This window comes from Xanthomonas sp. WHRI 7945 (assembly GCF_035026585.1).
In genome coordinates, this window is sequence record NZ_JAYIQP010000011.1 from 1 (window position 1) to 113,119 (window position 113,119).

General features: G+C 69.9%; 96 protein-coding genes and 2 pseudogenes (1 of these 98 cut by a window edge). 42 read left to right on the plus strand and 56 right to left on the minus strand.

Annotated features, from left to right (window positions below):
• Positions 1-95: 95 nt before the first annotated feature.
• The gene (locus VDQ83_RS10570; RefSeq protein ID WP_455434888.1) at positions 96-698 is read right to left on the minus strand and encodes a TetR/AcrR family transcriptional regulator C-terminal domain-containing protein; all 603 of its coding nucleotides are present in this window, start codon (positions 696-698) and stop codon (positions 96-98) included.
• Between the two features lie 138 nt (positions 699-836).
• Between VDQ83_RS10570 and VDQ83_RS10575 the strand changes: the two genes are divergently transcribed.
• From VDQ83_RS10575 to VDQ83_RS10590, 4 genes are read left to right on the plus strand one after another with little or no spacing between them, the layout of a single operon-like run.
• On the plus strand, positions 837-2,033 hold the full coding sequence (locus VDQ83_RS10575; RefSeq protein ID WP_455434889.1) for an efflux RND transporter periplasmic adaptor subunit: 1,197 nt from the start codon (positions 837-839) through the stop codon (positions 2,031-2,033).
• A gap of 14 nt (positions 2,034-2,047) precedes the next feature.
• Positions 2,048-5,197, plus strand: coding sequence for an efflux RND transporter permease subunit (locus tag VDQ83_RS10580; RefSeq protein ID WP_455434890.1), 3,150 nt, complete (start codon positions 2,048-2,050; stop codon positions 5,195-5,197).
• A 1-nt stretch (position 5,198) separates the two neighbouring features.
• Positions 5,199-6,686 carry an AdeC/AdeK/OprM family multidrug efflux complex outer membrane factor gene (adeC, locus tag VDQ83_RS10585; protein ID WP_455434891.1) on the plus strand — a complete coding sequence of 496 codons (1,488 nt, stop codon included), beginning with the start codon at positions 5,199-5,201 and terminating at the stop codon, positions 6,684-6,686.
• Between the two features lie 2 nt (positions 6,687-6,688).
• On the plus strand, positions 6,689-7,420 hold the full coding sequence (locus VDQ83_RS10590; protein WP_455434892.1) for a TetR/AcrR family transcriptional regulator: 732 nt from the start codon (positions 6,689-6,691) through the stop codon (positions 7,418-7,420).
• Here VDQ83_RS10590 and VDQ83_RS10595 read toward each other — a convergent pair.
• Positions 7,368-7,691: pseudogene (locus VDQ83_RS10595) on the minus strand (MFS transporter); the annotation flags it as partial. The gene VDQ83_RS10590 and the pseudogene VDQ83_RS10595 overlap by 53 nt on opposite strands.
• On the opposite strand from VDQ83_RS10595, the pseudogene VDQ83_RS10600 reads away from it, so the two are divergent.
• Positions 7,691-7,900 (plus strand): annotated as a pseudogene (locus VDQ83_RS10600) ((R)-mandelonitrile lyase); the annotation flags it as partial. The pseudogenes VDQ83_RS10595 and VDQ83_RS10600 sit on opposite strands and share 1 nt — an antisense overlap.
• Before the next feature lie 191 nt (positions 7,901-8,091).
• Here the strand turns inward: VDQ83_RS10600 and VDQ83_RS10605 are convergent.
• The 4 genes from VDQ83_RS10605 to VDQ83_RS10620 all read right to left on the minus strand — a co-directional run bounded on the left by VDQ83_RS10605 (position 8,092) and on the right by VDQ83_RS10620 (position 12,451).
• Positions 8,092-8,487 carry a response regulator gene (locus VDQ83_RS10605; RefSeq protein WP_455434893.1) on the minus strand — a complete coding sequence of 132 codons (396 nt, stop codon included), beginning with the start codon at positions 8,485-8,487 and terminating at the stop codon, positions 8,092-8,094.
• An 8-nt stretch (positions 8,488-8,495) separates the two neighbouring features.
• Entirely contained in the window at positions 8,496-10,289 is a 1,794-nt protein-coding gene (locus tag VDQ83_RS10610; RefSeq protein WP_455434894.1) for a PAS domain S-box protein, read from the minus strand.
• Between the two features lie 489 nt (positions 10,290-10,778).
• Positions 10,779-12,011, minus strand: coding sequence for an MFS transporter (locus tag VDQ83_RS10615; protein WP_455434895.1), 1,233 nt, complete (start codon positions 12,009-12,011; stop codon positions 10,779-10,781).
• Positions 12,008-12,451, minus strand: a complete 444-nt coding sequence (locus VDQ83_RS10620; RefSeq protein ID WP_455434896.1) for a MarR family winged helix-turn-helix transcriptional regulator — start codon at positions 12,449-12,451, stop codon at positions 12,008-12,010. Before VDQ83_RS10620 ends, VDQ83_RS10615 begins: the two co-directional genes overlap by 4 nt.
• A 236-nt stretch (positions 12,452-12,687) precedes the next feature.
• On the opposite strand from VDQ83_RS10620, the gene VDQ83_RS10625 reads away from it, so the two are divergent.
• On the plus strand, positions 12,688-13,839 hold the full coding sequence (locus tag VDQ83_RS10625) for a winged helix-turn-helix domain-containing protein (RefSeq protein ID WP_455434897.1): 1,152 nt from the start codon (positions 12,688-12,690) through the stop codon (positions 13,837-13,839).
• Positions 13,840-13,974: 135 nt separating this feature from the next.
• On the plus strand, positions 13,975-14,382 hold the full coding sequence (locus VDQ83_RS10630) for an SMI1/KNR4 family protein (protein WP_455434898.1): 408 nt from the start codon (positions 13,975-13,977) through the stop codon (positions 14,380-14,382).
• An 11-nt stretch (positions 14,383-14,393) separates the two neighbouring features.
• Here the strand turns inward: VDQ83_RS10630 and VDQ83_RS10635 are convergent, their stop codons facing one another.
• Positions 14,394-17,411: a PAS domain-containing protein gene (locus tag VDQ83_RS10635; protein ID WP_455434899.1), complete on the minus strand. Its 3,018-nt coding sequence runs from the start codon at positions 17,409-17,411 to the stop codon at positions 14,394-14,396.
• Positions 17,412-17,744: 333 nt separating this feature from the next.
• On the opposite strand from VDQ83_RS10635, the gene VDQ83_RS10640 reads away from it, so the two are divergent.
• Both VDQ83_RS10640 and VDQ83_RS10645 read left to right on the plus strand, forming a co-directional pair.
• A complete protein-coding gene (locus VDQ83_RS10640; protein ID WP_455434900.1) occupies positions 17,745-18,800 on the plus strand; it encodes an XdhC family protein in 1,056 nt (351 codons plus the stop codon).
• The gene (locus tag VDQ83_RS10645) at positions 18,797-19,402 is read left to right on the plus strand and encodes a nucleotidyltransferase family protein (protein WP_263395116.1); all 606 of its coding nucleotides are present in this window, start codon (positions 18,797-18,799) and stop codon (positions 19,400-19,402) included. The genes VDQ83_RS10640 and VDQ83_RS10645 overlap by 4 nt, the downstream gene beginning before the upstream one ends.
• A gap of 186 nt (positions 19,403-19,588) precedes the next feature.
• On the opposite strand, the gene VDQ83_RS10650 is transcribed toward VDQ83_RS10645, so the two are convergent.
• The 5 genes from VDQ83_RS10650 to VDQ83_RS10670 form a co-directional block, all read right to left on the minus strand.
• On the minus strand, positions 19,589-21,784 hold the full coding sequence (locus VDQ83_RS10650) for a xanthine dehydrogenase family protein molybdopterin-binding subunit (RefSeq protein WP_455434901.1): 2,196 nt from the start codon (positions 21,782-21,784) through the stop codon (positions 19,589-19,591).
• 22 nt (positions 21,785-21,806) lie between these two features.
• Complete coding sequence (locus tag VDQ83_RS10655; RefSeq protein ID WP_455434902.1) at positions 21,807-22,808, minus strand: FAD binding domain-containing protein; 1,002 nt, start codon at positions 22,806-22,808, stop codon at positions 21,807-21,809.
• Positions 22,795-23,625, minus strand: coding sequence for a 2Fe-2S iron-sulfur cluster-binding protein (locus tag VDQ83_RS10660; RefSeq protein ID WP_455434903.1), 831 nt, complete (start codon positions 23,623-23,625; stop codon positions 22,795-22,797). Before VDQ83_RS10660 ends, VDQ83_RS10655 begins: the two co-directional genes overlap by 14 nt.
• A 320-nt stretch (positions 23,626-23,945) precedes the next feature.
• The gene (locus VDQ83_RS10665; RefSeq protein WP_455434904.1) at positions 23,946-26,336 is read right to left on the minus strand and encodes a TonB-dependent receptor; all 2,391 of its coding nucleotides are present in this window, start codon (positions 26,334-26,336) and stop codon (positions 23,946-23,948) included.
• Between the two features lie 491 nt (positions 26,337-26,827).
• Positions 26,828-28,894, minus strand: a complete 2,067-nt coding sequence (locus tag VDQ83_RS10670; RefSeq protein WP_455434905.1) for a TonB-dependent receptor — start codon at positions 28,892-28,894, stop codon at positions 26,828-26,830.
• A gap of 163 nt (positions 28,895-29,057) precedes the next feature.
• Between VDQ83_RS10670 and VDQ83_RS10675 the strand changes: the two genes are divergently transcribed.
• Both VDQ83_RS10675 and VDQ83_RS10680 read left to right on the plus strand, forming a co-directional pair.
• Positions 29,058-29,471, plus strand: coding sequence for a MerC domain-containing protein (locus VDQ83_RS10675; protein WP_263395109.1), 414 nt, complete (start codon positions 29,058-29,060; stop codon positions 29,469-29,471).
• 109 nt (positions 29,472-29,580) lie between these two features.
• Positions 29,581-29,766, plus strand: coding sequence for a 30S ribosomal protein THX (locus tag VDQ83_RS10680; RefSeq protein ID WP_263395108.1), 186 nt, complete (start codon positions 29,581-29,583; stop codon positions 29,764-29,766).
• A gap of 102 nt (positions 29,767-29,868) precedes the next feature.
• On the opposite strand, the gene VDQ83_RS10685 is transcribed toward VDQ83_RS10680, so the two are convergent.
• The 4 genes from VDQ83_RS10685 to VDQ83_RS10700 all read right to left on the minus strand — a co-directional run bounded on the left by VDQ83_RS10685 (position 29,869) and on the right by VDQ83_RS10700 (position 35,477).
• On the minus strand, positions 29,869-31,278 hold the full coding sequence (locus VDQ83_RS10685; protein ID WP_455434906.1) for a chloride channel protein: 1,410 nt from the start codon (positions 31,276-31,278) through the stop codon (positions 29,869-29,871).
• 453 nt (positions 31,279-31,731) lie between these two features.
• Positions 31,732-33,006, minus strand: a complete 1,275-nt coding sequence (locus tag VDQ83_RS10690) for an alkaline phosphatase family protein (protein WP_455434907.1) — start codon at positions 33,004-33,006, stop codon at positions 31,732-31,734.
• 478 nt (positions 33,007-33,484) lie between these two features.
• Positions 33,485-34,009, minus strand: a complete 525-nt coding sequence (locus tag VDQ83_RS10695; RefSeq protein ID WP_309917641.1) for a methylated-DNA--[protein]-cysteine S-methyltransferase — start codon at positions 34,007-34,009, stop codon at positions 33,485-33,487.
• Positions 34,002-35,477: an AlkA N-terminal domain-containing protein gene (locus VDQ83_RS10700; RefSeq protein WP_455434908.1), complete on the minus strand. Its 1,476-nt coding sequence runs from the start codon at positions 35,475-35,477 to the stop codon at positions 34,002-34,004. Before VDQ83_RS10700 ends, VDQ83_RS10695 begins: the two co-directional genes overlap by 8 nt.
• Before the next feature lie 199 nt (positions 35,478-35,676).
• Between VDQ83_RS10700 and VDQ83_RS10705 the strand changes: the two genes are divergently transcribed.
• The 5 genes from VDQ83_RS10705 to ubiM all read left to right on the plus strand — a co-directional run bounded on the left by VDQ83_RS10705 (position 35,677) and on the right by ubiM (position 39,589).
• Positions 35,677-36,780 (plus strand): hypothetical protein, encoded by a 1,104-nt coding sequence (locus VDQ83_RS10705; protein WP_455434909.1) that lies wholly within the window; start codon positions 35,677-35,679, stop codon positions 36,778-36,780.
• A gap of 97 nt (positions 36,781-36,877) precedes the next feature.
• Positions 36,878-37,138, plus strand: coding sequence for a hypothetical protein (locus VDQ83_RS10710; RefSeq protein WP_263395103.1), 261 nt, complete (start codon positions 36,878-36,880; stop codon positions 37,136-37,138).
• An 80-nt stretch (positions 37,139-37,218) separates the two neighbouring features.
• Positions 37,219-37,803 carry a DUF4019 domain-containing protein gene (locus VDQ83_RS10715; protein WP_455434910.1) on the plus strand — a complete coding sequence of 195 codons (585 nt, stop codon included), beginning with the start codon at positions 37,219-37,221 and terminating at the stop codon, positions 37,801-37,803.
• A gap of 48 nt (positions 37,804-37,851) precedes the next feature.
• The gene (locus VDQ83_RS10720) at positions 37,852-38,241 is read left to right on the plus strand and encodes an MAPEG family protein (protein ID WP_455434911.1); all 390 of its coding nucleotides are present in this window, start codon (positions 37,852-37,854) and stop codon (positions 38,239-38,241) included.
• Positions 38,242-38,401: 160 nt separating this feature from the next.
• Positions 38,402-39,589, plus strand: coding sequence for a 5-demethoxyubiquinol-8 5-hydroxylase UbiM (gene ubiM / locus VDQ83_RS10725; RefSeq protein WP_455434912.1), 1,188 nt, complete (start codon positions 38,402-38,404; stop codon positions 39,587-39,589).
• 384 nt (positions 39,590-39,973) lie between these two features.
• Here the strand turns inward: ubiM and VDQ83_RS10730 are convergent, their stop codons facing one another.
• The 4 genes from VDQ83_RS10730 to VDQ83_RS10745 form a co-directional block, all read right to left on the minus strand.
• Positions 39,974-40,306, minus strand: coding sequence for a hypothetical protein (locus VDQ83_RS10730; RefSeq protein WP_455434913.1), 333 nt, complete (start codon positions 40,304-40,306; stop codon positions 39,974-39,976).
• A 58-nt stretch (positions 40,307-40,364) separates the two neighbouring features.
• Positions 40,365-40,586, minus strand: a complete 222-nt coding sequence (locus VDQ83_RS10735; RefSeq protein WP_263395098.1) for an RNA-binding S4 domain-containing protein — start codon at positions 40,584-40,586, stop codon at positions 40,365-40,367.
• A gap of 123 nt (positions 40,587-40,709) precedes the next feature.
• A complete protein-coding gene (locus VDQ83_RS10740) occupies positions 40,710-41,369 on the minus strand; it encodes a serine/threonine protein kinase (RefSeq protein ID WP_455434914.1) in 660 nt (219 codons plus the stop codon).
• Positions 41,370-41,391: 22 nt separating this feature from the next.
• A complete protein-coding gene (locus tag VDQ83_RS10745) occupies positions 41,392-41,898 on the minus strand; it encodes an RNA polymerase sigma factor (protein WP_263395096.1) in 507 nt (168 codons plus the stop codon).
• A 159-nt stretch (positions 41,899-42,057) separates the two neighbouring features.
• Between VDQ83_RS10745 and VDQ83_RS10750 the strand changes: the two genes are divergently transcribed.
• From VDQ83_RS10750 to VDQ83_RS10760, 3 genes are all read left to right on the plus strand, one after another.
• Positions 42,058-44,070 carry a DEAD/DEAH box helicase gene (locus VDQ83_RS10750; protein ID WP_455434915.1) on the plus strand — a complete coding sequence of 671 codons (2,013 nt, stop codon included), beginning with the start codon at positions 42,058-42,060 and terminating at the stop codon, positions 44,068-44,070.
• A 134-nt stretch (positions 44,071-44,204) separates the two neighbouring features.
• A complete protein-coding gene (locus VDQ83_RS10755) occupies positions 44,205-44,924 on the plus strand; it encodes a pseudouridine synthase (RefSeq protein WP_455434916.1) in 720 nt (239 codons plus the stop codon).
• Between the two features lie 81 nt (positions 44,925-45,005).
• Complete coding sequence (locus VDQ83_RS10760; RefSeq protein WP_263395093.1) at positions 45,006-46,073, plus strand: GGDEF domain-containing protein; 1,068 nt, start codon at positions 45,006-45,008, stop codon at positions 46,071-46,073.
• A gap of 19 nt (positions 46,074-46,092) precedes the next feature.
• On the opposite strand, the gene VDQ83_RS10765 is transcribed toward VDQ83_RS10760, so the two are convergent.
• From VDQ83_RS10765 to VDQ83_RS10775, 3 genes are all read right to left on the minus strand, one after another.
• A complete protein-coding gene (locus VDQ83_RS10765; protein WP_455434917.1) occupies positions 46,093-47,040 on the minus strand; it encodes a DMT family transporter in 948 nt (315 codons plus the stop codon).
• 193 nt (positions 47,041-47,233) lie between these two features.
• Positions 47,234-48,064, minus strand: coding sequence for a DUF72 domain-containing protein (locus tag VDQ83_RS10770; RefSeq protein WP_455434918.1), 831 nt, complete (start codon positions 48,062-48,064; stop codon positions 47,234-47,236).
• Positions 48,065-48,319: 255 nt separating this feature from the next.
• Entirely contained in the window at positions 48,320-48,721 is a 402-nt protein-coding gene (locus VDQ83_RS10775; RefSeq protein ID WP_263395090.1) for a YciI family protein, read from the minus strand.
• A gap of 184 nt (positions 48,722-48,905) precedes the next feature.
• Here VDQ83_RS10775 and VDQ83_RS10780 point away from each other — a divergent pair, with 184 nt between their 5' ends.
• The 6 genes from VDQ83_RS10780 (at position 48,906) to VDQ83_RS10805 (ending at position 53,886) form a co-directional block, all read left to right on the plus strand.
• Positions 48,906-49,367 carry a YciI family protein gene (locus tag VDQ83_RS10780; protein WP_455434919.1) on the plus strand — a complete coding sequence of 154 codons (462 nt, stop codon included), beginning with the start codon at positions 48,906-48,908 and terminating at the stop codon, positions 49,365-49,367.
• Positions 49,364-49,786, plus strand: coding sequence for a VOC family protein (locus VDQ83_RS10785; RefSeq protein WP_455434920.1), 423 nt, complete (start codon positions 49,364-49,366; stop codon positions 49,784-49,786). Before VDQ83_RS10780 ends, VDQ83_RS10785 begins: the two co-directional genes overlap by 4 nt.
• A gap of 37 nt (positions 49,787-49,823) precedes the next feature.
• Complete coding sequence (locus VDQ83_RS10790) at positions 49,824-50,231, plus strand: VOC family protein (RefSeq protein WP_455434921.1); 408 nt, start codon at positions 49,824-49,826, stop codon at positions 50,229-50,231.
• A 58-nt stretch (positions 50,232-50,289) separates the two neighbouring features.
• On the plus strand, positions 50,290-51,543 hold the full coding sequence (locus VDQ83_RS10795; RefSeq protein ID WP_455434922.1) for an RNA polymerase sigma factor: 1,254 nt from the start codon (positions 50,290-50,292) through the stop codon (positions 51,541-51,543).
• A 253-nt stretch (positions 51,544-51,796) separates the two neighbouring features.
• Entirely contained in the window at positions 51,797-53,389 is a 1,593-nt protein-coding gene (locus tag VDQ83_RS10800; protein WP_455434985.1) for a serine hydrolase, read from the plus strand.
• Between the two features lie 14 nt (positions 53,390-53,403).
• The gene (locus VDQ83_RS10805; RefSeq protein ID WP_455434923.1) at positions 53,404-53,886 is read left to right on the plus strand and encodes a hypothetical protein; all 483 of its coding nucleotides are present in this window, start codon (positions 53,404-53,406) and stop codon (positions 53,884-53,886) included.
• A gap of 569 nt (positions 53,887-54,455) precedes the next feature.
• On the opposite strand, the gene VDQ83_RS10810 is transcribed toward VDQ83_RS10805, so the two are convergent.
• Both VDQ83_RS10810 and VDQ83_RS10815 read right to left on the minus strand, forming a co-directional pair.
• Positions 54,456-55,484 (minus strand): LacI family DNA-binding transcriptional regulator, encoded by a 1,029-nt coding sequence (locus tag VDQ83_RS10810; protein WP_455434924.1) that lies wholly within the window; start codon positions 55,482-55,484, stop codon positions 54,456-54,458.
• Entirely contained in the window at positions 55,481-56,860 is a 1,380-nt protein-coding gene (locus VDQ83_RS10815) for a glycoside hydrolase family 30 protein (protein WP_455434925.1), read from the minus strand. Before VDQ83_RS10815 ends, VDQ83_RS10810 begins: the two co-directional genes overlap by 4 nt.
• Positions 56,861-57,113: 253 nt before the next feature.
• Here VDQ83_RS10815 and VDQ83_RS10820 point away from each other — a divergent pair, with 253 nt between their 5' ends.
• The 3 genes from VDQ83_RS10820 (at position 57,114) to VDQ83_RS10830 (ending at position 64,497) form a co-directional block, all read left to right on the plus strand.
• Positions 57,114-59,879 carry a TonB-dependent receptor gene (locus tag VDQ83_RS10820; RefSeq protein ID WP_455434926.1) on the plus strand — a complete coding sequence of 922 codons (2,766 nt, stop codon included), beginning with the start codon at positions 57,114-57,116 and terminating at the stop codon, positions 59,877-59,879.
• Positions 59,880-59,943: 64 nt separating this feature from the next.
• Positions 59,944-62,475, plus strand: coding sequence for a glycoside hydrolase family 3 N-terminal domain-containing protein (locus VDQ83_RS10825; RefSeq protein WP_455434927.1), 2,532 nt, complete (start codon positions 59,944-59,946; stop codon positions 62,473-62,475).
• Between the two features lie 192 nt (positions 62,476-62,667).
• Positions 62,668-64,497: an ABC transporter ATP-binding protein gene (locus VDQ83_RS10830; protein ID WP_455434928.1), complete on the plus strand. Its 1,830-nt coding sequence runs from the start codon at positions 62,668-62,670 to the stop codon at positions 64,495-64,497.
• 277 nt (positions 64,498-64,774) lie between these two features.
• Here the strand turns inward: VDQ83_RS10830 and VDQ83_RS10835 are convergent, their stop codons facing one another.
• Entirely contained in the window at positions 64,775-66,592 is a 1,818-nt protein-coding gene (locus tag VDQ83_RS10835) for a DUF885 domain-containing protein (protein ID WP_455434929.1), read from the minus strand.
• A 106-nt stretch (positions 66,593-66,698) separates the two neighbouring features.
• Between VDQ83_RS10835 and VDQ83_RS10840 the strand changes: the two genes are divergently transcribed.
• Together VDQ83_RS10840 and VDQ83_RS10845 are read left to right on the plus strand one after the other, a co-directional pair.
• A complete protein-coding gene (locus VDQ83_RS10840; protein WP_263395077.1) occupies positions 66,699-67,055 on the plus strand; it encodes a GFA family protein in 357 nt (118 codons plus the stop codon).
• Positions 67,056-67,066: 11 nt separating this feature from the next.
• Positions 67,067-67,843 (plus strand): DUF4349 domain-containing protein, encoded by a 777-nt coding sequence (locus VDQ83_RS10845; RefSeq protein ID WP_455434930.1) that lies wholly within the window; start codon positions 67,067-67,069, stop codon positions 67,841-67,843.
• Positions 67,844-68,001: 158 nt separating this feature from the next.
• On the opposite strand, the gene VDQ83_RS10850 is transcribed toward VDQ83_RS10845, so the two are convergent.
• The 4 genes from VDQ83_RS10850 to VDQ83_RS10865 all read right to left on the minus strand — a co-directional run bounded on the left by VDQ83_RS10850 (position 68,002) and on the right by VDQ83_RS10865 (position 71,276).
• The gene (locus VDQ83_RS10850; RefSeq protein ID WP_309917570.1) at positions 68,002-68,295 is read right to left on the minus strand and encodes a hypothetical protein; all 294 of its coding nucleotides are present in this window, start codon (positions 68,293-68,295) and stop codon (positions 68,002-68,004) included.
• Positions 68,296-68,361: 66 nt separating this feature from the next.
• Positions 68,362-69,795: a DUF2867 domain-containing protein gene (locus tag VDQ83_RS10855; protein ID WP_455434931.1), complete on the minus strand. Its 1,434-nt coding sequence runs from the start codon at positions 69,793-69,795 to the stop codon at positions 68,362-68,364.
• 34 nt (positions 69,796-69,829) lie between these two features.
• On the minus strand, positions 69,830-70,144 hold the full coding sequence (locus VDQ83_RS10860) for a metalloregulator ArsR/SmtB family transcription factor (RefSeq protein WP_455434932.1): 315 nt from the start codon (positions 70,142-70,144) through the stop codon (positions 69,830-69,832).
• A gap of 190 nt (positions 70,145-70,334) precedes the next feature.
• Positions 70,335-71,276, minus strand: a complete 942-nt coding sequence (locus tag VDQ83_RS10865) for a LysR substrate-binding domain-containing protein (RefSeq protein ID WP_263395072.1) — start codon at positions 71,274-71,276, stop codon at positions 70,335-70,337.
• A gap of 220 nt (positions 71,277-71,496) precedes the next feature.
• Between VDQ83_RS10865 and VDQ83_RS10870 the strand changes: the two genes are divergently transcribed.
• Both VDQ83_RS10870 and VDQ83_RS10875 read left to right on the plus strand, forming a co-directional pair.
• Positions 71,497-72,405: a DMT family transporter gene (locus VDQ83_RS10870; protein ID WP_455434933.1), complete on the plus strand. Its 909-nt coding sequence runs from the start codon at positions 71,497-71,499 to the stop codon at positions 72,403-72,405.
• Positions 72,406-72,568: 163 nt separating this feature from the next.
• On the plus strand, positions 72,569-73,081 hold the full coding sequence (locus VDQ83_RS10875) for a DinB family protein (protein WP_455434934.1): 513 nt from the start codon (positions 72,569-72,571) through the stop codon (positions 73,079-73,081).
• A gap of 84 nt (positions 73,082-73,165) precedes the next feature.
• On the opposite strand, the gene VDQ83_RS10880 is transcribed toward VDQ83_RS10875, so the two are convergent.
• Both VDQ83_RS10880 and VDQ83_RS10885 read right to left on the minus strand, forming a co-directional pair.
• A complete protein-coding gene (locus VDQ83_RS10880; protein ID WP_455434935.1) occupies positions 73,166-74,080 on the minus strand; it encodes a peptidylprolyl isomerase in 915 nt (304 codons plus the stop codon).
• Between the two features lie 92 nt (positions 74,081-74,172).
• Positions 74,173-75,933: an XVIPCD domain-containing protein gene (locus VDQ83_RS10885; RefSeq protein ID WP_455434936.1), complete on the minus strand. Its 1,761-nt coding sequence runs from the start codon at positions 75,931-75,933 to the stop codon at positions 74,173-74,175.
• A gap of 159 nt (positions 75,934-76,092) precedes the next feature.
• On the opposite strand from VDQ83_RS10885, the gene VDQ83_RS10890 reads away from it, so the two are divergent.
• Together VDQ83_RS10890 and VDQ83_RS10895 are read left to right on the plus strand one after the other, a co-directional pair.
• Positions 76,093-76,458 carry a PadR family transcriptional regulator gene (locus tag VDQ83_RS10890; protein ID WP_263395066.1) on the plus strand — a complete coding sequence of 122 codons (366 nt, stop codon included), beginning with the start codon at positions 76,093-76,095 and terminating at the stop codon, positions 76,456-76,458.
• On the plus strand, positions 76,455-77,381 hold the full coding sequence (locus VDQ83_RS10895) for a sensor domain-containing protein (protein ID WP_455434937.1): 927 nt from the start codon (positions 76,455-76,457) through the stop codon (positions 77,379-77,381). The genes VDQ83_RS10890 and VDQ83_RS10895 overlap by 4 nt, the downstream gene beginning before the upstream one ends.
• 49 nt (positions 77,382-77,430) lie before the next feature.
• Here VDQ83_RS10895 and VDQ83_RS10900 read toward each other — a convergent pair whose 3' ends face one another.
• The gene (locus VDQ83_RS10900; RefSeq protein WP_263395064.1) at positions 77,431-78,741 is read right to left on the minus strand and encodes a polyhydroxyalkanoate depolymerase; all 1,311 of its coding nucleotides are present in this window, start codon (positions 78,739-78,741) and stop codon (positions 77,431-77,433) included.
• Between the two features lie 63 nt (positions 78,742-78,804).
• Complete coding sequence (locus VDQ83_RS10905; protein WP_455434938.1) at positions 78,805-79,410, minus strand: methyltransferase domain-containing protein; 606 nt, start codon at positions 79,408-79,410, stop codon at positions 78,805-78,807.
• Between the two features lie 81 nt (positions 79,411-79,491).
• On the opposite strand from VDQ83_RS10905, the gene VDQ83_RS10910 reads away from it, so the two are divergent.
• The gene (locus tag VDQ83_RS10910) at positions 79,492-79,944 is read left to right on the plus strand and encodes a CopD family protein (protein ID WP_455434939.1); all 453 of its coding nucleotides are present in this window, start codon (positions 79,492-79,494) and stop codon (positions 79,942-79,944) included.
• 71 nt (positions 79,945-80,015) lie between these two features.
• Here VDQ83_RS10910 and VDQ83_RS10915 read toward each other — a convergent pair whose 3' ends face one another.
• The 21 genes from VDQ83_RS10915 to rpsB form a co-directional block, all read right to left on the minus strand.
• On the minus strand, positions 80,016-80,930 hold the full coding sequence (locus VDQ83_RS10915) for a class I SAM-dependent methyltransferase (RefSeq protein ID WP_455434940.1): 915 nt from the start codon (positions 80,928-80,930) through the stop codon (positions 80,016-80,018).
• Positions 80,931-80,944: 14 nt separating this feature from the next.
• Positions 80,945-81,346 (minus strand): hypothetical protein, encoded by a 402-nt coding sequence (locus tag VDQ83_RS10920; RefSeq protein WP_455434941.1) that lies wholly within the window; start codon positions 81,344-81,346, stop codon positions 80,945-80,947.
• A gap of 130 nt (positions 81,347-81,476) precedes the next feature.
• Entirely contained in the window at positions 81,477-82,460 is a 984-nt protein-coding gene (locus VDQ83_RS10925) for an FkbM family methyltransferase (RefSeq protein ID WP_263395060.1), read from the minus strand.
• Positions 82,461-82,575: 115 nt separating this feature from the next.
• On the minus strand, positions 82,576-83,535 hold the full coding sequence (locus VDQ83_RS10930) for an acetyl-CoA carboxylase carboxyltransferase subunit alpha (RefSeq protein ID WP_263395059.1): 960 nt from the start codon (positions 83,533-83,535) through the stop codon (positions 82,576-82,578).
• A gap of 109 nt (positions 83,536-83,644) precedes the next feature.
• Positions 83,645-84,541 (minus strand): hypothetical protein, encoded by an 897-nt coding sequence (locus tag VDQ83_RS10935; protein ID WP_455434942.1) that lies wholly within the window; start codon positions 84,539-84,541, stop codon positions 83,645-83,647.
• Positions 84,542-84,596: 55 nt separating this feature from the next.
• Positions 84,597-88,190, minus strand: a complete 3,594-nt coding sequence (gene dnaE / locus VDQ83_RS10940; protein WP_263395057.1) for a DNA polymerase III subunit alpha — start codon at positions 88,188-88,190, stop codon at positions 84,597-84,599.
• Between the two features lie 173 nt (positions 88,191-88,363).
• Positions 88,364-89,080 (minus strand): ribonuclease HII, encoded by a 717-nt coding sequence (locus VDQ83_RS10945; RefSeq protein ID WP_455434943.1) that lies wholly within the window; start codon positions 89,078-89,080, stop codon positions 88,364-88,366.
• Entirely contained in the window at positions 89,077-90,366 is a 1,290-nt protein-coding gene (gene lpxB, locus VDQ83_RS10950; RefSeq protein ID WP_455434944.1) for a lipid-A-disaccharide synthase, read from the minus strand. The genes VDQ83_RS10945 and lpxB overlap by 4 nt, the downstream gene beginning before the upstream one ends.
• Positions 90,363-91,154: an acyl-ACP--UDP-N-acetylglucosamine O-acyltransferase gene (gene lpxA / locus VDQ83_RS10955; protein WP_455434945.1), complete on the minus strand. Its 792-nt coding sequence runs from the start codon at positions 91,152-91,154 to the stop codon at positions 90,363-90,365. The genes lpxB and lpxA overlap by 4 nt, the downstream gene beginning before the upstream one ends.
• Positions 91,155-91,173: 19 nt before the next feature.
• Complete coding sequence (fabZ, locus tag VDQ83_RS10960; protein ID WP_263395054.1) at positions 91,174-91,629, minus strand: 3-hydroxyacyl-ACP dehydratase FabZ; 456 nt, start codon at positions 91,627-91,629, stop codon at positions 91,174-91,176.
• Positions 91,626-92,648, minus strand: coding sequence for a UDP-3-O-(3-hydroxymyristoyl)glucosamine N-acyltransferase (lpxD, locus tag VDQ83_RS10965; protein WP_455434946.1), 1,023 nt, complete (start codon positions 92,646-92,648; stop codon positions 91,626-91,628). Before lpxD ends, fabZ begins: the two co-directional genes overlap by 4 nt.
• Before the next feature lie 320 nt (positions 92,649-92,968).
• Positions 92,969-95,374 (minus strand): outer membrane protein assembly factor BamA, encoded by a 2,406-nt coding sequence (gene bamA / locus VDQ83_RS10970; RefSeq protein WP_455434947.1) that lies wholly within the window; start codon positions 95,372-95,374, stop codon positions 92,969-92,971.
• Positions 95,375-95,461: 87 nt separating this feature from the next.
• Positions 95,462-96,826, minus strand: a complete 1,365-nt coding sequence (gene rseP, locus VDQ83_RS10975) for an RIP metalloprotease RseP (protein WP_455434948.1) — start codon at positions 96,824-96,826, stop codon at positions 95,462-95,464.
• Positions 96,827-96,852: 26 nt separating this feature from the next.
• Complete coding sequence (dxr, locus tag VDQ83_RS10980) at positions 96,853-98,040, minus strand: 1-deoxy-D-xylulose-5-phosphate reductoisomerase (protein WP_455434949.1); 1,188 nt, start codon at positions 98,038-98,040, stop codon at positions 96,853-96,855.
• A 2-nt stretch (positions 98,041-98,042) separates the two neighbouring features.
• Complete coding sequence (locus VDQ83_RS10985) at positions 98,043-98,867, minus strand: phosphatidate cytidylyltransferase (protein WP_455434950.1); 825 nt, start codon at positions 98,865-98,867, stop codon at positions 98,043-98,045.
• The gene (gene uppS, locus VDQ83_RS10990) at positions 98,864-99,601 is read right to left on the minus strand and encodes a polyprenyl diphosphate synthase (protein ID WP_455434951.1); all 738 of its coding nucleotides are present in this window, start codon (positions 99,599-99,601) and stop codon (positions 98,864-98,866) included. Before uppS ends, VDQ83_RS10985 begins: the two co-directional genes overlap by 4 nt.
• A 38-nt stretch (positions 99,602-99,639) precedes the next feature.
• The gene (gene frr, locus VDQ83_RS10995; RefSeq protein WP_263113025.1) at positions 99,640-100,197 is read right to left on the minus strand and encodes a ribosome recycling factor; all 558 of its coding nucleotides are present in this window, start codon (positions 100,195-100,197) and stop codon (positions 99,640-99,642) included.
• 187 nt (positions 100,198-100,384) lie between these two features.
• A complete protein-coding gene (pyrH, locus tag VDQ83_RS11000; protein WP_104558608.1) occupies positions 100,385-101,107 on the minus strand; it encodes a UMP kinase in 723 nt (240 codons plus the stop codon).
• A 78-nt stretch (positions 101,108-101,185) separates the two neighbouring features.
• A complete protein-coding gene (locus VDQ83_RS11005; protein WP_455434952.1) occupies positions 101,186-102,691 on the minus strand; it encodes a sensor domain-containing diguanylate cyclase in 1,506 nt (501 codons plus the stop codon).
• Between the two features lie 116 nt (positions 102,692-102,807).
• Positions 102,808-103,686, minus strand: a complete 879-nt coding sequence (gene tsf / locus VDQ83_RS11010; RefSeq protein ID WP_263395045.1) for a translation elongation factor Ts — start codon at positions 103,684-103,686, stop codon at positions 102,808-102,810.
• Between the two features lie 148 nt (positions 103,687-103,834).
• Positions 103,835-104,635, minus strand: coding sequence for a 30S ribosomal protein S2 (gene rpsB, locus VDQ83_RS11015; RefSeq protein WP_263395044.1), 801 nt, complete (start codon positions 104,633-104,635; stop codon positions 103,835-103,837).
• 458 nt (positions 104,636-105,093) lie between these two features.
• Between rpsB and map the strand changes: the two genes are divergently transcribed.
• The 4 genes from map to VDQ83_RS11035 all read left to right on the plus strand — a co-directional run bounded on the left by map (position 105,094) and on the right by VDQ83_RS11035 (position 110,506).
• Positions 105,094-105,870 (plus strand): type I methionyl aminopeptidase, encoded by a 777-nt coding sequence (gene map, locus VDQ83_RS11020; RefSeq protein WP_309917741.1) that lies wholly within the window; start codon positions 105,094-105,096, stop codon positions 105,868-105,870.
• 29 nt (positions 105,871-105,899) lie between these two features.
• Complete coding sequence (locus tag VDQ83_RS11025; RefSeq protein ID WP_455434986.1) at positions 105,900-108,506, plus strand: [protein-PII] uridylyltransferase; 2,607 nt, start codon at positions 105,900-105,902, stop codon at positions 108,504-108,506.
• Positions 108,506-109,519, plus strand: a complete 1,014-nt coding sequence (dapD, locus tag VDQ83_RS11030) for a 2,3,4,5-tetrahydropyridine-2,6-dicarboxylate N-succinyltransferase (protein ID WP_455434953.1) — start codon at positions 108,506-108,508, stop codon at positions 109,517-109,519. The genes VDQ83_RS11025 and dapD overlap by 1 nt, the downstream gene beginning before the upstream one ends.
• 249 nt (positions 109,520-109,768) lie before the next feature.
• On the plus strand, positions 109,769-110,506 hold the full coding sequence (locus VDQ83_RS11035; RefSeq protein WP_455434954.1) for a hypothetical protein: 738 nt from the start codon (positions 109,769-109,771) through the stop codon (positions 110,504-110,506).
• Here VDQ83_RS11035 and VDQ83_RS11040 read toward each other — a convergent pair.
• Positions 110,484-110,711 (minus strand): hypothetical protein, encoded by a 228-nt coding sequence (locus VDQ83_RS11040; protein WP_455434955.1) that lies wholly within the window; start codon positions 110,709-110,711, stop codon positions 110,484-110,486. The two genes, VDQ83_RS11035 and VDQ83_RS11040, sit on opposite strands and share 23 nt — an antisense overlap.
• A 118-nt stretch (positions 110,712-110,829) precedes the next feature.
• Between VDQ83_RS11040 and VDQ83_RS11045 the strand changes: the two genes are divergently transcribed.
• From VDQ83_RS11045 to dapE, 3 genes are all read left to right on the plus strand, one after another.
• Positions 110,830-111,780: a glycoside hydrolase family 43 protein gene (locus tag VDQ83_RS11045; RefSeq protein WP_455434956.1), complete on the plus strand. Its 951-nt coding sequence runs from the start codon at positions 110,830-110,832 to the stop codon at positions 111,778-111,780.
• 42 nt (positions 111,781-111,822) lie between these two features.
• Positions 111,823-112,182 (plus strand): arsenate reductase, encoded by a 360-nt coding sequence (locus VDQ83_RS11050; protein WP_455434957.1) that lies wholly within the window; start codon positions 111,823-111,825, stop codon positions 112,180-112,182.
• A 168-nt stretch (positions 112,183-112,350) separates the two neighbouring features.
• A protein-coding gene (gene dapE / locus VDQ83_RS11055) for a succinyl-diaminopimelate desuccinylase (RefSeq protein WP_455434958.1) crosses the window boundary here: on the plus strand, positions 112,351-113,119 show its 5' portion. It continues 368 nt past the right edge of the window; the window shows 769 of its 1,137 coding nt (coding positions 1-769); it begins with the start codon at positions 112,351-112,353; the stop codon falls past the right edge of the window.

The window sequence follows — 113,119 nt, forward strand, 5'->3', positions numbered from 1 at the left end:
CTTCAGCCGCGACAGGCATTACCGATAGAGCCTGTCGCGGCTGAAGCCGCTCCTACAAATGCGCCTATTGGCGAATACGCCACCCACCATTCCAGCTAAGTCCCATAGCCGCCGAAGAACACCTGCAGCGCGCGCCGCGTCGCCTCGCGCAGGTACTCCGGCGACGGGTTCTTCAGCGCGCCGAACAGGCAGGGCATCAGCGTTTCCGCTTCCAGCAGCCCGGCCAGGTGGCGGGCGGCGGTGGTCGGGTCGGCGTGGCGCAGCCGGCCGTGCTCCATCTGTTCCTGCAGGTAGATACCCAGGCGGCTCATGCCGTGGTCGGGGCCGCTCTCGAAGAACAGCAGGCCGATGTCGGAGCGTCCCGACACGCCGATGATGGTCTGCCACACCTGCACCGACTGTTCCGAACACAGAAAGCCCAGGGCGTCCTCGCCCAGGCGCTGCAGCGCGGTCGGCAGATCGTCCTCGGTCTGCATCAGCGCGGCCAGGATCGGCTCCATGAAGCGCTCCGCGACGCTGTGCGCCACCGCCACGAACAGCTCTTCCTTGGACGGGAAATAGCCGTACAGGGTGCGTTTGGAGCTGCCGGCGCGGCTGGCGATCTGGGTCATCGAGGCGCCCTCGAAGCCGGCCTCCAGGAACACGCCGGCCGCCGCTTCGACGATCGCTTCGCGTTTGGCTTCGGTCCTGACGCGCATCGCTCTGCCGTGGAGAAGGGCGCTTAAGTATACCGGGAGGGCAGAAATGATTGACGGCGCCGGATCGCGTGATTAGTATACCGAACCGTACCGTTTAGATTATTTCGCCCGCCTGCGTTCCCACCCGGAGATTCCCTCGTGCGTCCTGTCCTGTCCTCTCGTCTCTCGCCGGCCCTGGCCGTGGCGGCCACCCTGCTGTTGAGCGCCTGCGGTTCGCCCCCGGGCGGCCCGCCGCCGGAGGAGGGCACGCCGCAGATGGGCGTCGTCACCGTCGCCACGCGCCCGGTCGCGCTGACCACCGAATTGCCGGGGCGCACGCTGCCGTACCTGATCGCCGATGTGCGGCCGCAGGTGAACGGCATCATCCAGGCGCGCAAGTTCCGCGAGGGCGGCGAGGTCAAGGCCGGCGAGACGCTGTACCAGATCGACCCGGCCAGCTATCGCGCCACCTACGACAGCTACGTGGCCGCGCTCGGCAGGGCGCAGGCCACGCTGCGCACCGCGCGGCTGAAGGCCGAGCGCTACCGCGAACTGGTGAAGGTGTCGGCGATCAGCCGGCAGGACAGCGACGATGCCGATGCCGCGCTCGGGCAGGCCGAGGCGGATGTCGCCGCGGCCAAGGCCAACGTGGAAAGCGCGCGCATCAACCTGGCCTATGCGCGGGTGGATGCGCCGATTTCCGGGCGCATCGGCAAGTCCAGCGTCACCGCCGGCGCGCTGGTCACCGCCAGCCAGGCGACGGCGCTGGCCACGATCCAGCAACTGGATCCGATCTACGTCGACGTCACCCAGCCCAGCGCCTCGCTGCTGCGGCTCAGGCAGGCGCTGGCCAGCGGCGAACTGGAAAAGGCCGACGCCACCGCGGCCAAGGTGTCGCTGCTGCTGGAGGACGGCAGCCCGTACCCGTTGCAGGGACGGCTGGAGTTCTCCGACGTCACCGTCGACCAGAACACCGGCTCGATCACCTTGCGCGCGGTGTTCCCCAACCCGAACGCGGACCTGCTGCCGGGCATGTACGTGCGTGCGGTGCTGCAGGAGGGGATGAAGGACCAGGCGATCCTGGTGCCGCAGCAGGCGGTGTCGCGCAACGGCGCGGGCAAGCCGACCGCGTACGTGGTCGGCCGCGACCACACGCTGCAGCTGCGCGTGCTGGAGACCGACCGCGCGGTCGGCGACCAATGGCTGGTGCGCAGCGGGCTCAAGCCCGGCGAGCAGCTGGTGGTCGAGGGCCAGTCGCGGGCCCGGCCCGGGGCGACGGTCAAGACCGTGCCGTGGCAGGCGAAGGCCGCCCCCGCCGCGGCGCCTGCCGCTGCCGCGCCGCGCGCGACCAACTGAGGCGCTAGACCGTCATGGCACGTTTCTTCATCGACCGCCCGATCTTCGCCTGGGTGCTGGCCATCATCGTGATGCTGGCCGGCATCCTCTCCGTCGTCACCCTGCCCATCGCGCAATACCCGAGCATCGCGCCGCCGGCCGTGGCGATCACCGCCAACTATCCCGGCGCCTCGGCCAAGACCCTCGAGGACACCGTCACCCAGGTCATCGAGCAGAAGATGAAGGGGCTGGACCACCTGAGCTACATGGCCTCCACCAGCGAGTCCAGCGGCCAGGTCACCATCACCCTGACCTTCGACAACGGCACCGACCCGGACACCGCGCAGGTGCAGGTGCAGAACAAGCTGTCGCTGGCCACGCCGCTGCTGCCGCAAGAGGTGCAGCAGCAGGGCGTGACCGTGACCAAGTCGGCGACCAACTTCCTCAACGTGCTGGCCTTCACCTCCGAAGACGGCAGCATGAGCGACTCGGACCTGTCCGATTACGTGGCCGCCAACGTGCAGGAAGCGATCAGCCGCGTCGAGGGCGTCGGCGACACCACCCTGTTCGGCTCGCAGTATTCGATGCGGATCTGGCTGGACCCGAACAAGCTGAGCAATTTCAGCCTGACCCCGCTGGACGTGAAGACCGCGGTCCAGGCGCAGAACGCGCAGGTCTCCGCCGGCCAGCTCGGCGCGCTGCCGGCCGCCGCCAACCAGCAGCTCAACGCCACCATCACCGCGCAGACGCGGCTGAAGACCGCCGCCGAGTTCGAGGACATCCTGCTGCGCACGCAGTCCGACGGCTCGCAGGTGCGCCTGCGCGACGTGGCCCGGATCGAGCTGGGCAGCGAGAGCTACAACACCGTCGGCCGCTACAACGGCAAGCCGGCCGCGGGCCTGGCGATCAAGCTCGCCACCGGCGCCAACGCGCTGGACACGGTCAAGGCGATCGACGCCAGCATGGCCGAGCAGGAGAAGTTCTTCCCGCCCGGCATGAAGGTGCAAAAGCCCTACGACACCACGCCGTTCGTGCGCATCTCGATCGAAGAGGTGGTGCGCACGCTGATCGAGGCGGTGGTGCTGGTGTTCCTGGTGATGTACCTGTTCCTGCAGAACTTCCGCGCCACGCTGATCCCGACCATCGCCGTGCCGGTGGTGTTGCTGGGCACGTTCGGCGTGCTGGCCGTGTTCGGCTACACCATCAACACGCTGACCATGTTCGCGATGGTGCTGGCGATCGGCCTGCTGGTGGACGACGCCATCGTGGTGGTGGAGAACGTCGAGCGGGTGATGAACGAGGAGCAGTTACCGCCCAAGGAAGCCACGCGCAAGTCGATGGGGCAGATCACCGGCGCGCTGGTCGGCGTGGCCCTGGTGCTGGCGGCGGTGTTCGTGCCGATGGCGTTCTTCGGCGGCTCCACCGGCGTCATCTACCGCCAGTTCTCGATCACCATCGTCGCGGCGATGACGCTGTCGGTGCTGGTGGCGATGGTGCTGACCCCGGCGCTGTGCGCGACCTTGCTCAAGCCGGCCAAGCAGCACGGCATGGCCACCACCGGCTTCTTCGGCTGGTTCAACCGCCTGTTCGACCGCGGCAACGGCCGCTACCAGGGCGTCGTGCGGCACATGCTGGGCAAGGGCTGGCGCTACATGATCGCCTACGCGGTGGTGCTGGCGCTGGTGGTGGTCGGCTTCATGAAACTGCCGGTCGGGTTCCTGCCGGACGAGGACCAGGGCACGCTGTTCGTGCTGGTGCAGCTGCCGCCGGGCGCCACCGCATCGCGTACCGATGCGGTGATCCGCCAGGTCGAGCAGCATTTCCTGGTCGAGCAGAAGGACTCGGTCGCCGGCGTGTTCGCCGTGTCCGGTTTCAGTTTCGCCGGCAGCGGCCAGAACGTCGGCTTCGCCTTCGTCAAGCTGCGGCCGTGGGACGAGCGCACCGGCAAGGGCCAGAGCGTGACCGACGTGGCGGGCAAGGCGGGTGCGTTCTTCGCCGGCATCCGCGACGCCAAGGTGTTCGCGTTCGCGCCGCCGGCGGTGTCCGAGCTGGGTAATGCGACTGGCTTCGACCTGATGCTGCAGGACCGCGCCAACCTCGGCCACGCCGCGCTGATGCAGGCGCGCAACCAGTTGCTGGCCGAGCTGTCGCAGGACAAGCGGCTGGTCGCGGTGCGCCCGAACGGGCAGGAGGACACGCCCGAGTTCAAGCTGGACATCGACCCGCACAAGGCCGAGACGCTGGGCCTGTCGATCGCCGACATCAACGGCACCTTCTCCAGCGCCTGGGGCAGCACCTACGTCAACGACTTCATCGACAAGGGCCGGGTCAAGAAGGTGATGCTGCAGGCCGATGCGCCGTACCGCATGCTGCCGGAGGACATCGACCGCTGGTACGTGCGCAACAGCGCCGGCACCATGGTCGCCTTCAGTTCCTTCGCCAAGGCCAGCTGGAGCATGGGTTCGCCGCGGCTGGAGCGCTACAACAGCGTGCCGTCGGTGGAGATCCTGGGCATGGCGCTGCCGGGCGCGGCGTCCAGCGGCGAAGCGATGGCCATCGTCGAGGCCGCGGCGGCCAAGCTGCCGCCGGGCATCGGCTACGAGTGGACCGGCCTGTCGCGGCAGGAGAAGGCGTCCAGCGGCCAGACCGGCATGCTGTATGCGCTGTCGATCCTGATCGTGTTCCTGTGCCTGGCGGCGCTGTACGAGAGTTGGGCGATCCCGTTCGCGGTGATCCTGGTGGTGCCACTGGGCGTGTTCGGCGCGCTGCTCGGCGCGATCCTGACCTGGAAGATGAACGACGTGTACTTCCAGGTGGGGCTGCTGACCACCATCGGCCTGGCGTGCAAGAACGCGATCCTGATCGTGGAGTTCGCCCGCGAGCTGCACGAGAGCGGCAAGAGCCTGCTGGAGTCGGCGCTGGAAGCGGCGCGCATGCGCCTGCGGCCGATCCTGATGACCTCGCTGGCGTTCATCCTCGGCGTGGTGCCGCTGGTGCTGGGCAGCGGCGCCGGCTCCGGCGCGCAGCACGCGCTGGGCACCGCGGTGATCGGCGGCATGCTGTCCGGCACGATCCTGGCGATCTTCTTCGTGCCGCTGTTCTTCGTGCTGGTGTGCGGCCTGTTCAAGCGCCGCGCCGGCACTCCCGACGACCCGTCCGCCGCGCGCGTCGCGGAAGGAGCCTGAGATGTCCCGTTTCCTGTTCGCCCCGCTAGCGCTGGCGGTGTCCGTCGCGCTCGCAGGGTGCAGCCTGATGCCGACGTACGAGCGCCCGGCTGCGCCGGTGCCGGCGGCCTTCGCCGGCGCCGACGCCGACGTCGACAGCGGCGCGCAGACCGGTGCCGCGCAGACCGGCACGCTGCCGGTCGCCGACATCGGCTGGCGCGCGGTGTTCACCGATCCCAAGCTGCAGCAGGTGATCGAACTGGCGCTGGACAACAACCGCGACCTGCGCGTGGCCGCGCTCACCATCGACCAGGCCTGGGCGCAGTACCGGGTGCAGCGCGCCGACCTGGCGCCGGGCGTGGACCTGGCCGGCAGCGGTAGCGGTTCGCGCACGCCGGGCGATCTGTCGGCCACCGGGCGGCCGTCGGTCGCGCACAGCTACAGCGCCACGCTGGGCATCAGCGCCTACGAACTGGATCTGTTCGGCCGCGTGCGCAGCCTCAAGGAACAGGCGCTGCAGCAGTTCCTGTCCACCACCGAGGCGCAGCGCAGCACCCACATCAGCCTGATCGCGCAGGTCGCCACGGCGTATCTCACCCTGGCCGCCGATCAGGACCTGCTGCGGTTGGCGCAGGACACGCTGACCAGCCAGAGCGAGAGCTTGCGGCTGCAGCAACGCAGTTTCGACCTCGGTGCGACCTCGGCGCTGACCCTGCGGCAGGCGCAGACCACGGTGGAAAGCGCGCGGGTGGACGTGGAGCGCTACACCGCGCAGGTGGCGCAGGACCGCAATGCGCTGCGCCTGCTGGCCGGTGCCGAGGTGCCGGCCGCGCTGCTGCCGACCGCGCTGCCGGACAGCGCCAGCGCCGACGCCAACGTGTTGGCCGGCATTCCGGCGGGGCTGCCGTCGGAACTGCTGCAACGCCGCCCCGACATCCTGCAGGCCGAGCGCACCCTGCAGGCGGCCAACGCCAACATCGGCGCGGCGCGCGCCGCGTTCTATCCGAGCATCAGCCTCACCGCCTCGGCCGGCAGCGCCAGCGCCGGCCTGTCCGGGCTGTTCAAGGGCGGCTCGGGCAGCTGGAGCTTCGCACCGAGCATCTCGTTGCCGATCTTCGACGGCGGCCGCAACCGCGCCAATCTCGACATCGCCAAGGCGCAGCGCGACATCGACGTGGCCAACTACGAAAAGGCGATCCAGACCGCGTTCCGCGAAGTGTCCGATGCGCTCGCCGCGCGCGACACGCTGGGCCGCCAGCTGCAGGCGCAGCAGGCGCTGGTGGACGCGTCCGCCGACAGCTACCGGCTGTCGCAGGCGCGCTTCGAGCGCGGCGTGGACAGCTACCTCGGCGCGCTGGACGCGCAGCGCACGCTGTACGCCGCCGAGCAGGCGTTGATCGATACGCGGTTGTCGCGCTTCACCAACTTGGTGACCTTCTACAAGGCGCTGGGTGGCGGCTGGGTGGAGATGGCCGCGGCCACGCAGGCCACGGCAGCGGTGGATCGCTAGCGATGCCGCGGCACCGCGCCGCGCCGGTGCCGCGGCGGCGCGCACCCGCGGCCACGCGCGAGAAGCGCGCCGCGATCCTGCGCGCCGCCCGGCAGCTGTTTTCCCGCGACGGCTTCGACCACACCAACATGGACGCCATCGCCGCATGCGCGGACGTGTCCAAGGCCACGATCTACGCGCATTTCGCCAACAAGGACGCGTTGTTCCGCGCGACCGTGGACGCGATGGTGGGCGAGATGCCGGATCGCTGGGAGGCGCTGCTCGCCACCGCCGGACCGCTGCAGCCGCGGCTGGCGGCGGTGGCGCACGCGCTGATGGAAATGGCGACAGGGCCGCTGCCGAAGGCCATCCATCGCATGCTGGCGTTGTCCACGCAGTTCGCGTTGCCGCATGCCGATACGCACTGGGACCTGTGCTTCGAACGCTACGATCGCGCCATGCAGCGGTTCCTGCGCGCCGAGACCGGGCGCGGCACGTTGGCGATCGCCGACGTGGCGCATGCGTCCGCGCAGTTCTTCGGGCTGGTCGCCGGCGCGCCGGCGCTGCGCGTGCTGCTGACCGGTGCGGCGGTCGCGCCGGAACGGTCGGCGGCGGCGTGCGTGGACAGCGCCGTCGCGTTGTTCGTCCAGGGCTACCGGCCCGATGCGATGTCCGCTGCCGCGTCGCCGGTGCCGGCGCCGCCTAGGCGGGCTGCGCGGCGCACAGCGGGCGCTGCTCGCGGATCGGCAGATTGACCAGCGCTGCGGCCACCGCCAGCGCCATGTCGGCGTACCACATCCACTGGTAGTCGCCGAAGCGCTCCAGCGCCACACCGCCGAGCCAGGCGCCGAAGAACCCGCCGATCTGGTGCGAGAGCAGGGTCAGGCCGAACAGGGTGCCAAGGTAACGCGGCCCGAACAGCTTGCCGATCAGCCCGGCGGTGGGCGGGACGGTGGCCAACCAGGTGAAGCCGAGTGCGGCGGCGAACAGGTAGAAGGTCAGCGGCGTTGGCGGCGCGACCAAGTACCGCCGGCGTCGGCCGCGTGCAGGAATGGGGCAAGCCGGCGCAGGAAATCCGTCCTGGCGACATCATGTGGATCCCGCCAGGCGTGAAGCACTGGCATGGCGCTACGGCGCAGGTGGCGATGACCCACATCGCGATCGCCGAGTCGCTGGACGGATCGCCGGTGGCGTGGCTGGAGCAGGTGTCCGACGAGCAGTACCGCGGCGAGTGACTGCAGCGTTCTAGCGAACGGGCGAGCCCGCGCGCGCGACGACGCGGGCGGATCGTCGTCACCGGCGCCGGCAGCGTGCGCATCAGCGCTGCCGGTGCGGCGAAGGCCGCCGCTTGGCGTGTCGGCGTGGCGAAGAAGCGAGGGATGGACGCGAACGCCTGACGCCCGCGCATCGGCAGCGGTCTGCCGGATCAGACCGGCACTTCCCCGGTGGCCGGTCGCGCGTGACTGTCCGCCGCCGCGCGCAGGCAGCGGACCAGATACTCCGGGGAGAACGGCTTGGCGACCACCGGCAGGTGGCGCAGGTCCTCGCGGATGCCCTGCAGGCCATAGCCGGTGGCAAATACCAGCGGCAGGCCCCGATCGCGTATCGCCTCGGCGACAGGGAACACCTGCTGCCCGCCGATGTTGACGTCGAGCAGGGCGATGTCGAATCCGCCCTGTTCGACCGCCTGCAGCGCCGCTGGCACCGTGGCCACGTTAGCGATCACCTCCAGACCCTGCAAGGTCAGGATGTCCTCGATCATCATCGCCACCAGGCTCTCGTCTTCGACGATCAGGACGCGCAGGGGCTCGGTTGCTTCCATCAAGGCGTTCAGTCCAGTGGGAAATGCATCCGGCAGCGCACGCCGCCAGGCTCGAAGGCGAGCTCGACGTCCCCGCCGAGTTCGCGGGCGATGCAGCGGTCGATGAAGCGGGTGCCGAAGCCGCGCGTGGCCGGCGCCGCCACCGCTGGGCCGCCGGTCTCCTGCCAGGAAAGGGCGAAAGCGCAGGCGTCCACCGTCCATTGCAACTCGACCTGCCCCGATTCGCACGACAGCGCGCCGTACTTCGCCGCGTTGGTCGCCAGTTCGTGCAGCACCATGCACAGCGCAAGGGCGATGCGCGGCGACAGCGCCGCTTCCGGTCCGTCGCGGCGGATCCGTGCGCGGCCGGCGAGCGCGTAGGGCCCCAGTTCGGTCTCGAACAACTCGTCGATTCCCAGGCCGGTCCAGCTGCGTCGGGTCAGCAGGTCGTGCGCCTTACTGAGCGCGAGCAGACGCCCCTGGAACTTGTCTAGGAACTCGCTGGGGTCGGACGAGGCGCGGAAGGTCTGGAAGGCGATCGACTGCACCGAGGCCAGGCTGTTCTTAACCCGGTGGTTGAGCTCGTGGATCAGCGCCTGCTGCTCTTCTTCGGCGTGTTTGCGGGTGGTGATGTCGACCAGCATGTTGACCGCGCCGATGACCGTGCCGTTCTCGTCGCGCAGCGGGGTCGGGAAGGGTATGAACGGCACCCGGGTTCCGTCAGGGCGCTCTGCGATCGCCTCCACGCCGCGGATCTCGCGCTGTTCCCTGAGCGCGACGGCCATCGGGCACTGGTCGTGCGGCAGCGGCGTGCCATCGGCTTCGTACAGGCGCCAGGTCACGCACCACTCGTCGCTGCCGAGCACCGGCCGGCGGCCGGAAAAGTCGATCGCCGCCTCGTTGAAGAAGGTGATCTTGCCCTGAGCGTCGGTCATGTAGATCGCCGCCGGCAGCGCATTGAGGATCTGCCGCAACTGGTGCTCGCGCTCGCGCTGCGCTTCGTTGGCCAGGTGCTGTTCGGTGACGTCGACGGTGAAGCAGCGGGTGTTGACGAACGCGCCATTGGCGTAGCGCGCGTTGGAGGTGATCTGCACGTGGCGGATCGAACCGTCGCGCGCGCGCAGGCGTGCGCCGCGCTTGTCGATCTTCTCCCCAGCGAGCAGGTCGCGCAGGATCTGCTCGATCACGTCCTCATCGACGTGGAAATCGCGGATCGAGCGCCCGACGTACTCTTCGGCCGGATAACCCAGCAGGTCCAGTTCGGCCTGGTTGGCGCGCACGATCGTGCCGTCGCCGGCCACCAGGTGCAGCCCAACCGCGCAGTTCTCGAAGAAGTCCTCCAGGTCCCGCCGGTATTGCCGGTTTTTTTCCTCGGCTCGCTTGTGCTCGGTGACGTCGCGGAAGCAGTTGACCGCGCCGGTGATGCGGCCGTGGCTGTCGCGCAGCGCCTCGATGTCGACCATCAGGGTCCTGCGCGAGCCATCCTCGTGCGCCACCACGACTTCACGGCCATGGCAGGATTCGCCGGTCAGCAGCGCGGTGGCCATCGGCGTGCGCTCGTGCGGCAACCATTCGCCGCTGGCCAGGAACAGGCGATGCGCGCCGCAATAGCGCTCATGGCGATCGCCCAATCGCGGCGCGCGTCCCCACAGCCGGGCGGCGTGGCGGTTGTAGCGCAGGATGGTGCCGTCGGCCGCGCAAACGTAGATGCCGGCGGGGATGGCGTCCAGGACGCCCTGGTCGGCCTCGGCCAGCGCCTGCAGGCTGTTCGGCTGGTACAACTCGTCGGGTGTGTCGATCAACGGTTCGACAGTGACGGACATGGGCAGGGATATCTGGAGTAGAGGCCAAAGTCTAGTTAATTCCAGGTGTGTGTGCCCTTCACATGGCTGCAAGGCCATGCCCGCCGCCACTCGCGTCCCTCAGGGCCGGCAGCGCGGGACCGAAGCCGGCAGCCTGCGGGAACGGGGCGCCGGTCAGGCCGGCGGCGGCCGCGGCACGCTGACCGGGCTGCTGGCCGACATGTTCGCGCTCCACCACGCGCGCGGCGCGCTGAGGCGCCCTTGCGAAACCAGTGCGTTTCGATCGATCCGAGGGCCGTGGGAGCGAGGCAGGGTGGCTATCGGCCTCCTCGGCGTACCTGAGTGCGGTCGCCGGCAGTGGCGATCCATTGGCGAACGTCCGGTGTCGGCGCAGTGCTGCCAAAAGGTATTTGCGCCGGCGCGGCGTTCCGGATTTGTGTCACGGAAATTCGTTCGCGGCCGATGAACTTCCTGCCGGCGCGCGCCGCCGATGCTGCGCGACAACGGGGCCTAGGCGCCGGCGCCGGCGAGCGTGGGGCGCTGCTCGCGGATCGGCAGATTGACCAGCGCTGCGGCCACCGCCAGCGCCATGTCGGCGTACCACATCCACTGGTAGTCGCCGAAGCGCTCCAGCGCCACGCCGCCGAGCCAGGCGCCGAAGAACCCGCCGATCTGGTGCGAGAGCAGGGTCAGGCCGAACAGGGTGCCAAGGTAACGCGGCCCGAACAGCTTGCCGATCAGCCCGGCGGTGGGCGGGACGGTGGCCAACCAGGTGAAGCCGAGTGCGGCGGCGAACAGGTAGAAGGTCAGCGGCGTCGGCGGCGCGAGCAGGTACAGGGCGATCAGCACGGCGCGGCTGGCGTACATCGCCAACAGCAGCCACTTCATGCGCACGCGCTCGCCGAGCTTGCCGGCGACCAGGCTGCCGGCGACGTTGAACAGGCCGATCAGCGCGATGGCGATCGCCGAGACGCTGGGCGCCAGCCCGCACAGCGCGATCTCGCCAGGCAGGTGGGTGACCAGGAACGCGATGTGCACGCCGCAGGTGAAGAAGCCCAGGTGCAGGCACCAGTAGCTGCGGTCGCGCAGGGCGACGCGCAACTGCGCGCGCAATCCGCCGTCCGCGGCGACCGCTGTCGCCGATGGCGCCTGCGCGTGACTCTTGCCGCGCAGCGGCCAGGCCAGCGGCAGGGTCAGCAGCGACAGCGCCGCCATGCCGGTCATGGCCATCGCCCAGCCGGCGGCGCCGATCATCCATTGCACCAGCGGCGCGAACAGGAACTGGCCCAGCGACCCGCCGGCATTGATCAGCCCGGCGGCGAACGAGCGCTGCTGCGGCGCGAGCCGATGCGCGGTGGCGCCGATCAGCACCGAGAAGCTGCCGGCGCCGGCGCCCGCCGCGGCGAGCAGGCCGAGGCTGACGATCAGGCCCCATTCGGTCGGCATCAGCGGCGCCAGGCCCAGGCCCAGCGCCAGCAGCATCCCGCCCAGCCACAGCACCGGCAGCGGGCCGCGCTGGTCGGCGATGGCGCCGAACACCGGCTGCACCGCGCCCCACACGAACTGGCCGACCGCCAGCGCGAAGCTGATCGCGGCGATGCCGACGCCGCTGCTGCGATGGATCGGCTCGACGAACAGACCGGTGGTCTGGCGCGCGCCCATGGTCAGCATCAGCGTTGCCGAGGCGATGAGCAGCAGGCCCCAGTGGCGGCTGGCCTGCGCGTGCGGCGCTGCGTCGCTCATGCGGTGGCGTCCTCGCGATCGGCGCCCAACGCGCGTTCCAGCTGCCGCAGCTGGCGGTGCAGGGCGTCGATGGCGGTGGTGCCGGCCAGGGCGTCGATCCGCGCCTGTGCGCGCTCCCAGTGCGGCAGCGCGCGTTTGAGCAGGCGCCGGCCGGCGGCGCTGACCACCACCAGCTTCTGCCGCGCATCGTCGCTGCGGCGTTGCTCGATCCAGCCGGCCGCCTGCATCGGCTTGAGATTGCGCGACAGCGTGCTGCGGTCCATGCCCAGGCGTTCGGCCAATGCGCCGAGCTGCTGTGCGCTGCCGGCGCGGCGCAGGATCGAATACTCGTTCAGACTCAGCCCCACCGCGCTCAGTTCGCGGTCGTAGACCTGCGAGGTACGGCGCGCGGCGCGGCGCAACAGGAAGCAGGTGCAGCGGCAGGGGATGGCATCGTCCATGGTTCGGCAAAGTACGTGCATATGCATGTAGTTGGCAAGCGCAAGGTCGGCAGGGACGGCGGCATGTCGCCGTCGTTCGCGCGTAGCACGGGCCCAGCCGGGCAGGGTGCGTGCAGTTGCAGCGGTGGCAGTGCACCCTGCCTGGCGCAACGACGCATGCATGCGCACGCGCGCTCGCGTAGCGCCCGACGTTGCTATGCTCTGCGGCGCCTTGCGCCTGCCGGAGTGCCGCACCGATGCCGAAGACCCACGCCGCCTCTGTCCCCATCGCCGCCGCGCGGGCGCGCGCGCTGTGGCTGGACGCGCAACGGCTGACCACGCCCACGCCGTTCGGCGCCGGCGCTGAAGCGGTGCGGCGGGCCACCGCGCACCTGGGCTACGTGCAGATCGACACCATCCACGTGATCGAGCGCAGCCACCACCACGTGCTGTACAGCCGCATCCCCGACTACCGCAAGCAGGACCTGGAACAGGCGCAGTCGCAGGACAAGTCGGTGTTCGAATACTGGACGCATGCGCTGGCCTACGTGCCGATCGCCGACTACCGCATGTACGTGGCGCAGATGGCGCGCTACCGCGCCGAGACGGACGCGGCCGGCAGGATCGATCCGGCCGACTACGCCAGGCTGCTGCGGCGCATCCGCAACGACGGGCCGTTGTCGATCCGCGACATCGACGACGACGTGCTGGTCGAGAAGACCCATCCGTGGGGCAGCCGCAAGCCGTCGCGGGCGGCGCTGCGCTACGGCTTCTTCAGCGGCGACCTGGTGGTCAGCCAGCGCAGCGGCATGCTCAAGACCTACGAGCTGGCCGCGCGCCATTTCGGCTGGACCCGGCGCCCGCGCCCGGCCAGCGACGCGCAGTACGCGCGCTATCTGCTGGAGCGTGCGCTGCGCGCGCAGGGCCTGGTCGGCGTGGATGCGATCTGCTACGGCAACGCCGGCGCCAAGCCCGCGGTGCGTGCGCTGATCGCCGCCGCGGTCGCCGCCGGGCGGCTGCTCCCGGTGCATCTGCAGGGCCAGGAGCAGGCGGCGTTGTGGGCCGAGCCGGCGTTGCTGGAGCACGCGCCGCCTGTGCCGGACGAGACCGTCGCGCATCTGCTGTCGCCGTTCGATCCGCTGGTGATCCAGCGCAAGCGGCTGCAGCAGTTCTTCGGCTACGAACATCGCTTCGAGGCCTACGTGCCGGCGGCGCAGCGGGTGCTCGGCTACTTCGCGCTGCCGGTGCTGGTCGGCGACCGCATCGTCGCCGCGCTCGACCTGAAGATGGACCGCCAGGCGGGCAGGCTGCTGATCCAGAAATGGACCTGGCTGGTGCCGCAGCGGCCCGCGCTGAAGCGCGCGATCGAGGCGGCGCTGCAGCGTTTCGAGCGCTTCCATCTGCAATAGCGAGGCGCACTTGCCGCGTCCGTGTGCCGCCGGGTTGTGCGAACTTGACCAAGCCGCCCGAACGATGCGCGGCCCGCTGCAGACACGCCCTATACTCGCCGCCTCGTGCCAGAGCAGAGCAGCGGGAGCGCTCGAATGCAGCTGATCCTCGAAGACTCCGGGCAGGCCCTCACCGTGCAGGAGCTGGACGAATTCCAGCAGCAATTCGGTGCGCAACTGCCGGCCGGCTTCAGGCAGTTCTATCTGCAGCACAATGGCGGGGACCTGCCCGAGGACCATGGCGACAACGATTTTCTGCTGGGCGGTTTCACGCCGATCAAGTACGGCATTGCTCCCATCGAGACCGTCTACCGCGACCTGACCCACAGCGTTTCCTCCCTGCAGGGAATGATTCCCTTCGCCTACGACTATGGCGGCGACTGTTTCCTGTTGTCGCTCAGGAAAGATGATCACGGGAAAATCTACCTCTACCTGATGGACGAGGAGGAACTGGCCCTGGTAAGCGATTGCTTTGACGACTTCATGGCCGAACTCACCGGCTGAGCGGCCGCGGCCTAGTTTTCGCAGGCCGCCGCTTCGTTCCCGCCTGCATTGTCGCCGGCGCCCACCGCGTCCACCACTGCCCGCGCCAGCCCGGCACGCGAGTACGGCTTGGACAGGCGCGGGATCTGCGGGTGCGCGCCCGGCGCCAGGTCGGTGTAGCCGGAGAGCAGCAGGATCGGCAGCGCCGGCTGCGCCTGGCGGATCGCCACCGCCAGCTGCATGCCGGTCATGTCCGGCATCGCGTAGTCGGTGACCACCAGGTCGAAGCGCTGCTGCGCGAGCATGGCCAGCGCCTCGGGACCGGAGCCGGCCGCGGCGACCTGGTGGCCGAGTTCGCCGAGCATCTGCGCGGTGTTGGCGAGCACCAGCCGGTCGTCGTCCACCGCCAGGATCTTCAGCGCGCCGGCCGCCACCGCCGGCAGCGCCGGCGTGCGCGCCGCGGGCGGGGCGGCTGCGGCATCGGCGTCCGTGGCCGGCAGCCAGATTTCCGCGGTGGTGCCAAGGCCTGGGGTGCTGTGGATCAGCAACGCGCCGCCGCATTGCTGGGCCAGCCCATGCACCATCGACAGGCCCAGGCCGGTGCCCTTGCCGACGCCCTTGGTGGTGAAGAACGGCTCGGCGGCGCGCTTGAGCGTGGCCTCGTCCATGCCGGTGCCGGTGTCGGTGACCGCCAGGCATACGTAGCGGCCGGGCCGCAGCCCATCGGACGCGTGCCGGCGCCGCGCCGCGCGCGCGGCGATCAGGATGCGGCCCTGGCCGTCCATCGCGTCGCGCGCGTTGACCGCCAGGTTCAGCAGCGCCGTTTCCAGCTGGTTGGCATCGGTCTCCACCGCCGGCAACCGCGTCGGCAGTTCCAGCTGCAGCGCGATGGTCGCGCCCAACGAACGTTCCAGCAGGTCGGTCATGCCCTCGACCAGCGTCTTCACGTCGAGCCGCTCGGTGCGCAGGTCCTGCTTGCGCGCGAAGGCCAGCATGCGCGCGGTCAGCGCGGCGCCGCGCTCGGCGCCGGCGGTGGCGTTGTCCAGCAGCCGCCGCAGCAGCGGGTCGTCCGGCACGCGCCCGCGCAGCAGTTCCAGGTTGCCCAGGATCACCGTCAGCAGGTTGTTGAAGTCGTGCGCGATGCCGCCGGTGAGGTTGCCGATCTCCTCCATCTTCTGCGCTTGCCGCAGCGCCTTCTCGGCCATGATCCGCGCGGTCATCTCCACCGCCTCGAACACCATCCCCACCGCCGTGCCGGCCGCATCCAGCACCGGCCGCAGCGACAGGTCGAAGGCGCGCACGCCGGTGGGCAGGTTCAAAGTCATGCTCATGTGCTCGGTGCCGCCGGCGGCGACGCGGCGCACCGCGGCCTCGACCAGTTCCGGCGCACCGTCCGTCTTCGCGAACCACGGCGTGGTCCACAGCGGCCAGTCGCGGATGTCGTCCAGGCGCGCGCCGATGCCCTGCAGCGCGGTGGCATTGGTGTAGCGCAGGCGCCCGTCCAGGTCCAGCAGGCCCTGGAACAGGTGCGAGGTCTCCAGCACGGTGCGGATGTTGGATTGGCTCTGCGCCAGTTCGGCGGTGCGCTCGGCCACCTTGCGCTCCAGTTCGCGCAGGAAGCGCTGTTCGTCCAGCCGGCGCTGCGCCTCCGAGCGCACGCGCTCGATGTGCGCCCAGGAACGTTCGGTCACTTCGGTCAGCAGCGACAGTTCCTCCTGCGTCCAGCGGTGCGGCGCGCTGTCGTGGATGGCCATCAGTGCGGTCAGCCGTCCTTCCTTGACCAGCGGCATGCAGATGGTCGCGGCCAGGCCGATGTCCAGGAACGTGGCCGCTTCGTGCGGCGGCAGCTGCGCGCGGTTGTCGTCCAGCACCAGCGGCAGGCCGGCGCGCAGGTTGCGCACCGCCAGCCGGCCGAACGCGGCCAGGCTGTAGTGGCCGGTGATGCTCTGCGCGCCGGGCGCGCTCCAGTCGCCGCGGATGGTGAAGCCGTCCTGGTCCGGATCCATGTCCGCATAAGCGCACACCGACACGCGCAGGTACTCGCCGAGCAGGCGCGTGGTGGTGGCGAGGATGGCGCCGGCATCGGTGCTGGCGGCGGTGGCCTTGGCCAGCGCGTCGAGAAACCGCAGGCGCCGCTCGTTGGCGCGCAGTGCGTCGGCGCTCCGGCGCTGCTCGGTGACGTCGTGGCCTTCGATGAAGATGCCGGTGACCTCGCCGGATGGACCGGTCACCGGCTGGCAGACGAAGTCGAGGATGCGTTCGTGCGCCTGGCCGTCGTGCTGCAGCTGGAAGGTCGCCGAATTGGCGACGAAGGCCGTGCCCGTGCGGTAGGCGTTGTCCAGGATGTCGAGGAAGTCCGGCCGCGCCATGTCCGGCAGTGCGGCGCGGATCGGCAGGCCGAGCAGCTCGCCGCCGCCCATCAGGCGCACGAACGCCGGGTTGGCCAGTTCGACGACGTGGTCGCGCCCGGCCAGCATCACCATCAAGCCGGGCGCCTGGTCGAACAGGCGGGTCAGGCGCGTGCGCTCGGCCTGGATATGGGCCTGCGCGCGCACCCGCTCGGTAGTGTCGACGACGAAGGCGATGACCCCGGCCGGGGCGCCGTCGTCGTCCAGCACCGGCGAATAGTCCAGGTCCATCCACACCTGCTCGGGGCGGCCATGGCGGTGCAGGGTCAGTTCCTGGTCCTTGTACGACAGCGTCTGCCCGGCCAGGCCCACCTTCATCACGTGGTCGTTGAACTCGGCCACTTCCGCCCAGCCCTGGCGCACCTCCGAGCCGAGCAGCTGCGGATGCCGCGCGCCGGCGAAGACCGCGTAGGCGTCGTTGTAGATCATGATGCCCTCGGGCCCCCACAGCAGCACGATCGGCAGCGGCGAGCGCAGCAGCATCGCGGTTACCGTGCGCAGGCTCTGCGGCCATGCCGACAACGGCCCCAGCGGCGTACGCGACCAGTCGAAACGGCCGATCAGCGCGCCGGTCTCGCCGCCGCCGTGCAGGAACGGGTGCGCGTGGGCCTCGGCGGCGGGAGTCGCGTGGTCAGGGCTCATGAGGGGGAATTGCCGGCGTTGTGCGGGTAAGCGGCGGTACTTTACCGGAGCGTTCTGCGCCGGCCATGACATGGAGTTCATGCGCGCAGGCGGGCCGATCCGGGACCGGCAGGCATCTGGCATGCACGACGGCGCGGGGCATCGGCGAAGGTGCCGCGGCCGGCGTGGCGAGCGCAGCGCATGCCTCGCGCGGATCGTGCGCGACACAAGGCCGCGGCCGAGCGCCGCCGCGGGGCGATGGCGGCGAACACATTGCCCGCGTCCACCGGCGAACGGATCGGGCCTTCACAAGCGCCTGCTTAGTCTGTGATTCCCACCTTCAGCGACAGCCGCATGTCCGCCGCCAGACACTGTCTCCACGCCGCCATCGTCGCCTGCCGACAGCGCGCACCCGCCGTGCTGGCGGTGGTGATGGCCAGCGAAGGCTCCACCTATGCGCATGCCGGCGCGATCGCGCTGTTCGTTGCCGACGGCGCGCAGCAGGGCTGGCTCAGCGGCGGCTGCCTGGAGCCGGAGATCGCGCGCTGCGCGGCGCGCGCGGCGGCGGCCGGCGCGCTGGCGTGGATGGAGATCGACACGCGCGACGACGACGACCTGCTGTCCGGCTCGGCGGTGGGCTGCCGCGGCCGCCTGCGCCTGGCCTTGTTGCCGTTGTCGGCACTGCCCGGCATCGAGCGCCTGGCGCAGGCCTGGCTGCAGCGGCGCGGCGGCTTGACCCTGGCGCTGGATGGCGACGGTGGCGTGGTCGCGGCCGTGGCCGGGCAGACGCTGCAGTGGCGCGTGCCGTGCCAGGCCTGGAATGGCGCGGCGGCCTGCGGCGGCCAGGTACAGGTGCCGCCGCCGCCGCGGGTCAGCGTGTTCGGCGCGGGTCCGGAAACCGCGGTGCTGTTGCCGCTGCTGCGGCAACTGGGCTGGATGACCACGCTGGTCGAGCAGCGGCCGCGCTGGATGGCCCAAGCCGTGCTGGCCGACCTGGCCTTGGCCTGCACGCCGACCCGCGCGCTGGTCGACTGCGCCGACAGCGATGCGGCGCTGGTGATGCACCACCACTTCGAACTGGACCGCGAAGCGCTGGACGCGCTGGCGGGCAGCGCGATCCCGTTCCTGGGCCTGCTGGGGCCGCCGCGCCGGCGCGAGGATCTGTTCCGCCTGCTGCGCCCGCAACAGCACGCGCAACTGCTGCCGCGGCTGCATGCGCCGGTCGGGCTGCGGCTGGGCGGCAGCGGCGCGGAGGCGATCGCGCTGAGCATCGCCGCGCAGCTGCAGGCCACCCGCACCGCGCCGCCACGGCCGGGCGCGGCTGCGGAGGCGCGCGGTAGGCCGCGGCGCGCGCGCCGCGACGCAGTGGCGGCGCCGGTGCCCTCGGATGCCGAGGAGGAAGCGCGATGAGCCAGGCGCACGCGGCGTTGATCCTGGCAGCCGGCGCCAGCCGCCGCCTCGGCCACGCCAAGCAGGCGCTGACCCGCGACGGCGAACCGCTGCTGCGCCGCGCCGCGCGCCTGGCGCTGGCCACGGCGCCGGCGCGTTGCGTAGTGGTGCTGGGCGCGCAGGCCGAGGCGCTGCGCCCGGCGCTGGACGGGTTGCCGGTGGAAGTGGTGCGCAATCCGGACTGGTCCAGCGGCATGGGCGGCAGCCTGGAGTGCCTGCGCGCGGTCGTCCACGACGACGCCTCCATCACCCATAGCCTGGTGCTCGGCTGCGACCAGCCGGCGCTGGATCTGCCGCACCTGCACGACCTGCTGGCCGCGGCCATGCGCGCCGCGTCCGGCTGCGCGATCAGCGCCTACGCCGGCGTGCGCGGCATGCCGGCGGTGGTGGCGCAGGACTGTTGGCGCGGGCTGCGCCTGTCCGGCGACCGCGGCCTGCGCGCGCTGTTCGAGGCGATGGCGCCGGACAGCCTCGGCTGCATCGTCGCCCCGGCGCTGGCGCTGGACCTGGACACCCAGCAGGACGTGCTGGCCGCGGTGGAGCGCGGCTGGCTGGATCCGTAGCGGCCAAGGAGCTGGGCGCTCGCTACGGACGAGCGAGTCCCTGTAGGAGCGGCTTCAGCCGCGACCGGGCTTTGTCGGCAAGGCCATGGTCGCGGCTGAAGCCGCTCCTACAGGAAAGCATGACGGGCCACCCTGGTCGCGCACGAGCGAATGCCCGCGCGCAGTGATGGCAGGGCGCCGCCGCGCTCAGCCGATCAGCTTGTCCGGGGTGATCGGCAGTTCGCGGATGCGCTTGCCGGTGGCATGGAACACGGCGTTGGCGATCGCCGCGGGAATGCCGACCATGCCCAGCTCGCCCATGCCCTTGACCCCGAGCGGGTTGACGATGCGGTCCTGTTCTTCCACGAACATGGTCTCGATCTGCTGCACGTCGGCATTGACCGGCACGTGGTAGTCGGCCAGCGAGGCATTGAGCATGCGTCCGTAGCGGTGGTCGACCTCGGTGCCTTCGCTGAGCGCCATGCCGATGCCCATCACCACCGCGCCGATCTCCTGGCTGTGCGAGGTCAGCGGGTTCATGATCTTGCCGCAGGCGGTGGCCTCGATGACCCGGGTCACCTGCACCATGCCGGTGTCCGGATCGACCTTGACCTCGATGAACTGCGCGCCGTGCGCGGCGGTGGCGTACTTCTGGCGCTCGGCCGAGGGCTTGGACTCGTGCACCACCTCCAGTTCCTGCAGGCCGTGCTGGCGCATCAGTTTGGCCACGTCCAGGCCGGCCTCGGGCTTGCCGGTCGGGCGCAACTGGCCGTCTGCCAGTTCCACCGCGTCCACGTCCAGGCCGCTGAACGCCGATTGCCCGTCCTGCCTGGCCAGCTCCAGCAGCTTGCCGCGGATCTCGCGCACCGCGCCGTGGATCGCGCTGCCGACGCTGGCGGTGGTCCACGAGCCGCCCTGCGACGGCGCCTTCGGCAGGCGCGTGTCGCCGAGTTCGAACTGCACGCGCTTGGCGTCGATGCCCAGGTATTCGGCGGCGATCAGGGTCATCACCGTATAGGTGCCGGGGCCGATGTCGGCGGTGGCGCTGCCGACCACGGCGCTGCCGTCGGCCTTGAGCAGCACCCGCGCCAGCGCCGGCATCTGCATCGCCGGCCAGGTGCCGGTGGCCATGCCCCAGCCGACCAGCAGGCGCCCATCGCGCATCGAGCGCGGCTCCGGGTTGCGTTTGCTCCAGCCGAAGGTCTCGGCGCCGAGCCGGTAGCACTCGCGCAGCGCCTTGCTCGAGAACGGCTTGCCGGTTTCCGGATCGGTCTCGGCGTAGTTGGCCAGGCGCAACTGCAACGGGTCCATCTTCAGCGCGTGCGCCAGTTCGTCCATTGCGCACTCGATGCCGAACATCTGGCTGATCGCGCCGGGCGCGCGCATCGCCTGCGGCGTCGGCAGGTCGGTGTCGACCACCTCGAAGCGGTCCTCGACGTTGGGGCAGGCGTACAGCGAGCGCGCGTTGCGCAGGAACGCCTCGTTGAACGCCTCGATGCGCGAGGTGTTGAGCACGTGCCGGTAGCGGATCGCCTGCAGCTTGCCGGCTGCGTCGGCGCCCAGGTCCAGTTCCACCCGATAGTAGGGGCGGTAGCCGTGGCCGCTGAACATCTGCCGGCGGGTGTAGACGATCTTGACCGGGCGGCCGACCGCCTTGGACACCGCGCCGAGCAGGAAGGTGTAGTAGTTCGGGCGCAGGCACGAGCCGAACGCGCCGCCGACGAACAGCGACACCACGTTGACCCGTTCGGTCGGGATGCCGAAATAGCCGGCCAACTGCTCGCGATCCTGGTGGACGTTCTGGCTCTTGTTGATGACCGTCAGCGTGTCGCCGATCCAGTAGCCGATGCCGCCGTGCGGCTCCATCGGGTTGTGGTGCTCGATCGGCATCGTGTACGCGGCCCGCACCTGGACCGGCGCGGCGGCGAACGCCGCAGCCGGGTTGCCGCGCGGCGGCGGCGATTCCTTCGGCGTGGGATCGTAGGCCTGGTCGAGCAGCGCCACGAAGTCGGTGCTCGGCGTTTCCGCCGCGTAGTCCACCTGGATCAGCCGTGCGGCATGCCGCGCCTGCTCGAAGCTGGCGGCGACCACCACCGCGATCGGTTGCGCGCTGAAATGGATGCGCTCGTCGACCAGGGCGCGGAACGACAGGTCCTCGCCTTTCTTCTTGACCTCGTCGGACACCGGCTTGACCGAATTCAGATGGGTCAACACCTTGATCACCCCCGGCGCGGCCTCGGCGGCGCGGGTGTCGATGCGCACGATGCGGCCCTTGGCGATGGTGCTGGTGAGGATGTAGCCGTGGGTCAGGTGCGGGATCTGGAACTCCGCCGCGTAGCGCGCCTTGCCGGTGACCTTGGCGTAGCCGTCGACGCGACGCATTTCCTTGCCGATGTAGTTCATTGCCGGTTCTCCGGTTCGGTGCTCACGCGGCATCGCTGCCGCTGGCGCGATGCAGGGCGCGGATCATCGCGTGCGTGCCCATCGGCACCTTGTAAGCGTTGTGCGCCAGCGGGCGCGCGGCGGCCATCTCGGCCTGCGCGGCTGCGGCGAAGGCCGCTTCGCCGACGCGCTGGCCGACCAGTGCGCGTTCGGCGGCGTGCGCGCGCCATGGTTTGTGCGCCACCCCGCCCATCGCGATGCGCGCCTCGCGGATGCGCCCATCCGGCTCCAGCGCCAGCGCCGCGGCCACCGAGACCAGCGCGAACGCGTAGCTGGCGCGGTCGCGCACCTTCAGGTAGTGGCTGTGCGCGGCGAAGCGCTGCGCCGGCAGGACGATCGCCTCGATCAGTTCGCCATGCGCCAGCTGGTTGTCCAGGTCGGCGCGCGCGTCGGGCAGCAGGTGGAAGTCGGCGAAGGGGATCTCGCGGCGCGCGCCGGCCGGCGTGCGCACCTGCACCGTGGCATCGAGCGCGGCCAGCGCCACGCACATGTCCGAGGGATGCACCGCCACGCAGTGCGTGCTGTGGCCGAAGATCGCGTGGGTGCGGTTGAGGCCCTCGCGCGCGCCGCACCCGCTGCCGGGGCTGCGCTTGTTGCAGGGCAGGGCGGTGTCGTAGAAATAGCCGCAGCGCGTGCGTTGCAGCAGGTTGCCGCCGTTGGTGGCCATGTTGCGCAGCTGCATCGTCGCCCCGGCCAGGATCGCCTGGCTCAGCAGCGGATAGCGCTGGCGCACCAGCGGGTGGTTGGCGGTGTGGGTGTTGTTGGCCAGCGCACCCAGGCGCAGGCCGCCGTCGGCGGTTTCGGCGATCTCGGCCAGGCCCTTGAGCCGGGTCAGGTCGACGATCTCGTCGGCGCCGGTCACGCCTTCCTTCATCAGGTCGAGCAGGTTGGTGCCGCCGCCGAGGAAGCGCGCGTTCGGATTGGCGGCGACGCGGCGCACCGCGTCCTCGGCGGAACTGGCGCGCTGGTACTTAAACGGCGTCATCGGCCACCTCCTTCGCCATCTTCAGCGCGGTCAGCTCGGACTGGTCGACGTAGCGCCAGGTCAGCGCGCGCGGCGCGCCGCCGCTGTGCACGTCCTGGATCGCGGCGACGATCTTCGGATAGGCGCCGCAGCGGCACAGGTTGCCGCTCATGCGTTCGCGCACTTCCGCATCGGTGAGGTCGGTCACCGGCTGGCTGACGTCGGCACTGACGTGGCTGGCGTCGCCACGCTTGATCTCGTTGAGCAGCGCCACCGCCGAGCAGATCTGCCCGGGCGTGCAGTAGCCGCACTGGAAGCCGTCGTGCTGCACGAACGCGGCCTGCATCGGATGCAGCCGCTCGCCGTCGGCCAGGCCTTCGATGGTGGTGATCTGCGCGTCCTCGGCCTGCGCGGCCAGGGTCAGGCAGGACAGCCGCCGCTCGCCGTCGACGATCACCGTGCACGCGCCGCACTGGCCGTGGTCGCAGCCCTTCTTGGTGCCGGTCAACGCCAGGTGCTCGCGCAGCGCGTCCAGCAGCGTGGTGCGCGGGTCCAGCCGCAGCGCATGGCGCTGGCCGTTGACCTGCAGCACGACCGGCAGCGCGTTCTGCGGCGGCGGCAGGTTTGCCGGTGCGGCGAAGGCGGCCTCGCTGAAGGCGATCTGGCCGCCGGCGCCGCTCAGCCCGGCGGCCGACAGCAGGGCGATGAATTCGCGCCGCGACAGGCCGTTGATGCCGAGCCGTCGCGCGAGCGCCGCCTCGTCGTCGCTGAGCGGCGCATCGGGCGGTAGCTCGGCGGCGTCGGGCGCGACCTTGGGGGGATGGGGGTCGTGCTGCATCGGTCTCTCCTGCCTGGGGCCACCGCCTTGTCGCAGCGCGCGTGGCGCAACGGAAGGGACGGTGCGACCTGGGGTGGGCGGTGTCGTCGCGACACCGGTGCATGGACGCGCGACGGCGCCATGTCGAAGCATCGCAGCGGTATTGCGAAGAGATTGCGAAGGGAGGGTTGCGGTGGAGCCGGGATTCGGGATTCGGGAGTCGCAAGGGCGCAGCATCGCGTTCTGCAGGAGCGGCTTCAGCCGCGACAGGCGCTACGAATAGGGTCTGTCGCGGCTGAAGCCGCTCCTACAAGGTCTCTGCGGTCGCAGATATGCGCGTGCTACCAGCGATACGCGACCGATACCTGGTACTGGCGCCCGGCGATCGGGCGGCCCATGAACACGCCGCCGGTGGCCGCGCCCGGCACGCGCACGTTGCCCTCGGTCAGGCCCAGTTCGTCGGTCACGTTGCTGCCGCTGGCGGTGAACTCCCAATGGTCGCCGGCATGCAGGCTGGCGCCGACATCGATCATGTCGTAGGAGGGCAGGCGCTGGCTGTTGGCCAGGTCGGCGAAGCGCTCGCCGACGTAGGAGTAGGTGGCGAACAGGCGCAGGTCGCCGAACGGCAGCGCCCAGTAATAGCTCGGGGTCAGCCGGAACTGGCGCTTGGGCTGGCGCATCACCTGGTTGCCGGTGAACTCGCGGTAGTTGCGGTATTTGGCGTCCAGCCACACCCCGGTGCCGGCCAGTTCGAAGCCGCCGAACGGACGGATCGCGCCTTCCACTTCCAGGCCGTAGGCGCGCGAATCGCCGACCGTAGTGAAGTTGCTGCCGTTGGACAGGAACGCCTGGAACGGCGAGTTCTTGAAGGTGTTGTAGAACGCCGTCAGGTACAGGTCGTAGGCGGTCGCGCCGGACTTCAGGCCCAGCTCGTACTGGTCGACCTCCTGCACCTTGGTCTGCCCGTCGCGCAGGTTGTCGAAGCCGGGGAACTTGACCCCGGAGTTGACCCGCGCGAACAGGCTGTTGTGCTCGTCGAGCTTGAAGTTCAGGCCCGCGGTCCACGACAGCGCGTCGTCGTCCTGATCGATGCGCCGCGCGCTCGGCAGCGAGATCGAAGTGGCGTTGTCGTACAGCGTGGCGGGATTGCCGTCCAGGTCCACGGTGGCGGTGTCGTGCACCGTGCCGGTGACGCTCTGGCGCTCGTAACGCACGCCCAGGTCCAGGCGCAGGCGCTCGTCCAGCTCCCATTCGTCGGCCACGAACACGGCGGTGTTCTCGCCGTCGTAGTGCGCACGCAGGGCGAAGAAGGCGGTGCTGGTGAAGCCCTCGCGGGTCGGCTGGCGGCCGTCGGCCAGGTCCACGTCGATGCGCCGCGCGTGGTTCTGCGCGGTCAGCAGCATGGTGTTGCCGAGGTACCAGGTGTCGTTGGAGGAATACTTGGCGTAGTAGCTGCCCACGGTCAGCGTGTTGCCGGCGAACAGTTCGCGGCTCAGGCGCAGGTCGTTGGTGAAGGAGTTCAGGCGCTTGTCCACCGACCACCAGCCGGCTTCCAGCACCTGCTGGTCCGGATCGACCGCGCCGCCGCCGTTGGTGTAGCGGGCGCTGCCGGCGCTGCCGTAGCCGGCGATGAAGTCGCCCAGGCGCTGCGGCGCATCGCCGGTGAACAGCGCATAGGTCGGCGCGGTGCCGCCCATCACGTTGAAGCGGTCGGCGATGGTCCAGTCGCCGACCTGCCAGTTCAGTTCGCCGCCGAACACGTCGATGTTGACGCCGCGGCCATCGGCCAGGTCGCGCTGCACGGTCTCGCCATTCGGGCCGACCGGCAGCCTGACGTTGCGGAAATCGTTGCTGAGCAGGGTGCCGGTCTGCGCGTTGAGGCCGGGGAAGCTGGACAGGTCGCCGCCGTTGTTGCGCGAGCGCAGCGGGATCGCGGTGTAGAAGGCGTTGTTGTCGTCGGTGTGGCGGGCGTAGAACGACACCTCGCCGCTGTCCCAGCGCTTGCTCAGCGTGGCGCTGAACTGGCCGCCCTTGTCGGCGGAGAACTGCGGGTCGCGCACGCCGTCGGTCTCGCGGAAGAAACCGCCGATGCTGTAGTACCAGCCGTTGCCCATCGGCCCGCTGTTGAACAGGTCGATGCGGCGCAGGGCGTCGCTGCCGCCGGTCAGGCGCACGCTGCCTTCCGGCTCGTCCTGGCCCTTCTTCTGGATGAAGTTGGCGGTGATGCCGGCCTGGCCGTTGGAGAAGATCGGGCTGGAACCGCCGCGCAGCACTTCCAGGCGCTCGACGGTGTCGTCGGTGCGGAACAGCGTGGAGTTCTCCAGGAACGACAGCGTCGGCGGCGGGAACAGCGGCGCGCCGTCGAGCTGGAAGGTGACGAACGGCGCATCGCCTTCCGACGGCATGCCGCGCACGAAGATGTTGGCGCCGGTGCCGCCGCCGCTGGGTTCGGCCCACACGCCCGGCACGATCTTCAGCAGGTCGGCGCTGCTCTGCGGCACCGCCTGCTGGATCTGTTCGGGCGTGGCGGTGGTGATCGAGAAGCTGGCGTCGCGCTTGCGCAGGCCCTTGAAGCGCGCGGTGCCGCTGACCACGACGGTATCCAGGGTGGTGGCGTCGGCTTGCGTGGTGGACGCGGCCGGCGTGTCGGCGGTCTGCGCCCAGGCCGGCGGCGCGAGCAGGACGGCGGCGACGGACAGCGGCAGCAGGCGGCGGTGCAATGCAGGTTTCATGAAGAATCTCTCCTTTCTTCATCCGGAACGGTGTGCCGGCGTTCGCGATCCGCGTGCGTTGCACGGCGGCGTGGGTCGGCCGGCACGGCGCGAGCGGGGGCTGCGCGCCGCGCTCTTTGTAACGCCGTTGCGCGTCGAGGCCATTGTGCAGCGCGGTATCGGGGTCGATTGCGTGATGGGCTGCGCAGGCTGGCGGCTGTCGCCGCAGGGCGCGTGCAATGCGGTCCGCAATCCGCAATCCGCAATCCGCAATCCGCGATGCCATGTCGTGGCGCCGCTTTGGCGGCCCGGGTCAGCGTTCGCGGCGGGCTGCCGGTGCCGCATATCGCAACCGATCACGCGAGGCCGCCGCACGCGTTCCGCAGCGCGGTGGCCGTGCATCGTTGCGACGGTTGGGTTGGGCGTGGCTGCAAGCGTCGGCCTGCCCTGGTGCCGCCAAAAAAGAGGCCGCCCGAAGGCGGCCTCCACTGACGCGGGGGAGAGGAGCCGCGTCAGAAGAACAGGCGCACGCCGAAGGAGGCGTTGCGGCCGGGCAGCATCACGTCGTCCTTCAGGAACGAGGTGTGCACGCGCGCGTCCTGGTCGGTGAGGTTGTTGCCGTCCAGGAACACTTCCCACGCGGTGGCGCCGGCATCGACGTGATAGGCCAGGTGCGCATCGACCAGCGTGTAGCCGGCGGTCGGGGTCTCGTCGACCGCCACCTTGTCCTGCTTCTGGTAGCGGGTGGCGCCAAGCGAGGCGCGCCAGTTGCTGGCGTCCCAGCGCAGCTGCGCGCCGTAGCGTGCCGGCGCGATGCGCGGCAGGTTGCCGCCGTCCTTCAGCCGCGCACGCACGGTGTCGCCGAACACGCGCAGGTCCCAGGCGCCGCTGTCGTTGTCGGCCAGGTGGAAGGTGGCCTCGCCCTCGAAGCCGTGGAATACCGCGTCGGCCTGTGTCCACTGGCGGATCGGCAGGAAGTCGTTGTCTTCCTCGTGGAACCACTGCTCGCCGGTGTCGACGATGTAGATGAAGTCGTTGTAGCGGTTGTAGTACGCCGAGACCTTGGCATCCACCCAGTCGTTCTTGAAGTTCAGCCCAAGCTCGGCCTGGTTGGCCTTCTCGGTCTTGAGGTCGGCGTCGCCGATCTCGTAGGCGAGGGTGGCGATGTGCGGGCCGTCGGCGAACAGCTCTTCCTCGGCCGGCGCGCGCTCGGCGTGGTCGAGGTTGGCGGTCAGGCGCCACTGCTCGTTGAAGCGGAAGCCGCCGCTGAGCGAGAAGCTCTTCGGGGTGAAATCGCGGTCCACGCCGATCTCGGTTTCGTACTTGGTCTTGTCCACGCGCGCGCCGACCTCGGCGCTGACCCGTTCCCAGTTGTTGCGGGCCACGGCGAACACGCCGATGGCGCGGGTGTCGGTCTTCGGCACGAACGCTTCCTCGCCGATCGCCTGGAAGGTGGAATCGGTGCCCTGCACGCCGAACGCGGTCTGCCAGCCGCCGCCGAAAGTGAAGGACGCCTCGACGCGGCCCTCGTTGGCGCGCTTGTCGAACACCGTGCCCACTTCCGCGCCTTCGAACTCGGTATGGTTGTAGTCGGTATGGCCGAAGCTGTAGCGCAGCGCGCTGCCGTCGCCCCACGGATCGGTCAGCCCGCCCTTGAGCTCGTAGCGGTCCTGGTGCAGGCGCAGCGACACGCCGCGCTCGCCGGCGGCCGGATCGCCGGGCTCGCCCGGGTTGCCGTAGTTGTCGCGGAAGCGCGAGGCCGACACGCCGACGAAGCCCCAGTCGCCGGCCAGCGAGGCGCCGATCGAGCCGACCTTGGAATCGAGGAAGGAATTGACCTGGCGCCCCTGCGGGGTGCCGTAGTCGTTCTGGTTGCGGTACACGCCGTCGGCATGGATCGACAGGCCGCTGCCGTTGCCGGCGTCGACGCGGAACATGTCGGTGTTGCCGTCCTTGTCGCCGCCCTCGAAACGCACCTCGGCGCGGCCGTGCACGCCGTCGACCGGGGTCTCGGCGATGCGTCCGTCGACCACGTTGACCACGCCGCCGATCGCGCCGGAGCCGTACAGCAGGGTGGACGGCCCCTTCAGCACTTCGATCTGGTCGGCCAGGAACGATTCCACCGCCGGCGAATGGTCCTGGCTGACGGTGGACACGTCCTGGGTCGACAGGCCGTCGCTGAGCACCGCCACGCGCGGGCCGTCCAGGCCGCGGATGATCGGCCGGCCGACGCCGGGGCCGAAGTTGGAACTCTGCACGCCCGGCAGGCTGGCCACGGTCTCGCCGATGCTGGCGCCGCGGTTCTCGTCCAGGCGCTCGCCGGCCAGGACCTCCACCGGTTGGCTCAGGTCGCCGACCACATCGCGCAGCGGACTGGCGGTGACCACCACCGCGTCCAGGTCCTTCACGTGGCGGTCGTGCTTGCCGCCGTCGGCGTGGCGGCTGTCGCTGGCCGGCGGCGTGGCGTCGGTGTCGGCGGCGGGCGCATCGGCGGCCAGGGCCAGGACCGGGGCGAGCAGGCTGCCCAGTGCCAGGGACAGTGCGGTGCGACGGAGCGAGCGGGGGCGGGAGCAGGACATTAGGTATACCGAGTAGGGGGGAAGGCATTGCCAGGCGGGCGCAGGCGCTCGCGTTCGCCACAGGGCGGCGACAGGCACGAAAATGCGGAAGCATGGCGACGCTGGTCGCCGGCCGGGTAATGTTATATTATTCTATAACGCAATCACCACTGTGCTGGAAGTCATGTCGCCTACCTCCAATCTGCGCGCCTTGCTCGATCGCCTCGGCGCCACCGGTTCGCTGCTGTGCGCGGTGCATTGCGCGTTGTTGCCGCTGGCGCTGGCGGTGCTGCCGTCGCTGGGCCTGTCGGTGTGGCTGGGCGACGGCGTGGAGCGCACGCTGGTGCTGTTCGTGACCTGCCTGGGCCTGTTCAGCCTGGTCCTGGGCTACCGCCGGCACCGTGCCTGGCAGGCGTTGGGGCTGCTGCTGGTCGGCCTGCTGTCGCTGTGGGCCGGCATGCTGGTGCCGGCGCTGCACCACGCGGTGGCGCCGCATGCGGCGATCATGACCTTCGGCGGCACGCTGGTCGGGCTTTCGCACCTGCTCAACCTGCGGCTCAACCACGGCCACGTGCACGACGCCAGCTGCGCCCACTGAGCGCACGTGGTAGGCTTGCCGGCCTTGCGCGAGGGCGCTGACCGCGTTGGCCTCGCCAAACCCGTGCACCGCGCGGGGATTTCGCACACACATTCAGGAGTCGATGAGCATGGGTAAGGGTGACCGCAAGACCGCCAAGGGCAAGCGCTATAACGCCAGTTATGGCAATTCGCGCTTGCACAACGTGAGCAAGGTGGCCGTGGGCGCAGCTGCGCCGGTCGCCAAGAAGTCGGTGGTCAAGACCCCGGCGGCGAAGAAGGCCGTGGCCAAGAAGACGGTCGCCAAGGCCGGCTGAGCCTGGGCTCCAGTCCAGCGGTACGAGAAGAACGCGGCGCTTGCGCCGCGTTTTTTTTGCCTGCGCGATGGACGCGACTGCGTCGCGCGGCGCGATGTGGGCTCAGCGCGGCGGATCGTCCTCGCCGGGAACGCCGGCCAGGTCGGCGGTCGGCGGCGTTGGTTCTGGTTCTGGTTCTGGTGCGCGTTCGGCCACGGCCGGCGCCGCCAGCAACTGCTCGGCCAGGCCGCGATAGATCGGCGTGCGGCAGACCAGCGCCGAAGCGCCGCGCGCGATCAGCACCGTGGCCAGGATCGGCAGCAGCATGTCGCTGCTGTCGGTGAGTTCCAGCGAGATCACCGCCGAGGTCAGTGGCGCCTGGGTGACGCCGGTCAGGTAGGCGCACATGCCGAGCAGCACGAAGGTGCGCGGGTCCACGTCCGGCATCAGCACCGCCAGGTTGTGGCCCAGGCCGGCGCCGACCGCCAGTGCCGGCGAGAACAGCCCGCCGGGGATGCCGGCCACGTACGACGCCAGGTTCGCCAGCAGCTTCATCAGCCCGAATTCGTGGCCGACGCTGGCGTGGCCCTGCACCAGGCTGCGCGCCTGGTCATAGCCGGTGCCGAACGCGCCGGCACCGAACGCCAGGCCCAGCGCGACCAGCGCCAGGCCGCACAGCGCGGCCAGCAGCACCGGGTGGCGGCGGCGCAGCGCGCCCAGCCAGCGCGGCTTGCCGGCGACGGTGGCCAGCACCATGCGGCTGAACGCGCCGCCGAGCAGGCCGGCGACCACGCCGCACAGTACGATCGCCAGCCACGCCCGGCCCAGCGGCAGCGCCGCCGACACCTTGCCGAAATAGGTGTAGTTGCCGAGCAGGCCCAGCGAGATCACGCCGCCGACGATCACCGCGGTCAGCAGCGTGCCGGAGAAGCGGTGCTCGAAGCGCCCACTCAGCTCCTCGATCGCGAACACCACCCCGGCCAGCGGCGTGTTGAACGCCGCGGCGATGCCGGCGGCGCCGCCGGCGAGCAGGAAATGCGAGGCCTGGCGCGGATCGCGGAAGCCGAACCAGCGCCCGAGCACGTACATCAGGCTGGCGCCGACGTGCACGGTCGGCCCTTCGCGCCCGACCGAGGCACCGCCGAGCAGGGCCAGCGTGGTCAGCAGCAGCTTGCCGGCGGACACGCGCAGCGACAGGTTGTCCTGCCGGAACGCATCGTCGGGCCGCTCCAGCGCGGCGATCACCTGCGGGATGCCGCTGCCGCGGGTGGGACGCAGCACGCCGTTGGTCAGCCAGGCGAGCAGCGCGAACACGCTCGGCGTGAGCAGCAGCGCCCACCACGGCGAGTGCGCGATGATGCGCTGGAACAGGTGGAAGGCCGCGTCGCTGGCCTTGGCGAACACGATCGCGACCAGCGCGACCGCGACCGCGCCGCCCCACAGCACCGCGCGCTGTTTCCAGCTCTCGTGCGAGAGCAGCGGGTGCAGGCGTTGGCGCATGCGCGGCGGTGGCACGGGATCGGGCGACTGCATGTGCGGATTGTCGCATGCGTCGATGGCGCGGGCTCGGCGCCGCATCCATCCGTCATGCCCGACACGGTTCGCATGCGGCGCGATGCGCTGGGGCCGCGTCCTCGCATGCCGTGCACCCGGGCGCAGCGAAAAGTGGCGCGACGGCGCAGCGCGGCCTTGGAAGCAGTTTGCGCGTGCTTGCCCGCCGACGGCGGCACGGCCGCAGTGCGATGGGCCGCGCTCTGCCCGCAGCGACGATTGCGTGCGATGCGCAACGCGGTCGTGACGGCTAGATGGCACCGTTCCCGTCTGCACATGGCCAGCCATGCCGGGGGATGTCGCTCGCCGCTGCCACCGCTACGTCCCGCCGTCGCGGTGGCGACGGCACCCGGCAGCGCACGTTGCAGGCACGCTAGGCTGTATCCGGCTATCCGGCTATCCGGATTCCAACGAGCCGTGCCGCGACCGCTGCGCTCAGCGCAACGCCGGCAGCAGCGCCTGCGGATCGCCGTCGTTGGGTGCGGCGGGAATTCCCAGCAGTCTGGTCAGCAGCGGATACACGTCGACGTTGTCGAACGGCGCCAGCGTCGCGCCCTGGCGGAATGCCGGACCGCGGGCGATGAACACCGCGCGCATCGATGGCAGCGCCGGATCGTAGCCGTGCGAACCGCGCAGGCCGGTGCGCGGCTTCTCCGCGGCGCGCTCGGCCGGCAGCGCGTCCCAGCCCTCGTGCATCTGGCACACGATCGGCGGGACGCGCGGATGGCTGCCGTAGTGCCAGCGCGCCGGCAGCTCGGCCTTGCGCCAGCAGTCGTACTGCGGATGCGCGCCGAGCAGCCTGGCCTCGACCTTGGCCTCCTGGCCGGGCCGCGGCGCGATGCCGATCGACTGGCCATAGCTGACCACCTCGGCCTCCTGCATCGACACCATGTCCTCGATGATGACCACCTGCTGCGCCGGCACCGTCGCCATGCCGTGGTCGGACACCACCACCAGGTTGGTGCGCTGCAGCTGCCCGCGCTGCGCCAGACCGTCGAGCAGGCGGCCGATCGCGGCGTCGACCTGCTCGATCGCCTGCGCGTACTGCGCCGATTGCGGACCGAAGTCGTGGCCGGCCCCGTCGACCTGCTCGAAGTACAGGGTCAGCAACTGCGGGCGCGGTGCGCCGCGATCGTCGAGCCAGCCCAGCGCCTGGTCGACCCGCGCGTTCGGCGCGACCTGTTCGTCGAAGGCGTGGCCGCGGCTCGGGCGCACCCCCTGGATCGTCGCCTCGCCGCCCGGCCAGGCCCAATTCGCCGCGGGCAGGCCGGCCTTCTCGGCGCCGACCCAGATCGGTTCGCCGCCCCACCAGCGGCCGTCGCCGACCGCGTCGCGGTCGCTGACCCGGAACGTGCCCAGTAGCGGGTCGCGCATGCTGTTGTGGACGATGCCGTGGTGGTCCGGGCGCAGCCCGGTGACGAGGGTGTAGTGGTTGGGAAAGGTCAGCGATGGATACGACGGCGTCATCCATTGCGCGCGCACGCCCTCGCGGGCCAGGCGGCTCAGGTTCGGCGTGATGCCGCGATCGAGCATGTCCGCGCGCAGGCCGTCGATCGAGATCAGCACCAGCAATGGCGGCTGTGTCGCCGCGCTGGACGCGGCCTGCGGCGCAACGGCGGCAATGCCGGGAGAGGAAGAAGGGGTGGAGGCGCAAGCGCCGAGCAGCAGCGCCGCGCAGGCGCCTGCCAGTCGTAGGGCGAGGGAAGTCATCGGCGCATGATAAAGCGCGCGCGGTGACGCGGCGAAGACATGCGCGGCGGACACGGATGGTTGCGCACGCACTGCGGCGCACGTCGTCAAGCATCGGGCGCAGGTGGTGAAGCGCCGTCGCTCTGGCGACTGACCGCTTTAGCCCCTCTTCCCCCGGGAGAGGGGTTGGGGTGAGGGTACGTCGGCACGGATAGCCTGGCGCACCCGAACATCCAAGGCTTCGCCGTACCCTCATCCGCCCCTTCGGGGCACCTTCTCCCGAGGGGAGAAGGGAGTGGCCAGCGTGCGCGGCGAGGTCGCTGACGATGCCGGCGTGGCGAGGCTGCTTTAGCCCCTCTCCCCCCGGGAGAGGGGTTGGGGTGAGGGTACGTCGGCATGGATAGCTTGGCGCACCCGAACATCCAAGGCTTCGCCGTACCCTCATCCGCCCCTGCGGGGCACCTTCTCCCGGCGGGAGAAGGGATGCCAGCGCTGGCATTCAGTCGAACAGCGGCGCCGTCGCGCCGTGCGCCGCTGTCGCCCCGCGCCGCTCCAGCGCCAGCAGTGCGGCCTTGGTCGGCAGGCCGCCGCCGAAGCCGGTCAGGGTGCCGTTGGCGCCGATCACGCGGTGGCACGGCAGCACGATCGGCAGCGGGTTGCGGCCGTTGGCGGCACCGACCGCGCGTACCGCGCGCGGCTGCGCGATGTGCTGCGCCAGCTGCGCGTAGCTCCAGGTCGCGCCGAACGGGATGTCGGCCAGCGCCTGCCATACGCGGCACTGGAAGGCGGTGCCGCGCGGCGCCAGCGGCAGGTCGAACGTGTCGCGCTCGCCAGCGAAATAGGCCAGCAGCTGTTCGCGCGCCTCGCGCACCGGCGCCGCGTCGCGGATCCAGTCGGCACGGCCGCGCGCGTCGTAGCGGTTCTCCGGGAACAGGATGTGGCGCACGCCGTCGTCGCCGACGGCCACGGTCAGTTCGCCGATCGGGGTGGCGAAGGCGTCGTAGTACAGGCGGTGCTCAGTCATGGGAAGTCTCCTCGGGTGGATCGCCGGCCAGGTGCCAGAGCTGCAGGACGGCGTAGGCGCGCCATGGTCGCCAGGCCTGCGCGCGGGCCTCGGTGGCGCGTTCGCTCAGGCGCGCGCCGTCGGCGCCGAGCACGCGTTGCAGGACCAGGTCGCCGGCCGGGAATGCGTCGGGCTGGCCGAGCGCGCGCAGGGCGATGTAGTGCGCGGTCCAGGCGCCGATGCCGGGCAGGGCGGTGGCGCGTTCGACGAACTCGGACAGGCGCTGGCCGGCACGGAAATGCAGGCGTCCGGCCACCACCGCCGCGGCCAGCGCGCGGAGCGTTGCGGCGCGCGACCGCGGCAGGCCGATCGCTTCCAGCGGCGCGTCCAGCAGTTCCTGCGGCGCCGGGAACGCGCGGTCCAGGCCGGGCGCCTGGCCGGGCCGCTGTGCACCGTGGCGCTCGACCAGGCGCGCGGCCAGGGTCGCCGCGCCGGCCACGCTGACCTGCTGGCCGAGCACCGCGCGCACCGCCACCTCGAAGCCGTCCCAGCCGCCGGGCACGCGCAGTCCCGGGCGCCGCGCGATCGCGCGCGCCAGCAGCGGTTCGGCGGCCAGCGTGGCATGCACCGCGCGCAGGTCGGCGTCCAGGTCGAAGATGCGGCGCACCCGGCGCACGATGTCCGGGATCGCGCGCGGGTCGGCCGCGGCGATCCGCAGGCGCAGTTCGTGGCGCTGCGGATCGGCCTCGACCCGGATCCGGGTCGAGGCCTCGAGCGGGCCGAGCACGCGCTCGTAGCTGGCTTCGCCGATGCGCTCGATGCCGGGGATCGCGCGCTTGCGCAGGAACGCCAGCATGGCCCGGAAATCCAGCGGCGGGCGGTAGCCCAGGCGCAGCACCAGATCGCCGCCCGGCACCTCGGCGCGCTGCTTGCGGATCGCCGAGGGCGGCATGCCGCAGCCTTCCAGGAACGCGGCGTTGAAGCGGCGCAGGCTGTTGAAGCCGGCCGCCAGCGCCACCTGGGTGATCGGCAGCGCGGTCTCGGTCAGCAATTGCTTGGCCAGCAGCAGGCGCCGTGTCGCGTGCACCGCGGCCGGCGTAGCGCCGAGCTGGGCGACGAACACCCGCTGCAACTGGCGCGCGCTGAGTCCGACGTCGCTGGCGAGGCGTTCGACGCCGGCGTCCTGCAGCGCGCCCTCGGCAATGAGCGCCAGCGCGCGTCGCACCGATTCCTCGCCCAGATGCTGCTGCGCTTCCGGCGACAGCTCCGGCCGGCAGCGCAGGCACGGCCGATAGCCGGCCGCGGCCGCGGCGGCGGCGCTGGGGTAGTAGCGCACGTTGCTGCGTTTGGGGGCCGGCGCCGGGCATACCGGCCGGCAATAGATGCCGGTGCTGCGCACCGCGGTGAAGAACACGCCGTCGAAGCGCGCGTCGCGGGCCTGGCGGGCGCGGTCGTAGAGGGCGTGGTCGGCGGTCGCTGCGTAGGTCATGGCGCCAGTCTAGTCCGCCCCGGCGGAGCGGACTCGCCGTTTTCGGACATGGATGGTCGGCATGGATGCGGCGGCCACGCCTGCGCCGCGACCGCAGGCAGAGCCGGTTTAGGCGCAGTTGGGAAGCGGATGCGCATCGGCACTAGACTAGGACCGCGCGCTCCCGGGTGCGCCGTCTCTCCACTGCGGATCCCGTCGCTTGCCTTTCCCGTCCAAAACCTGGTGGTTGTCGCTGTGCTGCGCTGGCCTGTTGTCGTGCCAGCAGGGCGCGCCGTCCGCCGGCAGGACCGTGGCCGACAGCCCGCCCGGCGACGGCGAGCACATGGTCTCGGTCGGCGCGCCGCCGCCCGCGCCCGCGCGGGCGCCCGCCGCCACGCCCAAGCCCGACGCCGCCAAGCCCGATGTCGCCAAGCCCGACGGCGGCGCTTGGGACGAGGCGGCCCTGGAGAACGGCGAGGCCTTCGTCAGCTGCGACACCGACTACGCGGCCGAGGCCGGCGACGGCGAGCCGCTGGCCGGGCTGGACCGGCCGACGCTCGAGGCGGCGCTGGCGCCATGCCGCGAGCGCGGCCTGCTGCGGGTGCGCTACGAAGGCAAGATCAACGCCGGCTTCGCCGCCATGGTGCAGCGCCTGGCCGAGGTCGCCACCCACGTGGGCATCGGCAAGCGCGTGCTGGACCTGGATTCCAGCGGCGGCCAGGTCGAGGCCGCGATCCGCGCCGGCGATGCGATCGGCGAATCCGGCTGGACCATCTGGGTGCGCGAAGGCTCGATCTGCCACAGCGCCTGCGTATTCGTGCTCGCCGCCGGCGACAACCGGCTGATCTCCGGCAAGGTCGGCATCCACCGCATGATGCGGATCAGTTCCACCGCGACCTCGCGCGCCGAACTCAACCGCGAGTTGCAGGAGGTCTACGGCAACGTCAAGGACTACCTGGAGCGCAACGGCGTGGCGGTGTCGGTGGCCGACCTGATGATGACCGTGCCCAACCGCAGCCTGCGCCTGCTCAGCAACGACGAACTCAAGCAGTACGGGCTGGACGGGACCAACGCGGTGCAGGACGACCTGGAGCGGATCAAGCAGCTGCGCAAGTGCGGCGACGACTTCCTGCGCCGCAAGGACGCGTTCCTGATCGCGTTCGACCACGAGTGCAAGGCCAAGGGCGTGGACCTGGAGACGCTGACTGCCTGCGGCCAGGCCCTCAAGCAGCGCTTCGGCTTCCCCGACCAGGCCTGCCCGGCGGAGAGCCCGCTGTCGGAAATCGACGTGGCCACGCTGCCGCTGGCCTCGCCCGGCGCCTGAACGTCGGCTGCGCACGCGCGCCGCTGCGCTGCGGTGTTCACGCCCCCGGCACCGCGGCGGCGCTAGCGTCCGCGCCATCCACTTCGGGAGCGTGCAGATGGCAGTCGGAACCAAGCTGATGGTGCGGCTGTACCTGCCGCCGGCGTTGCTGGTGCTGGGCGGTTTCCTGGTCGCCGAACTGCTGCTGCACTTCGCCAGCGGCGCGTATGCGCAGCCGCTGGCGCGCACCGCCTCGCTGCTGAGCCTGGCCGGCCTGCTGGGCGGTACCGGGTGGGCGCTATGGGCGAGCTGGCGCGCCTGGCACCGGCAGCGCTACGCGGTGCCGGTGAGCGCGGCCGCGCCGGGCGAGGAGCCGTGAGCGCTCCTGCGCCGGCGCGCGCGGCCGGCGTAGACTGCGGCCCCCGCCGCTGCCACGCCGCCTGAGCGATGCCCACCCCGATGCCCTTGTCGACCCGCCTGCTGGCGCCGCTGCTGTATGCGGCGGCATTCGCCGTAGCCGCGCAACCCGCTGCCCAGTCCGCTGCCCCGCAGCCTGCCGCTGCCCAGCCCGCCGCCGCCGCGCAGTCCGCCGTCTCGCCGCCTGCGGCCACCCAACCTGCCGCGTCCAAGCCGGCCGCGTCCAGGCCTGCTGCGCCCCCGGCGCCGGGACCGCTGTCCAAGCAGGATGCGCAGATGGCGCAGGCAGGGCTGCGCGCCGCGCAACTGGTCGATGCCGGACGCAGCGGCGAGCTGTGGGACGGCGCATCGGCGGTGGCGAAGAAGGCGGTCGCGCGCGAGGCTTTCGTGCGCCAGGTCGATGCGGACCGCGCACGGCTCGGCGCGCTGCTCGGCCGCGGCGTGGCCAGCGTTGCGCGGGTGCGCTACGCGGCGGGCTCGCAGGTGCCGCCCGGGGTCTACGTCAACATCAGTTTCCCCAGCCGCTTCGCCAACGCGCCGCAGCCGGTGCGCGAACTGGTCTCGCTGCGCCTGGACGACGACAAGACCTGGCGCCTGGTCGGCTACCACGTCGGCCCGCCGAACTGAATCGGCCGCGTCCGCCGTTCGCTGCTTCCGCCACTGCCCGAGGTCTCCATGAGTATCGAAATCCGCATGCTGGCCTGGGCGATCCTGCTCGGGATCGTGCAGCTGTTGCTGGCCGCCGCGTTCGTCACCGCACAGCGCGGCATGAAGTGGAATGCCAGCGCGCGCGACGCGCCGCAAACGCCGCCGGCCGGCGTGGCCGGGCGCCTGGACCGCGCGCTGCGCAACTTCCTGGAGACCTTTCCGTTCTTCGCCGCCGCGGCGGTGGCGGTGGTGGCGATGGACAGGGGCAGTGCGCACACCGCGCTGGCGGCGCAGCTGTATTTCTGGGCGCGGCTGGTCTACGTGCCGCTGTATGCGGCGGGCGTGCCGTATGTGCGCAGCCTGGTGTGGGCGGTGTCGCTGTGGGCGACCCTGCAACTGGTGTGGGCGCTGCTGTGAGGCCGCGCGAGCGGCGTTGCGCGCGGCCATGCGCCGCGGCCGCACCGCAGCGGATGCGCGAGGCGTTGCGCTGCGACCGTTTGCCGCAGCGCTGATCCAGATCAATGCCGCGCCGCGCGGCGGGTTTATGCTGGCCGCGTCCGATACGGGAAGCGCAGCAATGCATGTGGATATCGCCATCGTCGGTGCCGGCCCGGCCGGCCTGTGTTTCGCCCGCTCGCTCGCCGGCAGCGGGCTGTCGCTGGCGCTGATCGAGCCGCAGCCGCGAGCGGCCCTGGCCGAGGCCGCCTTCGATGGCCGCGAGATCGCGCTGACCCACGCCTCGCGCACGCTGCTGGAACAACTGGACTTGTGGTCGCGGATCGATCCCGATGCGATCTCGCCGCTGCGCGATGCGCGGGTGATGAACGGTTCCTCGCCGTTCGCGCTGACCTTCGCCGCGAGCCAGCGCGACCGCGGCGACCTGGGCTGGCTGGTGCCCAACCACCTGATCCGCCGCGCCGCATTCGACGCGGTGCAGGCGCAGCCGGGCCTGACGCTGCTCGACGGGGTCTCGGTACAGGCGCTGCATTGCGACGACAACCAGTCCACGCTGCGCCTGTCCGATGGCCGGACGCTGCGCGCGCGCCTGGTGGTCGCGGCCGACAGCCGTTTCTCCAGCACCCGGCGCATGCGTGGCATCGGCGCGCAGATGCGCGATTTCGGCCGCAGCATGCTGGTGTGCCGGGTCAGCCACGAGCGCCCGCACCAGCACACCGCCTGGGAGTGGTTCGGCTACGGCCAGACGCTGGCGCTGCTGCCGCTGCGCGGCAACCAGGCCTCGGCGGTGCTGACCCTGGCGCCGGAGCGCGCGCAGGCGCTGATGCAGATGGACGCAGCGGCGTTGGGCGCGGAGATCAGCGCACGCTTCGAGCACCGGCTCGGCGCGATGACGCCGCTGGTGCGGCCGCAGGTCTATCCGCTGGTCGCGGTGTACGCGCAGCGTTTCGTCGGCAAGCGTTATGCGTTGATCGGCGACGCCGCGGTGGGCATGCATCCGGTGACCGCGCACGGCTTCAACTTCGGCCTGCAGAGCCAGGCGCGGCTGGCGCGCGCGCTGCACGCGGCGGTGGCGCAGGGCGGCGACATCGCCGCACCGGCCTTGCTGGCCGGCTACGAGCGCGGCCACCGCCTGGCCACGCGGCCGCTGTACGAGGCGACCAACGCGATCGCCGCGCTGTACACCGACGACCGCCTGCCGGCGCGCGCGCTGCGCAACGCGGCATTGCGCGTGGCCGACCGGGTGGCGCCGTTCAAGCGCGCGATCGCCGCGCACCTGACCCAGCGCGGTGCGGTGGGCGCGCGTTGAAGGCGGGGCGCGCGCAGGACTCAGGAGAAGGTAAAAGGTAGCTCGTCGCGCGGCGAGTGACAGCGACAGCAGCGCCGCCGGGTTGGCGCTGCCATGTGCGCTCTTTCTCGTCCGCCTGCACACACCACTGTAGGAGCGGCTTCAGCCGCGACGGGCTTTCTCGGGAAGGCCTGTCGCGGCTGAAGCCGCTCCTACAAAAAGCCAACGGCGCCCAGATGCGGGAATCACCCCATCATTTGGCGCACCGATGCCAGCGGTCTGTGGATTGGCGAAGCACTGTAGGAGCGACTTCAGTCGCGACGGGCTCTACCGGGAAGGCGCGTCGCGACTGAAGTCGCTCCCACAAGATGCGATTGCCCGAATGGGGGCGAGAACCCGCTAGCGCTATGGCGTGCGAGCGAGGCGGCGTTCCTCAGCCCCGGCGATGAGGCAGGCGAGGGCCGCCTGCACGTCGCCCGAGCGCTGCGCGGCCTCGATCGGCGCGATGGCCCAGTCGCAGCCGGCGCGGCGCAGGTGCAGGCGCCAGTCGCCGCGCCAGCCGTCCAGGTCGTCCAGGCCCAGGGCGATCGCGCCGCCGCCTTCGGCATGCCCGCCGCGGATGGATTGCGACAGCCAGAACGGCCGCGCCGCCTCGGGGTCGATCGACAGACCGTACACGTCGTGCAGCGGGTCGTCCGCCGACGGCGCGATGTTGCGCGCGCCGATGTCGATCAGCATGCCGCGGCCGCCCTGTGCGGCGGCCGGGAACGCGCCGTGCAGGCCGCGCCGCCTGCGTTCATGCCTTGCCGATCACCCGGATCTGCACGTCGTCCAGCGCGACCACCTGGCCCGCGTGGATCTTGCAGGCCTTGCGCAGCTCGACTTCGCCGTCCACGCGGACCTGGCCTTCGCTGATGACGGTCTTGGCCGCGCCGCCGCTGTCGCACACGCCGGTCAGTTTCAACAGGTGCTTGAGTTCGACGTAGTCGCTTTCTAACTGGAGATCGATGGTCTGCATTGGGGGGCGCTGTTCGGAAATCGGCGCTCATTGTCGGTCATTCGCGGGAGAAACGCTCGGACTTCGCGCCGCGGCGGGCGTTGCGGACGCTCTGCGTGCGCCGCAAGCCAGCGGCTGCGGCACTCACTCGCGCTGAAAACGCTCGGCTTCGTCGAGCAGCAGGCTGGCCTTGCGCAGGCTCGATCCTCCCAGGCTGTCGTCGACGATCCGTTTCAGCCGTGGACGGCCCGGATGCCGCGACCAGCGATAGAACCCCACGCTGAGCGCGATGCCCGCCACGCCCACGCCGAGCCCGATCCACACCATCGCCGCCGCCCTCGCCAGCAGGTCGATGCCGGCCAGCGCGCCAAGCACCATCAGCACCGGCACCCACAGCAGCCACCACGACAGCCCGCAGACCAGGCCACTGCCGACATACCAGCGGCGGGTGTGCGCGATCTTGCGCTGGATCTCCAGCACCGGCGCGCCGTAGTCGATGCGCAACAGCCGGCCCAGCACGATGCCGGCCATGGCCACGGCGAGCACGCCGTAGGCATGCACCGCCACGCCGGCGGCGATCAGGTGCGCCGGCAGCGCGCCGCCCCGGCTCCACAGCAGGCCGGCCAGGGCGATGCAGCACAGCCCGAACGGCAGCTGCAGGAGTTGGCCCCACAGCAGCGGGCGCAGGCTGCCGCGCACGCGCTGCAGGTTGTGCTGCAGCAGCAACTGCACCTGCAGGCGGTCGTGGCGCTGCAGGCGCAGGTCCAGCGCCTGCCAGGCGTGTTTCAGTTCGTCGGGATGCATGGCTCGGGTCCTGTGTGGTGGGTCAGAGTTCGTCGCGGAGGCGCTGCTTGAGGCGGCCGATCTTGGTGGAGACGTTGCTTTCGCCGATGCCCAGGATCTCGGCGATCTCGCGCTGCGGGCGATCGTCCAGGTACAGCAGCGCCAGCGCCCGCTCCAGCGGCGGCAGCTGCGCGATGAAGCGGTACAGCGCCTGCACCTGGCGCTCGCGCTCCGGGTCGGCCGCGTGCGGGTCGGCGATGTCCAGGTCCTGCAGCGGCAGCGCCTGGCGGTGCGCGCGGCTGCGCCCGCGCAGGTCGCCGATCGCCACGTTCAGCGCGATCCGGTACAGCCAGGTGGGGAACGGCCGTTGCCGGTCGTAGCGCGGGAAGGCCCGCCAGGCCTGCGTGGCGATCTCCTGGATCAGGTCGGCGCGGTCGTCCGGGTGCCGGCAATAGCTGCCGGCCACCTTCGCCGCAATGCCGCGGTGCGCCTGGAACAGCGTGGCGAAGTCGGCCGGGGGCGGTGCGGCGGGGGCGGGAGCGTCGGGCATGGGGCGGGTCGCGAAGGGGTCTGGAAGGTGGTTCGCGGCAGGGCGGGATTTCTCACGCCTGAACGGCTCCGTTCACCTGGTTTCGACATGCGGCCCGCCAAGGCGCACAATGTGCTTCTTTGCGCCTGCCGGTTCTCTGCGGCGCCTCCGGAGTCTCCCATGTCCCAAGATACCCCCGCGCCGCTGCTGTTCGCAGATCTCGGCCTCTCGCCTGCTGTGATGAAGGCCGTCACCGACGTCGGCTACGAGTCGCCGTCGCCGATCCAGGCCGCCACCATCCCCGCGTTGCTGACCGGCCGCGACCTGCTCGGCCAGGCCCAGACCGGCACCGGCAAGACCGCCGCGTTCGCGCTGCCGATCCTGTCGCGGCTGGACTTCAACCAGCGCAAGCCGCAGGCGCTGGTGCTGGCGCCGACCCGCGAACTGGCGATCCAGGTCGCCGAGGCGTTCCACCGCTACGCCGGCGCGATCCCCGGCTTCCAGGTGCTGCCGGTATACGGCGGCCAGCCCTACGTGCAGCAGCTGTCGGCGCTCAAGCGCGGCGTGCACGTGGTGGTGGGCACCCCCGGGCGGGTCATCGACCATCTCGAGCGCGGCACCCTGGACCTGTCCGAGCTGCGCACGCTGGTGCTCGACGAAGCCGACGAGATGCTGCGCATGGGCTTCATCGACGACGTCGAGGCGGTGCTGAAGAAGCTGCCGGCCTCGCGCCAGGTGGCGCTGTTCTCGGCGACCATGCCGACCGCGATCAAGCGCATCGCGCAGACCTATCTGAACGATCCGGCCGAAGTCATCATCGCCTCCAAGACCACCACGTCGGCGAACATCCGCCAGCGTTACTGGGCGGTCAGCGGCCTGCACAAGCTCGATGCGCTGACCCGGATCCTGGAAGTGGAGCCGTTCGACGCGATGATCGTGTTCGCGCGCACCAAGGCCGCCACCGACGAACTGGCGCAGAAGCTGCAGGCGCGCGGCCTGGCCGCCGCGGCGATCAACGGCGACATCCAGCAGTCGCAGCGCGAGCGGGTGATCCAGCAGCTCAAGGACGGCAAGCTCGACATCCTGGTCGCCACCGACGTGGCCGCGCGCGGCCTGGACGTGGAGCGGATCAGCCATGTGCTGAACTACGACATCCCGTACGACACCGAAAGCTACGTGCACCGCATCGGCCGCACCGGCCGCGCCGGCCGCAGCGGCGAGGCGATCCTGTTCGTCAGCCCGCGCGAGAAGGGCATGCTGCGCGCGATCGAGCGCGCCACCCGGCAGCCGATCGAGGAGATGCAGCTGCCGAGCGTGGACGCGGTCAACGACCAGCGCGTGACCCGCTTCATGGAGAAGATCAGCGAGACCATCGCCAGCGGCGGCATCGACACCTACCGCGATCTGCTGCAGCGTTTCGAGACCGAGAAGAACGTGCCGATGGTCGAAGTGGCCGCGGCGCTGGCGCGCCTGCTGCAGGGCGACACGCCGCTGCTGCTGGCGCCGGAGCGCGCGCGTCCGCCGCAGGGCGAGCGCTTCGAGCGGCCAACTGCCGAGCGCCGCGAGCGCGCCGACCGCGGCGAGCGCACGGAACGTCCCAAGTTCGAGCCGAAGTTCGACCGTGAGGCGCGCCCGCCGCGCCGCGACGAAGGCGAGCGCGCACCGCCGCGTGCGCCGCGTCCCGCGCCGGCCGGGCACGGCCCCGACTACGACTACCAGCGCGACGTCGGCAGCTTCGAGGCGCCGCGCCGCGACAAGGCGCCCAAGGCGCCGCGCGGCGAGCCGGAAGTGGGCATGGAGACCTATCGCATCGAGGTCGGCCACCAGCACGGGGTCAAGCCGGCCAACATCGTCGGCGCGATCGCCAACGAGGCCGGCCTGGAGAGCAAGTACATCGGCCGCATCGACATCCACGACGACTACTCGGTGCTGGACCTGCCGGCGGACATGCCGCGCGAGCTGCTGACCCACCTGAAGAAGGTCTGGGTGTCCGGCCAGCAACTGCAGATGCGCAAGCTCGACGGCGACGATGCCGGCGGCGCCGGCGCGCCGTTCAAGCCGAAGTTCGCGCGTGCCGCCGGCAAGCCCGGCGGCCGCCCAAATGCGGCCGGCCCGCGCCCGGCCGGCGCCGCCACCCGCATCGCCGACCGCGCCGGCGAGCGCCCGCCGCGCAAGGGTCCGCCGAAGCGCTGAGGGGCCGGGATTGGGGATTCGGGAGTGGGGATTCGTCCCCGCTTCCGCTTTTCTGTCCCAACCCTCGCTACTGCCTCGGATCGCAGTAGCCCGCTTTTGCGAATCCCCAATCCCGAATCCCGAATCCCCGCTCAATGTCCATCCGCCTCAACAAGCACATCGCCGAGACCGGCTACTGTTCGCGCCGCGAGGCCGACCGTCTGATCGCCGCACGACGCGTCACCGTCAACGGCATGCCCGGCGGGGTCGGGTCGGTGGTGGGCGAGGGTGACGAAGTGCAGGTCGACGGCCAGCCGCTGCGCGCGCGCGCCAAGCAAAAATCCGGCCGCCGCCACGTCTACATCGCGCTGAACAAGCCGGTCGGGGTGACCTGCACCACCGAGAGCGAGGTCAAGGGCAACATCGTCGACTTCGTCGGCCACGAGCAGCGCATCTTCCCGATCGGGCGCCTGGACAAGGAGTCCGAAGGCCTGATCCTGATGACCAGCAACGGCGACATCGTCAACGAGATCCTGCGCGCCGAGAACCGCCACCAGAAGGAATACCTGGTGGCGGTGAACAAGCCGGTCACCGACGAGTTCCTGCGCGGCATGGCGCGCGGGGTGCGCGTGCACAACGAGACCACGCTGCCGTGCCGCACCGCGCGGATCGCCAAGTTTGGTTTCCGCATCGTGCTCGAGCAGGGCCTGAACCGGCAGATCCGGCTGATGGCCGCCGCGTTCGATTACCGCGTCACCCAGCTGCGCCGCGTGCGCATCGACAACATCAAGCTCGGCGCGCTGAAGCCGGGCCAGTGGCGCAACCTCACCGAGCAGGAACTGCGCGGCCTGCTGCCGCAGCGCCAGGACTGGTAAGCCGGGCCGCGCGCCTTCACTGGCATCGGCGGCGATTTTGGCGATACTCGCCACGCAATCCGCCGCCGGCCGCCCGCTCCCGTGATCAAGCCACCCAAGCCCGACAACGAAGCCGACCGCCTGCGCGCGCTGCACGCGTTGCGGATCCTGGATACCGAACCCGAAGCGTCCTACGACGACCTGGTCGGCATCGCCGCCAGCCTGTGCGATACGCCGTCGGCCCTGATCTCGCTGGTCGACGCCGAGCGCCAGTGGCTGAAGTCGCAGCGCAACGTCACCCTGCTCAGCGCGACGCGCGACGACTCGTTCTGCGGCCACACCATCCTGACCCCGCAGCAGGTGATGGTGGTCAACGACGCGGCGGTGGACCCGCGTTTCGCCTTCAATCGATTGGTCACCGAGGTCGGGGTGCGCTTCTACGCGGGCTCGCCCCTGGTCAACAGCGACGGGTTGGCGGTGGGCGCGCTGTGCGTACTCGACCGGCGCCCGCGCACGCTCGAGCCGGAGCAGGTGGTGGCGCTGCAGGCGCTGTCGCGGCAGGTGATGCAGCTGATCGAACTGCGCCGCACCAGCCATGCGCTGGCCCTGCAGCTGCGCGAGCGCGACTGGTACGAGCAGCAGCTGGCGCAGTACCAGTCCACGCTCGAATCGCTCAACGCCGACCTGCTCGAACAGTCCCGCACCGATCCGTTGACCGGGCTGCTCAACCGGCGCGCGTTCGCCACTGCGCTGATGGTCAACGCGGAGGCGGCGCGGCTCAGCGCCAGTCCGCTCAGCGTGGCCCTGCTGGACCTGGACTACTTCAAGAACATCAACGACCTGCATGGCCACGACAAGGGCGATGCGGTGCTGCTGGCGTTGGCGGACATGCTGCGCGCACGTGCGCCGGCGGGCAGCCTGGTGGCGCGCTACGGCGGCGAGGAGTTCGCGGTGCTGATGCCGGGCCTGGACGCCGCTGCGGCCATGCACGAATGCGAGACGCTGCGCCAGGAGACCAGCCTGCTGCAACTCGGGGTGCCGTTGACCGCCAGTTTCGGCGTGGCCGTCTACCAGCCGGAGGAGAGCGCCGAACAGTTGCTCAAGCGCGCCGACCTGGCGCTGTACCAGGCCAAGCGCGCCGGCCGCGATTGCGTGTCGCTGGCGGAGTGAACCGCGCCGGCGGGCGCGCTCACTCCAGCGCGTTCTTCGCTTCCGACGTCGCCAGCAGTTCCGGATGCCGCAGCGGCTTGTCGCGGGTCAGCAGCGGATGCAGGAACACCGCGCCCAGGATCACCGCCACGCCCAGGTAGAACAGCGCGGTGAGTTGCTTCTGCTCGTCCAGCAGCACGATCGCGAACACGATCGCGTAGACCGGTTCCAGGTTGGTCACCAGCTGCACTGCGTAGGCGCTGAGGCGGCGCAGCGCGACCAGCGCCAGCGCGAACGGCAGCAGCGTGCACAGCAGCGCCAGCGCCAGCAGCAGCGCGGTGTCGTGCAGGCTGGGCAGCACCAGCAGCGGCCCGCTCAGCGCCGGCAGCACGAACGGCAGCAGCGGCGCCAGCAGGGTCAGGGTCAGGGTGCCGGCGCCCAGTTCCAGCGCGGTCACGGTCAGCGGGTCGGCATGGTCGACCAGGCGCTTGTTGAGCGAGCCGAACGCGGCGACGAACAGCGCCGACACCGCGCCCATCGCCACGCCGGCGCGCATCCCGTCGGGGACGCCGCCGACCACCAGCGCCACGCCCGGCAACACGGCCAGGCCGAACACCAGTTCGCTGGGACGGAACGGACGCTTGGCCACCCACGGCTCGATCACCGCGGTGAACACCGGCGCCAGCGCGATGCAGGTCGCCGCCACCGAGGCGTTGGCCAGCTTGATCGCGCCGTAGAAGGTCAGCCAGTGCAGGCCGACCAGCGCGCCGACCGCGGCGTAGCCGAGCAGCAGTTTCGGGGTCAGCGCGGCCAGTCCGCGCCACACCCGCGGTAGCAGCGCCAGCGCCGCCACCACCATCAGCATCCGCCACCACACCAGCGGCAGCGCCGGCAGCGTAATCAGCTTGCCGAGGATCGCGGTGATGCCCCACAGCAGCACGCAGAAATGGATTTGCAGTTGGGCTTTGGTGGTGGGGTGCAGGGGCATGCGGGTATTGTCGCGCGTTGATCGAGGTAGTTGGGGGGCGGGACCAGGGACCGGGGACCGGGGACCCGGGAAAGCTGGCGCTGCGGTGCCTGATCCGATCCGGCTCGAAAGCAAAAAGCGCCGGCAAAGGCGCTTTTGCTTTTCACCAGTCCCTGGTCCCCGGTCCCGGCGACCACCAGCCGCCACCCACCCCTCAGCGCTTGCCGAGCTCAGCCAGTAGCGCCATCGCCGCGGCCGGGTTGCGCTCCTTGGCGGCGCTGATGAAATACACGAAAACCTCGCGCGGTTTGGCCGCGGCCATGGGCGTGCCGGCATGCGGCAGCGTGTCCGGGTCCTCGCCGCGGCGCCAGGCCTGCACCTGCGCCGCCCAGGCGCGCAGTTCCTTGGGCGGGTAGCCGTGGGCCAGGTTGGCGCGGCTGCGCATCAGCCGTGCGTAGACGAAGTCGGTACCGAGGTCGGCGAAGGACGGGTAGTCGGGCGAATCGGTGAACACCGTGGCCACGCCGTGGGTGCGGGCCAGGTCCAGCAGGCGCGGGCCGACGCTGGCCGGGTCGCGCACTTCCAGCACGTGCCGCAGCCGGCGGCCGCCGCCCTGTTGCGGCAGCAGGTCCAGGAACACGGCGAGGTCGTCGAGGTCGAGCGTGCGCCCATGCTCGAACTGCCACACCAGCGGGCCGAGCTTTTCGCCGAGGGTGACGATGCCGCCGATGAAGTCCTCGACCTGCGCGCCGGCGCCGGCCAGCCGGCGCATGCCGGTGATGCGCTTGGGTGCCTTGGCCGAGAACAGGAAGCCCGGAGGCGTCTCGTCGCGCCAGCGCGCGTAGGTATCCGGCTTCTGCGTGCCGTAATAGGTGCCGTTGATCTCGATGCTGTTGACGTGGCGGCTGGCGTATTCCAGCTCGCGGCGCTGCACCAGCCCCTGCGGATAGAACATGCCGCCGCGCCACGGCGCATAGGTCCAGCCGCCGATGCCGACGCGGATGCCGTCGGGTGCGGCCGGGGCGGAGTCGAAGAGATCGTTCATGCGGGAGCACCGGCAGCGGGCAGGCTGCGATTGTGCCGCAGCACCCTGTCGTCGCGATGTGCGCTGTCGCCGGTTTCGCCGCGCCACGGCGCGGTGCGATGCGCTGTGATGTGGCGTGATGCGCTGCGAGCGTAGCGTCCAAACGCTGCTGCGCGGCAGCATGCAGCCGCTGCCCGCGGCGACGTCGGCATCGCGTGAAGCAATGCCAGCGGCATGCGCGCATCGGCCGCATGCCGGCGGCCCGACCTCGGGCGTCTAGCCAGCCACCGCCGAGCCCGCCAACGCGGCGCCGACGCGGGCACGCTCGGCGTCCATGTCGGCCAGCGGCCGCACTTCGATGCTGCCGAAGCGCGACCACGGGAAATGCGCGGCGATGCGCATCGCCTCGTCGTGGTCGCGGGCATTGATCAGGTTGAAGCCGGCGAGCAGTTCGCGGGTCTCGGCGAACGGGCCGTCGGTGATGCGCGCCTGGCCTTGGCGCGTGCGCAGGGTGCGGGCGTTGGCCACCGGCTGCAGTTGTTGCGCCAGCACCAGCGTGCCGTCGGCCTGCAGCGCATCGGCGTGCTGCAGGCAGCCGTGCATCAGCCGGTCGTATTCCTCGCTGGGCAGGGACTGCAGCAGCGATTCGTCGATGTAGATCAGCAGCAGGAATTGCATAGGGTTGACCGGACGGGGCGGGGGAAGGCGCCCATGATCGCGCAGCGCGGCGCGGAGGCGTGTTGCGGTGCCGCATCCGGCAGCCGCCGCAAACTATTTTTTGCGGGCATGTCGATCTGCGCGTTCCCGGGACGTCGTACCCCATGAACGGCCCGGCCACCGGGCTGCACCCAGGAGCGAACCCATGAAAGTGATGGTGCTGGTCAAGGCGACGGCCGATTCGGAAACCGGGCGGCTGCCCAGCGCGGAGGAGTTCCGCGCGATGGGCGCCTACAACGAACAACTGGTCGAGGCCGGGATCATGCTCGCCGGCGAAGGCCTGCATCCGAGTGGGCGCGGCCGCCGTGTGCGCTTCGCGCCGGGGCAACGGCAGGTGATCGACGGGCCCTTCGCCGAGACGCGCGAGCTGCTGGCCGGGTTCTGGCTGTGGCAGGTGCGCTCGCTGGACGAGGCCACCGAATGGCTCAAGCGCGCGCCGTTCGAGGCGGGCACGGAGGTCGAACTGCGCCAGGTCATGGACATGGAGGATTTCGGCGCCGGCTTCACGCCCGAACTGCAGCAACAGGAACACCGCCTGCGCGAGCGCATCGGCAATGCCGATCGAGCCGCGTCCCCCGCATCCCACACCGAGGAGAACACCCGATGAAACTGATTCCTTTCCTGAGCTTCGATGGCGCCACCCACGAGGCGATGGCGTTCTATGCGCAGGCGCTGGGCGGCAGCGTCGTGTCGGAGGCGACCTACCGCAACCTGCCGCCCAGCGAGAACATGGACGGCTGCGGCGAGATGCCGCCGGAGACGCTCGACCAGGTCGCGCACAGCCAGCTCGAGGCCGGCGGCGCGGTGCTGATGGCCGCCGACGGCCCGTCGCCGCCGGGCGCAGGCAGCACCACCATCAACGTCGAGGTCGACTCGGTGGAGGACGCCGAGCGGATATTCGCCGCGCTCAGCGCCGGCGGCGAGGTCAGGATCCCGATCGGCGAGACGTTCTGGGCGCACCGCTGGGGCATGCTGGTCGACCGCTACGGCAAGCCGTGGATGGTCAACTGCATGAAACAGCCGTGACCGTACCTTCCCTTTTTTCGATCCAGGAAAACCGACCATGTCCGATTCGCCGCAGATGATCTTCGTCAACCTGCCGGTCCGCGACCTGGAGGCCTCCAAGGCCTTCTTCGCGGCGCTGGGCTACAGCTTCAATCCCACCTTCACCGACGCCAACGCCGCGTGCATGGTGGTCAGCGACAGCATCTTCGTGATGCTGCTGACCGAGGCGTTCTTCGCCGGCTTCACCAGCAAGCCGATCAGCGATGCGCGTGCGGGCACCGAGGTCATCACCGCCTTGTCGGCGCCCAGCCGCGAGGCGGTCGATGCGATGCTGGAGAAGGCGCTGGCCGCCGGTGCGCGCGAGCCGCAGGCGGCACGCGACTACGGTTTCATGTACCAGCGCGGTTTCGAGGACCTCGACGGCCACCTGTGGGAGTTCGCGCACATGAGCGGCGAGCCGGGCTAGGGCGGCGCCACGGCCGTGCGGCTTGTGCCGCGCCGCGACCGGTGCTCTGATTCGGCGCATGGATAACGCGCTCACGCAACGCCTGGAGACGGTCTGGCGCATGGAAGCGCCGGGCCTGATCGCACGCTTGACCCGGCTGCTCGGCGGCGACGTCGGCCGTGCCGAGGAACTGGTGCAGGACACCTGGTTGGCGGCGCTGGAGCGCTGGCCGGCGCAGGGCATTCCCGACAATCCCGGAGCGTGGCTGATGACCACCGCGCGCAATCGCGCCATCGACGTGCTGCGCCAGCACCAGCGGATCGCCGGGCAGCATGCGCAGTGGGGCGAGCTGCTGGAGCCGCAGCCGCTGCCGGCGCCGGACGACAGCGATGCGCTGGAGGACGACATCGGCGACGACCTGCTGCGGCTGATGTTCGTGGCCTGCCATCCGCTGCTGCCGGCGGATGCGCGGGTGGCGCTGACCCTGCGGCTGCTCGGCGGCCTGAGCACGGAAGAGATTGCGCGCGCCTTCCTGCTGCCGGAGCCGACCATTGCCCAGCGCATCGTCCGCGCCAAGCGCACGTTGGCGCAGAAGCAGGTGCCGTTCGAGGTGCCGCGGCAGGCGGCGCTGCCGCAGCGGCTGGCGTCGGTGCTGGAAGTGATCTATCTGGTGTTCAACGAGGGCTATGCGGCCAGCGCCGGCGACGACTGGATGCGGCCGGCGCTGTGCGAGGAAGCGTTGCGCTTGGGCCGGGTGCTGGCGCATCGCATGCCGACGTGGCCGCAGGTGCACGGGCTGCTGGCGCTGATGGAACTGCAGGCCTCGCGCAGCGCCGCGCGGGTGGGTGCCGACGGCAGCCCGGTGCTGTTGCCCGAGCAGGACCGGGCGCGCTGGGACTGGCTGCAGATCGCGCGCGGCCAGGCCGCGCTGCAGCGCGCGCAGAGCCTGGGCGGTGGCGACGACGCCTACGTGCTGCAGGCGGCCATCGCCGAATGCCATGCTTGCGCGCGCCGCGCCGAGGACACCGATTGGGCGCGGCTGGCGGCGCTGTACGCGCGGCTGGCGCAGTTGCATCCCTCGCCGGTGGTGGACCTCAACCGTGCGGTCGCGGTCGCGCGCGCCGAGGGCGCGCCTGCGGCCTGGGCGCTGCTGCAGCCGCTGCGCCAGGATCCGCGGCTGCGCGACTACGCGCCGCTGGCCGCGGCCTGCGGCGATGTGCTGCAACGCCTGGGGCGGACCGACGAGGCCCGCGCAGCGTTCGCGCAGGCGGCTGCGCTCAGTGCCAACGCGCGCGAAAAGCAGGCGTTGCTGGCCCGGGCTGCGGCGCTGTAGCCCGGAACTGCCGCGCAGGCCCGGTGCTGGCCTACACTCGGTCCTGCGCTGCGGCGCATGGCGGGGCGCGGGAGATGGCGTTCCCGGTTGACCGCAGTAACCGCAACGTCGGGGCGTGCGCAGCGCCATGCGCGCTGCGGCAGGTCGTGTCGGAGTGGCCATCGGCGGCGCGTTGCGCTGCGGACGCCGCGCGCGGCGCCGGTAGCGGCGTCTTTCTTTGATTTCAGGAGCGATGGATTTGAAAAGCATGTCGATGGGCTGCGGCCTGCTGCTGGCGATGAGCGCCACCGCGCAGGCGCAGGCGCCTGCCCCGGTGGAGGCGGCGTTGCCGCCGGCGCTGCAGGATCTGGATGCGCGGGTCGAACGGGTCCGCAAGCAGTTCGACGTGCCGGGCATCGCCATCGCCATCGTCAAGGACGGGCAGGTGGTGCTGGAGCGCGGCTACGGCGTGCGCGAACTCGGCAAGCCGGAGCCGGTGGACGCGCAGACCCTGTTCGCGATCGCCTCCAACACCAAGGCCTTCACCGCCGCGTCGCTGTCGATCCTGGCCGACGAGGGCAAGCTCAAGCTCGACGACCGGGTGATCGAGCATCTGCCGTGGTTCCAGATGTCCGACCCTTACGTGACCCGCGAGATGCGCCTGCGCGACCTGCTCAGCCACCGCAGCGGGCTGAGCCTGGGCGCCGGCGACCTGCTGTTCTGGCCGGCGACCGGCTACAGCAACGAGGAGGTGGTGCGGCGCCTGGCGCAGGTGCCGCTGAAGGGCGGTTTCCGCGACCGCTACGCCTACGACAACATCCTGTACGCGGTGGCGCAGAAGGTGATCGAGCAGGTCTCCGGGCAGCCCTACGCCGAGTTCGTGCGCCAGCGCATCTTCGTGCCGGTGGGCATGAGCGGCGCGCGCATCAACAGCGATCACCTGCAGCCCGGCGATCGCGCCGCGGTCGGCCATGCCAAGTTCGACTTCCGCGAGCTGCGCACGGTGCCGCCGCTGACCTGGTCGAACAATGCCGGTGCCGGCGGCATCTACGCCAACGTGCACGACATGGCCAAGTGGATGCAGGTGCAGCTCGACGGCGGGCGCCTGCCGGCGGCCGACGGCCAGGAGCGTCGCCTGTTCAGCGCGCAGCGGCAGCAGGAGATGTGGCAGGTGATCACGCCGATCGCCATCGCCGAGCCGAGCGTGCCGGAACTGCTGCCGGCCAAGCCCAACTTCGCCGGCTACGGCGAGGGCTGGAGCCTGAGCGACTACCGCGGCAACAAGCTGGTCTGGCACACCGGCGGCTGGCCCGGCATGGTGTCGCGGCTGACCCTGGTGCCGGAGCGCAAGCTGGGCGTGATCGTGCTGACCAACCAGGAAGTCGGCGCGGCGTTCAACGCGCTCACCCTGCAGGTGCTCGACGCCTATCTCGGTGCGCCGGCGACCGACTGGACCGCCGCCTACGCCGCGGCGGTGGCCAAGGCCGACCAGAAGGCCGACGAGGACTGGAGCAAGCACCAGGCCGCGCGCGACGCCACCTCCACGCCGTCGCTGCCGCTGGCCGGCTACGCCGGCACCTACCGCGATCCGTGGTACGGCGACGTGGCGATCGTGCAGCGCGGCAAGCAGCTGGAACTGCGCTTCAGCAAGACCGCGCAGCTGGTCGGCACGCTGGAGCACTGGCAGCACGACACCTTCATCGTGCGCTGGCGCGACCGCTCGCTCAACGCCGATGCCTTCGTCAACTTCGCGCTGACGCCCGACGGCAAGGTGCGCGAGGTACGCATGGACGCGATCTCGCCGCTGACCGATTTCAGCTTCGATTTCCAGGATCTGTTGCTGACCCCGGTCGCCGACGCGCCGTGAGCGCGGCGGTGCCGATGCTCTCGCACGTGCATCTGGGGGTTAACGATTTCCCGGCCGCATTCGCGTTCTACGCGCCGCTGTTGCAGGTGCTGGGGCTGCAGCTGACGTTCCGCGACGACGTGCGCGGCTGGGCCGGCTGGACGGCGCCGGACTCGCCGCGGCCGTTGCTGCTGATCGGCCGCGCCTTCGACGGGGAGTCCGCCATGCCGGGCAATGGGCAGATGCTCGCGCTGCAGGCAGCGAGCCGAGCGCAGGTGGATCGCTGCCATGCATTGCGCTGGCCCACGGCGCGCGCTGCGAAGGCGCGCCCGGGTTGCGCGCGCACTACCACCCGGACTACTACGGCGCATACTTCCGCGACCTGGACGGGAACAAACTGTGCGTGTGCTGCCACCGCACGGAATGAGTGCGGTGGCTGCTGCGCTGCTGTTGATTGCTGTCTCGTTTCGAGATGGCGCACTGCGTCGGAAATAGACGCCGATCGCCAAGCCGATTGACTGTAGGAGCGGCTTCAGCCGCGACCCCGAAGCCGAAGGCCGTCGGCATCGGTGGCAGTCGGGACTGAAGTCCCTCCTGCAGAAGCAAGGGCGGCCGCGCGGATGGCTTTGCGCGCGCCGCTTGTTGTGGAAGCGACTTCAGTGGCGACCGCGAAGCCGGAAGGCATCCGGCTTCGGCAGCAGTCGGGACTGAAGTCCCTCCCACAGAGAGCCGAACCGGCCGTGCGAATGGCGTTCGGCACGTGCAGCTTTGTTGTGGGAGCGACTTCAGTCGCGACATCGAAGCCGAAGGCCTTCGGCTTCGGTGGCAGTCGGGACTGAAGTCTCTCTACAAGAAGCCATACCGCGGCAGCACCGGCCCATGGATGCCCGCGCAGCGGCAAGCAGTGGCGATCGATCATCCGGCGTCGGCACCGATGTCGCCGCGCACCAGCACGAAGCCCTCGTCCCGCCAATCGATGACGCCGCCGATCGTGCCAGCCCTATTCGACCGGCCATTTGCGGTATCGCCTACAGGATCGTCGCGATGGCATGCAGCCGGCCACGCGTTGCGCGCGCTGCATCGTTGCTCAGCGCTGTGCGGCGGGCGGGCCCAGCGAATTGCGCAGCAGCAAGCGGTACGGCAGGGTCTCGCAGGCCGCCGGCTGCGGCGCGCGCAGCCGCGCCAGCAGTAGTTCCAGCGCGCGCCGGCCCATCTGCTGCAGCGGTTGCTGCACCGTCGCCAGCGCCGGCGACACCTGTTGCGCGACCAGGGTGTCGTCGAAGCCGCAGATCGACAGGTCGGCGGGCACGCCGAGGCCGCGCAGGCTGGCGCTGCGCAGCACGCCGGCGGCCATCTCGTCGTTGGCGGCGAACACCGCGCTGGGCCGGCGGCGCTGCCCGAGCAGGCGCTCGCCGGCCTCGATGCCGGAGGCGAAGTCGAAGCGGCCCGGCGCCACCAGGCGCTCGTCGTAGGCGATGCCGGCGGCCGCCAGCGCATCGCGATAGCCGGCCAGGCGCCACTGCGTCGCGCCGTGGCCGGGCAGGCCGCGGATATGGGCGATGCGGCGATGGCCGAGCCGCACCAGCTCGCCGACCAGTTCGCGCGCGGCGCGCCGTTCCTCCAGGCGTACGCCGGGCCAATGGCGCTGCCGCCGCGGCGAGATGCAGGCCAGTGCGATGCGCTCCGCATCCAGGCGCCGCAGCAGCGCGTCATCGTCGGTCAGTGGCGGGATCAGCAGCAGGCCATCGATGTGCTGGTGCCGCGCCAGTGCGACCAGCGCATCGGCATGGTCGGGGCGGCTGCGGTCCACCGGCGCCAGCATCAGCGTGTAGCGCTGCGCGCGGCAGGCCTCGAGCACGCCGTTCTGGATCTCCATCTGGTAGTACGAGGGATTGTCGTAGACCAGTGCCACCGCGTAGGAGCGCTGCCCGGCCAGGCTGCGCGCGGAGGGGTTGGGCTGATAGCTCAATTGCTGCATGGTCTGCTCGACCTTGCGCCGGGTCTGCTCGCGCACGTTGGGCTCGCCGTTGATGACCCGCGACACGGTCTTCATCGAGACGCCGGCGCGCGCGGCGACGTCCTCGATGCGCAGGCCCTGCGTCGCGCGTTTGCTCATCGCCTCGCGCCCGCCGCCGGTGCCGCCCAGACAAAGCTCGCCATGCTGCGCGCCGGCAGGGTGTAGCGGAAGCCGCGCGCGCCATCGGCCACCGCCACGGTGCGTTCGCGGTCGGCGCTGTTGACCGCCACCAGCACTCGCGAGCCGTCGGGATTCAGGAACGCCACGTTGTCCACGCCTTCGCCGCCTTCGCTGGAATCGATGCGCCAGGCCTGCGGCCGCACGAAGCGGCTGGCATGGGCGAGCGCATAGTACTCGTCGGTGCGTACCACGCGCTCGCCGTCCGCGCCGATGTCGACGACGCCGCGGCAGGTGTCGCAACCACCGGCATGCGGCCCGCCCTGCAGGTCCAGCGCAAGGTTCCAGAACAGCACGCCGCGCGCGCCGTGGCGCACCGACTGCACGATCAGCCGCCGCGCCTGCAGGGTCAGGCCGCCGCTGCGCAGCGGCTCCCAATCGCCGCCGGAACACTCGGTCATGTAGGCGTCCTTGTCCGGGTAGGCCGCCTGCACCGGGCTCTGCGCGGCGGGATCGCCGGCATAGCAGTGCCACGCGACGGCGGCGACATGACGCCGCGCCTGCGCATCGGCGAGCACCGCCAGCGGCTCGTGCGGCTGGTCCCAATTGTGGTCCCAGTCGAAGATCAGCGGCGGATCGCGGCGCGCGTCGAGCAGCGGGCCGAGGTGGCGGCCGATCAATTGCGCGCGCTGGCTCGCCTCCAGGCGCATGCCCGGATAGTCCTTGGGGGTGAAGCCGGGTTCGTTCTGCAGGGTCAGCGCGAAGATCGGCACGCCGGCCTGCGCATAGGCATCGACGTAGCGCAGCAGGTAGCGGGCGAAGGCGTCGTAGTACTCCGGCTTGAGCGTGCCGCCGATCAGGCTGCCGCTGGTCTTCATCCACGCCGGCGCGCTCCACGGCGAAGCCATGATCTTCAGCTCGGGATTGATCGCCAAGGCCTGCCGCGCGATCGGCAGCACGTCGTCGCGGTTGGGAGCGATGCTGAAGTGCGCCAGCGCCGGGTCCGGCGCGTTGTCCGGGGTGTCGTCGAGGCTGTAGTGGTGGCGCGAGAAGTCCGAGGCGCCGATGGTCAGCCGCGCGAAGCTCAGTCCCAGGCCGCCGTCGGCGCGCCCGAACAGTTCGCGCATCAGCGCGTCGCGGCGCGGCGGCGGCAGTTGCTGCAGCACCCAGGCCGAGGCGTCGGTGATCGATGCGCCGAAACCGAGCATACGTTGGCGCCGCGCCGCGGCATCGATGCGGATGTCGGCGTGCGCCTGCGTGGTCCAGGTCGCGGCCGGCGCCGGGGCGAGCGCCTGGCGATGATCGTGGGTGGTGATCCAGACCTGGATCGTATCGGCCGGCACTGGCGGCGCGGCCACGGCGAGGCCACCGCAGACGCCGAGCAGGGCAACGCAACAGGCACGCGCAGCGCTTCGCCGCATAGCGCGCGCGGCCGCGAAACGCCGCGCAAACCCCGTGTTGCGCCGCAACGATTCCATGCGGCGCGACGCCGCATCGGCGAAGAACGTCATGAATTTGCTTGGCTGCGGCATTGCGCGCTCCTACCGGGATTGACCGCACTGGATACAGCGCGTATGACAGCGCTGTCAAAAATGCCGGGAGGGGCAGCACATGAAGGGGATGCAGGAATTCTTCGTCGCCCGCGCACGCCGCGGCGTGCCGGCGCGGCGGCTGCTGGCCGTGGCCTGTTGCATCGCCGCGCTGCAGCAGGCGCACGCGCAAACCGCCAGCCCGGCCGCGCCGGCGCAGCAGGACACGGTCGGCACGCTGGACGCGGTACGCGTCACCGGCATCCGCCATGCCATCGAGACGGCGGTGGAGACCAAGAGCGAATCGTCGCTGATCGTGGAGGCGATCTCGGCCGAGGACATCGGCAAGCTTCCGGACGTGAGCATCGCCGATTCGATCTCGCGGTTGCCGGGCGTGGCTACCCAGCGCGTGGACGGGCGCTCGCAGGTGATCAACATCCGCGGCATGTCCGAGCAGTTCGTCGGCACCACGCTCAACGGCCGCGAACAGGTCAGCACCGGCGACAGCCGCGGCGTGGAGTTCGACCAGTTCCCGGCCGAACTGATCAACGCGGTCACCGTCTACAAGACCGCCGACGCTGCGGTGATCGGGCAGGGCCTGTCCGGCACCGTGGACCTGAAGACGATCCGCCCGCTGGACCTGGACGAGCGCCGCATCGTGGTCAGCGGCAACGGCGAGAAGAATTCCTTCGGCGAGCTCGGCGACGACGGCCACGACACCGGCTACCGCGCCGCGGCGTCCTACGTGGACCAGTTCGCCGGCGACACCATCGGCGTGGCGCTGGGCGTGGCGCGGCTGAATTCGCCGTTCCAGGAAAAGCACTACAAGGCGTGGTGGTGGGGCAATCCGGACAGCTGGGGCGCCACGCAGCCGGGCAAGCCGCCGGGCGCGGTCGCGCTGCAGGGCTCCGAAGCGTGGATCAAGTCGCGCGAGCTCACCCGCGACGGTGTGATCGGCACGCTGGAGTACAAGCCGAACGAGCACTTCCACAGCGTGCTCGACGGCTACTGGTCCAAGTTCGAGCAGAACGAGACGATGCACGGCGCGATGTGGTCCAACGCGCCGGACTTCAGCAACGCGCTCGGCCAGCAGGTCGCCTATCGCGACATCGTCACCAGCGACCGCCAGGGCGTGCCGATCATCACCCAGGGTACCCTCAGCGGCGTGCAGCCGGTGCTGCGCAACGACCGCAACGACCGCGAGGACAAGCTGCTCTCGGTCGGCTGGACCAACACGCTGCGCTTCGCGCCCTGGTCGCTGAGCCTGGACCTGAACTACTCGCGCGCCGAGCGCCGGCAGTCGCAGCTGGAGACCTACGCCGGACTGGCCGATCCGCAGGACATCGGCTTCGAGCTGCCGCTGAGCAACGATTTCGCGCGCTACTCGCTCGCCGACTTGGCCGATCCCGGTGCGGTGTATCTGTGGGACCCGCAGAAGTGGGGGCACGACGGGCGGGTGGAGAATTCCTGGCAGAAGGACGAGATCAAGGCCGGCCGCCTGGAGTTCAACTACGACGTCGACACCGCGCTGGTGCGCAGCTTCGACCTGGGCGTGAACGTCAACCGGCGCAGCAAGGACAAGCGCGCCGACGTGTACTTCGCCGACCTGCCGGGGCGCACGCCGACCCTGGTCGACCCGTCGCTGCTGTATGCGCCGACCTCGCTGGGCTTCGCCGGCATCGGCGACATCCTCAGCTTCGATCCGCGCGCGCTGCTGTCGCGCTACTACGACGTGAGCCTGTCGGAGAGCAACGACGACCTGCGCAAGGACTACGTGGTCGAGGAGGACGTCAACACCTACTACCTGCGTGCCAACATCGACATGGACCTGGGCGAGCGCGTGCGCGTGCGCGGCAACGCCGGCCTGCAGTACATCAGCACCGACCAGTCGTCGACCGGCTTCAACGCCAGCGGCGGTGCGGTGGTTGGCGCGCAGACCCTGGGCGCGCGCTACCACGACGCGCTGCCGAGCCTAAACCTGGTGTTCGACTTCGGCGACGGCTGGATGGCGCGCCTGGGCGCGGCCAAGCAGCTGATGCGCCCGCCGATCAACTACCTCAGTGCCGATGCCAGCGCCGCGGTGGACACAACCACCGGGCTGTGGAGCGGCAGCGGTGGCAACCCGACCTTGCAGCCGTACCGCGCCGATGCGCTCGACCTGTCGCTGGAGAAGTACTTCGGTTCGGCCAGCTACGTCAGCCTGGCGCTGTTCTACAAGGACCTGCAGACCTACATCTACCGGCAGAACCTGACCTGGGACTTCACCGGCTACAACCCCGACGGGCAGACTCCGGTGTCCAACATCGGCACCTTCAGCACCTGGGCCAACGGCAGCGGCGGCTACATGCGCGGCATCGAGTTCGCCGCCAGCGTCACCGGCGACGTGTTCAGCGAGCGCCTGGACGGCTTCGGCGTGCAGGTCAACGGCTCCTACACCGAATCGTCGATCGATCCCGATCCCAGCGACAACTCGCCCGGCACCGACACCATCCCCGGCCTGTCCAAGATCGTCGCCAACGCCACGCTGTTCTACGAGAAGCACGGGTTCGGCGCGCGCGTCAGCCAGCGCTACCGCGACGCCTACCGCGGCGAGTACGGATCGCTGTTCGGCCAGCGCAGCTACCGCAACACGCTCAGCGAACGCGTCACCGACCTGCAGCTGAGCTACGACTTCCCGGACAGCGGCAGGCTCAAGGGACTGTCGTTGATGTTCCAGGTCAACAACCTGACCAACGAGGCGTTCCGCACCGAGGTCAGCGCCGCCGGCATCGCGTCCACGGTGTTCCTGCCCGAGGAATACACCGAGTACGGCCGCCAGTACCTGCTCGGCTTCCGCTACAAGCTCTGAACTGGCGACCGCGTACGCCGCGCCGCGGCGCGGCGCCCGGCCGCCCATCGATGGAGGAAACCGCATGTCCACACCGCACCCCTGGGCCCGCGCGCTGCTCGCCGCCGCCAGCCTCGCCGCCGCCAGCCTCGCCGCCGTGGCCGACGCCGCGCCGCCGGCCGCGCCGGCACCGCTGCGCGACTGGCCGGCGCTGCGCAGTGCGGTCGCGCAGGATCCGGCCAGCGAGGCGCGCATCGCGCAGATCCTGGGCGGCATGACCCTGGCGCAGAAGGTCGGGCAGATGACCCAGGCCGAGATCAAGTCGATCACGCCCGAGCAGGTGCGCCAGTACTACATCGGCTCGGTGCTCAATGGCGGCGGTTCGTGGCCGGGCAAGAACAAGCACGCGCGGGTGCAGGACTGGCTGCAGCTGGCCGACGCGTACTACCAGGCGTCGATGCGCACCGATGCGCAGGTGCCGATCCCCATCGTCTGGGGCACCGATGCGGTGCATGGGCACAGCAACGTGTACGGCGCCACGCTGTTCCCGCACAACATCGGCCTGGGCGCGGCGCGCGACCCGGCGCTGGTCGAGCAGGTCGCGCGCGCCACCGCACAGGCCAGCCGCGCCACCGGCATCGCCTGGGCGTTCGCGCCGACCCTGGCGGTGGCGGAGAATCCGCGCTGGGGGCGCACCTACGAGAGCTTCTCGTCGGAGCCGGCGCTGGTGCGCAGCTACGCCGCCGCCTACGTGCGCGGCATGCAGGGCCGGCTCGGCGACGACGCCAGCGTGCTGGCCACCGCCAAGCACTACCTCGGCGACGGCGCCACCGAGCATGGCCGCGACCAGGGCGTGGCGCGGATCGACAAGGTGCGGATGGTCAACGTGCACGGGCAGGGCTACTACGGCGCGATCGAGGCCGGGGTGCAGACGGTGATGGCGTCCTACAGCAGCTGGAACGACGTCGGCGCCGGCGTCGACTACGGCAAGATGCACGGCGCAGAACCGCTGCTGACCGGGGCGCTGAAGCAGAAGATGGGCTTCGACGGCTTCGTCGTCTCCGACTGGAACGGCATCGGCCAGGTGCCGGGCTGCAGCAATGCCAGCTGTGCGCAGGCGATCAACGCCGGCGTGGACATGGTGATGGTGCCCGACGACTGGAAGGCGTTCATCGACAACACCGTGGCCCAGGTGCAGTCCGGGCAGATCCCGCAGGCGCGCATCGACGATGCGGTGCGGCGCATCCTGCGGGTCAAGCTGCGCGCCGGGCTGTTCGCGCACGCGCCATCCGCCAGCCGCTACGCCGGGCGCGAGGATGCGCTGGTGCAGCGCGACCTGGCGCGGCGCGCGGTGCGCGAATCGCTGGTGCTGCTGAAGAACGAGCGCAGCGCGTTGCCGCTGCGCCGCGGCCAGCGCCTGTTGGTGGTCGGCAGGCGCGCCGACAGCATCGCCGACCAGGCCGGCGGCTGGTCGCTGACCTGGCAGGGCATCGACAACGGCAACGCCGATTTCCCCAATGCGCAGAGCATCCTGGCCGGCTTGCGCGAGGTCGGCGGCGCCGCGCAGGTGCGTTATGCCGCGTCGGTCGCCGCGGCGCAACCGGGCAGCTACGACGCGATCGTCGCGGTGATCGGCGAAACCCCGTATGCCGAGGGCAGCGGCGACATCGTCGCCTCCGGCACCATGGCGCACAGCCAGCGCCACCCGGAGGACCTGAAGACGCTGCAGGACGCGGCCGCGACCGGCAAGCCAGTGATCACCGTGCTGTTGTCCGGGCGGCCGCTGTACGTCAACGACCTGCTCAACCTGTCGCAGGCCTTCGTCGCCGCCTGGCTGCCGGGCAGCGAAGGCGGCGGCGTGGCCGACGTGCTGTTCGGCGGCGCGCACGATTTCCGCGGGCAGCTGAGCTTCCCGTGGCCGGGCCAGGCCTGCCCGCCGCCGGTGGCGCCGGCCGATCCGGCGCGTCCGCCGCTGTTCGCGGTCGGCTACGGCTTGCGCTACGCGCGCGGCGGCCGCGTCGGCACGCTGCCGGTGCAGCTGCCGGACAATTGCGGCGCGGCCACCACGCTGCCGGTGTTCAACCTGCGCGATGCGCCGCCGTTCGCGCTGAAGCTCGCCGCGCGCGGCCAGGAGCACGCGCTCGGCGCCGATCTCAACACCGCGCTGCAGTGGCCGCAGCCCGCGCCTGCGCTGAGCGTGCGCACGGTGCAGGTCAACACCCAGCAGGACGCCAAGCAGGTGACCTGGCACGCGCCGGCGCGGCTGTTCGCCAGCAGCCCCGGTGGCCAGAACCTGACCGCGATGGCGCAGGCGCACGCGGCGCTGCAGTTCGACGTGGTGGTGGAGCACGCGCCCAGCGCGCCGGTGACGCTGCGCCTGGGCTGCCTGCGCGGCTGCGGCGACGGCATCGACATCGGCCCGCTGCTGGCCGCCGCCGGCAGCGGCAAGCGCACCGTGACCGTGCCGCTGGCCTGCTTCGCCAAGCGCGGCGCCGACCTGGGCGGCATCGACATGCCGTTCGCGATCGATGCCGATGCGCCGTTCGCGGCCGCCTTCACCCGCATCCAGATCGTCGCCGGCGCCGCGGATGCGGGCGACGCGGTGCAATGCCAGTAGTCGCGCTGCGCAGCGCAAGCGGCCGCGGCTAGGTTGCGAGCCGGGGATGCGCATGGCGCCGCCAGGCCCGCGCGCGCGTGGCGAAGCGCGCCGGATGTCGGCGGTTTCCCGTTCGCGGACGCCGCCGTCCGCGCTCTGCGCTTGACGCGCGATAGGCTACCCTGGCGCCCCGTTGGTCGTTGGCGTTTTTCGATGTTTCGCTGGTTCGAATCCCTGATCGAGGTCTTCCCGAAGGTGGAGACCGAGATGCCGCCGCGCGGCGTGGCGCGCTTCTACCTGCATTACCTGCGTCCGCTGTGGCCGCTGCTGCTGGCCACGCTGGTGGCCGGGCTGCTGCTGGCGCTGGTGGAAGTGGCGATGTTCGACTTCCTCGGCCGCATCGTCGACATGCTGGCCGAGCGGCCGGGGCCGGAATTCTTCCACCGCCACGGCGGCGAACTGCTGTGGATGGCCGCCATCGTGCTGGTGGCGCGGCCGCTGTTCGTGGCGCTGCACAACCTGCTGGTCAACCAGGCCATCGTGCCCGGGCTGAGCAACCGCTCGCGCTGGCTGATGCACAACTACGTGGTGCGGCAGAGCCTGGGTTTCTTCCAGAACGACTTCGCCGGGCGCATCGCCAACCGGGTCATGCAGACCGGCACCTCGCTGCGCGAGTCGGCGGTGCAGATGGTCGATGCGCTGTGGTACATCGCCGTCTACACCGGCAGCGCGCTGTGGCTGTTCGCCCAGGCCGACCCGTGGCTGATGGCGCCGCTGCTGGTGTGGCTGCTGGTCTACGTGGGCCTGATGGTGTACTTCGTGCCGCGGATGAAGGAGCGCGCGTGGATCGCCTCGGATGCGCGCTCCAAGGCGATGGGCCGCATCGTCGACGGCTACACCAACATCGCCACGCTGAAGCTGTTCTCGCATGCCGGGCGCGAGCAGAGCTATGTGCGTGAGGCGATCGGCGAGCTGGCGGCCAAGCACCGCCGGCAGACCCGCATGACCACGGCGATGGACACCGCCATCGCCGTCGCCAACGGCTTCCTGATCGCCGCCACCTGCGCGCTGGCGCTGTGGCTGTGGAGCCGCGGCCAGATCAGCGTGGGCGCGATCACCCTGGCCACCGGCCTGGTGATCCGCATCCACAACATGTCCGGCTGGATCATGTGGACGGTCAACGGCATCTTCGAGGACATCGGCGCGGTGCAGGACGGCATGGAGACCATCGCGCAGCCGGCGCAGGTGCAGGACCGCGCCGACGCGGTGCCGCTGCGCGTGGAGCGCGGCGATGTGCGCTTCGAGCACATCCATTTCCACTACGGCAAGCGTGGCGGGGTCATCGCCGGGCTCGACCTGCAGGTGCGCGCCGGCGAGAAGATTGGCCTGGTCGGGCCGTCCGGCGCCGGCAAGTCGACCCTGGTCAACGTGCTGCTGCGGCTGTACGACCTGGAGAGCGGACGCATCCTGATCGACGGCCAGGACATCGCCGCGGTCACCCAGGAAAGCCTGCGCGGGCAGATCGGCCTGGTCACCCAGGACACCTCGCTGCTGCACCGTTCGATCCGCGACAACCTGCTGTATGGCCGGCCCGACGCCAGCGAGGCGCAATTGCGCGCCGCGGTGGCCAAGGCGCGCGCCGCCGAGTTCATCGAGCAACTGGTGGACGGCGAGGGCCAGCGCGGCTACGACGCGCAGGTGGGCGAGCGCGGGGTCAAGCTGTCCGGCGGCCAGCGCCAGCGCATCGCCATCGCCCGCGTGCTGCTCAAGGACGCGCCGATCCTGATCCTGGACGAGGCGACCTCGGCACTGGATTCGGAAGTGGAAGCGGCGATCCAGGACAGCCTGGACGAACTGATGGCCGGCAAGACGGTGATCGCGATCGCGCACCGGCTGTCGACCATCGCGCGGATGGACCGGTTGGTGGTGATGGACCAGGGCGCGATCGTCGAAACCGGCACCCACGCCGAACTGGTCGCGCGCGGCGGCCTGTACGCACGGCTGTGGGCGCGGCAGACGGGTGGATTCGTAGGAGCGCGCTAGCGAGCGGCGTCAGCGCATTCGCGCTAACGCCCCCACAGTTTGCTGCGCAAACCGCGGGCCCCGGCTCAGAGCGGCGTCAGCGCATGCGCGCTGTCGCCCCCACAGTTTGCTACGCAAACCGTGGGCCCCAGCTCATCACCATCCAGATCCCCCGCGCCTGTCGGCGCGCCCCCCTTGACTCAAGGGGGGGCTTTTCTCCAGTTGGATCGCGTGAGGTCATCGGGCGCGGGGAACCGCTTCTACGAATCCCGACTCCCGAATCCCCAATCCCGGCTTCTCACTGGATCGGCTCATCCAACATCAGCTCCCGCACGAACCGCACCGGCGGCGCCCCATACGACAGCACCTGGTCGTGGTAGGCCTTCAGGTCGAAGGTGTCGCCGAGTTTGGCCTGCATCGCCTTGCGCAGGTCCAGGTGTTCCTGCACGCCGACGAAGTAGGTCGGCAGCTGCGCCGAGGTCAGCTGCGCGCGCACCCATTTGCCCTCGGCCTCGCTCTGCTGCTGGAAGGTGTCGTGCACCATTAGTTGCATGGCCTGTTCCTTGCTCCAGTTGTCCACGTGCACGCCCTGGTCGAGCAGCGCGTTGGCGAGGGTGCGCAGGTAGAACTTCAGCTGCACCAGGTGGAACAGCGGATCGTTGTCCAGGTAGCCCTGCTCCTGCATCATCCGCTCGGTGTACACCGCCCAGCCCTCGGCGAACACGCCCGAGCGCAGCACGCCGCGCAGCGTGGAGGGGAACTTGGCCGAGTGCCAGCCTTCCACGTAGTGGCCGGGCACGCCTTCGTGGATGCTCAGCAGGTGGATCATGCGGCCGTTGTATTCGCGCAGGAACGATTCGGCCTGCTGCGCGCTCCAGTCGTCGGGAATCGGCGACACCGCGTAGAAGGTCTTCAGGTTCTTGTCCAGCGGGCCGGGCGAGTCGCAGTAGGCCACCGCCACGCCGCGCTGGAACTCGGGCATCAGGATGATGTCCACCGGCGCGTCGGGCAGGGTCAGCAGGTTCTTGCTGCGCACGAACTCGGTGGAGGACGCCAGCGAAGCCTTGGCGTCGTCGACCACCTTGTCGCGCGCCGGATGCTGCGCGTAGGCCAGTTCCAGCGCCGCCTCGATCGCCGCCTGCTGCTGCGCGTCGCTCGGCGCATCGACCAGCGCCGGCGCGTTCGGGGTGTCCTTCAGCACGGTGCGGGCGATGCCATACATCTCCTCGCGCACGCGCTTGAGCTCGGCTTCGGCGCGCTGCTTGATCTCGGCGCGCGACAGCGAGGAATTGAGCGCGAACTTCAGCTTCTGGTCGTACTTCTCCGCGCCGATGCGGAAATCGCCCTTGGCGTTGGGCACCAGGGTCTTGTCCAGCCAGGTCTGCTGTTCGGCCACCGCCTGCTTCAGCCCGTCGATCGCCGCCTGCAGGCGCTGCGCGTCGGCCTCTGGCAGTTCCTTGGCGTGCGGGACGATGAAGGTGTCGACGATGCTGAGGATGCCCTGGTTCTGCTTGGCCACGGTCTGCGCGTTGATCAGCGGCACCCGTGCCGGGTCCAGGTTGGCGCGCGCCTGCGCGAACAGCGCCGGGATCTTCTCCATGCGCGCGGTGGCCGATTTCAGCCGCTCCGGCAGCGGCGCGAATTCGCGCGCCATCAGCCCGTAGATCGCGCCGCCGGCCAGGCCGTTGTAGACCTGCGGATCCCAGGCCCAGCTCTGCGCCACCTCGCTGTTCCAGATGTCCGACTGCAACTGGTTGCGCAGGATCGCCGCGTCCACCTGGTTCTCGCGCGAGAGCTTGGCCATGTCCAGCTTGTCCAGTTCGGCCAGCAGCTGCTTGCTCGCGTCCAGGCTCTTCTGCCGGCCGGCGGCGCTGAGGTCGTCCAGTTCGCTGTCGTAGCGGTGGTCGCCGGTCTGGGTGGCGCCGACTGGCGACAGCTGCATCCAGGTGTCGACGGCGCGCTTGGACAGCGCGGCGAAGGCGGTGTCGGCGGCCGGGTCGGCGGCCGCGGCGGCGCTGCCGGGCGCGGCGGCGGACGGCGTCGTTGGGGCATCGGCGGGTTTCTGGCAGCCGGCGAGGGCGGCGAGCAGGGCGGCGGCGAGCAGGTGCTTGCGCATCGGGGTTCCTGTAGTGGGTCGATCCGCCAGCATAGGCGGCCGCCGCTGCGCGCGCACCTGCCGTTGGATTACCCTTGCGCTTCTTCTTGGTCCTCGGAGTGCAGGGATGAACTACTCGGGCAGCTGCCATTGCGGCCGCATCGCATTCGAACTGGAAACCGAGGCGCCGATCGCCGAGGTCTACGATTGCAACTGCTCCATGTGCCGGCGCCGCGGCGGGCTGCTGTGGTTCGGCGCGCGCACGGCGCTGTCGCTGCGCAATGCGCCGGAGGCGCTGGGCACCTACCGCTTCAATCGCCTGCACATCGACCATCATCATTGCCCGGACTGCGGCATCGCCCCCTTCAGCGAGGGCACCCACCCCAAGACCGGCGAGGCCACGGTGGCGGTCAACGTGCGCTGCCTGCCGCAGGTGGACCTGACGGCGCTGCAGGTGCACAGCGTGGACGGGGCGAGCCTGTGAGGGCGCGGCGCTTGCACTGGGGCGTGCTGCTGCTGGCGTTGGCCGCGGGCGGCTGTTCCAAGCACGCCGACAGCGCCGGCGGTGCGGCCGAAGCGTCCGCGGCGGCACCGACCGCGGATGGACGCGCGGCGATGCTGGCCTACGAGCACGACGTGAGCGTGCAACTGCCGGCGGCGCAGATCGAGGCGCGGCTCAAGCAGGCCCAGGACAGCTGCCTGAGCGGGCGTTTTGGCGTCTGCAACGTGCTGTCGGTGGAACAGCGTGGCGGCGAGCATCCGCAGGCCTCGCTGAGCGTGCGCATCGTGCCCGCCGGGGTCGAGCCGCTGATCGCCCAGGCCGGCAGCGGCGGCGAGATCGGCAGCCGCAGCACCCGCGCCGAGGATCTGGCGCAGGCGGTGCAGGACAACGCCGCCCTGCAGCAGCGGCTGCAGGCCGAGCAGCGGCGGCTGCAGGAGTTCCAGCAGCGGCGCGACCTCAGCGTGGCCGACATGATGAGCCTGTCGGCGAAAATGGCCGAACTCGACACGCAGCTGCTGGCGGCAAGTCAGGACGCGGCGCAGCATCGTCGGCGTATCGAGACGCAGCGGCTGACCCTGCAGTTCGCCACGCCCGACGGCGAACGTGGCCGCAGCGAGATCGGCGAAGCCTTCGCCGACACCGGCGCGATCTTCGCTTCCGCCACCGCCTGGGCGATCCGCGTGATCGCGGCGCTGACTCCGTTCCTGCTGCTCGGCGCGGTGCTGTGGTGGCTGATCGCCTGGCTGCGCCGGCGCCGCAGACGAATCTAGCAAGCTGGCGCTGCCGATGGTGTCACTTTGTAGGAGCGACTCTAGGTGGCCTCGGGCCATCAGTCGCGACGGCTCTACCGGTGAGGCCCGTCGCGGCTGATGGCCCGAGGCCACCCAGAGCCGCTCCTACAGTCCTTCGGCAGTCCAGAGAGAAGGCGCTAGCCTTCGTCCTGCTCGAACTCCACGATCACTTCCAGGTCGAAGGCCAATGCCTCCACCGCCTCGCGCACCTTCTGTGCAGTGGCCAGGTTGCCGGCCTCGATCTCGACCTCGTGGGTGCCGGGACCCTGGTCGTCGGGCAGCCCGGCGGAGCTGGAATCGTCGTCGTCCATATGGTTCATCAGGTCGTCGATCTCCTCGACGTGCTCGATGCCTTCCAGGCTGCCGAGCAGGTTGATGATGGCGCGGGCGTCGTCTTCGCTGCCGGTGATGCGGATACGGAGCAGTGGCATGGGCCGTTCTCTGGGTAGGGGAAAGCAAGGCTAGGCAGGCGCCGGCTAAGGCGAAGTGATGACGTCTCAGGATGCGCGCGCGGCCTGCTCCGGCACCGCCGCGTCGAGCACCGGCGACAGCAGCGCGTCGGCCGCCGCGCGTAGCATCGCCGGGGCGATGTAGTGGCGATGCGCGCGCGCGATCGTGGCCATGTACAGGCGCCCGAACCAGTTGCGGCAGGCCACGCGCGTGTCCAGGCTCAGTTCGACGCTGCCGTCCTCGCACAGCTCCACGCCCACGCAACTGCGGAACAGCAGATGGCGGTCGTCGGCGCCGAGCAGCACCTGCGCGCGCCGGTCGTGCGCGGCATGCGCCTGGTCCAGCACCGGGAAGCGGCCGGCGAACAGGCGCTCGCGCTGCGGCGACAGCAGCGAGGACACCGGACAGCCCAGCGGCGAGGTGCGCAGCCGCAGCGGCGCGACCAGCGTGTTGCGGATCCGCATCAACCAGGTCACGCCGAGCGGCGGACGCTGCATGAAGCCCTCCAGCAGCGCCACCATCAGCGCATGCGCGCCGCGCTGGTGCACCTGGTGCGCCTGCAGCCGCAGGCGCACGCTGTCCTGATGATCGTGCGCCGGCAGTTCGCGCCACAGCAGCGAACCGGGCACCGGCTGCGGGTGCGCACGCACCGCCGCCAGCCGCGGCGCCAGCGCGACGAAGCCGGGCGGGTGCCGCCAGCGGCCCAGCGCCTGGCGCAGGCGCCCGCTGAGCGCGCGCAGGCTCGCGCACCAGGCCAGCCGGCGGCTGCCGGGCGAAGCCGACAGCGACAGGCGCACCGTCGGCACCTGCAGCGCCCGCGCCTGCGGCGATGCCAGCAGCGCGGTCACCGTGTCCGGGAGCAGTTCGGTCAGCGTGGCGATGTCGGCGGTACCGGCCAGCACTTGCGCGCGGACCTCGGCGGCGAGATCGCCGCCGGCCTCGTCGCTGTGGCAGGACAGGGCGAAGAACGCCGGATGCGTCGCGTTCGCGCGCAACGGCGCGAACTGGTGCCAGGTGCCGCCGCCGAAGCGCACGGTGAACAGGCAGTCGGCCGGCAGGTCGACATGGCGCAGCGCGGCCAGGAAATGCTGCGGGTCCTGCTCGAGTTGCGCCATCGACGCGGTGCAGAAGCGCAACTGCGCGCCGCCGCTGCCGGTGATCGCGGTGAACATGCGGTGCCCGGCGTGGCGATGGAAGGGATGCCCGTTCGCGCCGACCGCGAAGGAGAACAGCGAGGTCGTTTCGCCATTGGCGAAATCGGTGCCGGCCAGACGCGCCGACGGCTCGTCCAGTGCGTCGTGGAAGCTGGGATGCGCGCGCTGGCGCACGCAGGCCTGGGCGATCAGCGGGTCGCCGGCGCCGGCGCCGAGCTGCGCGATCAGCGTCACTTCCACCGGCAGCCCGCCGCTGTACGAGGCCAGGCGCACGGACGGAAAGCCGGTCTGTGCGGCGGCGCGATCCCTGGGCGGGGCGGTGGTCATCGGCGGGTTCCTTGTGGCCGTTGCGGGAAGGGGCTCAGGCGTTCTTCTTGGCCAGCTTGCGCGCTTCGCGCTTGAGTGGGCCGGCGGTGGGGCAGACCTCGAAGGCGAAGCCGCTGAGCGTGTTGACCAGGTTGTCGGGGGTGAGCCGGTACACCACGAACTGGCCGCGGCGCTCGCTGGACACCAGGCCGGCCGCTTCCAGCACCGACAGATGCCGCGAGATCGCCGGGGCGCTCATCGCGAAGCGCTGCCCGATCTGCCCGGCGGTGAGTTCCTGCGCCGACAGGTAGGCGAGGATCTCGCGGCGGGGCCGGGAGGCGAGGGCGTCGAACACGCGATCGATGGACATCAGGGATTAGATAATTAACGAATTAGCTAATTAATGATGCATTGGTGGCCGCGTGTCAAGCGCCGTATGGGAAGTCCAGTTTCGGGCGATGGCCTTTTGTAGGAGCGGCTTCAGCCGCGACAGGATCCATCGGTAACGCCTGTCGCGGCTGAAGCCGCTCCTACAAAAGCGCGCAGCAGGCGGGAAACGGCTAGCTCGCCCCCGGCGGCAGCCCCAGCAGCTCAGCCGGCAGCGCCGGCATCGGCGTGCGTTCGTCCAGCGCCTCGCGCTTGAGCCAGTCGATGAACTGGCTGGCCGCTGGGCTGGGCAGGCGGTGGCCGGGATGCACGATGTAGTAGGAGTAGCGCGCCTTCAACGCCGGGCCGGGCAGGCGCACCAGTTCGTAGCGCTGCAAGTACGGCTGCGCGATGTGCTTGCGCGCCAGCACCGCGCCGACGCCGTACACCGCCGCGCGCATCGCGTCGGTGCTGTCGTTGAAGGTGTGCATCGGCGGCAGCGCCACGCCGCGCACCGCGGCCGCGCGGAACCAGTCGCGCCAGCCCTGCGGCGACATGTCGCTGAGCAGCGGCAGCTGCGCGATCTGTTCGGGATGGCGCAGCGTGGCCAACTGCGGCAGCGCCGGGGAGGCCACCGGGAACAGTTCGTCGTCCATCAGGTGGTGCGAGGTCAGCCCCGGCCACGCGCCCTGGCCGTAGCGTATGCCCAGCTCCGGACCGCCGTCCTCGAAGCGCGAGAACGCCGCGTCGGTCTGGATGTCCAGGCGCACGTGCGGATGCGCCTGGCAGAAGCGCGGCAGCCGCGGCAGCAGCCAGCAGTAGGACAGCGAGCGCAGCGTGGTGATGCGCAGCGGCGCGGTGTCGGCCTGTGGGTGCAGGTTGCCGGCCACCGCGGCGATATCGGCCAGCGCCGCGCTGGCCGCATCGGCCAGCTGCCGACCCTCGGCGGTCAGCTTGACCCCGCGCGCGTGGCGCTGGAACAGGGTCGCGCCGAGCAGCGCCTCCAGCTTGCGCACATGGTGGCTGACCGCGCTGGCGGTGAGGTGCAGTTCCTCCGCGGCATGGGCGAAGTTCTGGTGGCGCGCGGCGGCGGCGAACACGCCGAGCGCGGGCAACAGGGCAGGGCGCAATTGCATCGGCAGACACGCGGCAGATTTGTGGCTCGCGACGATACTACGCGCTTGTGGGCATTGCGACGGCGCGCGATCCTGGCAGCCATGCGCAAGATACGCGGCCGGTGCGAGCCATGTGCCGGCGCGGCCCCGCTTCTTGTGACCCGTTTGCCCGTGTGGCTGCAGGCGCACAGGCGCCGCCACACGCGCGACGGCATCGACAACGAACCCAGGAGACAGCACGGTGAATGCAGCCAACCCCGCGTCCGGCGATCCGGCCGACCGCCTTCCGGCGCCGGCGGTGCGCGACTGGCGCACGCCGCTGGAGCTGCTGTTCCTGGGCATCGTCTGGGGCTGCTCGTTCCTGTTCATGCGCGTGGCCGCGCCGCAGTTCGGCGCCTACGCGCTGGTGGAACTGCGCCTGGCGCTGGGCGCGACGGTGCTGCTGCCGTTCCTGTGGATGGCGCGCGCGCGCTTTCCGCTGCGGCGCTGGCCGACCCTGGCGGCGATCGGGCTGCTCAACTCCGCGCTGCCGTTCCTGCTGTTCGCCTGGGGCGCGCAGCACGCACCGGCCGCGATCGGCGCGATCTGCAACGCGATGACCGTGCTGTTCACCGCGCTGATCGCATTCCTGTTCTTCGGCGAGAAGATCGGCGCGCGCCGCGCGGTGGCGCTGCTGATCGGCTTCGTCGGCATCGTGGTGCTGGCCACCGGCAAGTCGGCCGGGCTGAGCGTGGGGCCGGCCGCGTTCGCCGGCGCCACCGCCTCGCTGCTGTACGGCATCGGCTACAGCCTGGTGAAGCGCTACATGAGCGACCTGCCGCCGGCCGCGTCGGCGGCCTCCACCCTGGGCTGCAGCGCCCTGCTGCTGGCGCCGCTGGCATGGACGCACTGGCCGACCGCGCCGGTGCCGGCGGCGGCCTGGGCCTGCGCCGGCGCGCTGGGCGTGGTCTGCACCGGCCTGGCGTTCCTGATGTACTACCGGCTGATCCAGCGCATTGGCCCGGCGCGCGCATCGACGGTGACCTACCTGGTCCCGGTGTTCGGCGCGCTGCTGTCGTGGTCGATCCTCGGCGAGCCGTTGACCTGGGGCATGCTGCTGGCCGGCGCGCTGATCCTGGGCAGCGTCGCTTTCAGTCAGCGCGCGCGCTAGAGAGGCCGCCAGCGATTTCCGTAGGCTGCGTGGCTGCAGTCAGGCTCAAGCCACAGGTCGTCCTTGCACCTGCAGGTAGCAAGGAAAAGCGAGTGGATGAATACTTTTTCCGAGCCCGGGTGGTGTGCCCGGGAATCGACGGCACGCGCCGAAGGACATCCCGATGACCGCTTCTCTGCTCGCATCGCAATTCGCCTACAAGGCCTGGGCCAATGCCGAACTGCTGCAGGCGCTGGCGCAGATCGATGCGGCCGCGTATCCGGCGCAACGCCTGCGCGCGATCCGGCTGTTGAACCATACCTATGTCGTGGACCGGATCTTCGCCGCGCACCTGGACGGCGGCACGCATGCGTTTACGGCCAGCAACACGCCGCAGACGCCGGAACTGGAGGCGTTGCACGCGTCCGTCGCCGAATCCGACCGATGGTATGCCGGCTACATCGCCCAACTCGACGCGACCGCATTGCGGCAGTCGCTCGCGTTCCGCTTCACCGACGGTGACGCCGGCCGCATGACCCGCGAGGAAATGCTGTTCCACGTGCTGGCGCACGGCGCCTACCACCGCGGCAACATCGCCATGCTGCTGAGCGAGTGCGGGCTGGAGCAGCCGCGCGAGCTGTTCACCCGCTTCCTGCACGCGCGCGAACCCGAGCGCCGAGGCGTGGCCCCGGCTTAGTCGCCCACCGCAGCGGGGCGGCGTCGATCAACCAGTGGCGGCGACGTCGAATTCGGAGGCGAACGCATAACGCCTGCCGGCGGACTACTGCGGTGGCGTGCGCACCGGCAGCGGTACGTTGCACAGGTCGATGTGCCCGGCCGGGCGCTTGTAGAAATCGTCGCGGCGGTTGCGCCGCGCTTCGGCCACGTCGCGGAAGGTCTGGGTGTCGGTGCGCAGCAACTGCAGCGGCGTGCGCTCGGCTTCGGGCAGGTCGCTGGCGAGCTTGATCGCGCGGATCGGCGTGCGCTGTTCGGGCTTGGCGTAGAAGCCCATCGGGTCCGGTCCGCGCGGGATCACGCTGAGCAGTTCCATGCCCTTGACCACGCGCCCGACCACGGTGATGTTGCGGTCCAGCTGCCGCGGCGATTGCCCGGTGACCACGTACAGTTCGGCGCCGATGCTGCTGTCCTCGTCGTTGTTGCGGCCGGCGCCGAGGGTGCCGTAGCAGTGTGCCAGCCAGGCCTTGCCATCCTTGGGATCGCGCGCGGCGGGGAAACCGTCGACGAAGCCCACTTGCGGCGCCCAGCCGTCGCGGTCGGGCAGCGCCTGGAACGCCAGGCCCTTGGCGTCGCGCTGGAACTCGGCAGGCAGGTGCCGCTTGGCCGACCCCAGCGACTTGGCCTTGCCCGCCTCCTCGCCATCCGGATCGCCGAACTGCACCACGAAGTTGTCCTGCGAACGGTAGATGCTCAGGCCGTCCCAGAAGTGCTCGTGGGCCAGGGTGCGGATGTTGCCGACATGCTCCGGCGCGAATGCCGGCGCCAGCTCGATGACCACGCGGCCGGCGTCCAGGTCCAGGTACAGCGTGTTGGCCGGGTCCAGCGTGCGCCAGTCGGCGGGCTTGGACGCGTCCAGGATCTGCTGCGGACTGCGGTACGGCGCGGCAGGCGCGGCGGCCAGCGCGGCGGTGGCGGACGACAGCAGCGCGAGGGCGAGCAGGGTGGGGCGCAAGGGCATGACGGCAGCCTGGAGGACGGTAGCCGATTCTTACCCATGCGCCTGCGGTGCGCCAATGGCGGCGTCGCCGCCTCGACGCCGTGCCGGCACGCTCAGCGCGATGGCGCGCGTTGCTGGGCCTCCGCCAGGTCCTGCGTGGCGGCGGCAGGCGGCGCGGTCGCGCGCAAGGCATCGAGCTGGCGCACGCTGTCCTGCAGCGGGATGGCCGCGGCGGCCTGCGCGTCCACGTAGGCGGTGCGCTTGTCCGCGGCCATCGGGTCGCCCTGCACCGCAAACACGCGGCCGGCGTCGTTGCGCAGCACGTGGTCGACCTGGCTCAGGCCTTCGCGCTTGGCGGACAGCAGCAGTTGCGTCGCCAGTTGCGGATCGGCCGGCCTGAGTCTGGCGTCGATCGCGCACTGCATCGCGTAGTCGGGGTGGGTCGGGTCGCGCGGATCGGGCGAAGTAGCCGCGCGCGTGGCCGGTGCGGTGGCCGCCGGATTGGGCTCGGCCCCGCCGATCCCGGCATCGATGCGGGTCAACGCGCCGCTCAGTTCGCCATCGGCGTCGGTAGCGACGGTGAACAGGCGTTCGCTCAGGCCGTGCGGCGAATTGCCCATGTTGCGCGCCAGGCCGACCGCGAAGTCCTGGTTGCTGGCAGTGGCGTAGGCGCCGGCCTGGTCGCGCTCGGACGGGCGCGCCTGCGCCGCCCTTGCGTACTGCTCGCGCAACGCGCCCATCTGCGCTTCGGAGAAGCTCAGGGTCAGGTCCTGGCCGGCGGCGATGGGGCCGTCCGCGGTGTCTTTCCCGGACAACGCGGCGTTGAGCAGTTGCGCCTGGTTGCCATCGACCTTGCCGAAGCCGAGCTGGTAACGGCGCGCCTCGACGTCTTCGCTGCCGGCGGCATCGAACTGGCGGGTGAGGGTGAGCGGCACGTTGTCGGCGTATTGCAGGCGGCTGCTGACGGTGCTGCTGCCGTCGGCATGGGTGGTGCGCACGTTCTCGCCGCTGTTGCGCTGCCCGGCCAGCTCCACGCTCAGCGATTCGCCCAGGCCGAGTTTGGCGCGGGTCTGCGAACTCATGTTCAGGGTGTCGATCCGCTGCACGTCGCTGACTCCGGAGGTCGGCGCCGGCAGCCGGCCGCTGCCGAGGAAGTCTCGGTAGGCGACCTGCGCCTGCGGGTCGCGCAGGTCGAAGGTGGCGGTGTGCATGCTGGCCTGGCCGAGCGCGTCCTGGCGGCCGAACATGGCCTGCGCCACCGGCGTCTTCAGCCCGACCATCTCCAGCCGCTCGATCGCCGCGGTAGGGCCGGTCGCCACCCGCACGTGGTGCTCGTCCAGGCGTTGCGCGGCATAGCTGACGCCCGCCGCGTCGGTCCGTTCGCTGCTGGTGGCGAAGCCGCGGAACGAGGCCTCCAGCGAGGTGCGCAGGAACGCCTGGCCGTCGAGCTTGACGCTGCCGCCGACCGGGAGGGTGAGCGGGTCGAACGGATTGACCCCGCGCGCGGTCTCGACGCTGGCGTCGCCGGGCAGGCTGACGCTGTAGCGCGCGCGTTCGCCGAGCTGGGTCGAATTTTCGGCGCTCGCCGCGTTCCTGCCGCTGGTGGCGCCCTTGAACTGGTGGCCCTGGCGGAACTCCATCTCCAGGCCGAATTCGGTGTTGCCGTCGACGCTGCGGCGGCTGGCGCCCACGCTGCGGGTGGAGACGAGTTCGTGCTGCAGCGGCCCGGTGCGTCCCACCGCGTGGCGCTCGGTGCGTTCGGCGGTGACGCTGCCGTCGGCCGGATTCCATTTCAGCGGACCGGCGCTGACGTTGCCGGCGGCACTGCCGAAGGTCGGATCGGTGGCCTGGGCGGGGGGCGTCGTCGAGCTCATGCATTCTCCTTGAGAGCGCCTGCCGGCGCGAGCGGCGGGGACTATAGCCAGGGGAATGTTGCCGATGCGTCAGGCTTTCGTTGTGCGGCCATGACTAGCGGCACATTCGCTATACCTAACTCAACACTAGTATGCATTCCAACCTAGTGGGAGGTGGTCATGGTCGATCCGGATGCGCAGCTGAGGAAGTTCCAGAAGGAGCTGAGCGCGGGCACCGTGTCGCTGGCGCTGCTGGCGGTGCTGGCCGAGGCCGCGGAGCCCTTGTACGGCTACCTGATCGCCAAGCGCCTGGAGAAAGTGGGCGAGGGCGTGCTCAGCGGCAAGCAGAGCGCGCTGTACCCGGTGCTGCGCAACCTGGAGGCAGCCGGCCTGTTGTGCAGCCATGTCGAACCGTCGGTGGCCGGGCCGCCGCGGCGCTACTACCGCATCACCGAACCCGGCCGCGCCACGTTGCAGCACTGGGCCGCCGCGTGGCGCGCCACCCGCGATTCCGTCGATTCCGTCCTGAAGGGGATTTCAGAATGAGCAGCGAACAATTCCAGGCGCGGCCGTTGCCGGCCACCATTCCCGACTACCTGGCGCAACTGCGCACGGCGCTGGCCGGCGCCGATCCAGCGCTGGTCCAGGACGCGCTGTACGACGCGGAGGAATACCTGCGCGCCGAGCTGGCCGAGCAGGGCGGCAAGAGCGAGGCCGAGGTCATCGCCGAGGTCGCCGGCAGTTACGGCGCGCCGGAGGAGGTGGCGGCGATCTATCGCGACACCGAGGTCACCGTGAACCGCGCGCTGAAGCCGCCGGCACCGCCCAGGCGCAAGTCGCTGCTCGGCCGCTTCTTCGGCGTGGCCGCCGATCCGCGCGCCTACGGCGCGTTCTTCTACATGCTGCTGTCGCTGGTCACCGGCATCTTCTACTTCACCTGGGTGGTCACCGGGGTCAGCGTCTCGCTGGGCATGCTGGTGCTGATCATCGGCGTGCCGTTGCTGGTGCTGTTCTTCGGTTCGGTGCGGCTGCTGTCGCTGGTGGAAGGGCGCATCGTCGAGGTGTTGCTGGGCGAGCGCATGCCGCGGCGGCCGCTGTACAGCGCGCGCGAACAGCCGTGGCTGCGGCGCATCGGGCAGATGTTCACCGACGCGCGCACCTGGACCACGATGCTGTATTTCGTGCTGATGCTGCCGCTGGGGATCGTCTACTTCACCGTGTTCGTCACCCTGCTGAGCACGGCGCTGGCGCTGGCGGCGGCACCGTTGGGCCTGTTGTTCCCCGACCAGATCAACGTGGGCCTGTCGTTCGGCGATTTCAGCTTCGCCGATCCCGGCCTGTGGCTGCTGCCACTGTTCAGTGCGCTGGGCATCGTGCTGCTGTTCGCCACGCTGCACCTGGCGCGTGGTGTCGGCAAGCTGCACGGTCTGCTGGCCAAGCACCTGCTGGTGCACAGCGCGGCGCAGTGATGGTGATGACGCTGCGGCCGGCAGACGCCGGCCGCGAGCGGGATGCCGCTCAGCCGGCCTTGCGGCTGCCGCGGCGCTTGAGCGGGGTGACGTTGCCGCTCGGTGCCTGCACGGTGGCCGATGCATTGGCGGCGATGAACGCACGCACCTGCGGATAGACGATGTCGCGCCAGCGGCGGCCGCTGAAGATGCCGTAATGGCCGGCGCCTTCCACTTCCAGGTGCTGGCGGCGGTGCGCAGCGATGCCGGTGCACAGGTCCTGTGCGGCGGCGGTCTGGCCCAGGCCGGAGATGTCGTCCAGTTCGCCTTCGATGCTGAGCAACGCGGTGTCGCGGATCGCCGCCGGGTCGACGCGCTCGCCGCCGATCACCCATTCGCCGCGCGGCAGCAGGAACTCCTGGAACACCACCCGGATCGTGTCCAGGTAGTAGCGCGCCGGCATGTCCAGCACCGCGTTGTATTCGTCGTAGAAGCGGCGGTGCGCCTCGGCGTCCTGCAGGTCGCCCTTGACCAGGTTGGCGTAGAAATCCCAGTGCGACATGAAGTGCCGGCTGGGGTTCATCGCCAGGAACCCGGTGTGCTGCAGGAAACCCGGGTACACCGCGCGGCCGTGGCCCGGATACGCCTGCGGCACGGTGTGGATGACGTTGTGCTCGAACCAGGACAGCGGGTTGCGCGTGGCCAGGTTGTTGACCTGGGTCGGGCTGCGGCGCGCGTCGATCGGCCCGCCCATCATCACCAGCGAGCGCGGCGTGGCTTCGCCGCGGCCGGCCATCAGCGACACCGCGGCCAGCACCGGCACGGTCGGCTGGCACACGCTGATCACGTGCAGCTTGTCGGCGCCGATGTGGCGGATGAAGTCCTGCACGTAGTTGACGTAGTCGTCCAGGCCGAAATCGCCGTCGCTCTGCGGCACCATGCGCGCGTCGATCCAGTCGGTGACGTAGACCTTGTGGTCGCGCAGCAGGGTGCGCACGGTATCGCGCAACAGCGTGGCGTGGTGCCCGGACAGCGGCGCCACCACCAGCACCGCCGGCTGCTGCTTGAGCCCGGCCACGACCTTGGCGTCGTCGCTGAAACGCTTGAAGCGCAGCAGGCGGCAGAACGGCTTGCGCAGCACTTCCTGCTCGACGATCGGCAGCGGGTGGCCGTCGACCTCGACATGGTCCAGCGCCCACGCCGGCTTCTCGTAGTCCTTGCCGAGCCGGTGCAGCAGTTCGTTGGTGGCGGCCAGGCGCTCGGCGCCCGGGAGCGTGGCCCACAGACTATTGGCGTCGGAGAAGATCTTGGCGTTGGCCGCGGCCTGGTGGACCCAGGGAGCGAGCAGGTTGCGGGTCAGTTCGTGCCACTGGTAGAGCATGCCGGTGTTTCCATCCTGAGCGTATGCTGCCGTGCAGCATATCCTATCGGGTGTGATTGCACCTTAATGGGGCACCAGACCAATCGTCTCCAGCGCCGCCGCATCGCCCGCCAGCGCAGGCGAGAGCCAGCAATGACTGCCGACCGGACGCAGCCCCAGCGCACCAAACTGGCGCCGGTACCAGCGCGCCGGACGCGGCTGAAAGCCGGCATGGTCGCCGTCGAAGGCGTCCTCCTGGGCGAAGGTTTCCAGGAACGCGACCCCGCCGCACAACTCGGCCAGGCCCGGCAGGCCCAGGCGCAATTCGCGGTTGGGCACGTAGTGCAGCACGTCCGAACACACCAGTAGGTCCACCGGCGCGCACGGACGCAGCCAGGCGAAGTCGCCGAAGCGCGCCGGGCGCAGGTTGCGATGGCGGCCGTAGCGGGCGACCGCGTACTCGCTACTGTCAAAGCCCAGGTAGCTCAGTTTCGGCCGCAGCTTCAGCAGCGGCGCGCGCCAGGCACCTTCGCCGCAGCCGATGTCGAGCACGCTGCGGATCGGCCGTTCCAGGTAGTACTCGGCCTGGGCCACGGCGAGCGCGACCTTGCGCGCCAGGCGCGCGCTGCCGCCGATATCGTCGCGGCGATACCAGCGCTGGAAATAGTCGGCGTCGTACTGTTTGTCCATGCGGGGTCGTGGTCCGTGCGGGCGTGATGCGAATCGGCGAAAATGGCGTGACATCCTACGCCAGCGACCCGGAGCCAGCGCATGCAACTCTATCTGTGGATCAAGTCCCTGCACCTGCTGTTCGTGGTCGCATGGATGGCGGCGGTGTTCTACCTGCCGCGGATCCTGGTCAACCTCGCCGAGAGCGCGGGCCAGCCGGACGTGCAGGCGCGGCTGGTGCTGATGGGGCGGCGCCTGTACCGCTTCGGCCACATGGTGTTCGGCCTGGCGCTGCTGCTGGGGCTGACCCTGTGGCTGGGCTACAAGGTGCTGCCCGACTTCCCGACGATGGTGGCGCCCGGCAGCGGCTGGCTGCACGCCAAGCTGGCCCTGGTGCTGCTGCTGATGGCGCACTATACGGTGGCCGGGCGCTGGCTCAAGGGCGTGCCCCAGGCGCGCAGGTTGCCGTCCTCGCGCACGCTGCGCTGGTTCAACGAGATCCCAGTGCTGCTGCTGATCGTGGTGATCTGGTTGGTATTGTTCAAGCCGTTCTGAGCGGTGCGAATCGTCCCAACGCTGCGGCCGGGACACGCATATAAGGGGCGCTAGCGACGCCCTTCGGGCCTTTAGCGTTCGGCTTCGATGTAGAGACGGTGCGTGTCGCGGTCGAGCCGGTACAACGAGGCGCAGCGGCCGCGCAGCGCGGTGCTGCGGGCGGCGTGGAGATAGCCGCTGCGGGCCAGTCGCGCGAGCAGAGTTGCGTCGTCATACAGGTAGACGTGTCCCCAGCTGCGGAACACCGTATTGAGGAAATAGCCGCGGGTGGTGATGCCGGCTTCCTTCACCCACGGCAGTTCGCGCCAGGCACCGCTATGTGCGCTTTGCAGGGTCAGATCCAAATCGGAGGTGGCAAAGCGGTGCACGCCACCCGGCTTGAGCAGGCTGCGAGTCCATTCCAGATAGCGGATGAACTGCTTGGGCGTGAGCCGTTCGGCAACTAAGTCGCTGTAGATGGCGTCGAAGCTCTGCGGCGGAAGCGACCCCGGCGCGGTCTGCGGTGTGTCGCCCCATGCCGTGTCGGCGCAGAATGGTAGCACTGCACTGAGCCAGTCTGCGTCCTGCTGCTCGGGACGGATTCCGACGTACAGGGTGCGCAAGCTGCGGTCTACCGCGCCGTAGTCCGGATCCAATGGCAGCTCGACGCCGCTCGCACTGACAAAGCCTTCAACATAGCGCAGGTACCCGGAACCTTCGCTACGATTGATGTGCTCAACCTTGCTTTCAACACCGTCCTTGCACTTGAAGAAGAACCACATCAGCGCGTCGTGGCAGTAGACGGTCGCTTCGTAGCTCCATTGCTGCAGCAACAGGCGCATGCTCTCCCAAGTGTGGAATGCGCAGTGCACCGGCAACAGATAGACCCAGCTTGGATCCTTCGGAATAGCGCGCGGGATCAGCAGATGGATGCCGAGAACACCGCGGTCGGCGACCAACTGCTCGATCGCATCCAGTTCGCGACGGTCCTTCAGATGCTCGAGCACAGCGCAGGCGGTGACTAAGGCGAAGCCACCACGTGGCGGCTGCGATTGCGGCCAGCGGTTGACCACAGGGGTGATGTATTGGTCGTAGCTGAACAGAGTACGCCCGCGCGAGACAAGCTGGGTGGCGAGGTCGCCGACACCCGAGCCCCATCGAGCATAGGCTTATTGCTATCGATCAAGCCGACGCTGAGCATGGCGTCAATCGCGCGCGCTTGGCCAGCCAGACGACCGGCGCGATTGAATGGGTCGGAGCCGTCGTAGATGGTGCTGTGGAAGCGATGGTTCAATGCGGACCAGTCTTCGTCGGAGAGCCTGAGCAAGCTGGCGCAGGCGACGAAACCGCATCCGGCGCATTTTTCGTAGTCGAGCGTGCCTACGTCCCAGCGGTCGAAGGTTTTGCTGAAGAACGGCTTCATCGAACCGTTGCAAACCATGCAGCGGCTGTCGTAGCAGCGTCCGCCAGCGGTGGATAGTAGCGAGCGGCTCACGGCGTGTTGCAATCCTGAAAGGAAAGAGAGGCGCGCGCGCCGTGGCGGCGCGCTGCCTTCAGCGTGCTGACACCGGTATGTCTGCGGTCTTGGGAGTGAGCAGGATCACCGCTTCAGTGCCCAGTTTCAACTGCACCCATTTGAATCGATAGTCGTAGTCGACGTTGAGACTGTCGAGAAACGCGGGGATGGTCAGCACGTCATCCCACTTGTGATACAGGCACAGCGCCATGCGCGGGCGGAACCGTTCGATGGTCTCGCGCGCACCCTCAAGTGCCGGTATTTCAGCGCCTTCGATGTCCAGCTTGATGAAATCCACGCGCGACAGGCCGCGTTCGCGAACGTAGTCGTCGAGCTTTATCATCGATACCTTGATCTCCCCGGCGTACATCAGCGACATCGAAGCCTGCAGTCGCGTCAGCGCGATCGAAAGTTCCACGCCGCTGCGGTCGCCAAGTGCGTACTTGTTGGCCACAACGTTACCGGCGATGCCGTTGAGATCAAGGTTGCGTTGCAGCAGGACGAGGTTCTCATCAAGTAATTCGAATGCGTGGATCTGACAATCTCCGCCAGTCTTGGCGTGAAACAACACAGCGGTATCGCCGATGAACGCGCCGCCGTCGATGATCACGTCGCCCGGGCGCACGTCGAACCCGGGTGCGGCATACTGGTCGAAGTGGATATCGTGCACGCCGGTGAACCAGTCGTAGCCGAGCAGGGCGAAATCGTGCCCGGCGTCTGCATAGCGACGGAGCACGTATTCGCCGTCGCCGATCCTCTCGCGGCCATGCTCGGCAAACGAGCGTTGGACCACCACGTTGTAGCGTTCGCGCTCGGTCGGTTCGATGCGGTCGATCTTGCCCCAGCGCTTCAGGAACCACAATACGAAGCGAGCCCGTTCGTCCGTGCTCAGTCGCTCGTAGACACCGCTGGAAATGTGCTCGGCGTGCGGCCGGTACGTATCTAACAGCGCGGCGAAGCGCGCCGCATCTTCGGTATCCAGGGCCGCGCCGGCATGTTGCAGATCGGAGAGGAAATTCATGGCGGCCTAGTTTGATGGGATGCGGGAGTGAAGACGGCCGGCCGTACGGCAAGCACAGAACCGCTACCTGTAGCCCCGCGGGCAGTTCCGGACGCTTGTCGGAACTGTCAGACGGCTACGCCGCCTCGTACGCCCCGTAGCCGCGCAGGCGCTCGTAGCGCTTCTGCAGCAGCTGCTCGACCGGCAGCTGTTCCAGCGCGTCCAGTTCGTTGAGCAGCACCGCCTTCAGGCGCTTGGCCATCTGCGTGGGATTGCGGTGGGCGCCGCCGATCGGCTCGCGCACGACCTTGTCGACCAGGCCCAGCGCGGACAGGCGCTTGGCGGTCAGGCCCAACTGCTCGGCGGCGTCCTTGGCCTTGGCCGCGTCCTTCCACAGGATCGAGGCGCAGCCTTCCGGCGAGATCACCGAATAGGTGCCGTATTCCAGCATCAGGGTGCGGTCGCCGACGCCGATCGCCAGCGCGCCGCCGGAGCCGCCTTCGCCGATCACGGTGCAGATCACCGGCACCTTCAGCTCGGCCATCTCCAGCAGGTTGCGCGCGATCGCCTCGCTCTGGCCGCGCTCTTCGGCGCCGATGCCGGGATAGGCGCCGGGGGTGTCGATGAAGGTCAGCAGCGGCAGCTTGAAGCGCTCGGCCAGCTTCATCAGCCGCAGCGCCTTGCGGTAGCCCTCCGGACGCGGCATGCCGAAGTTGCGCGCGACCTTGGTCTTGGTGTCGCGGCCCTTCTGGTGGCCGATGATGACCACCGGGCGCCCGTCGATGCGGCCCAGGCCGCCGACGATGGCCTTGTCGTCGGCGAACGCGCGGTCGCCGGCCAGCTCCTGGAATTCGTCGCAGAACACGTTGATGTAGTCCAGCGTGTACGGGCGCTGCGGATGCCGCGCCAGCTGCGAGATCTGCCACGACGACAGATCGCGGAAGATCTGCGCGGTACGCACCCGCAGCTTGTCCTGCAGCGCCCGCACCTCGGTGTCGACGTTGACCGCCGGGCCGGTGCTGGCATTGCGCAGTTCCTGGATCTTGGCTTCCAGATCGGCGATGGGTTGCTCGAAGTCGAGGTAGTTCGGATTCATTGGAAACCGTCGTGAACTAAAGCGGCAAGTGTAGCCGAACGGCTGCGGCCGACCCGTACGGGGCCGTGCGGTCGCCGCGGCGCGGGAAACAGAGAGGCGCAGCCGGCAATCAGCGGCGCGGGTCGGCGGCCGCCGCCGGTGCGGCCGCGACCAGCGCGGGGCTGCCGAAGGCCTGGCCGAGCTGCAGCACGAAGTCGTTGCGCGCCTGGTTCGCCTCGGCGCCCAGGTCCGCGCCCAGCGTGGCGGTGGCCGCGGTGAACTGCATCATGGCCTGGAAGTAGTCCTTCTGCAGCTGCAGCTGCTGCGCCGGATCGGACGCGCGCAGATAGCGCGCGTAGACCTGGCGCAGCGGCGCCGCATGCGCCTCGAACGCGGGCGCCAGCGGCGGCAGTGCCGCGGACGCGGGTTCCAGCGTGCGGCGCGGCGCCTGCCAGCCCGGCGCACGTTGTTGCGCGAAGTAGCCCGGTTGGCCGCCGCCGGCCTCGTAGTAGGCGATGAACTCGGCGGCGCCGAACAGCTTGGTCTTGATGTTGCCGCCGCGGTCGGCGACGTAGGCCACGGTGCGCTCGGGAAACGGTTCGCGCAGCCCGTAGTCCCACTGCTTGCCGATGAACAGCGCGTGCCGCGCCTCGAACGGGCCGCTGACGCTCACTCCTTGCAGGGTCAGCGTGGACTCCACCGTGCCGAAGTTCTTCAGCTTGGAGGCGTCGGTGACGTAGATTTCCCGGCCGATCACGTAGTCGGACAGGGTCGGGTTGATCAGCCCGCCGTGGCCGCCGGCATAGACGATGAAGGGCACTTCGCCCAGCGCTGCGGTCCGTAGCCGGTGCGCGCCCGGCGCCAGTTCGAGCGTGGTCGCGCTGTCCGCGGCCACGTCGTAGGCCTGGTCGTCGACGACGATGCGCAGCGGCGCCGCGGTCGGGTTGTCGACCACGAAGCGCTGCGCCGCTTCACCGCAACCGCCGAGCAGCGCGGCGCACGCCAACAGGATCGAAAAACGCGTCATGGAAGGCACTCGATGCATGCGGAGGGAAGGCACTGCCCTGGAGTGGGCGGCAGGCTCACGTCGCCCAGGGCGGGTTGTACTTGACCTTGACCGCGCGCACGCCGGGGTCGGCGCGCAGGGTGTCCAGCAACTGCGGATCCACGCGCACCGAGTGGCTGCCGTTGAGGTCGAGCATGCCGGCCACGCTGCCCTGTTCGGAGGCCAGCAGCAGGTCCAGGCGCAGCGGCGTCTTGCCGGGGCGGTGGCGCGCCAGCAGTGCGTCGATGCGCGGCCAGGTGCTGCGCTGGCGCAGGTCCAGGCGCAGCGACAGGCGTTGCGCGTGGTGGGTGCAGATCTGTTCGTAGTCCCAGCACTGGCGGATGCGCATGGCATAGCCGCCATTGAATTCGTCCTCGCGCACGCCGCCCTTGACGATCAGGATGCGGTCGCGGGTGAGCAGGTGGCCGAACTCGGCGATGGCATCGGTGAACGCGCTGCACTCGACCCGGCCGCGGCCGTCCTCGAGTTGCACGAATACCTGGCTGTCGCCCTTGCGGCGCACGCCGACCACCTGGCCGGCCAGGATCGCGCTGATCTCCGGGCGCCAGGCGCGTTTCTCGCCGTCGCCACCGCCGCCACCGCGGCCGCCGCCGGATTGCGAACAGATCTTCTCCAGCGCGCTCAGGTCGCAGCCGACCAGGTCGCGCACTTCCTCGCGGTACGGATCGAACGGATGGCCGCTGAGATAGAAGCCCAGCGTCTCGCGCTCGCCGGTCAGCAATTGGCCCAGCGCCCATTCCTTGCTTTCCGGCAGTTCCAGGCGCAGCGCCGGCGCGCTGGTGTCGGCGCCGCCGAACAGCGAGTTCTGCCCGGAGGCGCGCTCGCGCGCCATCTGCTCGGTGGCCTTCATCACTTCCGGCAGCTGCAGCATCAGCGTGGCGCGGTTGCTGCCCAGCCCGTCCATCGCGCCGGCGTTGATCAACGCTTCCAGGGTGCGCTTGTTGAGCTTGGCCGATTCCACGCGCGTGCAGAAATCCAGCAGCGAGGCGTATTCGCCGCCGCGCTCGCGCTCGGCCACGATCGCCTCGCAGGCGCCGCGGCCCACGCCCTTGATCGCGCCCAGGCCGTACTGGATGGTGTCCGGCGTGGCCGCGGCGAACATGTACGCCGAGGCGTTGATCCGCGGCGGCAGCACGGTCAGGCCGAGGTTGCGCACCTCGTCGAGGAAGCCGACCACCTTGTCGGTGTTGTCCATGTCCGAGGACAGCGTCGCGGCCATGAACTCGGCCGGGTAGTGCCGTTTCAGCCAGGCGGTCTGGTAGCTGACCAGCGCGTAGGCGGCGGCGTGCGACTTGTTGAAGCCGTAGCCGGCGAACTTCTCCATCAGGTCGAAGATTTCATCGGCCTTGGCCTGGCCGACGCCGCCCTTGGCCGCGCCCTCGCGGAAGATCTCGCGGTGCTTGGCCATCTCCGCCGGCACCTTCTTGCCCATCGCGCGGCGCAGCAGGTCGGCGCCGCCCAGCGAGTAGGCGCCGACGATCTGCGCCATCTGCATCACCTGCTCCTGGTACACCATGATGCCGTAGGTGTCTTTCAGGATCGCTTCGGTGCGCGGATCGGGGTAGATGATCTCCTGCTGGCCGTGCTTGCGCGCGTTGAAGTCCGGGATCAGGTCCATCGGGCCCGGACGGTACAGCGACACCAGCGCGATCAGGTCTTCGAAGCGATCGGGCTTGGCGTCCTTCAGCAGCCGGCGCATGCCCGAGGATTCGAACTGGAACACGGCGCCGGTGTTGCCCGAGGCGAACACGCCCTTGTAGGTGGGCGCGTCGTCGAGCGGGATCGCGGTGATGTCCACCGGCGGGATGCCGGCGCGCGCATGCCGCACGTTGATCGCTTTCACCGCCCAGTCGATGATGGTCAGCGTGCGCAGGCCGAGGAAGTCGAACTTGACCAGGCCGACCTGCTCGACGTCGTCCTTGTCGAACTGGGTGACCGGGTTCTTGCCCAGGTTGTCGACGTCGTGTTCGGCGAACAGCGGGCAGAAGTCGGACAGCGGCGTCGGCGCGATCACCACGCCGCCGGCGTGCTTGCCGGCGTTGCGGGTCAGGTCCTCCAGCTGCCGCGCCAGGTCCATCAGGTCGCGGACGTCGTCCTCGCTCTGGTAGCGCTGGATCAGCTCCGGCGAGGCCATCTCGCTGTCCTTGCCTTCGCCCATCGCATCCTTCAGCGTGATGCCGAGGATGTTGGGGATCAGCTTGGCGACGCCGTCGACCAGGCCGTACGGGAAGCCCAGCACGCGGCCGCAGTCGCGCACCACCGCCTTGGCCGCCATGGTGCCGTAGGTGATGATCTGGCTGACCCGGTCGCGCCCGTACTTGCGCGCGACGTAGTCGATGACCTCGTCGCGGCGGTCCATGCAGAAGTCGATGTCGAAGTCGGGCATCGACACGCGTTCGGGATTGAGGAAGCGCTCGAACAGCAGGTTGTACGGCAGCGGGTCCAGATCGGTGATCTGCAGCGCCCAGGCCACCAGCGAGCCGGCGCCGGAGCCGCGGCCGGGGCCGATCGGGATGCCCTGGTTCTTGCCCCACTGGATGAAGTCGGCCACGATCAGGAAGTAGCCGGGAAAGCCCATCTTGATGATGGTGTCCAGCTCGAACTCGAGCCGGTCGACGTAGTCCTGGCGGGTCTTGCCGGGCGCCAGCGGATTCTTCTCCAGGCGCGCGGCCAGGCCCTCGCGCGACTGGCTGCGGATCCAGCTGTCCAACGTCTCGTTGTCGGGCACCGGATAGGCGGGCAGGAAGTAGGTGCCCAGCTGCATCTCGATGTTGCAGCGCTGCGCCAGCGCCAGCGTGTTGTCGATCGCGTCGGGGATGTCGGCGAACAGCGCGGCCATTTCCTCGGACGACTTCAGGTATTGCTGGTCGCTGTAGTCGCGCGGGCGCTTGGGGTCGTCGAGCACGCGGCCGGAGGAAATGCACACGCGCGCCTCGTGCGCGGCGAAATCGCTGGCGTACAGGAAGCGCACATCGTTGCTGGCCACCACCGGCAGCCCGCGCATGCCGGCCGCGTGCAGCGCGAACTGGTTGAACGCTTCCTCGCCGTCGCGGCCGGTGCGGGTCAGTTCCAGGTGCAGGCCGTCACCGAAGATGCGCTGCCAGTCGGCCAGCTGCTGCTCGGCCAGGTCGTGGCGGCCTTCGCTGGCCAGGCGTCCGGCCAGGCTGTCGCGCCCGGCCAGCGCGAACAGGTTGTCGCTGCCGGTCTGCAGCCATTCCGGGCGCAGCGCCACGCCGCCTTCGTTGCGGTGGCCTTCCAGCCAGGCGCGGGTCAGCAGCCGCGACAGGCTCAGGTAGCCGTCGCGGTTGCGGCACAGCACGGTGAGCCGCCACGGCGCCTGGGTGCCGTCGCTGATCAGCAGGTCGGCGCCGGCGATCGGCTTGATGCCCACGCCTTCGGCGGCCTTGTAGAACTTGACCAGCGCGAACAGGTTGTTGAGGTCGGTGACCGCGAGCGCGGGCAACTCCAGTTCGACCGCGCGGCTGAGCAGGTTGGCCTGCTTGGCTTTCTTCGGGTCGGCCTGATCCGGTTTCTCGGGCACACGGATGGTGGAATCCGCCAGCGAGAATTCGGTGTGGACGTGCAGATGGGCGAAGCGGGAAGTGGACATGCGGAACCAGGACGATGCCCGGTCAGGTTAGCGGCGGGAGGCGGGGCGAACAAGGCTTGACAGGGCGGACTCGGGACTCGGGACTCGGGACTCGGGACTCGGGACTCGGGACTCGGGACTCGGGACTCGGGACTCGGGACTCGGGACGGGTCTCATTTGGGGTTGAGCGAGGCCTAGCCGTCGTTGATCGCTTCCGTCGCGCCTGCGCCAGCGAAATTCGCATTCGCGATGCCGAGCCCTGGGTCCCACGTCCCGAGTCCCGGTTCCCCCAGCGCGCGGCGCACCGGCGCGAAGCTGCGCCGGTGCTGCGGGCACGGGCCGTGGGTCTGCAGCGCGGCAAGATGCGCGGGTGTGCTGTAGCCCTTGTGCAGGTCGAAGCGGTAGTGCGGGTGCTGCTCGTGCAACTGCCGCATCAGGCGGTCGCGGGTGACCTTGGCCACGATCGAGGCGGCCATGATCGCGCGGTCGAGCGCATCGCCGCCGATCAGCGCTTCGGCCGCGCATGGCAGGCCCTTGGGAATGCGGTTGCCGTCGATGCGCGCGAACTGGGCGACGTGGGCCACAGCCTCGACCGCGCGGCGCATGCCGAGCATGGTCGCCTGGTAGATGTTGATGCGGTCGATTTCCTCATTGTCGATCAACACCACCGACCATGCCAGCGCACGCTCGACGATGCGCGCATACAGCTGCTCGCGGCGCTCGGCGTTGAGCTGCTTGGAATCGTTCAAGCCATTGATGCGCGGCCGCGACGGATCGAACACCACCGCCGCCACCGCGACCGGCCCAGCCAGCGGCCCACGCCCGGCCTCGTCGACGCCGGCGTAGAGCAGGGATTGGTGAGTTGGGATTGGGGATTGGAACAGCAGGCCGGACCCGTCGGAGTGCTTCATGACGTCGCCTCCGAATCCCGAATCCCGAATCCCGAATCCCGGCCTTCAAGCAATTCCGCCACCGCATCGGCAGCCCGCACCGACGCATCCTGGCGCAGCAACTGATGCAAACGCAGGTATTCGGGTTGCAGCGCCTCCACCGCCTGCGGGTCGCGCAGCCAGTGCAGCAGCGCGGCCGACAATTTGTCCGCGGTGCAGTCGTCTTGCATCAGTTCCGGCGCCAGATCGCGGCCGGCGAGGATGTTGGGCAGCGCGTAGCGGTCGACCTTCAGCAGGCCCAGCGCTTTGACGATGCGGTAGGTCAGCGGCGCGACCTTGTAGCCGACCACCATCGGCCGCTTCACCAGCATGGTCTCCAGCGTCGCGGTGCCGGAGGCCAGCAGCACCACGTCGGCGGCCAGCAGCGCCGTGCGCGCCTGGCTGTCGAGCAGGTGCGAATACACCACCGGCAAGGCCGAACGCGACAGCTGTTCGGCGATCAGCGCCTTGCACGCGGCGTTGGCCGCCGGCACCACCACATGCGCGCCCGGCGTCTGCTGCAGCACCTGCCAGGCGGCGGCGAAGAAGCTATCGCCGAGCCGGCCGATCTCGCCCAGGCGGCTGCCCGGCAGCACCGCCAACACGGTCGCGGCGGCCGGCAGCCCGAGTTCGGCGCGCGCCGCGTCGCGGTCGCCTTCCAGCGCGATCGCATCGGCCATCGGGTGGCCGACGAAGCGCGCATCCACGCCGTGCCTGGCGTAGATCGGCGGTTCCATCGGGAACAGGCACAGCACCATGTCGGCGCTGGCGCCGATCTTGGCCGCGCGCTTCTCGCGCCAGGCCCAGACCGACGGGCTCACGTAGTGCACGGTGCGGATGCCGCGCTGCTTGAGCCAGCGCTCCACGCCGAGGTTGAAGTCGGGCGCATCGACGCCGACGAACACGTCCGGGCGCCAGTCCAGCAGGCGCTCGCGCAGCGCACGGCGCAGTTTCAGCAGGCGCGGCAGATGCCGCAGCACTTCCATCAGGCCCATCACCGCTAGCTCGCTGGCATCGAACCAGGTCTGGCAACCGGCGTTGCGCATCGCATCGCCGCCGATCCCGGCGAACTCCGCATCCGGATAGCGCGCGCGCAGCGCCTCGATCAGCCCTGCGCCGAGCTGGTCGCCGGAGGCTTCGCCGGCGACGAGGGCGATGCGGATGGAGCGGGGACCGGGGACCGGGGACCGGGGACCGGCAACGCCCAGTACATCGACTCCTCGCTGTTCCCGGGTCCCTGGTCCCCGGTCCCCGGTCCCGGCATTCATCGCAACAACGGCCGCTCGCTGGCTTCGATGAATTCCAGCATCGCGCGCACGTCCTCGCTGCTTTCGGCCAGTACCGCCAGTTGCTGCTTGGCTTCGGCCAGCGGCAGACCGGCCACGTACAGCGCACGGTAGGCGCGCTTGATCGCGGCCAGGCGCTCGGTGTCGAAGCCGCGGCGCTTGAGGCCTTCGCTGTTGATGCCGCGCGGGCGTCCCAGCGAGTTGCCGCCGACCATGGTGAACGGCGGCACGTCGCCGTTGATCAGCGCGCCCATGCCGAGGAAGGCGTGATCGCCGATGCGGCAGAACTGGTGCGCGCCGGCGAAGCCGCTGATGATCACGTGGTCGCCGACTTCGACATGCCCGGCCAGGGTGGTGTTGTTGGAGAACACGCAATGGTCGCCGACCACGCAGTCATGGGCGACGTGGGTGTAGGCCAGAAACCAGTTGTCGCTGCCGACGCGGGTGATGCCGCCGCCGTTGCCGGTGCCGCGGCTGACGGTGACGAATTCGCGGATCACGTTGCGGTCGCCGATCACCAGTTCGGTGCGCTCGCCGGCGAACTTCTTGTCCTGCGGATCGCCGCCGAGCGCGACGTGCCCGACCAGATGGTTGTTGCGGCCGATCCGGGTCGGACCGACGATGCTGCAATGCGAGCCGATCACGCTGCCTTCGCCGATCTCGACCTCGGCGCCGATCAGGCTGAAGGCGCCGACGCGCACGTCCGCCGCCAGCTTGGCCGACGGGTCGATCACCGCGGACGGATGGATGAGGGGGGCGTTGTCGCTCATTGCAGGTCTCCTGCCAGGCTCATTCGCGGGTGCCGGCGCACAGCACCTCGGCGCAGGCGACGACCTTGCCGTCGACCTTGGCTTCGCCGTAGTACACGGCCATGTTGCGGATCACGCGCTTGATTTGCACGTGCAGCTCCAGCACGTCGCCGGGCACGACCTGGCTGCTGAAGCGGGCGTTGTCGACCTTGACCATGTAGAACAGCTTGGACTGCGCGTCGCGGCCCAGCGCCAGCTGGGTCAGCACGCCGCCGGCCTGCGCCAGCGCCTCGATGATCAGCACGCCGGGCATGATCGGCTGGCCCGGGAAGTGGCCCTGGAAGAACGGCTCGTTGACGCTGACGTTCTTGTGCGCAACGATCTTGCGGTTCTCGAAGTCGAGCGACACCACCTTGTCCACCAGCAGGAAAGGATAGCGGTGCGGGATCAAGGCCTTGATCTGGGTGATGTCCGGCAGTGTCTGTTCGTGGCTCATTGCTTCTCCTTGCTTACAGACAGGATGCGACGGGCCAGGGCATCGAGCTGCTTGAAGCGCGCGGCGTTCTTGCGCCACGTGCGGTTGTCGGTCAACGGGGTGCCGGAGGAATACTCGCCCGGCTCATGGATGGAGTTGCGCACCACCGACTTGCCGGTGATCACCACCTTGTCGCAGATTTCCAGGTGGCCGACCACGCCGACCGCACCGCCGAGCATGCAGTAGCGGCCGATCTTGGCGCTGCCGGCGATGCCGGTGCAGCCGGCGATCGCGCTGTGCGCGCCGATGTGCACGTTGTGCGCGACCTGCACCAGGTTGTCCAGGCGCACGTCTTCCTCGAGCGTGGTGTCCTCCAGCGCGCCGCGGTCGACGCAGGCGTTGGCGCCGATCTCGCAATCGTCGCCGATCACCACGCCGCCGAGCTGCGGCACCTTGATCCAGTGGCCGGCGTCCATCGCCAGGCCGAAACCGTCGGCGCCGAGCACCGCGCCGGGGTGGATGCGCACGCGTTGTCCCAGGCGCACGCGGGTGACCAGGGTGACGCGGGCGATCAGTTCGCCGCCGGCGCCGACCTGGCAGTCCTCGCCGATCACGCAGCCCGGGCCGATCACGCAACCGTCGCCGATCACGCTGCGCGCGCCGATGCTGACGAAGGCGCCGATGTGGGCACTGGGGGAAACCTGCGCGCTGGGGTCGATGCTGGCGCTGGGATGGATGCCGGGCGGACGCGCCGGCGCCACGTCGAACAGCGCGGCGATCTTGGCGAAGGCGACGTACGGATCGCGCGCGATCAGCGCGGTGCCAGGCGCCGCTTCGGCATCGTCGGCGCGCAGCACCACCACCGCGGCGGTGCTGTCGGCCAACTGCGCGCGGTAGCGCGGATTTGCCAGGAAGCTGAGCTGTCCGGGGCCGGCATGCGCCAGCGTGGCGACACCATGCACGGCCACGTTGCCGTCGCCATGCACCTGCAGGCCGAAGCGCTCGGCGATCTCGTGTGCGGTATGGGAAGGAATATTCACGCAGGGATTCTACCGCGTGCCATCGGCACGGTCATGCTGCGCCCGTGCCGCGGGCAGCGCCGGCCAGGATCGGCCAATGCTTACGGCCGCGATCAACGAGCTTGAGAAGCCCTTGCCTGGGTCATCCCGCGATCATCCAGCAGAAAAAACCTGCATTACGATCAGATCGCGATGAGCCAACTGAGCAAAAGCCCCCTTTAGTAAAGGGGGCGCGCCGACAGGCGCGGGGATTTGGAAGACCAAGCCCCGGGGCCCATGCTCCCGCGCAGCGGGAGCATGGGGCCGCCAGGGCACAGCCCTGGCGGCGGGTGGGCAGTTCGTCAGAACTGCCCACCAAACGTGAACTGCAGGCGCTCGATCTCGTCGTTGTCTTCCTTCTTCAACGGGAACGCGTAGCTGATCGAGATCGGGCCGACCGGCGCCCGCCACAGCAGCGCCACGCCGGTGGAGGCGCGCAGTTCGTTGGTCTTGTAGTTGTCCACGCCGTTGAACACGTTGCCGACGTCGATGAACGCCGAGATGCGCGCCGACGGGCTGTCGAACAGCTTCGGGAAATACATTTCCGCCGAGCCCACGGTCTTGAACGAGCCGCCCAGCGGCTGACCGCGGCTGTAGGAGGCGGTGGCCTCCGAGCGCGGGCCGAGGGTGTTGTCCTCGAAGCCGCGCACGGAGTTGGTGCCGCCGGCGTAGAAGTTCTCGTAGAACGGCAGGCCCGAGGCGGTCACGCGACGAAGCAGGTTGCCGCCATTGCACTCGGCCGCGGTGTAGGTGTTGTTCTGGACCACGCCGCAGATGTCGCGCGAGACGTCGCTGCCGTAGCTGTCGCCGTAGCCGAACTCGGCGCGGGTGTTGAGCACCAGCGAGGGAATGATCGTCCAGTACTTGGAGACCTGGTAGTTCAGCTTCCAGTACTCGACGGTGGAGCCGGGCAGGGTGGCTTCCAGGCCGACGCGCTGGTACAGGCCGCGGGTCGGCATGAAGTAGTCGTTGCGGGTGTCGCGCGCCCAGCCCAGTTCGCTGCGCCAGGCATGGAAGGTCTTCTGCCCGATCGCGTCGATGTAGTTGATGATCGCGTTCGGCGTGTAGCTGGGGTAGGTGGTGATCTGGTTGCTGTCGATGCCGAACATCAGCGAGACCGTGTCGTTCTCGGTGATCGGCACGCCGAAGATCATCTGCGCCGCGCCGTTCTTGCTGTTGTACTGGGCGGTGCCGAAGTCGGAGTAGTCCAGCTTGCGGTAGGAGATGTTGTAGCCCAGCGACACGCCGTCGTCGGTGAAGAACGGGTTGGTGTAGGAGAACGCGTAGCGCTCCTGATAGCTGCTGCGCGAAGCGTCCACCGAGACGCGGTTGCCGCCGCCGAGGAAGTTGTTCTGCGACAGCTGGATCGAGGTGGTCACGCCATAGGTCTGCGAATAGCCCAGGCCGAAGGTGAAGCTGCCGGAGGTGGTTTCCTTGACGCTGTAGACCACGTCGACCTTGTCGTTGCTGCCCGGCACCGGCGGCGTTTCCACGTCCACCGACTCGAAGTAGCCCAGCCGCTGCAGGCGGATCTTGGAGCGGTCGATCGCGGCCTGCGAGTACCAGCTGTTCTCGAACTGGCGCATCTCGCGGCGCAGCACTTCGTCGGAGGTGCGGGTGTTGCCCTTGAACACGATGCGGCGGACCGCCACGCGCGGGCCCGGCACCACCTGCAGGTTGATCGCGACGGTGCGCTTCTCGCGGTCGGTGGTCGGGATCGGATTGACCTTGGCGAAGGCGTAGCCGATGTTGCTGAGCGTGTTGGTGATCGCGTCGGAGCTGAACTCCAGCAGCGCGCGAGAGAAAGTGTCGCCCGGCTTGGGGATGACCAGCTTCTCGACCTCTTCCTGCGGCAGCACGGTGTCGCCGGTGACCTTGATGTCGGAGATCTTGTACTGCTCGCCCTCGGTGATGCCGGCGGTCAGGTACATGTTGCGCTTGTCGGGGCTGATCGAGACCTGGGTGGAATCGACGCTGAAATCGACGTAGCCGCGGTCCAGGTACCAGGAGTTGAGCTTCTCCAGGTCGCCGGACAGCTTTTCCTTGGAGTACTGGTCGTCGCGGCGGTACCACGACAGCCAGTTGTGCTCGCGCGACTCCCAGCTCTCCAGGATGTCCTCGGTGGCGAACTTCTCGGTGCCGACGATGTTGACGTGCTGGATCTTGGCGGCCTTGCCTTCCTTGATCGCGATCGCCACGTCGACCCGGTTGCGGTCCAGCGGGCTCACCGTCGGAGTGATCTCGACGTTGTACTTGCCGCGGTTGTTGTACTGGCGGGTCAGCTCCTGGGTCACCCGGTCCAGGCTCAGCCGGTCGAAGGTGCCGCCCTCGGTCAGGCCGATGTCGGACAGGCCCTTGAGCAGTTCTTCGCTCTTGATGTCCTTGTTGCCGGTGACGGTCAGCTTGTTGATCGCCGGGCGTTCCTTGACCGTGACCACCAGGATGTTGCCCTGGCGATCGACCTGCACGTCCTCGAAGAACCCGGTGCGGTACAGCGCGCGGATCGCCTCGCCGACCTTGGCGTCGTCGACCGTGTCGCCGCGTTCCACCGGCAGGTAGGTGAAGACGGTGCCGGAGGAGATGCGTTGCAGCCCGTCGACGCGGATGTCGCTGGCGGTGAAGGGCTCCGTCGCCTGGGCCAGCGCCGGCAGGCTGAGGCTGGCGGCGAGGGCGAGGGCTAGCAGGCGGCGAGTGGGAAATCTCGTCATGTCACGTCCGGGTAGAGGTCGATATCGTTGTTGCATGGGCGCCGGCGTAAGACGACGACAGCGGGGTCGGGTGGATCAGCATCGGGTTCATCGCAAAGCCTGGCCGAAGATGTCGTTGTAGAACGCCAACCCCATCAGCCCGGCCAGCATCGTCAGACCGACGACCTGCCCCGCCGCCATGGCACGCTCGCTCAGCGGGCTGCCCTTGACCAACTCAATAAGGTAATACAGCAAGTGCCCGCCGTCCAAGATCGGGATCGGCAGCAGGTTCATGATCGCCAGGCTCAGCGACAGCAGCGCCAGGAAATACAGGAACCAGTCCGGCCCCTGCTTGGCCGACACGTTGGCGACCTTGGCGATGGTGATCGGCCCGGACACGTTCTTGAGCGAGGCCTGGCCGGTCAGCATGCGCCGGATGACCCCCAGCGTGTCCCCGGCCAGCTTGCCGGTTTCGCGGAACGCGGCCGGGATTGCCGCCAGCGGGCCGTACTGCAGCTTGGCGTCGAACGCCGGTGCCGGGCGGTCCTTGCCTCCGAAACCCACGCCCAGCGTCAGGCCCTTCACCCGCGGATCCTTGCTGGGGGTCAGGCGCACGTCCAGCGCCAGGCGCTCGCCGGCGCGCTCGACCTCGACCAGGCCGCTGCCGCCGTTCCTGGCCAGCGCCTGGACCTGTGGCCCGACCTGGTCGGCGTTGGTGACCGGCGCGCCATCCACCGCCAGCACGCGGTCGCCGAGGCGCAGCACGCCATCGGCCGCCGATCCTGGGGTCACCTCGGAGATGACCGCCGGCTGCAGGGTGAAGTGCCAGGTGAGGCCGGCCAGGCGCGGCACCTGCTGCTCGTCGAAGCCGGCGGGCAGCTGCGACAGGCGCAGGGTATGCACGCGGCTGGCCCCGCCCTGCGTGTCCTCGGTCTGGATGCGCACGTCGGCGCGGTCCATCGCCGCCACGGTCAGCTGCATGCTGGCGTCGCTCCAGCTGGACACCTCGCGCGTGCCGATGCGCACGATACGCTCGCCCGGCTGCAGCCCGGCCTGCAGCGCCAGGCCGTCGGCGCGGCCGACGACCGCGGCGTAGTCCTGCTTGCCGATCACGAACATCGCCCACAGCAGCGCCACGCACAGCACCAGGTTGGCGATCGGGCCGGCGGCGACGATGGCGATGCGCTGCCACACGCTCTTGTTGTTGAAGGCCTGGCCGCGCTCGGCCGGGGCCACGTCGCCCTCGCGCTCGTCGAGCATCTTCACGTAGCCGCCCAGCGGGATCGCGGCGATCGCGAACTCGGTGCCGTGGCGGTCGTAGCGCGACCACAGCGGCTTGCCGAAGCCCACCGAGAAGCGCAGCACCTTGACCCCGCAGCGGCGGGCGACCCAGAAATGGCCGAACTCGTGGAAGGTCACCAGCACGCCCAGGCTGACGATCATCCACCAGACGGACCCGATGAAATCACCCATGCGCGTGGCTCATAGGGGCGTGCGTGTCAGACATGGGCAGGCTGGCGGGCAATGGCGAGTTCGGTGATCTTGCGCGATTGCGCGTCCGCCGCGAGCAGCGCGTCCAGGGAGTCGGCCGCGCCTGCAGGCAGCACGGTCAGGGCGTTCTCGACCAGCGCAGGAATCGATAGGAAACCGATACGGCCCTGAAGAAAGGCTGAAACAGCCACTTCGTTGGCCGCGTTCAGGATCGCCGGGGCGCTGCCGCCGGCCTGCATCGCGCGCCAGGCCAGGCCCAGGCACGGGAACGCGTCCAGGTCCGCCGGCTCGAAATCCAGGCGGCCGTGGGCCAGCAGGTCCAGCCCGGCGACTCCGGACTCGATCCGCTGCGGCCAGCCCAGGCCCACCGCCAGGGTGGTGCGCATGTCCGGCAAACCCATCTGCGCCAAGGTGGAACCGTCGATGAACTCCACCAGCGAGTGCACCAGGCTCTGCGGGTGCACCAGCACCTCGATGCGCGAAGGCGGCAGCGCGAACAGGTGGTGCGCCTCGATCACTTCCAGGCCCTTGTTCATCAAGGTGGCCGAGTCGACCGAGATCTTCGGGCCCATCGACCACTTCGGGTGCGCCACCGCCTGCGCCGGGGTCACCGACTGCAGGCGCGCGCGGTCCCAGCCGCGGAACGGGCCGCCGGAGGCGGTCAGCAGCACCCGCCGCACCTCGGCGCCGGCCTGGCGCGAGCGCAGGCACTGGAAGATCGCGCTGTGCTCGCTGTCGATCGGGATGATCTCGGCGCCGGCCGCGGCGGCCGCGGCGGTGACCAGCTCGCCGGCCAGCACCAGCGATTCCTTGTTGGCCAGCAGCAGGCGCTTGCCGGCGCGGGCCGCGGCCAGGGTCGAGGCCAGGCCGGCGGCGCCGACGATGGCGGCGACCACGCTGTCGCAGGCGTCGCTGGCCACCAGCTGCTCCAGCGCGGCGGCGCCGGCATGCGCTTCGGTGCGCAGCCCGGCATCGCGCAGGCCGTCGCGCAGCGCCGGGTACAGCGCCGGGTCGGCGATCACCGCGTGCGCCGGCCGGTGCACGGCGCACAGCGCCAGCAGTGCAGCGACGTTGCAGCCGGCGGCCAGCACGCTGGCGCGCAGCCGCTGCGGGTGGCGCGCGATCACGTCCAGCGCGGAGGCGCCGATCGAACCGGTGGCGCCGAGCACGGCGATGGAGCGGACGGCATCGGCCATGTTCAGAATCCGAAGATTTCCTTGCCCAGCGCGAAGATCGGCAGCGCCGCCAGCACGCCGTCGACGCGGTCGAGCACGCCGCCGTGGCCGGGGATCACGTTGCCCGAGTCCTTGGCGCCGACGTGGCGCTTGAGCAGGCTTTCGAACAGGTCGCCGACCACTGAGGCCAGCACGCTGACCGCGGCCACGATCAGCAGGCCGGGCAGCTGCGGCAGGGTGACCCCGGCCAGCCAGCCGAAGCCGGCGGCGCAGACCAGGCCGGCCAGCAGCCCGCCGACCAGGCCCTCGACGGTCTTGTTGGGGCTGATCCGCGGCGCCAGCTTGTGCTTGCCGAACTGGCGCCCGGCGAAATAGGCGCCGGAATCGGCGGCCCAGACCGTGACCAGCGCGGTCAGCAGCCAGCGGTGCCCGTTCGGCTCGCTGGCGTGGATCAGGCCCAGCGCCGACCAGGCCGGGACGATCGCCAGGGTGCCGGCGGCCAGCTTGAACACCCGCGCGTAGGTGGCGTGGTCGGAGCCGAACTGGAAGAAGCGCAGCCACAGCAGCGCCACGCACCACCAGCCGACGCCGACCAGGGTGGTCAGCTGGAACAGCACCAGCGAGCCGGCCGAGGCCCACACCAGCAGCACCATCAGCAGCAGGTTCAGCACCAGCAGGATGGTGCGCGGCAGGGTGTCGTCGACCTCGGCCAACTTCAGCCATTCCCACAGGCCGACCAGGAAGATCAGTGCGGCCAGCGCCGCCAGCCATTGGGTCGGCAGCAGCAGGATGGCGCAGATGGCCAGCGGGGCCATGATCAGCGCGGCGATGACGCGGGTACGGGTCATGCGGGTGTGTTCTCCGTCGCCGGGGCGACTTGCGCGCTGGTCAGGCCGAAACGCCGCTCGCGGCTGGCGTAGTCGTCCAGGGCTTGTTGCAGCACCTCGGCGCCGAACTCGGGCCACAGGGTCTCGGTGAACCACAGTTCGGTGTAGGCCAGCTGCCACAGCAGGAAATTGCTGATGCGCACGTCGCCGCCGGTGCGGATGAACAGGTCCGGCGGCGGCAGGTCGGACAGCGCCATGCGCGCCGACAGCAGGTCCTCGTCGATCTGCTCGGGACGCAGGCGCCCGGCCGCCACGTCCTCGGCCAGCGCGCGCGCGGCCTGGGCGATGTCCTGGCGGCCGCCGTAGCTGGCCGCGATCGACAGGTGCAGGGCCTGGTTGTTGCCGGTGCGGGCTTCGGCCTGGGCCATGCGCTCGCGCAGCGACGGGGCGAAGCGCGAGCGGTCGCCGATGAAGCGCACGCGCACGCCGCGCCGCTGCAGTTCCTCGACCTCGCGGTCCAGCGCGTGCAGGAACAGCTTCATCAGCGCGTCGACTTCTTCCTGCGGACGGCCCCAGTTCTCGCTGGAGAACGCGAACAGGGTCAGCGCGGGGATGCCGCGCTCCAGGCAGAAGTCGATGGTGCGGTTGACCGCGCGCGCGCCGGCGCGGTGGCCGATCACGCGCGGCCGCCGGCGGCGCTGCGCCCAGCGGCCGTTGCCATCCATGATGATGGCGATGTGGCGGGGCAGGGACATAGCGTGGGGGTCGGAAGGCATGGCCGCGAGGCGCAGGCTCAGACCGCCATCAGTTCCTGTTCCTTGCCCTTGACCACGTCGTCGACGTCCTTGATCGCCTTGTCGGTCAGCTTCTGGATGTCGTCCTCGGCGGCGCGCGCCTCGTCCTCGGTGACCTTCTTGTCCTTCAGCAGATCCTTGATCTGCTGGTTGGCGTCGCGGCGGATGTTGCGGATCGCGACCTTGCTGTCCTCGCCTTCGCTGTGCACGACCTTGGACAGCTCGCGGCGGCGCTCTTCGGTCAGCGCCGGCAGGTTGAGGCGGATGGTGGTGCCGGCGGTGTTCGGGGTCAGGCCCAGGTCCGAGGCCAGGATCGCCTTCTCCACCGCGCTGACCATCTGCTTTTCCCACGGGCTGATGGTCAGCGAACGGGCATCGGCCACGGCGACGCTGGCGACCTGGCTCAGCGGCATTTCCGACCCGTAATAGTTGACCTTCAGGTGCTCGACCAGGGCGGTCGACGCGCGGCCGGTACGCACCTTGATGAGCGTATGGCGCAACGCATCGATGCTCTTGGCCATGCGGGTCTGTGCGTCTTGCTTGATTTCGTTGAGCATCGCCGGTGTCCGTGCTGAATCTGAATCGGACGATTATAGCCGGGAACAGCGAGGTGCCGGGATTGGGGATTGGGGAATCGCAAAAGCGTTGCGCACTGCAGCAGGTTGTCTGCCGCACGCGCCTCGCAACGACTCATGCTAGCGGCTGTCGCGTTTGCGAATCCCGAATCCCCAATCCCGGCCGTTATCAGCTGCGGCCCTTCACCAACGTCCCGATCTCCGCGCCGTGCAGGATCTTCAGCAGTTCGCCGGGCTGGCCCATGTTGAAGATGCGCAGCGGCAGGTCGCTGTCGCGGGCCAGGGCGAACGCGGCGGTGTCCATCACTTCCAGGTTGCGGGCGATCACTTCGTCGTAGGTCAGGCTGTCGAAGCGCACCGCGTCGGCGTGCTTCTTCGGGTCCTTGTCGTACACACCGTCGACCTTGGTCGCCTTCAGCAGCAGGTCGGCGCCGATCTCGATCGCGCGCAGCGCCGCGCCGGAGTCGGTGGTGAAGAACGGATTGCCGGTGCCGGCGGCGAAGATCGCGATGCGGCCCTTCTCCAGGTGGCGGATCGCGCGGCGGCGGATGAAGTCCTCGCACACGTCGTTGATCTTGATCGCGCTCATCACCCGCACCTTGGCGCCGAGCTTTTCCAGCGCGTCCTGCATCGCCAGCGCGTTGATGACGGTGGCCAGCATGCCCATGTGGTCGCCGGTGACCCGGTCCATGCCGCCGGCGGCCAGGCCGGCGCCGCGGAAGATGTTGCCGCCGCCGATCACCAGGGCCACTTCGGCGCCGGCCTGCTGCGCCTCGATCACTTCATGCGCGAGGCGGTTGATGACCTTGGGGTCGATGCCGTAATCCCCGTCCCCCATCAGCGCTTCGCCGGAAAGTTTCAACAGGATGCGGCGATAGGCGAGCTGGGACATGGTGACCTCGTTGGGGGGACGGGCAAACCACGTGATTCTAGCCCAAGCGCGCCGCGGAATCTGCCGCGGGCGCGGGTTTCAGGCCAGAGTGTCGCGGAACGAGCGCGCAGTGACGCGGTTGCGGCCGCCGTGCTTGGAGCTGTACAGCATGTCGTCGGCGGCCTGCAGCAGGTCCTGCGCGGTGCCGAAGCGCTCGCGTCCGCCCTGGGTGGCGATGCCGGCGGAGAAGCTGATGTGCAGCGGTCCGCTCTTCACCTCGGCCATCGGCCGCTGCACGATCTCGATGAGGATGCGCCGGATCACGTTCAATGCGGCTTCTTCGCTGGTGTTGGGCAACAGCACCAGGAATTCCTCGCCGCCGAAGCGGGCCACGGTGTCGCTGCTGCGCAGCAGCGGCTGCAGGGCCTGCGCGAACGCGCGCAGCACCTGGTCGCCGATCAGGTGGCCGTGGGCGTCGTTGATCTTCTTGAAGTCGTCCAGGTCGATGAAGGCGACCGACAGCGGCCAGTCGTGGCGCGAGGCCAGATCGAACTGCTGGGCCAGCAGGACCTCCAACTGGTGCCGGTTGTAGACCCCGGTCAGCGCGTCGCGACTGGCCTGTTCGGCCAGGCGCCGCGCGCGGTGTTCTGATTCGTCGGCCTGGTGCCGCGCCTGGGTGGCTTCCTGGATCTCGCGCAGGTTGCGCAACACCATCAGTTCGCGGGCATGGCTGATGATCGCGTCGATCCGCTCCGGCTGCACGATGCGCACATCGAAGATCGGGCCGATTTCCGGCAGCGCCGCGGCCATGCCGGCGATCACCTCGTCGAAGCGCCGGCTGTCCAGCTGCAGGTCGCGATAGACCCGCTCCATCGCCAGGCTGCGCGCGGCGTCGGTGTCGGCGGCCAGCCAGATGTCGGCGATGCTGCCGGACAGCAGCACGCACCGGCCGAACGTGTCCGGCGCCGGCTCGGTGCCGTTGCCGAGGCCGATGCTGCGCTGCAGGTAGTCGGGCAGCTTCCACTTGCGCGCCAGCCAGGCGCCGACTTCGGCGTGGTCGCAGCCCAACTGCTCGCGTTCCAACGCGGCCAGGGCCTCGCTGTCGCCGTTGCCGGCCTCGCGCAGCAGCGGCGCGTATTCGTTGTGGCAGACGTGCAGCAGGGCCAGCGCACCCATGTCCTGCAGCAGTCCGGCCAGCATCAGCTCCTCCTGCTTGCGCAGGCCCATGGCCTGGCCGAGCAGGCGGCTGGCCAGTGCCGAAAGCACGCTGCGCTTCCAGATCCGTTCCTGCAGGTCGTTGGATGCGGTGCCGTCGCGCAGGCTCTGCACCATCGAAAAGCCCAGTGCCAGGCTCAGCGCGGCATTGAGCCCGAGCATGGTCAGCGCCTGGCCGAGGTTGTCGATGCGGCGCCGGCTGGCGTACAGCGGCGAGTTGGCGATGCGCAGCATGCGCGCGCTCAGCGCCATGTCCATCGCGATGGTTTCGGCGGTGGTGGCGAGATCGACCTCCGGATCCTGGGCCAGGTCGATGATGCGCAGCGCAATCCCGGGCGGCGAGGGCAGGTTGCGGGAGTGAGCCAGGATGGCTTCGAGTTCAGGGCGCATGCGGTTCCGCGTAAAGTGTGATCGGGGCAGCGATATGCCCCGGCACGCAGAGCGTACCACCGGCAAAAAAAAAGCCGCGACCAAGCGCGGCTTTTTTTTGTCCCGGGACGGCGGACTCAGGCCAGGCCGGCCTGCTTCATCACTTCGGCGGCGTAGTCTTCCACCACCTTCTCGATGCCTTCGCCCACGGCCAGGCGCTGGAAACCGATCACGTCGGCGCCGGCGGCCTTGACCGCCTGCTCCACGCTCTGGTCGGTGTTCAGCACGTACGGCTGGCCGTACAGGGTGACCTCGTTGACGATCTTGGCGATCTTGCCGCTGATGATCTTCTCCAGGATGTCGGCCGGCTTGGCCTTGTCCTTTTCCGACATCTTGGCCAGCTCGATTTCCTTTTCCTTGGCGACGAAGTCGGCCGGGACGTCGGACGCCTTCACGTGCGGCGGGTTCATCGCGGCGACGTGCATGGCGATGCCGCGGGCCAGCTCGGCGTCGCCGCCCTTGACCTCGACCAGCACGCCGATGCGGCCGCCGTGCACGTAGGCGGCGACGTTGTTGGCGCTGTCGATGCGCACCAGGCGGCGCACCTGCACATTCTCGCCGACCTTGGCGATGACCGCGGCGCGGGCTTCCTCGACGGTCTCGCCGCCGGGCAGCTTGGCGCTCTTCAGCGCCTCGGCGTCGGCGGCGCCGGAGCTCAGCGCGGCCTGGGCCACGGCTTCGGTGAAGGCCAGGAAGTTGTTGTCCTTGGCGACGAAGTCGGTCTCGGAGTTGATCTCGACCAGCACGGCCTTGCCGCCGTCCTGGGCCATCGCGATGCGGCCTTCGGCGGCGACGCGGTCGGCCTTCTTGTCGGCCTTGGCCAGGCCCGACTTGCGCAGCCACTCGGCGGCGTTGTCGATATGGCCGGCGTTCTCGGTGAGCGCCTTCTTGCATTCCATCATGCCGGCGCCGGTGCGCTCGCGCAGTTCCTTGACCAGGGAAGCAGTGATTTCCACGGGGTGACCTCACAAAAGGTGGGAAAGGGCCGGCGTGCCGCCGGCCGGGAATTCTGGGAAACGGGCGCTTGCGGCGCCCGCGGACCCGGGCGCGCAGCGCGCGCCGGGTGGCGACTGCGCATGTTCGCGCAATCGCATGGCGCGCCGATTACTCGGCGGCGGGAGCGGCTTCTTCGGCCTTCTTGCCGTTCTTGCGCGGGCCGCGGCCCTTGTCGTCGCCGGCTTCGCTGCTGAACTCTTCCTCGCGCACGCTGGCGGCGTTCGGCGCGGCGGCCTTGCCTTCCAGCACAGCGTCGGCGGCGGCGCGCGCGTACAGCTGCACGGCACGGATGGCGTCGTCGTTGCCCGGGATGGCGTAGTCGACCAGTTCCGGGTTGTAGTTGGTGTCGACCACCGCGATCACCGGGATGCCGAGCTTCTTGGCTTCCTTGATGGCGATGTCTTCATGGCCGATGTCGATGACGAACAGCGCGTCCGGCAGGCGGTTCATTTCCTTGATGCCGCCCAGCGAGGCCAGCAGCTTTTCGCGCTCGCGGCGCAGGGTCAGCACTTCGTGCTTGACCAGCTTGTCGAAGGTGCCGTCGGTTTCGGCCGCTTCCAGCTCCTTCAGGCGCGCCACCGACTGCTTGACGGTGCGGAAGTTGGTCAGCGTGCCGCCCAGCCAGCGCTGGGTCATGAACGGCTGGCCGCAACGCTCGGCTTCTTCCTTCACCGAGTCGCGGGCGCTGCGCTTGGTGCCCAGGAACAGGATGGTGCCGCGTTTCTGCGCGACGCTGGAGATGAAGTTCATCGCGTCGTTGAACAGCGGAACCGTCTTCTCGAGGTTGATGATGTGGATCTTGCCGCGCGCGCCGAAGATGTACGGCGCCATCTTCGGGTTCCAGTAGCGGGTCTGGTGGCCGAAGTGGACGCCGGCTTCCAGCATCTGACGCATGGTGACTTGGGGCATTGCAGTGACTCCTGATGGGGAACCGGCCGTGCGCGGGCGATGGTAGGTGAGTCCGCGCATGGACATGCAGGCCCTGGCGGGCTTGCACGATGGTTCCGGGGTTGGGCCTCCCTGCAGCCTTACGTGACCGAACTCCTTGCGGAGCACCCCGGCACGGGCGATGGCAGCAGGTGTGTATTCGCCGGTGCGTCCGGCGTGGACGGTGCGTCGGCCCGGGCGGGCGCAACGAAGCAGCGGAACTATAGCCGGCCGCGGCCGGCGGCGCAAATGCGCCTGGGTGGCGGGTCTGGGGCGCCGGTCGCCCGCGGGGTCGCCCCATCCCGCAGGGCGGTGCCAGCCGGGGCCCGGTCCGGCCCGTCAGCGGTCGATGTGCCGACGGCCGCGCCCGGGCGACAAAAACTGCCGCCGGCCGCATCGGCGCGTTCAGGAAAGCCCTCGGATGAGCGATAATAGCGGGTATGACCGTCAATCTGAAAACCCCCCAGGACATCGAGAAGATGCGCATCGCCGGCCGCCTGGCCGCCGAGGTGCTGGACATGATCGGGCCGCACGTGAAGCCCGGGGTGACCACCGCCGAGCTGGACCGCATCTGCCACGACCACATCGTCAACGTGCAGCAGGCGGTGCCGGCCAACGTCGGCTACCGCGGCTACCCGAAGACCGTGTGCAGCTCGGTGAACAACGTGATCTGCCACGGCATCCCCAGCGACAGCAAGGTCCTCAAGGACGGCGACATCGTCAACATCGACGTCACCGTGATCAAGGACGGCTGGCACGGCGACACCAGCCGCATGTACTACGTCGGCACGCCGTCGGTGATGGCGCGGCGCCTGGTCGAGGCGACCTACGAGGCGATGTGGCGCGGTATCCGCGCGGTGCGCCCGGGCGCCACGCTCGGCGACGTCGGCAACGCCATCCAGCAGTACGCCGAGGGCGAGCGCTTCAGCGTGGTGCGCGAGTACTGCGGCCACGGCATCGGCAAGGTCTACCACGACGAGCCGCAGGTGCTGCACTACGGCCGTCCCGGCGAAGGCCTGGTGCTCAAGCCGGGCATGACCTTCACCATCGAGCCGATGATCAACGAAGGCTCGCGCTACACCCGTGTGCTGCCCGACGGCTGGACCGTGGTGACCAAGGACCGCAAGCTGTCGGCGCAGTGGGAGCACATGATCGCGGTCACCGAGGACGGCGTGGAAGTGCTGACCCTGTCGCCCGGCGGCCTCGGCGAGCCGTGAGCCTGCTGCCGGCCGGGACCGATGCCGGCATGCCCGATGCGGCCGCCGACGATGCCGACTGGGCCGCGGCGGCGCGGCAAGTGCTGGCCCAGGCCGATGCGCGGCTGAACAAGCGGTTCGACCAGGGCGACGACATCGACCGCCTGCTGGCATTGCGCGCGCGCGCGCTGGACCAGCTGATCAAGCATGCCTGGAGCCGCTGCCTGCCGCGCGACGCCGGGCTGGCGCTGTACGCGGTCGGCGGCTACGGCCGCGGCGAACTGTTCCCGCGTTCGGATATCGACCTGCTGGTGCTCGGCGAACCCGAGCGCCAGCGCGCGCACGAGCAGGCGCTGGCGCGGCTGTTCGCGCTGCTGTGGCATGCCGGCGTGCCGGTCAGCCACGCGGTGCGTTCGGCCACGCAATGCACCACCGCCTGCGCCGACCAGACCGTGCTGACCGCGCTGATCGAGGCGCGCCCGCTGTTGGCCGATGCCGCCGCGCGGGCGTCGCTGGCGGCGGCGATCGCGCCGCAACAGGTGTGGACGCCGCGCGCGTTCTTCCTGGCCAAGCGCGAGGAACTGCAGACCCGCCACCAGCGCTTCGGCGACACCGCCGACAACCTGGAGCCGGACATCAAGGACGGCCCGGGCGGCCTGCGCGACCTGCACACGCTGGGCTGGATGGCGCTGCGCGCGTTCGGCGTGCGCGACCTGGAGGCGCTGATCGGGCTCGGCCACGTCGGCGGCGACGAGGCCGCGGCGTTGCGCCGCGAGCGCCGCGAACTGGCGCGGCTGCGCTACGGCCTGCACCTGGTCGCCAACCGCCCGGAGGAGCGCCTGCGCTTCGACTACCAGAAGACGCTGGCGCAGCGGCTGGGCTTCTCCGACGACGCCGAGAGCCTGGGCGTGGAGAAGATGATGCAGCGCTTCTACCGCAGCGCCGCGATCGTGCGCCGGCTCAGCGACCGGCTGCTGCAGCGCTTCGAGGAGCAGTTCGACGGCGAGGCGCAGCCGCAGCCGCTGGGCGGCGGCTTCTCGCTGCGCCGCGGCTACCTGGCCGCCGATGCCGAAACCTGGCCGCAGGACGATCCGGTGCAGGTGTTCGCGCTGTTCGCGACCTGGGCCGCGCATGGCGAGGTGCGCGGACTGCATTCGCTGACCGCGCGCGCGCTGGCCGAGGCGCTGCCGCAGCTGCCGGCCTACGCCAGCGCCAGCGCGCCGGCGCGCGAGCGGTTCCTGGCCCTGCTGCGCGGTCCGCGCGCGGTGCAGACGTTGACCCGGATGGCGCGGCTGGGCGTGCTCGGGCAGTGGATCCCGGCGTTCGCGCAGGTGTCCGGACGCATGCAGTTCGACCTGTTCCACGTGTACACGGTGGACCAGCACACGCTGATGGTGCTGAAGAACATCGCGGTGTTCGCCAGCGCCCGCGCCGACGACCGCTTCTCGATCGCGCACGAGGTGTGGCCGCGGCTGCGCAAGCCGGAACTGCTGCTGCTGGCCGGGCTGTTCCACGACATCGCCAAGGGCCGCGGCGGCGACCATTCCGAACTCGGCGCGGTCGACGCGCGCGCGTTCTGCGCCGGCCACGGGCTCAGCGCGGCCGATACCGAGCTGGTCGCGTGGCTGGTCGAGCAGCATTTGCGCATGTCGGTGACCGCGCAGAAACAGGACATCTCCGATGCGGAGGTGATCCACCGCTTCGCCACGCTGGTCGGCGACCGTGAGCGCCTGGACTACCTGTACCTGCTGACCTGCGCCGACATCGCCGGCACCAGTCCCAAGCTGTGGAACGCGTGGAAGGACCGGTTGCTGGCCGACCTGTACTTCGCCGCCCGGCGCGCGCTGCGCGAGGGCCTGGAGCATCCGCTGCCGGTCGCCGAGCGGGTGCAGGAAGCGCGCGAGGCGACCCGCGCGCTGATGCACATCCAGGGCCACGATGACGCGGTCATCGACCGCCAGTTCGCCGGCATGCCGGACGAGAGCTTCCTGCGCTTCCGTCCCGAGCAACTGGCCTGGCAGGCTAGTTCGCTGATGGAAGTGGAACTGGGCGGCACCCTGGTCAAGGTGCGCCCGGTCACGCCCGACGACGACGCGCTGGAAGTGTTCGTGTACTCGCCCGACCGCGACGGCCTGTTCGCCGCGATCGTGATGACCCTGGACCGGCGCGGCTACGGCATCCACCGCGCGCGCGTACTCGACGCGCCGCACCAGGCGATCTTCGATACCTTCGAGGTGATGCCGGCCGACGCCTTCGCCAGCGGCGATCCCGCGCAGCTGGAAGCCGCGCTGCGCGAAGCGCTGGCCGGCGACCTGACCCGCTTGCGCCCGGCGCGGCGGGTGGTGCCGCGGCAGCTGCGGCATTTCCGTTTCGCGCCGCGCATCGAATTCCGCGAAAGCGTGGACGGCCGCCGCACCCGCCTGAGCCTGGTCGCGCCGGACCGCCCCGGGCTGCTGTCGAACGTGGCGCAGGTGCTGCGCCGCCAGCAACTGCGCGTGCACGACGCGCGCATCGCCACCTTCGGCGAACGCGCCGAGGACCTGTTCCAGATCACCGACGAGCACAACCAGCCGTTGCCCGACGCTTCCCGCCAGGCGCTGCATGCCGCACTGCAGGCCTGCCTGGACCCCGATACCCCGCCTGGAGAATCCCGCTAATGGCCACCAAGAAGCCTGCCGCCGCCAAGAAGCCTGCTGCCAAGAATGCCGCCGCCGGCAAGACCACCGCGAAGAAGGCCGTGGCCAAGAAGGCCGTCGCCACCAGCGCCGTCACCAAGCCCGTGGCCGCGCCGAAGTCGCCGGCCAGGCCGGCACGCGCCAAGCCGGTCGCCGGCCCCAACGCCGACGAGCTGAAGTTCACCATCGACAGCGCCTTCGAGCGCCGCGCCGCACTGACCCTGGACGAGATCGAAGGCTCGACCCGGCCGGTGGTCAACCGCGTCATCGACGGCCTGGAAGCGGGCGAGTTCCGCGTCGCCGAGCCCGATAGCCACGGCGGCTGGAAGGTCAACGAGTGGCTGAAGAAGGCCGTGCTGCTGTACTTCCGGGTCAACGAGATGGCCGTGGTCGAAGCGCAGCCGGCGCCGTTCTGGGACAAGGTCGAGTCGCGCTTCGCCGGCTACCACGAGGCCGAGTTCCGCAAGGCCGGCGTGCGCGTGGTGCCGGGCGCGATCGCGCGCCGCGGCAGCTACTTCGGCAAGGACGTGGTGCTGATGCCCAGCTTCACCAACATCGGCGCGCACGTGGGCGAGGGCACGATGGTCGACACCTGGGCCACGGTCGGTTCGTGCGCGCAGATCGGCAAGCACTGCCACCTGTCCGGCGGCGCCGGCATCGGCGGCGTGCTCGAGCCGCTGCAGGCCAGCCCGACCATCATCGAGGACCACTGCTTCATCGGCGCGCGCTCGGAAGTGGTGGAAGGCGTGGTGGTCGGCCACCACAGCGTGATCGGCATGGGCGTGTTCATCGGCCAGAGCACGCGCATCTACAACCGCGCCACCGGCGAGGTGTCCTACGGCTATGTGCCGCCGTACAGCGTGGTGGTGTCCGGCCAGCTGCCGTCCAAGGACGGCTCGCACTCGCTGTACTGCGCGGTGATCGTCAAGCAGGTCGACGCCAAGACCCGCAGCAAGACCAGCGTCAACGACCTGCTGCGCGGCCTGGCCGACTGAGGCCGGGCAAGGCCGCCGCGGCGCGACCGCGTGCTGACCCGCGCGGGCCGGAGCGCAGCGCTTCAATGGCGGGCGTCCGGTCCGTCTCGACCGGGCAAGCGGGCGTACATCGGCTGCCGGATACGCTCCAGTGAGGCGTCGCAGTGGCGCACACCGGCTGGTCGCGTACCACGTCTGCCGTTGCGGCTGCCGCCACCCTGACCGGAGAAACTTATGCGAATGACGATGTGTGGCTGGTGGCTCGTGCCTGTGTTCGCGCTTTGCGGATGCGGCGCGGCGCCAGATCGCGATGGTTCCGCCAACGCCGGGCGCGGCATTGCGCTGAACGCCGACACCGCGCCTGCGGCACCGAGCCAGGCGGCCGCGGCAGCTTCGACGCCGGCGGCCGATACGGCAGCGGACGCGAAACCGGCCGAGCCGCTGTCCTGCGCCGCCGAACTCGGCGCCGCCGCCGCGGCCAAGCGCGTGGCGACCTGCGTGCAGGTGTCGCCGGCGACCCATCCACCGTGCAACGCGGCCAACAGCTGCGCCCAGATCGAGGACGAGATCGCACGCAGTTGCGCGCTGTTCGACGGCAAGGGCGCGCCGATGGCGGGCTGCGGGCCTGCGCCCAAGAGCCCGGAAGCGGCCGCCGCCGTGGTGCAGCGCTATTACTCGGCGATCGACGCGCGCGACTACGACGTAGCGTGGCGCCAGTGGGGCGAGGAGGGGCGTCCCGGGCAGAGCCTGGCCGCGTTCAAGGCCGGCTTCGCGCACACGCGTTCGACCAAGGTGACGATCGGCACGCTCGCAGCGGGCGACGCCGGCGCGGGGTCGCTCTACCAGCCGGTGCCGGTGACCGTGGAAGCGACGCTGGACGACGGCACGCAGCAGCGATTCCAGGGCACCTACACCCTGCGCAGCGTCAACGACGTGGATGGCGCCTCGGCGGAGCAGCTGCGCTGGCATATCGGATCGGCCCAGCTCAAGGAAGTGTCGGCGGATTGATGCCGGCGGCGCCGTCGCCATGCGCCGCGGCGCGCCGGCCGGCTTGAACGTGCCGTCGGCCACGCGTCGTATTCGCCGCTTCGGCGCGCCTGCATGATGAAGCCTGGCGCCGCTGCGGCGTCGCCCGCGCGAACTGCTGCGCGGCTTGGCCGACGATCGAATGCGCCATCGCATGCGCTTTGAGCTGCGCGACGCCTTCGTGCATGAGAGCCGCACCGGCGCGGTGGCCTGCATCGGGGTGCAAACCGTCTTACACTCGAACCACGACTTCCAGCTCAAGGTCTCCGATGCGATTTGGCATGGTGGTGGCAGGCGTCGCGTTGATGTCGGCAATGACGCTGGCGGTCGCGGCCACGTCGGTCGCGCGCGCCGGCAACCCGGTGTTCCCGGGCTGGTACGCGGACCCGGAAGCGGTGGTGTTCGACAAGACCTATTGGATCTACCCGACCACCTCGCGGCCCTACGCGCAGCAGACCAGCTTCGATGCCTTCTCCTCGCCGGACCTGGTGCACTGGACCCGGCATGCCGACGTGCTGTCGCTGCCGGCGATCGCGTGGGCCAAGCAGGCGCTGTGGGCGCCGGCGGTGGTGCGCAAGGATGGCAAGTACTACTTCTTCTTCTCGGCCAACGACATCCAGAGCGACGCCGAGGTCGGCGGAATCGGCGTGGCGGTAGCCGACAGACCGCAGGGCCCGTACCGCGACCTGCTGGGCAAGCCGCTGATCGGCAAGTTCCACAATGGCGCGCAGCCGATCGACCAGTTCGTGTTCGAAGACGACGACGGCAGCTGGTACATGATCTACGGCGGGTGGAAGCACGCCAACATCGTCAAGTTGAAGGACGATTTCACCGGCGTGGAGCCGATGGCCGACGGCAGCGTGTTCAAGGAGATCACCCCGGCCCCGGAGTACGTGGAGGGCTCGCTGATGTTCAAGCGCGATGGCCGCTACTACTACATGTGGTCCGAGGGCGGCTGGGGCGGGCCGGACTATTCGGTCGCCTATGCGATCGCCGACGCGCCGACCGGGCCGTTCAAGCGCATCGGCAAGGTGCTGCAGCAGGATCCGGCGATCGCCACCGGCGCCGGTCACCATTCGGTGATCCGCGCGCCCGACGACGACAGCTGGTACATCGTCTACCATCGTCGCCCGCTGGGCGAGACGGACCGCAACCACCGGGTGACGTCGATCGAGCGGATGGACTTCGACGCGCAAGGCCATATCCTGCCGGTGAAGATCACCCACGAAGGCGTGCAGGCGCATCCGCTGCGCTGACTGCCGGCGCCGCGCCGTGCGCGGCCTACCCTGGAAACGCATATGAGCACCACGCTGTACGGATTGAAGAACTGCGATACCTGCAAGAAGGCGACGAAGTGGCTGGACCGTTTCGGCGTGGCCTACAGCTTCGTCGACTACCGCGAGCACAAGCCGAGCCCGGAGACCATGGTCGAATGGGCCGGCAAGGCCGGCGGCTTCGACGCGCTGGTCAACAAGTCCTCGACCACCTGGCGGCAGCTGCCCGACAACAAGAAGGCGCCCGGGTCAGAGGCCGAATGGAAGCTGCTGCTGCGCGAATACCCGCAGCTGATCCGGCGGCCGCTGGTGGTGACCGACGACGGCACGCTGAGCCAGGGCTTCTCGGACAACGGCTTCAAGCAGCGTTTCGGCGTGGGCTGAGCCGGTGTCGGTGTCGCTGCTGTTCGCCGCTTCCTGTAGGAGCGGCTTCAGCCGCGACCGTATCGCCCGGGATGTCATTGAAACCCGGATCAAGCGCAGTTGCCGGCATCGCATGGCACCCTGCGTACCTGTCGCGGCTGAAGCCGCTCCTACCGTGACCCCAGACCCATGTCCGACGTCGTCGACCTCACCTGCGAACTGATCGCCCGCCCGTCGGTGACCCCGGACGATGCCGGTTGCCAGGACCTGATCGCGCAGCGGCTGGCGCGCGCCGGTTTCGCCATCGAGCGGCTGCGCTTCGGCGAGGTCGACAACCTGTGGGCCACCCACGGCCGCGCCGGCAACGACGGCCCGGTGCTGGCGCTGCTCGGGCATACCGACGTGGTGCCGCCGGGGCCGCGCGAGGCCTGGGCCAGCGACCCGTTCGTGCCGCAGATCCGCGACGGCGTGCTGTATGGACGCGGCGCGGCCGACATGAAGAGCGGGGTGGCCGCGTTCGTGGTCGCCGCCGAGCGGTTCGTCGCCGCGCATCCCGATCACCCCGGCAGGTTGGCGCTGTTGCTGACCTCCGACGAGGAAGGCGACGCGCTGGACGGCGTGCGCAAGGTCGCCGAGACCTTCCGCGCGCGCGGCGAGCGCATCGACTGGTGCATCACCGGCGAACCGTCGTCCACCGCGCGACTCGGCGACCTGCTGCGGGTCGGACGCCGCGGCAGCCTGTCCGCCACGCTCGCGGTCAAGGGCGTGCAGGGCCATGTGGCGTACCCGCACAAGGCGCGCAATCCGATCCACCTGGCCGCGCCGGCGCTGGCCGAGCTGGTCGCGCGGCATTGGGACGACGGCTACGAGAGCTTCCCGCCGACCAGCCTGCAGATCTCCAATCTGCACGCCGGCACCGGCGCCAACAACGTGATCCCCGGTGACCTGCAGGTGGCCT

Coding starts and splice junctions, on each gene's coding strand:
- VDQ83_RS10570 (WP_455434888.1), bottom strand. CDS start 698: ATGCGCGTCAGGACCGAAGCCAAACGCGAAGCGATCGTCGAAGCGGCG.
- VDQ83_RS10580 (WP_455434890.1), top strand. CDS start 2,048: ATGGCACGTTTCTTCATCGACCGCCCGATCTTCGCCTGGGTGCTGGCC.
- adeC (WP_455434891.1), top strand. CDS start 5,199: ATGTCCCGTTTCCTGTTCGCCCCGCTAGCGCTGGCGGTGTCCGTCGCG.
- VDQ83_RS10590 (WP_455434892.1), top strand. CDS start 6,689: ATGCCGCGGCACCGCGCCGCGCCGGTGCCGCGGCGGCGCGCACCCGCG.
- VDQ83_RS10605 (WP_455434893.1), bottom strand. CDS start 8,487: ATGGAAGCAACCGAGCCCCTGCGCGTCCTGATCGTCGAAGACGAGAGC.
- VDQ83_RS10610 (WP_455434894.1), bottom strand. CDS start 10,289: ATGTCCGTCACTGTCGAACCGTTGATCGACACACCCGACGAGTTGTAC.
- VDQ83_RS10615 (WP_455434895.1), bottom strand. CDS start 12,011: ATGAGCGACGCAGCGCCGCACGCGCAGGCCAGCCGCCACTGGGGCCTG.
- VDQ83_RS10620 (WP_455434896.1), bottom strand. CDS start 12,451: ATGGACGATGCCATCCCCTGCCGCTGCACCTGCTTCCTGTTGCGCCGC.
- VDQ83_RS10625 (WP_455434897.1), top strand. CDS start 12,688: ATGCCGAAGACCCACGCCGCCTCTGTCCCCATCGCCGCCGCGCGGGCG.
- VDQ83_RS10630 (WP_455434898.1), top strand. CDS start 13,975: ATGCAGCTGATCCTCGAAGACTCCGGGCAGGCCCTCACCGTGCAGGAG.
- VDQ83_RS10635 (WP_455434899.1), bottom strand. CDS start 17,411: ATGAGCCCTGACCACGCGACTCCCGCCGCCGAGGCCCACGCGCACCCG.
- VDQ83_RS10640 (WP_455434900.1), top strand. CDS start 17,745: ATGTCCGCCGCCAGACACTGTCTCCACGCCGCCATCGTCGCCTGCCGA.
- VDQ83_RS10645 (WP_263395116.1), top strand. CDS start 18,797: ATGAGCCAGGCGCACGCGGCGTTGATCCTGGCAGCCGGCGCCAGCCGC.
- VDQ83_RS10650 (WP_455434901.1), bottom strand. CDS start 21,784: ATGAACTACATCGGCAAGGAAATGCGTCGCGTCGACGGCTACGCCAAG.
- VDQ83_RS10655 (WP_455434902.1), bottom strand. CDS start 22,808: ATGACGCCGTTTAAGTACCAGCGCGCCAGTTCCGCCGAGGACGCGGTG.
- VDQ83_RS10660 (WP_455434903.1), bottom strand. CDS start 23,625: ATGCAGCACGACCCCCATCCCCCCAAGGTCGCGCCCGACGCCGCCGAG.
- VDQ83_RS10665 (WP_455434904.1), bottom strand. CDS start 26,336: ATGAAACCTGCATTGCACCGCCGCCTGCTGCCGCTGTCCGTCGCCGCC.
- VDQ83_RS10670 (WP_455434905.1), bottom strand. CDS start 28,894: ATGTCCTGCTCCCGCCCCCGCTCGCTCCGTCGCACCGCACTGTCCCTG.
- VDQ83_RS10675 (WP_263395109.1), top strand. CDS start 29,058: ATGTCGCCTACCTCCAATCTGCGCGCCTTGCTCGATCGCCTCGGCGCC.
- VDQ83_RS10680 (WP_263395108.1), top strand. CDS start 29,581: ATGGGTAAGGGTGACCGCAAGACCGCCAAGGGCAAGCGCTATAACGCC.
- VDQ83_RS10685 (WP_455434906.1), bottom strand. CDS start 31,278: ATGCAGTCGCCCGATCCCGTGCCACCGCCGCGCATGCGCCAACGCCTG.
- VDQ83_RS10690 (WP_455434907.1), bottom strand. CDS start 33,006: ATGACTTCCCTCGCCCTACGACTGGCAGGCGCCTGCGCGGCGCTGCTG.
- VDQ83_RS10695 (WP_309917641.1), bottom strand. CDS start 34,009: ATGACTGAGCACCGCCTGTACTACGACGCCTTCGCCACCCCGATCGGC.
- VDQ83_RS10700 (WP_455434908.1), bottom strand. CDS start 35,477: ATGACCTACGCAGCGACCGCCGACCACGCCCTCTACGACCGCGCCCGC.
- VDQ83_RS10710 (WP_263395103.1), top strand. CDS start 36,878: ATGGCAGTCGGAACCAAGCTGATGGTGCGGCTGTACCTGCCGCCGGCG.
- VDQ83_RS10715 (WP_455434910.1), top strand. CDS start 37,219: ATGCCCTTGTCGACCCGCCTGCTGGCGCCGCTGCTGTATGCGGCGGCA.
- VDQ83_RS10720 (WP_455434911.1), top strand. CDS start 37,852: ATGAGTATCGAAATCCGCATGCTGGCCTGGGCGATCCTGCTCGGGATC.
- ubiM (WP_455434912.1), top strand. CDS start 38,402: ATGCATGTGGATATCGCCATCGTCGGTGCCGGCCCGGCCGGCCTGTGT.
- VDQ83_RS10730 (WP_455434913.1), bottom strand. CDS start 40,306: ATGCTGATCGACATCGGCGCGCGCAACATCGCGCCGTCGGCGGACGAC.
- VDQ83_RS10735 (WP_263395098.1), bottom strand. CDS start 40,586: ATGCAGACCATCGATCTCCAGTTAGAAAGCGACTACGTCGAACTCAAG.
- VDQ83_RS10740 (WP_455434914.1), bottom strand. CDS start 41,369: ATGCATCCCGACGAACTGAAACACGCCTGGCAGGCGCTGGACCTGCGC.
- VDQ83_RS10745 (WP_263395096.1), bottom strand. CDS start 41,898: ATGCCCGACGCTCCCGCCCCCGCCGCACCGCCCCCGGCCGACTTCGCC.
- VDQ83_RS10750 (WP_455434915.1), top strand. CDS start 42,058: ATGTCCCAAGATACCCCCGCGCCGCTGCTGTTCGCAGATCTCGGCCTC.
- VDQ83_RS10755 (WP_455434916.1), top strand. CDS start 44,205: ATGTCCATCCGCCTCAACAAGCACATCGCCGAGACCGGCTACTGTTCG.
- VDQ83_RS10765 (WP_455434917.1), bottom strand. CDS start 47,040: ATGCCCCTGCACCCCACCACCAAAGCCCAACTGCAAATCCATTTCTGC.
- VDQ83_RS10770 (WP_455434918.1), bottom strand. CDS start 48,064: ATGAACGATCTCTTCGACTCCGCCCCGGCCGCACCCGACGGCATCCGC.
- VDQ83_RS10775 (WP_263395090.1), bottom strand. CDS start 48,721: ATGCAATTCCTGCTGCTGATCTACATCGACGAATCGCTGCTGCAGTCC.
- VDQ83_RS10780 (WP_455434919.1), top strand. CDS start 48,906: ATGAAAGTGATGGTGCTGGTCAAGGCGACGGCCGATTCGGAAACCGGG.
- VDQ83_RS10785 (WP_455434920.1), top strand. CDS start 49,364: ATGAAACTGATTCCTTTCCTGAGCTTCGATGGCGCCACCCACGAGGCG.
- VDQ83_RS10790 (WP_455434921.1), top strand. CDS start 49,824: ATGTCCGATTCGCCGCAGATGATCTTCGTCAACCTGCCGGTCCGCGAC.
- VDQ83_RS10795 (WP_455434922.1), top strand. CDS start 50,290: ATGGATAACGCGCTCACGCAACGCCTGGAGACGGTCTGGCGCATGGAA.
- VDQ83_RS10800 (WP_455434985.1), top strand. CDS start 51,797: ATGGGCTGCGGCCTGCTGCTGGCGATGAGCGCCACCGCGCAGGCGCAG.
- VDQ83_RS10805 (WP_455434923.1), top strand. CDS start 53,404: ATGCTCTCGCACGTGCATCTGGGGGTTAACGATTTCCCGGCCGCATTC.
- VDQ83_RS10810 (WP_455434924.1), bottom strand. CDS start 55,484: ATGAGCAAACGCGCGACGCAGGGCCTGCGCATCGAGGACGTCGCCGCG.
- VDQ83_RS10820 (WP_455434926.1), top strand. CDS start 57,114: ATGAAGGGGATGCAGGAATTCTTCGTCGCCCGCGCACGCCGCGGCGTG.
- VDQ83_RS10825 (WP_455434927.1), top strand. CDS start 59,944: ATGTCCACACCGCACCCCTGGGCCCGCGCGCTGCTCGCCGCCGCCAGC.
- VDQ83_RS10830 (WP_455434928.1), top strand. CDS start 62,668: ATGTTTCGCTGGTTCGAATCCCTGATCGAGGTCTTCCCGAAGGTGGAG.
- VDQ83_RS10835 (WP_455434929.1), bottom strand. CDS start 66,592: ATGCGCAAGCACCTGCTCGCCGCCGCCCTGCTCGCCGCCCTCGCCGGC.
- VDQ83_RS10840 (WP_263395077.1), top strand. CDS start 66,699: ATGAACTACTCGGGCAGCTGCCATTGCGGCCGCATCGCATTCGAACTG.
- VDQ83_RS10850 (WP_309917570.1), bottom strand. CDS start 68,295: ATGCCACTGCTCCGTATCCGCATCACCGGCAGCGAAGACGACGCCCGC.
- VDQ83_RS10855 (WP_455434931.1), bottom strand. CDS start 69,795: ATGACCACCGCCCCGCCCAGGGATCGCGCCGCCGCACAGACCGGCTTT.
- VDQ83_RS10860 (WP_455434932.1), bottom strand. CDS start 70,144: ATGTCCATCGATCGCGTGTTCGACGCCCTCGCCTCCCGGCCCCGCCGC.
- VDQ83_RS10865 (WP_263395072.1), bottom strand. CDS start 71,276: ATGCAATTGCGCCCTGCCCTGTTGCCCGCGCTCGGCGTGTTCGCCGCC.
- VDQ83_RS10875 (WP_455434934.1), top strand. CDS start 72,569: ATGACCGCTTCTCTGCTCGCATCGCAATTCGCCTACAAGGCCTGGGCC.
- VDQ83_RS10880 (WP_455434935.1), bottom strand. CDS start 74,080: ATGCCCTTGCGCCCCACCCTGCTCGCCCTCGCGCTGCTGTCGTCCGCC.
- VDQ83_RS10885 (WP_455434936.1), bottom strand. CDS start 75,933: ATGAGCTCGACGACGCCCCCCGCCCAGGCCACCGATCCGACCTTCGGC.
- VDQ83_RS10890 (WP_263395066.1), top strand. CDS start 76,093: ATGGTCGATCCGGATGCGCAGCTGAGGAAGTTCCAGAAGGAGCTGAGC.
- VDQ83_RS10895 (WP_455434937.1), top strand. CDS start 76,455: ATGAGCAGCGAACAATTCCAGGCGCGGCCGTTGCCGGCCACCATTCCC.
- VDQ83_RS10900 (WP_263395064.1), bottom strand. CDS start 78,741: ATGCTCTACCAGTGGCACGAACTGACCCGCAACCTGCTCGCTCCCTGG.
- VDQ83_RS10905 (WP_455434938.1), bottom strand. CDS start 79,410: ATGGACAAACAGTACGACGCCGACTATTTCCAGCGCTGGTATCGCCGC.
- VDQ83_RS10910 (WP_455434939.1), top strand. CDS start 79,492: ATGCAACTCTATCTGTGGATCAAGTCCCTGCACCTGCTGTTCGTGGTC.
- VDQ83_RS10920 (WP_455434941.1), bottom strand. CDS start 81,346: ATGAAGCCGTTCTTCAGCAAAACCTTCGACCGCTGGGACGTAGGCACG.
- VDQ83_RS10925 (WP_263395060.1), bottom strand. CDS start 82,460: ATGAATTTCCTCTCCGATCTGCAACATGCCGGCGCGGCCCTGGATACC.
- VDQ83_RS10930 (WP_263395059.1), bottom strand. CDS start 83,535: ATGAATCCGAACTACCTCGACTTCGAGCAACCCATCGCCGATCTGGAA.
- VDQ83_RS10935 (WP_455434942.1), bottom strand. CDS start 84,541: ATGACGCGTTTTTCGATCCTGTTGGCGTGCGCCGCGCTGCTCGGCGGT.
- dnaE (WP_263395057.1), bottom strand. CDS start 88,190: ATGTCCACTTCCCGCTTCGCCCATCTGCACGTCCACACCGAATTCTCG.
- VDQ83_RS10945 (WP_455434943.1), bottom strand. CDS start 89,080: ATGAAGCACTCCGACGGGTCCGGCCTGCTGTTCCAATCCCCAATCCCA.
- lpxB (WP_455434944.1), bottom strand. CDS start 90,366: ATGAATGCCGGGACCGGGGACCGGGGACCAGGGACCCGGGAACAGCGA.
- lpxA (WP_455434945.1), bottom strand. CDS start 91,154: ATGAGCGACAACGCCCCCCTCATCCATCCGTCCGCGGTGATCGACCCG.
- fabZ (WP_263395054.1), bottom strand. CDS start 91,629: ATGAGCCACGAACAGACACTGCCGGACATCACCCAGATCAAGGCCTTG.
- bamA (WP_455434947.1), bottom strand. CDS start 95,374: ATGACGAGATTTCCCACTCGCCGCCTGCTAGCCCTCGCCCTCGCCGCC.
- rseP (WP_455434948.1), bottom strand. CDS start 96,826: ATGGGTGATTTCATCGGGTCCGTCTGGTGGATGATCGTCAGCCTGGGC.
- dxr (WP_455434949.1), bottom strand. CDS start 98,040: ATGGCCGATGCCGTCCGCTCCATCGCCGTGCTCGGCGCCACCGGTTCG.
- VDQ83_RS10985 (WP_455434950.1), bottom strand. CDS start 98,867: ATGACCCGTACCCGCGTCATCGCCGCGCTGATCATGGCCCCGCTGGCC.
- uppS (WP_455434951.1), bottom strand. CDS start 99,601: ATGTCCCTGCCCCGCCACATCGCCATCATCATGGATGGCAACGGCCGC.
- frr (WP_263113025.1), bottom strand. CDS start 100,197: ATGCTCAACGAAATCAAGCAAGACGCACAGACCCGCATGGCCAAGAGC.
- pyrH (WP_104558608.1), bottom strand. CDS start 101,107: ATGTCCCAGCTCGCCTATCGCCGCATCCTGTTGAAACTTTCCGGCGAA.
- VDQ83_RS11005 (WP_455434952.1), bottom strand. CDS start 102,691: ATGCGCCCTGAACTCGAAGCCATCCTGGCTCACTCCCGCAACCTGCCC.
- rpsB (WP_263395044.1), bottom strand. CDS start 104,635: ATGCCCCAAGTCACCATGCGTCAGATGCTGGAAGCCGGCGTCCACTTC.
- map (WP_309917741.1), top strand. CDS start 105,094: ATGACCGTCAATCTGAAAACCCCCCAGGACATCGAGAAGATGCGCATC.
- VDQ83_RS11025 (WP_455434986.1), top strand. CDS start 105,900: ATGCCCGATGCGGCCGCCGACGATGCCGACTGGGCCGCGGCGGCGCGG.
- dapD (WP_455434953.1), top strand. CDS start 108,506: ATGGCCACCAAGAAGCCTGCCGCCGCCAAGAAGCCTGCTGCCAAGAAT.
- VDQ83_RS11040 (WP_455434955.1), bottom strand. CDS start 110,711: ATGCACGAAGGCGTCGCGCAGCTCAAAGCGCATGCGATGGCGCATTCG.
- VDQ83_RS11045 (WP_455434956.1), top strand. CDS start 110,830: ATGTCGGCAATGACGCTGGCGGTCGCGGCCACGTCGGTCGCGCGCGCC.
- VDQ83_RS11050 (WP_455434957.1), top strand. CDS start 111,823: ATGAGCACCACGCTGTACGGATTGAAGAACTGCGATACCTGCAAGAAG.